The organism is Streptomyces sp. AC512_CC834 (assembly GCF_019049325.1).
Taxonomy (GTDB): Bacteria; Actinomycetota; Actinomycetes; order Streptomycetales; family Streptomycetaceae; genus Streptomyces.
The window spans coordinates 752,048-865,061 of sequence record NZ_JAGMUO010000097.1; the positions used below are offsets into that span (position 1 = coordinate 752,048).

Here is a 113,014-nt window from a genome sequence, read left to right on the forward strand (position 1 = left end):
TCATGCGGATCACCCACGGCCAGATCTTCCCGGCCATCGCCAAGATCCGCGCCAACACCAAGAACTCCCTGGTGCGGCAGCTCGCCGACCAGGCCAACGACACGGTGCTGGACCACATCACCGTGCTGGAGAAGACCGGGCTGGTCAACTTCGACCAGGTCAACTTCCAGCAGACCGCCCCGCCGAACCTGCCCAAGGTGCAGCTCACTCCGCCGGCTCCGCAGCCGGGCGAGCCGGTGGTCTCCCTCACGGCACCGCCGGGCCTCGACGTCAACACCTCGGCGCCGACACCGAGTCCGACGGTCCGCTGACGCGTCGGGCGTCGGGCGTCGGGTGGGTCAGCGGCCGCGGGGCTTGCCGCGTCCGCCGCCCCTGCCGCTTCCGCCCTTGCCGCTCCCGCTCTTGCGGTTGCCGCTCTTGCCGTTGCCGCTCCTGGGGTTGCCTCCGGCGCCGCGCCGGGCGGCGCCGCCTGCCTGCTTTCCCGTCGCCGGCTTGTGACGCGTGGGGGCTGCTGCCCCTTCGGCGCGCCCGCTCTTCGAGCGCGCCGGGTCGGGCTGCCGGCCCCGGGTGCTGTTGACGGTCCGGCCCCGGACGATGCCGATGAAGTCCTCGACGCGGTCCGTGTGCGCGTCCTCGGGCCAGGACAGCGCCACGCCCGACTCGGGGGCGTCCGTGACCGTCCGGTACGTGAGGTCCCTGCGGTGGTGCAGCCGGGCCAGCGACAGAGGCACGAGCAGCACGCCGATCCCGGCCGCCACCAGCTCGACGGCGTCCGCGGTGGTGGCCGGACGCTCGAGAGCGGGCCTGCCCGGCAACCCGTCCCAGTCGAGGACGTCGTCGAGGGGGTGCAGCACGATCTCGTCGGCGAGGTCCTCGACGCCCACCTCGTCGGCCGCCGTGACGAGGTGGTCCTTGGGGATCACCACGACCGTGGTCTCGGTGTAGAGGGGGATGGCGCTGAGTACGGTCCGGTCGACCGGCAGCCGCACCACTCCGGCGTCGGCGTCGCCCGCCAGCAGCACTCCGGCCGCCCCGGCGGCGGGAACCCGGGTCACGGAGAGGGGGACGTCCGGCAGCCGCTCGTTCCAGATGCGCACCCATTTGTCGGGCGTCACCCCCGGGACGTACGCGAGCCGGAACGAGGGGGGAGCTTCCGAGCCTGTCACGCGGCCAGGTTACCGGGCGTGGTCGGCGGCCGCTCACACGATCGATACCCTTGGCATCATGACGCCGCACCAGAACACCCAGTCCATGAAGCCCGCGACCGCGGCGAAGAAGCTGGGTGTGTACCTCGAGGCCACACCCGCCCAGTTCCGGGAGGGCGTCGTCACGCGCGCCGAGCTGAACGCGCTTCAGGCCGACCCGCCCGCGTGGCTGCGCGACCTGCGGCGCGACGGTCCGCACCCGCGCCCGGTGGTGGCGGCCAAGCTGGGCGTCTCCATCGCGGGTCTGCACCGGGGCGGGGTCGCGGAGCCGCTCACCACGGAGCAGATCGAGGCGCTGAAGCAGGAGCGCCCCGAGTGGCTGGAGCGGGAGCAGACCGTCCAGGCCGACGTGCGCAAGGAGGCGGTCCGCGTGAAGCAGCTACACGCCGAGCGCGCGGAGCGTGCGGAGCGCGACTGACCGACCCGGCCCGGCCCGACCTGGCCCAGCCCGGCCAGGCACGCCCACGCTCGCCGCTCTCTCGTCCCGCGGCAGCCAGTGCGACACCACGTAGTCGCGCTCAGGCCCGCGCACACCGGCCGAGCCGCCCTGGGTCGACGGCGCGGGTGCCGACCGCTCTCAGCGGGGCGCCGTACCGCCGAAGAGGTCGGCGCAGTCCGCGGGCAGCCGCGCCAGCAGACGGTCGACGCGATCGCGGGGCACCGCCTCGGTGAGGGTGGAGAGTACGGCGCCCGCGTCCCATTCGGCGGTGCGCGGCCGGGCGCCGGTCTGCTGGGCCACGCGGCGCAGGAACTCCTCGCGGCCGAAGGACTCGGGGCGCCCCCGTTCCAGGATCAGCGCGTCGTCGAAGGGCGCGGGCAGGTCCGAGGCCAGTCCTGCGGCCTCCTCCGCGGTGATGTGGGAAGCGATCACCCACAGGACGGCGGTGATGACCTGCTCGGCCTCGTCGTCGCTGTGGAACTCACCGCGGTCGCGGACCCGGGTCAGGAATGCGTCGCGCCGCATGGCGTCGTCTCCTTCCGCCGGTTCGCGCTCCGGGGCGGGTGCCCCCGGCCGGTGCGGGCGAAACGGGCGCGCTCTCACCGTCGTAAGCGGCTGACGTCGGCGAGTTCGGTCACCCGGGCCAGGGCGTCCCGCGTGAACAGGGCGCGTCCGGCGGCGATCCGCCGACGCCGGGCCGGGCCCGGGGCGGTGAGCCGTCGCAGCGCTCCGAGCAGCGCGGCCTCGTCCGCGGCGACCTCCGAGACACCCAGCGCGGCCATCCTCCGGACACCGTCGGCGCCGTGTCCGGGTATCGGGCGGTGGCCCACGACCGGCAGTCCGGCGGCGAGCGCCTGTACGGCGGTCTGGCCCGCGGCGTTGTCGATCAGGGCGCGGGCGGTGTGCAGCAGGCCGGGCATGTCCGTGACCCAGCCCAGGGCGACCACGCCCGGGATGCGGGACAGCGCGCGGCGCAGCCGCCGGTTGTCGCCGCACAGGACGACGGGCAGGAAACCGTGGTCCGCCAGCAGCCGGACGGTGGCGTCCAGGTGCGAGCCGACGCCCCAGGCACCGGCGGACAGCAGCACGGCGGGTCGCCCGGGGCCGAGCCGGTCGAACAGCTCCCGCCACTGGTCCGTCCCGGGCGTCCCTGGCGCCTCAGGGGTGTCGGGGGTGTCGGGGGTGTCGGCGAGGAACTCCGGGGCCACGACGGGGCCGCACGTGCCCGCCGGCATGCCGGTGCTCTCCCGCACCTCGCGCGCCGCGTCCTCGGTGAGACACAGGAGGTGATCGTTGCCGGGGTGCAGCCACTGCCGGTGGATCTCGAAGTCGATCACGAGGACGACGCTGGGCACGGGCAGCAGACCGCGGGCCCGGAGATGACCGGTCAGTTGCGCGCCCAGGTGGAAGACGGGAACGACCACGTCCGCCCCCGTGCGCTCGGCCAGCCCGCGCAGCCTGCCGCCGGCGAGCCTGGCCAGGGGCGTGCCGCTGGGGCGGCGTCCCGGGCCGGGGCGCAGGAAGAGGCGGTACAGGGCGGCGTAGGCCCAGGGGAAATGGCGTACCGACCCCCGGTAGAAGCACCTGAGCGCGCCGCCCAGGCCGTACGGCAGCAGGGCGAGGACGTCGACGACCTGGGCGTCGCCGCCGCGCTCCCGGGCCCGGCGGACCAGTTCGGCGGCGACCGTGTCGTGACCGGCGCCCATGCTCGCGCTGATCACCAGCAGACGTCTGCCGTTGCCGTTGCCGACACCGTCCCGTGGACCGCCCGGGACGGCGTGCCGGCGGGGCGTCGATGAGCTGCGAGGATGCACGGCGGACCAAGTTGCCCGCCCCACCGGTTCCAAACCATCACGCAAGCGGGCGTTTCGGGTGTGCCGCCAGGGATACTCCGTGACCGCCCGTCCGGCCGGACGCCGGAGCCCGACCGACCGGTCGGTCGCTCCCCGGTGCCCGCCCCGAGCCAAGGTGGTCCCCATGGTCCATGCGTTCTCCCGTCCACGGTCCGGCCCCGGACCGCAGGTCGTCGCACCCGACGCGGACCACGCGAGGCCCCGGCGGCAGCCCCTCGGCATCCGGGACACGCGGACCCGTACGGCGCTCGTGACGGGGGCGTCCTCCGGCATCGGCGCGGCCGTGGCCCGCCGTCTGGGTGACGAGGACGGCTGGCGACTGGTGCTCACCGGGCGTGACCCGGTGCGGCTGCGCAAGGTCGCCGACGCGACGTCGGCCACCGCGTTCGCCGCGGATCTCACCCTGCCAGGCGCCGACCGGCAGCTCACCGACTTCACGCTGGCCACGACGGGCCGGGTGGACCTGCTGGTGGCCGGGGCCGGGGTGGGCTGGGCCGGGGAGTTCCTGGACATGCCCCCGCACACCATCGACGAGGTGCTCGACATCAACGTGCTGGCCACGCTTCGGCTGGTGCGACTGCTGCTGCCGGGGATGGTGGCCGCGGGTTCGGGGCGGGTGGTGCTCATCGGGTCGCTGGCGGGCAGTGTGGCGGTGCGCGACGAGGCCGTGTACTCCGCCGCGAAGGCCGCGGTCGGCGCCTTCGCGGACGCCCTGCGCTACGAGTTGCGGGGCACCGGCGTGGGGGTCACGCATGTGGTGCCGGGCGTCGTCGACACACCGTTCTTCGAGCGGCGCGGCGCTCCCTACCAGCGGTCCAGGCCGCGTCCGGTTCCTCCCGAGCGCGTGGCCGACGCGGTGCGTACCGCGGTGCTGCGGGGCCGGGACGAGGTGTACGTGCCCTCCTGGCTGTGGCTGCCGTGCCGGGTACGGGGTGCGGCTCCTGGACTCTACCGGCGGCTGGCCGCGCGGTTCGGATGACCGGGAGCGCGCCGCGGTGAGTGCCCTCACCGTCGTCCTGGCCCTGTTCGCGGCACTGTCCAACGCGGCGGCGTCGGTACTTCAGCGCCGGGCCGCGGCGCAGGACGAGGTCCGGGCCGGGGCCAGGCACACCGTGGTGCGCTCACTGCTGCGGCTGGTGCGCGACCGGTACTGGGTCGCCGGGGCGGCGCTGCTCGCGCTGACGACGGTGTTGCAGGCGGCCGCGCTGGCGGTGGGCAGTCTGGCCGTGGTCCAGCCGCTGATGGCCAGCGAGCTGCTGTTCACCCTGGTGGTGGGCAGTGCGGTCTTCCACCGGCGTCCGGACTCGCGGACGTGGATGGCGTTCGCGGCCCTGGCGGTGGGGCTCGCGCTGTTCCTGGGCGCGGCCGCTCCGTCGGCGGGCCACGACACCGCCACCGCGGGCCGGTGGGGCTGGGCGGGGCTGGCGCTGTTCGTCCTGATGACGGTCCTCGCCTCGGCCGGCAGCCTGGTGCGGGGAGCGCCCCGTGCGGCGCTGTTCGGCTCGGCGTCCGCGGTGGGGTTCGGCGGTACGGCCGGGCTGCTGAAGGAAGTCACCGGACGGCTCCCCCAGGGGGTGGGCGAGGTGCTGACCCAGTGGCCGCCGTACGCCACGGCGGTGGTCGGCGTGGTCAGCTTCCTGCTGCTGCAGAGTGCGTTGCGGGCGGGGACCCTCGCGGCGTCGCAGCCGGCGCTGACCCTCGGCGACGCGCTGACCAGCGTCGCCCTGGGCTGGGGCCTGTTCGGCGAGGAGATCCTGCTCGGCGTGCGGGTGCTGCCCGAGCTGATCGGCGTGGCGCTGATCGGCCTCGGCAGCGTCGGACTGGCCCGGGCACCGTCGGTCCACGGCGCCTGGGACACGGCCCCGGCGGCACGGGACGGACCGACCCGGCTCAGGACCGAGAGAAGAAGAGACGAAGACACGGATACCGGAAGAGACAGACACAGAAGCAGACACAGAAGCAGAGACAGAAGCAGAGACAGAGACGGAAGAGACTGAACTGAACGGACCGGAGGCACCACGATGCGTCAGGGGATTCACGCCGGACGGGCGGTGTACGCCGTCGTACCGGTCGTCGCCGTCGCGCTGGCCCACATCGGTCCGGCCGCGACCTGGCTGCCGGGGCTGCGCCGGCGCCGGTTCCCGGGCCTGGCCGGGCAGGGCAGCCCCGGCCACGTCGCACTCACCTTCGACGACGGCCCCGATCCGGCGTCCACGCCGCACTTCCTCGACGTACTGGACGAGCTGGGGGTACGGGCGACGTTCTTCGTCCTGGGCGAGAACGCCGTACGACACCCCTCGGTGGCCCGTGAGCCGGCCCGGCGCGGGCACGAACTCGCCGTCCACGGCTGGGCCCACGACCGCCCCTGGTGGCCGTCGCCGGCGCGGGACGCGCGCGAGTTGCTGCGTGCGGTCGATGTGGTGGGCGACGCCGCCGGCCGGGTCCCGCGGTGGTACCGACCGCCCTACGGCATTCTCACCTCCGGACGCTGGGCCGCCGCTCACCGGGCCGGGCTGCGGCCGGTGCTGTGGACGGCGTGGGGCAAGGACTGGCGGCAGGACGCGACGCCCCGCTCGGTACGGGCGACCGTCGCGGCGGACCTGCGCGGTGGCGGCACGATCCTCCTCCACGACACCGACCACGCGTGCGCGCCGGAAAGCTGGCGGGCGACCCTCGGCGCCCTGCCGGACATCGTGCGCGACTGCCGGGAGGCGGGGCTGTCGGTGGGTCCGCTGGGCGAGCACGGGGTGGGCGGGGGCGTGGTGGCGGCAGGGACGGCGGCACCGTTTCGGTGACCGGCGCCGGGATATCCGTAGCGTCATGAACGACAGCAGCCACGATCGGCACGCCGCACCGGACCTGTCCTGCCCACCCTGGGCGTTGCGCGAGTACGCCGTACTCGCCGACGGTGAGCGGGGGGCGGTCCTGGACCCCCGGGGCCGGATCGTGTGGCTGTGCGCCCCGCGTTGGCACGACGACGCGGTGTTCTCCGCGCTGATCGGCGGAGCCGGGCACTTCACGGTGGAGCCGGCGGACCCCTGGCACGTGTGGGGCGGCTCCTACGAGGAGGGCACGCTGATCCGGACCAGCCGGTGGGTGAGTGCCGACTGCGTGATCGAGTGCCGCGAGGCCCTGGCCCTGCCGGCCCGTACGGACCGGCTCGTGCTGCTGCGCCGCATGCGGGTGGAACGCGGCGAGGCCCGGCTGAACCTGGACCTGGACCCGCGGCCGGGGTTCGGGGAGGTCCCGATGCTCGCTCCCCGGCGGGAGGGCGGGGTGTGGACGGCCGAGGCCGAGGGGCTGCGGATGCGGCTCGCCGGGGCCCCGGAGGCACTCTGGCGGGACGGTGCCGGGCTGCGCGGCGAGTTCCGGCTGCGCGAGGGCGAGACGCACGACCTGGTCCTGGAACTGTCCGAAGGACGGGAGACCGAACCGCTCGACGCCGACGCGTTGTGGCGGGCCACGGAACGGGAGTGGCGGCAGGCCGTGCCGGACTGCTCGCGGCTGGTCGCGCCCCGCGACGCCCGGCACGCGTACGCCGTACTGCGCGGGCTGACCAGCGTTTCCGGCGGCATGGTCGCCGCCGCCACGACGTCCCTGCCGGAGCGGGCCAACAGCGGGCGCAACTACGACTACCGTTTCGCGTGGCTGCGCGACCAGTGCTACGCCGGTCTCGCGGTCGCCGCGCACGGGCCCCATCCGCTGGTCGACGACGCCGTGCGCTTCGTCGCCGAGCGCATCCTCGCGGACGGTGACGGGGTGCGGCCCGCCTACACGGTCGACGGCCGTCCGGTCGGGGCGGAACGCTCCCTGCGGCTGCCCGGCTACCCCGGCGGCAGCGACCACGTCGGCAACGACGCGGGCGCGCAGTTCCAACTGGACACCTTCGGCGAGGCGCTGCAACTGTTCGCCGCGGCGGCCGCGCACGACCGGCTGACCGAGGAGGCGGAACGGGCCGCCGTCGTCGCCGTGGACGTCGTCGAGCGGCAGTGGCTGAAGCCGGAAGCCGGGCTGTGGGAGCTGGAGGACCGGTGGTGGACCCACTCGCGGCTCAGCGTGGTGTGCGGGCTGCGGCGGATGGCGGAGGTGCTGCCCGGGGCGACGGGGCGGCGTTGTGCCGAACTCGCCGAGACGGTGCTGCGGGAGACCCGGCGCCGCTGCCTGACCGCCGACGGCCGCTGGCGGCGGGCCGCCGACGACGACGGGCCCGAGGCGGCGCTGCTGGTGCCGATGGCCCGCGGCTGCACGTTCGGCGACGACGAGGGGGCCGCCACCCGCGCGTACGTCGAGTCCCGGCTGGCGCAGGACGGGTACCTGTACCGCTTCGAACACTCGGGGGCGCCGCTCGGTGAGGCGGAGGGAGCCTTCCTGCTCTGCGGCTTCACGATGGCGCTCACCACGCACCGGGTCGGCGACCGGCTCGGCGCGTTCCGCTGGTTCGAGCGCACCCGGGCAGCGTGCGGGCCGTCCGGGCTGTTCGCCGAGGAGTACGACGTGCGGCAGCGCCAGCTCCGAGGCAACCTCCCGCAGGCCTTCGTGCACGCCCTGATGCTGGAGTGCGCGGTCCGCCTGGCCGGCGAGTCGACGCTGCCCTGAGCCTTGCCGTCAGCATCTGCCCCACCACCGGCACGCGGCCGGACGGGCACGCGGCAGGCGGTCAGTCGCGTCCAGTACCGGTGACCGCCGGTGGCCATCAGATCGTGGCCTCCGGCGAACGAGCCCGAGCAGCACTCTGTCCGCCCGCACCACGTCCGCCGGGCGCGGCCAGGAACCCGCCCCGGGGCCCCGGCGGGGGACGTGCTGCTCACCGAGGCCCGCCTCGCGCTGGACGCCCTGAAGGCCGCCGCCGGGCGGCGGGCCAGGCGGGCGGCCCAGGGGCCGGACTCGGACGCGTACCGCGTCAGGATCGGTTCCAGCAGACCCGCGTCCCCGTCGGCCTTCACGGCCAGCACCAGCTTCGCCCCGGAGCCGCTGTCGCGGCCGCGGCCGTCGGGGCCGCCTCGTAAGGAGGGCCACCGGGACCGCCGAGAGCCGTCGTACGGGCCCCGGCGGGAGCCCGGCGGCCGGCTGGTTGTCCCGACCCACCGGGCGACCGCCGCCGGGCGACCGCCGTCGGCCCCGCTCTCGTCAGGCCGCCGCCCCCGTCAGGTCCCCGTGGATCGGGGCCGCTCCGCCAGTCAGGGGTGCGCCCGTTCCGCCGCGGCGGGCCGCGACGATCTCCGCCGCGATGGACAGCGCCGTCTCCTCGGGGGTGCGGGCGCCGAGGTCCAGGCCGATCGGTGAGTGGAGCCGGGAGAGCTCGTGCTCGTCCAGGCCGGCCTCGCGCAGCCGTCGGTTGCGGTCCTCGTGGGTGCGGCGCGAGCCCATCGCCCCCACGAACGCGACCGGCATCCGCAGCGCCTCGGTCAGCAGCGGTACGTCGAACTTGGCGTCGTGGGTGAGCACGCACAGCACCGTGCGCTCGTCGGTCGGGGTGCTCCGCAGGTAGCGGTGCGGCCAGTCGACCACCACCTCGTCGGCCTCCGGGAAGCGGGCCGGTGTGGCGAAGACGGGCCGGGCGTCGCACACGGTGACGTGATGGCCGAGGAACTTCCCGGTCCGCACCAGCGCCGCGGCGAAGTCGACCGCACCGAAGACGATCATGCGGGGCGGCGGGACACTGGACTCGACGAGCAGCGTGAGCCCGCCGGGGCAGTGCGAACCGTCCTCCGAGAGCCCGATCGTGCCGGTGCGGCCGGCGTCCAGCAGGGCTCCGGCCTCGGCGACCGCCGTGCGGTCCAGGTCCGGGTGGCCGCCGAGACCGCCCTCGTGCGAGCCGTCGGGCCGGACAAGCAGCGCCCGGCCCAGGAGCCCGGCGGGGCCCGCGACGACCCGGGCGAGGGCAGCGGTGCCGCCCCGGGCGGCGGTCGCCAGCGCCGCCCGGAACACCTCCCGTGCCGGCGCCTGCGCGCCGACCGGCGTGACCAGCACGTCGATGATCCCGCCGCAGGTCAGCCCGACGGCGAAGGCGTCCTCGTCGCTGTAGCCGAACCGCTCGCGCACGCTCTGGCCGCTGTGGAGGGCGTCGGAGCACAGGTCGTACACCGCGCCCTCCACACAGCCGCCGGAGACGGAGCCGATCACGGTGCCCTCGCTGTCGACGGCGAGGGCGGCGCCGGGACCGCGCGGCGCGCTGCCGCCGACGGAGACGACGGTGGCGACCGCGAACTCCCGGCCTTCCGCGAGCCAGCGGTGCAGCTCGTCGGCGATGTCAAGCATCCGTGCCGCCCCCGAGCGTGGGCACCCCCGCCGACAGCACGCGGTCGGGCCGGATCGGCAGGTTCCGGTGGCGGACGCCGGTCGCGTGCCGGACGGCGTTGGCGACGGCCGCCGCGGCGCCCACGATGCCGATCTCGCCGACGCCCTTGATGCCGACCGGGTCGTCCGGGTCGGGATCGTCCACCCAGTCCGCGTGGATGTCGCCCACGTCGGCGTTGGTGGCCACGTGGTAGCCGGCGAGGTCGGGGGCGTAGAGGCCGCCGCTCGTCCGGTCCCGGACCGCCTCCTCGTGCAGGGCCATGGAGATGCCCCAGACCATGCCGCCGACGAGCTGGTTGCGGGCGGTGAGCGGGTTGACGATGCGGCCCGCCGCGAAGATGCCGAGCATGCGGCGCACCCGTACCTCGCCGGTGGCGGTGTCCACGGCGACCTCGGCGAACTGCGCCCCGAAGGAGTGCCGTTCCTTCTGGGCGAGGGTGCCGAGGAGGGAGCTGGTGTCGGACCGTACGGTGATGCCCTCCGGCGGGATCGTCGTGCCCAGTGCCAGCCGCTCCCGCAGCTCGCGCGCCGCCTCCGTGATCGCCCAGGCCCAGGACCGGGTGCCCATCGAGCCGCCCGCGATCATGGCGGGACCGAAGTCGCTGTCCCCGATGCGCACGCCGACCCGGTCGGGCGTCACCTCCAGCGCGTCGGCGGCGATGAGGGTGAGCGCCGTACGGGCGCCGGTGCCGATGTCGGCGGCGGCGATCCGCACGGTGAAGCCGCCGTCGGCCTGGGCCGTCACGACGGCGGTGGAGGGACCGGCGCCCGAGTGGAAGGAGGCGGCGGCCGTGCCCGTGCCAAGGAGCCAGCGCCCCTCCCGGCGTCGCCCGGGGCGCGGGTCGCGCTCGGCCCAGCCGAACCGCCGGGCTCCCTCGCGGAAACAGGCGTCCAGGTTGCGGCTGCTGAACGGCAGACCGGAGACCGGGCCGACCTCGGGCTCGTTGCGCAGGCGCAGTTCGATGGGGTCGACGCCGCAGCGCTCGGCGAGTTCGTCGAGGGCCGACTCGACGGCGAAGGACCCCGGCGCCTCGCCCGGCGCGCGCATGAACGTCGGCGACGGCACGTCGAGCGGCGCGACCTCGTTGGCCGTGTGGTGGGCGTCGGCGTCGTACATCACCCGGGCCACACCCGCGCTGGGCTCGACGAACTCGTAGACGGTGGACGTCTGGTTCAGCGAGCGGTGCTCCAGCGCGCGCAGCCGGCCGTCCGCGTCGGCGCCGAGCCTGACCCGCTGCGTGGTGGGGCTGCGGTACCCGGCCAGCGAAAACATCTGACGCCTCGTCATGACGACGCGCACCGGCCGCTGCAGCTCGGTCGCGGCCATCACGGCAGCGACCTGGTGGGCGCGCAGGCCCTTGCTGCCGAAGCCGCCGCCGATGTGCTCGGAGCGCACCCGCACCGCGGACTCGTCGAGGGAGAACATCTTCGCCAGTTCGGTCTGGATCCAGGTCGTGCCCTGGTTGGAGTCGACGACCTCCAGCCGGCCGCCGTCCCACAGGGCGGTGGCGGCGTGCGGCTCCATCATGCTGTGGTGCTCTTCGGGAGTGGTGTACTCCTCGTCGACCACGACGGCGGAGGCGGCGAGGCCGGCCGCGAGGTCGCCCTTCCCGGTCTCGGCGGGCATGACCCCGCCGGCCGGGTGGGCGCCCGGGTGGTCGGCGGTGAGCGTGGTGTCGTGCGGCTCCTCGTCGTAGGCGACGACGAGGGCCTCGGCGGCCTCCCGGGCCTGCTCGGACGTCTCGGCGACGACGAGGGCGACCGGCCAGCCCACGTGGTGCACCCGGTCCTGCTGGAAGACGGCGCAGGTGGGGTCCGGCGGGATGCCCAGCAGGCCGATGTAGTCGGTGTCGACACGTGGCGCGTTGCCGTGGTGCAGGACGGCGAGTACGCCGGGCATGGCGAGGACGGGCTCCGTGTCGATCGCGCGGACGCGGCCGCGTGCGACGGTGGACAGCACCAGCCAGCCGTGCGCGAGGTCGGCGAAGGGGATCTCGCCGGCGTAGCGGGCCGCTCCGGTGACCTTGTCGCGGCCCTCGACGCGGGTGTGCGCGGTGCCGACGACGCCCCTGAGCGTCGTACGGCCGCTCGTGGCGGTGGTCATCGGGCCGCCTCCTCGGCGAGTTCGGTCAGGACGGCCACCACGAGGTTGCGCATGAGGGTCACCTTGTATCCGTTGTCGGGCAGCGGCCTGGCGGCCGCGAGTTCGGCGTCCGCGGCGGCGGCGAAGGTCTCGCCGTCGGCCGACGCCCCGGTCAGCACGGCCTCGGCCGCGCGGGCCCGCCAGGGCCGGGAGGCGACCGCGCCGAAGGCCAGCCGGGCCTCGCGTACGACGCCGTCCTCGACGTCGAGCGCGGCGGCGACCGAGCCGATCGCGAAGGCGTACGAGGCGCGCTCGCGCACCTTGCGGTAGCGGGAGCGGGCGGCGACCGCGGCGGGCGGCAGGGTGACGCCGGTGATCAGCGCGCCGGGCGGCAGGGCGGTCTCCCGGTGCGGGGTGTCCCCGACGGGGAGGTAGAAGTCGGCCAGCGGCAACTCGCCCGGCCCGTCGAGGGTTTCGTAGTCCACGACCGCGTCGAAGGCGGCGAGGGCCACGCCCATGTCCGAGGGGTGTACGGCCACGCAGTGGTCGGAGGCGCCCAGCACGGCGTGGTTGTGGTGCTCGCCCTTGATCGCGGAGCAACCGCTGCCCGGGGCGCGCTTGTTGCAGGGCTTGCTCAGGTCGGTGAAGTAGCCGCAGCGGGTGCGCTGGAGCAGGTTGCCGCCGACGGTGGCCATGTTGCGCAACTGCCCGGAGGCGCCGGCCAGGACCGCCTGGGTCAGTGCCGGGTAGCGGCGCCGCACTTCGGGGTGCGCGGCGAGGTCGCTGTTGGTGACGGTCGCGCCGATGCGCAGGCCGCCGTCCGAGGTCGGCTCGATGCCGTCCAGGGGCAGTTCACGGACGTCGACGAGCCGGCCGGGGCGTTCGACGCCGGTCTTCATCAGGTCGACGAGGTTGGTGCCGCCGCCCAGGAAGCGGGCGTCCGGGTCGGCGGCGAGCAGCGCCACGGCGCCGGAGACGTCGTCGGCGCGCTGGTATCCGAACTCCCTCATGCGGCCGTCTCCTTCGCGGTCTCGCCCTGACCGGCGTGGTCGATGTCGTGGGCCGTGGCCTCGTGGGCCTCGGCGGCGCGGGTGACGGCCTGGACGATGGAGACGTAGGCGCCGCAGCGGCACAGGTTGCCGCTCATCCGTTCGCGGATCTCGTCCGGTGTCAGGGCGGGCGGTCCGGCCTCGGGCCGTACGTCGTCGGTGGCGGCGCTGGGCCAGCCGGCCGCGTGCTCCTCGATGACGGCGATCGCCGAGCAGATCTGCCCGGGTGTGCAGTAGCCGCACTGGTAGCCGTCGAGGTCGAGAAAGGCCTGCTGCACCGGGTGCAGCCGGTCGCCGTCGGCCATGCCCTCGATGGTGGTGATCTCGCGTCCCTCCGCGGCGACGGCGAGGTTCAGACAGGACACGGCGCGGCGTCCGTCGACCAGGACGGTGCAGGCGCCGCACTGCCCCTGGTCGCAGCCCTTCTTGGTGCCGGTGAGATCGAGGCGCTCGCGCAGGGCGTCGAGCAGGGTGGTGCGGTGGTCGACGGTCAGTTGGTGCTTCTCGCCGTTGATGTTCAGGATGACGGCGCTGGACGTCGACGAGGGCGCTGGGGCCATGGTCAGCCTTCTTTGTTGTCCGGTGACAGGGAAAAACGGGCTGTGGGCAGCTACGGGCAGTGGGGCTGTGGGCAGTGGGGGTCGTGCGTGGCCGGATGGCCACCGGCCGGTTCCGCGGGCCGCGTCCGCCGCTAGAGTGGGGCGGGTAACCGGACAACTGTCCGCTCACTGAAAACGTAACGGACAGTTGTCCGGTTAGCAAGAACGGGATTCGGCCACGAACCCGGAAGGAGGACGAGTGCCGCCGCCGAAGAGGGACAAGCCGGACACGCCCCTGCGCTCGGACGCACAGCGCAACCGCGAACGCATCCTGCGCGTGGCCACCGAGGAACTGACGCGGTGCGCGAACGTCCCGTTGAGCGCCATCGCCAAGAAGGCGGGCGTCGGACAAGGCACCTTCTACCGCAACTTCCCGCACCGCGAGGCGCTCGTCCTGGAGGTGTACCGCTACGAGATGCGGCAGGTCGCCGATGCCGCGCCCGAGCTGCTGGCCACGCGGGAACCCGAGCGGGCCCTGCGCGAGTGGCTCGACCACCTCGCCCGGTTCGCCATGACCAAGGCCGGCCTGGCGGACGCGATCCGGCTGGTCACGAGCGCGCCCGGAGGGCCGGCGAAACCGGAACCCGCCCCGCTGACGGAGGCGGCCGATCTCCTGCTCCGGGCCAACGGGGAGGCCGGCACCATCCGCCCGGGAGTGTCCTCGGACGACTTCTTCCTCGTCATCGGCGGTCTCTGGCTGGTCGATCCCGGTGAGGACTGGCAGCCGCGGGTCACCCGGTTCCTGGACTTCGTCATGGACGGACTGCGGGCGGGAGCGCCGGGCCGGTGACCGCGCCCCGGTAGCGGTAGCGGCGTTCGGGCCGGCCGGCCACCCCGTAGCGCAGGGAGACGTCCGCGCCTCCGACGGTGTGGAAGTACTCCAGATACCGGCGGGCGCTGACCCGGGAGATGCCGGTCAGCGCCGCGCACTCGCTGGCGGACAGGGTGCCGTCGGCCTCCCGGAGGGTGCGTTCGACCAGCTCGGCGGTCTCCACGCTCATGCCCTTGGGCAGCGCGGGGACCGGGGCCGCCGCGCCCGCGGCTCCGGCCAGCACCCGGTCGATGTCGGCCTGGCTGCGCACGACCGTCCCCAGCAGCCGGCCCCGCTGGACGGCGTAGCGTTCGAGCTGGACCCGCAGGTCCTCGAACTCGAACGGCTTGAGCAGGTAGTCGACCACGCCGTGCCGCACGGCGCCGCGCACCGCGTCCGCCTCGCGGGCCGCGCTGATGACCATGACGTCGCAGTCGTGACCGGCGGCGCGCAGCCGGGGGATGACGTCGAGGCCGAAGACGTCCGGCAGGTACAGGTCGAGCAGGACGAGGTCGGGGCGCAGTTCCGCGACGGCACCGAGCGCCTGCTCCCCGGTGCCGGCGACCCCGACGACCTGGAAGGGCTCGACGCGTTCGACGAAGGCGCGGTGGACGCGGGCCACCATGAAGTCGTCGTCGACCACGAGCACGCCGATCGGACCGCCGGAACGGGGCGACGCTCCGGTGGCGGCGCTGGCGGTGGCGGTGGTGCCGGCGGTGGCGGTGGCGGTGGCGGTGGTGCCGGCGGTGGTGCCGGCGGTGGCGGTGGTGGCGGTCGGGGTGGCCGGGCGGACGCCGGACGGGTCGGCCGTACCGGTCGTGGCGGCCGTGGCGGTCCTACCGGCCATACCGGCCGTGGCGGTCGTACCGGCCGCATCGGACGTGGCGGTCGCGTCGGACGTGGCGGACGTGGCGGACGTGGCGGACGTGGCGGTCGTGGCGGTCGCGTCGGACGTGCCGCGCGTAGCCGTCATGGTGCTGCTCCTTCCGCCACCGCGTCGACGAGGTGGCTGACGGTCATGCGTGCGGTGAACACGGCCCCCTCGGGGGTGTTGGTCACCGAGATCTCACCGCCGTGACGTTCGCAGACCAGCCGGGTCAGCGCCAGGCCGATGCCGCGCTCGCCCTGCCGGGCGGCCTTGGTGGTGAAGCCGTGGGAGAAGACCTCGCGGGCCAGTTCGGGCGCCACGCCGGGTCCGGAGTCGCGCACCACGATCTCGACGCTGGAGGCGTCCTGCCTCAGCTCCACCTCGACCCACGCCTCGTGCTCGTCACCGGGCCCCGCGGCGGCGTCCACGGCGTTGTCGACGAGGTTGCCGAGCACGGTCGCCACGTCGGCGGCGTCCTCCGGCGCGAGCCGGTCCAGCGCCGTGCGGTCCGAGACGCGCAGCGCGACCCTGCGCTCGGCCGCGAGCGAGGACTTCGCGGTGATCAGCGCGGCGACGACGGTGTCACGGACCCGGCGGCTGAGGGTGACGTCCAGGGACTGCCGGCGTCGGCTGAGCCCGCGGACGTAGCGCACCACCTCGTCCTGCTCGCCGATCTGGATGAGCCCGGAGATGGTGTGCAACTGGTTGGCGAACTCGTGGGCCTGCGCGCGCAGCAGCTCGGAGGTGCTGCGGAAGGAGCCGATCTCCCGTTCCAGGCGGGCAAGTTCGGTGCGGTCGCGCAGGGTGGTGACCGAGCCGAGCGGGCGGCCGTCCTTGGTGACGGTCATCCGGTTCATGACCAGGACCCGCCCGTGACGGACGACGACCTCGTCGCGCGGCTCGGCCGCTTCGGGGGTGGCACCGGCCAGCACGTCGCGCAGCCGCCCGTCGATGCCGAGGCCGTCCAGGCTCTGGCCCACGCAGTCGGCGGGCAGGTCGAGCAGGCGCCTGCCCATCTCGTTGACGAGGGTGAGCCGGTGCTGCGGATCGAGGGCGACGACGCCCTCGGCGATGCCGTACAGCATGGCCTCCCGGTGCTCGGCGAGGCCGGCGATCTCACGCGGCTCCAGGCCGAGGGTCTGCCGTTTGACGCGCCGGGCCAGCAGCCAGGAGCCGGCCACGCCGAGGCCGCTGGCGATGCCGAGGTAGGCGAGGAGGTAGGAGGAGGCGCCGCTGAGGCGCTGCCACACGGTCGGGTCGGCCTCGCCGACCATCACCGTGCCGAGGTGCCGGCCGAGGGTCTGCCGGTTGGCGCCGAGCACCGGGACCTGGGCGACGAGTTCCCGGCTGCCCCGGAGGGTCAGGGGACCCGACCAGCCGCGTCCGGTACCGGCGCCGGCGCCCTCTCCGCGCGGCAGCCGGGTGCCGATCAGCGTGGGGTCGGTGGAGCTGACGACGCGGCCGTCGGCGTCGGCCACCGTGACCGAGGTGACCCCGGACTGGGTCTGCGTGGAGTTCACCAGCGGGGCGAGGGCCTCCTGCGGCACGGGGCGCAGCAACTGGCTGCGGACCAGCGGCGTGGCGGCCAGTTGTTCGGCCAGGGCGGTGACCCGGCGGCCCTCGACGCGGTTGAAGGTGGCCTTGGACTGGGCGAGCGAGACGGCGGCGACCGCGAGCAGGACGACCACGACGATGGCGAGCTGGAGGACCAGCATCTCGCCCGCGAGGGTCTGACGTCGGAAGGTGGGGGCCACGGCGGACTCGTTCTCGGCTGACGGAGGCAGTGGGGCGGTGGGGCTGTACAGGGGTGCAGGGGTGTGCCGGGTCGCCATCATGGCGCTCACCTGCGGCGAAGGAAAGGGATGTGCCGTCTTCGCAATGAAGCGGCGACCGCAATGAACACAACCTCCCTTGCTTCCGCAAGGAAGACACGCGGCCGGCTCGCGGGCACCATGTGGCCCACGTCACCCTCCCCCACAGGGCTCCCCCATGTCCCCCGTATCGATCCATCCAACCGACAGGTGGTGTCATTCGTGCGCCTGCGCACCCCCCTTGCCCTGCTCGGGGCCGCCGTGCTCGTGCTCGCGGGACCGCCGCTGTTCTCCTCGGGCAGCGACTCCGACTCCGGTACGCAGATCCCCGGCCTGCGCTTCATGGTTCCCAACACGCCCGGCGGCGGCTACGACATCACCGCCCGTACGGCCGCGAAGAACGCCGAGGACGCCGGGCTCACGCACAACATCGAGGTGTTCAACCTGCCCGGCGCGGGCGGCACCGTGGGGCTGAGCCGGCTGGTGAGCGAGCACGGCAACGGCAAGCTCGCCATGTCCATGGGTCTCGGCGTCGTGGGCGCCGTCCGCTCCAACGACGCCCCCAAGACCCTCGCCGACACCACGCCGATCGCGCGCCTCACCGAGGAGCAGGACGTCGTGGTGGTCGGCAAGGACTCGCCGTACAAGACGATCGACGAGCTGATCGCCGCCTGGAAGAAGGACCCGGGCAAGCTCCCCGTCGGCGGCGGCTCGTCGCCGGGCGGCCCCGACCATCTCGCGCCGATGCTGATGGCGCAGGCCGCCGGAATCCAGCCGAAGTCGGTCAACTACATCCCCTTCGACGGCGGCGGCGAGCTGCTCGCCTCGATCCTCGGCAACAAGGTCGGCTTCGGCGTCTCCGGCGTCGGCGAGTACCTGGACCAGATCAAGGCGGGCGAGCTGCGGGTGCTCGCGGTGACCGGCCCCGAGCGGGTGGACGACCTCAAGGACGCCCCCACGCTCAAGGAGTCCGGATACGACGTGGACTTCACCAACTGGCGCGGCCTCGTGGCCCCGCCCGGCCTGTCCGAGGCGCAGCGGAACAAGCTCACCCGCCTGGTCGAGGAGCTGCACGACTCGCCCGAGTGGCGGGAGTCGATGGACAAGAACGGCTGGGACGACGCGTTCCTGACCGGTGAGAAGTTCGGCGACTTCCTGGACGCCCAGGACAAGCGCGTGGTGTCGGTGCTGAAGGAGCTTGGACTGTGACGACGCGGACCGGCTCCGGCTCTGCCGCGAGCCCGAACCCGAACCCGGGCCCGGACCCCGCCCCCTCCCCCGGCCCGGTCCCCGCGCCCGGATGGCGCTCGTGGCTGCGCGAGCACTCCGAACTCGGCGTGTGCGTACTGCTGCTGGCGCTCGGCGCGCTCGTCCTGACCGACGCGCTCACCATGGACGTCGACATCACCCAGCGCGGGCCGGTCGGACCCAAGACCGTGCCCGTCGTGGTCGGCCTCGGCCTGCTGGTGATCGCCGCGCTGCTCGCCGTCGACGTCCTGCGCGGCGGCCGGGGCGAGGCCGAGGGCGGCGAGGACATCGACCTGTCCGAACCGGCCGACTGGCGCACGGTGCTGCTGCTGTCCGGGATCTTCCTCGGCGCCGCCGCGCTGATCGAACCGGCCGGCTTCCCCGTCGCCGGGGCGCTGCTCTTCTGGGGTGCCGCCTTCGCCCTCGGCAGCCGACGGGTGGACCGCGATCCGCTGATCGCCGCGGTGCTGTCGCTGATCACCTATGTCGTCTTCGACAAGCTGCTCGGAGTGCCGCTGCCCGGCGGTCCGCTGATGGGAGTGCTCTGACATGAACGCCCTCAACTCCCTCATGGACGGGTTCGGGACGGCCCTGACCCCGGTCAACCTGCTGTGGGCCGCCCTCGGTGTGCTGCTCGGCACGGCCATCGGCGTCCTGCCCGGCATCGGTCCGGCGATGGCGGTGGCGCTGCTGCTGCCGGTGACGTACGGGCTGGATCCGGTCGCGGCGTTCATCATGTTCGCGGGCATCTACTACGGCGCGATGTTCGGCGGTTCGACGACCTCCATCCTGCTCAACACCCCCGGCGAGAGTGCCGCCGTGGTCGCGGCCATGGAGGGCAACCCCATGGCCAAGGCGGGGCGCGGCGCACAGGCGCTGGCTGCCGCGGCCATCGGTCACTTCGCGGGCGGCATGATCGGCACGATCCTGCTGGTGGTGCTGGCGCCGACGGTCGCCGACCTGGCGGTGGACATCGGTGCGCCGGACTACTTCGCGATCATGGTGCTGGCGTTCATCGCCGTGACGTCGGTGCTGGGTTCGTCGCGGGTCAGAGGCCTGGCCTCGCTGCTGATCGGTCTGACGATCGGCCTGGTGGGCCTGGACCAGATGACGGGCCAGCAGCGGCTGACCTTCGGCTCGCTGCAGCTCGCCGACGGCGTCGACGTGGTGATCGTCGCGGTCGGTCTGTTCGCCATCGGCGAGGCGCTGTGGGTGGCGGCCCATCTGCGGCGCGGGGCGGCCGAGCCGATCCCGGTGGGCCGTCCCTGGCTCGGCCGCGGTGATGTGAAGCGGACCTGGAAGTCCTGGCTGCGCGGTCCGCTCATCGGCTTCCCGTTCGGCGCGATCCCCGCGGGCGGCGCGGAGATCCCCACCTTCCTGTCGTACGTGACGGAGAAGCGGCTGTCCAAGCACAAGGACGAGTGGGGCAAGGGTGCCATCGAGGGTGTGGCGGGACCGGAGTCGGCGGCGTCGGCGTCGGCCGCGGGCACGCTGGTGTCGATGCTGACCCTGGGCCTGCCGACGACGGCGGTCGCCGCGGTCATGCTGGCCGCGTTCCAGCAGTACGGCATCCAGCCGGGACCGCTGCTCTTCGAGCGCGAACCCGAGCTGGTGTGGGGTCTGATCGCCTCGCTCTTCGTGGGCATGGTGCTGCTGCTCGCCCTGAACCTGCCGCTGGCGCCGGTGTGGGCCAAGCTGCTGCGCATCCCCCGGCCGTACCTCTACGCGGGGATCATGTTCTTCGCGGCGGTCGGCGCGTACGCGGTCGGCGGTGAGGTGATCGACCTGGTGATCCTGCTGGTCATCGGTCTCATCGGCTTCGGCATGCGGCGCTACGGCCTGCCCATCCTGCCCGCCGTCATCGGTGTCATCCTCGGCCCGAACGCCGAGCAACAGCTTCGCCGGGCCCTGCAGATCAGCGACGGCAGCGTGTCGGGCCTGGTCAACACGCCGTTCTCGGTGACGGTGTACGCGGTGATCGTGCTGCTGCTGTCCTGGCCGCTGGTGAGGCGGCTGGTGGTCCGCAGGCGGAGGCACGCCGACGCCTGATCCCCGGCAGACGCCTGATCCCGGCCGGCACCTCGTCGGCCCGAGCCGTCCGACCCGGCTCGGGCCGTCGCCTTCGGTCCGTCCGGCGAAGGGCGCCGCGTGCCCAATCTCAGAGCCTTCTGATTTCGCGTCACTAGCATCCCGGCCCATGGTGCGCGACTACCTCATCCTCGGGGCCGGACCGGCCGGACTTCAACTTGCCTCTCTGCTGGAACGCGACGGGTGCGACTATGTCGTCCTGGAGCGCGGGAGCGGACCGGGAACGTTCTTCACCCGGTATCCCCGCCATCGGCAGATGATTTCGAACAACAAGGTGAACACGGGTTTCACCGACCCGGAACTCAACCTGCGCATGGACTGGAACTCGCTGCTCAGCGACGACCCGGAACTGCTCCTCACCCGGTACACCGAGCGCTACTTCCCGCACGCCGACGACTGGGTGCGCTATCTGACCGACTTCGCGGCCCGCACCGGCGTCCGCGTCGAGTACGGGACGGAGGCCGTACGGATATCCCGCGAGGACGGCGTCTTCAGCGTCCTCGACGGCGGTGGACGTACCTGGCGGGCCCGGCGGCTCGTCGTGGCGACCGGCATCTCCCGGCTCAACGAGCCACCCGTCCCGGGCGTCGAACTCGCCGAACGGTACGACACCTTCGACACCGATCCGGCATCCTTCACCAACCAGCGGGTGCTGATCATCGGCAAGGGGAACTCCGCGTTCGAAACCGCCGACTCCCTCATCGAGAAGGCCGCGGTGATCCACGTCGCGGGCCCGCACTCGGTCAAACTCGCCTGGAAGACCCACTACGTCGGGCATCTTCGCGCGGTGAACAACAACTTCCTGGACACCTACCAGCTCAAGTCCCAGAACGCGGTCCTGGACGGCACCGTCGAGAGCATCGAGAAGTCCGCGGACGGCGGCTTCCGCGTGCTGCTCCGCTACACCCGGACCACGGAGCCGCTGCGCGAACTGCGCTACGACCGGGTCATCGTGTGCACCGGCTTCCGCTTCGACGCGTCCGTCTTCGACGACACCTGCCGCCCCGCGCTCGTCATCGACGACCGGTTCCCCGAACAGACCTCCGCCTTCGAGTCGGTGAACGTACCGGACCTCTACTTCGCCGGGACCCTGACGCAGCAGCGGGACTTCAAGAAGTCCACCAACGGCTTCATCCACGGTTTCCGCTACTCGGCGCGCGCCCTGCACCGCGTCCTGGGCTCCCGCCACCTCGGCACACCGTGGCCGGCCCGGACACTCACCGCGACGCCGGAGGCGATCGCCGACGCCGTCATCGACCGCGTCAACCGCTCGTCGGGCCTGTGGCAGCAGTTCGCGTTCCTCGGCGACGTGGTCGGCGTGGACGGCGACCGGGTCCTGTACCAGGAGGAGGTGCCGCTCGACTACGTCACCGACGGCGGCCTCGGGCCCGCCCCGCACCGGTTCGTCGTCGACCTGGAGTACGGGCCGGAACACGACCGGATCGACCCGTTCGACGTCGACGTCCCGCGCGTCGTCGAGAACGACGTCGATCACGCCATGGACTCCACGTATCTCCATCCCGTCGTCCGCCACTACCGGGACGGCGTGCTCGCCGGGACCCATCACCTGGCGGAGAACCTGGAGAACGACTGGGACCTGCCGGCCGTCCACCGGCAGCCGCTCGCCGCGTTCGTGAAGGAGAGCCTTGCCTGAGGAGCAGTTCCCCGGCCCCGTACTCGACCTCCTCGACGCGGCGGGCGACCGCACGGTGTTCGAGCACGGGGGCCGGGAGGTCTCGGGAGCCCGGCTCCTGGGCATGGTGCGCCGCGCGGTGAACGGCCTGCGGCGCCACGGCGTCGGGCCCGGCGACGGCGTCGCCATGCTGCTGGGGGTCGGCCCCGGGGCGTTCGCCGCGATCGTCGCCGCGCACGTCGTCGGAGCCCGGGTCGTCGGTGTGCGTCCCGGGCTGACCGGGCGTCAGCGGGAGCACCTCCTGCGGGGCGTCGCGGTAAGGGTCACCGACCGGCCCGACGGCCCGGCAACCCGTGGGGCCGGGGTCGTCCTCGCGCTCGACGACCTGCTGTCGGCGCCGGACGACGGTGTCCGGCCGCGGGTCCTGGCGCGGCCCGGGGACGTCGCCCGGCTCCTGCACACCAGCGGCAGCACCGGCGTTCCCAAGGCGTGCGCCCAGACCTACGCGGCGATGACCGCGGGCTGGGCGCACCGGCCGGACGTCTGGCCGCCCGCGGTCCGCGAACTCGCCGGACGCCTGGACCGGTTCCTGGTGTTCGGCACCCTGGCCAGCCAGGTGATGATGGAGTACGGGCTGCTGGCACTCGCCGCCGGCGGCACCCTCGTCACCGCCGACCCGCCGGCCTTCCCCGATGCCCTGGTGCGCCACCGGGCGACCGCCAGCGTCATCACGGTGGCCCGGCTGACAAGACTCGTGGCGAGCCGGCGCGAGTCGCCCGTGGACCTCGGCGGGCTGCGCGCGCTGATGGTGTCCGGGTCGCCGCTGGAGCCGGGACGGCTGCGGGAGGCCGCCGAGGTCCTCGGCCCGGTCGTCTTCCACGGCTACGGACAGACCGAGACCGGCATGATCTCCATGGCCACTCCCCAGGATCCGCCCGGTTCCCTCGGCGTGCCGCCCGTCGAGCTGGAGGTCAGGGACGCCTCGGCCCGCGCGCTCCCGCCCGGTACCGACGGTGAACTCTTCGTCCGTACCCCGTCGCAGAGTTCCGGCTACTGGCAGGAACCCGCCCTCACCGCCGAAGTGTTCTCCGACGGATGGGTGCGCACCCGCGACCTCGGGCGGCTCGACGCCTCGGGCCGGCTGTGGCTCACGGGGCGGGTACGCGACGTGATCATCGTCAACGCCAACGTGTACTACGCCGGACCCGTCGAGCGGCTGCTCGCCGGCCACCCCGCGGTCGCCGAGGCGTACGTCGTCGCCGTGCCCGACGACAGCACGGGCGAGGCCGTCCACGCCTTCGTCGTGCCCGCCGCCGGACACACCCCCGGCCTCGGCGAACTGAGCGCGCTGGTGGCGGCGGACCTGGGCGAGGCCTGCGCCCCGACCCGCCTCACCCTCCTCGACGAGGTGCCGCTCACGGCCGCCGGGAAGCCCGACAAACGGCGCCTGGCGGCAGAGACTCAGCAGGGCGCGCCCTGATCGGACCGTGTCTGGGATGTCAGGGATACCAGAGATACCAGGGATGCCAGGGATGCCCTGGTGTCAGGGACTGCCGGCCGAGTCGAGTTCGGTGTTCAGTCGGGCAGCGCCTTCGGGATGCCGGTCGGCGGCGTCGGGGTTGCTTCCGCGGACGGCCACCGCGCCCCCCGCGACGGCCATGGGGATCGCGACGAACACCGCGGCGGTGCGCATGCCTCCCGGCGCGGACAGGACCAGCGCGATGAGCGGGGGCCCGAAGGCCCCGCCGGACTTGCCGGCGGCCGCGGCCCAGCCGCCGGCGGTCCCCCGGATGGCCGTGGGGTAGATCTCGGCCGTGTAGGGGCCGAGGAGCGCGATGACACCGGCGGTTCCGGCGAACAGCAGTATCACGGCGGTCAGGAGGACGGGCCGGCTGCCGTCCATCCCGATGACGGCCAGGGCGAGCAGGGCGGCGACGGTGACGCCCGCGTAGACGACCATGGTGCCCCTCGCCGACCAGCGCATGTAGAGCCAGGCGGCCACCACGCAGGTGGGGATGGCCAGCAGCGACGAGATGAACAGCAGCGTGGCGGCGGACATGTCGTGCCGGTCCGCCGCCTCCAGTTGGCTCGGCAGGAAGGTGATGAAGCCCCAGTAGACGAGGCCCCAGGCGAGTGCGTAGCCGCTGACGACCAGCGTCTTCACTGTCTGGGGGTGCTTGAACAGGGTGGAGGCGGGGACGCGCACGCGCTGTGCCTGCCGGACGGTGAAGGCGGCCGATTCCGGAATCCACCGGTTCAGCGCGAACAGGATCAGGATCAGCGGAAGCTGGGCGAACCACAGGATGCGCCACCCGGTCAGCGGGACGAGTACCGCGGCCAGTCCGGCGGACGCCATGTAGCCGCCGGTGGTGGTGAGCCCGGCCTGGAGCACCATGATGGCCGCCCGGCGGCCGGGTGGCAGGCTCTCGGTCATCAGGGCGTAGACGACGGGCAGCATGCCGCCGGCCGCCATGCCCATCAGGGCGCACATGACCAGGATGCCGTTGAACGTCGGCATGGCGCCGCACACCGTCGTACCGAGAAAGAGCAGGGAAGCGATGAGGATGACGGCCCTGCGCCCGACGCGGTCCGCGGCGCGGCCTCCCACGAGTGATCCCAGCACCATGCCGCTCAGCGCCACGGTGGGCAACCAGGAGACCTCGGCGGCGCTGAGGTGGAACTCGTCCCGCATGCCGGGCTGGATGAACGCAAGCGTGGCGGGTTTCATCTGGTCCACCATCAGCGCGAAACTCAGCACGGCGATGAGGCGGTGCCGGTCCGCCGGGGTCGTCCGGGCCGGAGCGGGGTTGGCCGCGGGACCCGCTCCAGGGGGCTGCACGACCGCGAACCCGGAGATCACCACGCCCACGACGATGGCGGCCATGGCGAGCCACATCACCCACGACGTTCCCATCATGGCCATGTGGAATCCCATGGAGGCGGAGTCGACGAACATCCACAGGTGCTGGGCGACACCGGCGCAGGTGAGCGCGACACCGGTCCAGAACACCAGGGGCCGGGGTATCAGCGGGGCCGGTTGCGGGGGCAGGGTCAATTTCCCGCCCCGTTCCCTCGCCCCGGGTGGGCGACCGGACAGTGCCCGGCCCGCCGCTCCCCGAAGTGGCGGGCCGCCGGACGCTGCCGGCGGGCGTGCAGCACCATGACCGTGCCGAGCACCAGTTGGCGTACGCCCCGGGTGACGTCCTCCACCCCGTCCCGCGCCCGTACGAAGCGGCGCAGCGCGCTCAGGCGGGGCGGCTCGGGAGGCAGGCCGCGCGGAATCAGCAGACAGGGCGCCCGGTGCGGAATGGAGCGGGTGTGCGACGCCGTCGAGTCCAGCCTGAACCGGCCGAGCACCTCGCGGACCGCGGCGCGCAGCACGAGCGGCGACAGCCGCCAGGCCGGGCAGGGGCGGTTCGCCGCCACGCCGTACGGGATGTGGTGGGCGTCCTTGGCGGCCAGCCGGGACCAGCGGTCCGGGTCGAACTCGTCGGGCTGTTCGTATCCGGTGGCGTGGTAGTCGGGGTAGCTGAAGCACACCACGGAGCCGGCCGGCAGCACGGTCGTGTCGCCGAGCGGGATCTCGCCGGTGGTGATGCGGTGGGCGATGCCGAACAGCGGGTACAGCCGCATCGTCTCGTCGAGCACCTGTGTGAGGTACCGGTCGTCCTCGGGGTCCGCCGCCAGGCGCTCCTGCACCCGCGGGTGGTGGGCGAGGGCGAGCAGGACGTGTGCGGTCGCCTCGGAAAGCTGAACGACCGCCGTGTTGAAGAAGGTCCCCTGGAGGTAGTGCACCTGTTCCGACGGCGACAGGGAGGCCGGCAGCCGGTGCGCCACGTCGCCGGCCGCGACCCGGTCACGCAGATACGCCGTCAGCGCGGCCCGGCGCCGCGGATGGCGCAGACCGGTGCACTTCAGGGCGGTGATCACGTCGTTGGCGTGCGCGGTGATCAGCTCCCGGGCGCGCGGCGGGCACGGTTCCCCGAAGACCAGCTCGTAGCAGAACGCGGCCCACGCGGGCATCACCAGGTCCCGCAGCCGTACGAGGCTGATCCGGTCGTCCGGCATCGCGTCCAGCACGTCGGCGACGGCGCGGCCGGCCGCCTCCGTGAGTCCGGCCGAGCCGCCGGCGACGATGCGCCGTGTCGTGGCGGCCACGTCCTCGTAGCGCTCGCCGGGCTCCAGGTGCTCCTGGTGCACCTCGGGACCCGGCGCCAGCCAGTACCAGAACAGGTCGGACAGGCCCGCCCCCTCGCTGCGCCCGTCCGCGGCCGGGTGGGCGTAGACCCGCTCGAACACGTCCGGTCCGTGGGTGGCGTTGGGCAGGGTCACCACCCGGTCGCCGTTGACCTTCTCGAAGATGCGCACGCGCAGCGCCACCACCCCGCGCGGCAGCCACCAGGTGTCCGTCGCCGCCCTGTTCCTCACCACGTCGCACCCTTCCGGACGACCATGTCGGCCGTCAGATCGGCGTTCCGGCACCCGCCGCAGAGGGCGAGCGTGTGGTCGTACTCGTCGCGCAGCGTCGCCAGGACGTGCCGTACGCCCGCCTCCCCCTCGGCGGCCAGACCCCACAGCACGGGGCGTCCCACGCCGACGGCCGCCGCGCCCAGCGCGAGCGCCACGGCGACGTCGCTGCCCCGGCGCACCCCGCCGTCGAGCAGGACCGGCACCCGGCCCGCGACCGCGTCGGCGATCGCGGGCAGGCAGTCCACGGCCGCCGGGACCGCGTCGCACTGGCGGCCCCCGTGGTTGGAGACGATCACCCCGGCCGCGCCGTGCTCGACGGCCAGCCGCGCGTCGTCCGGATGCAGAACTCCCTTGACCAGCACGGGAAGTGAGGTGCCGCGCAGGGCCTCGGCGAAGTCCGGCCAGCGGGCCGCCGGGGACATGGGGACGGCGGTGAGCGCGCCCGGCGCGGCACCGGGCAGGTCGCGCATGTTCTCCGCGGCGTAGCCGGGCGGCAGGTCGGTGAAGCCGTTGCGCAGGTCCCTGGTGTGCCGGCCGAACACCGGCGAGTCGACGGTGACCACCAGTGCCGTGCAGCCCGCCTCCTCGGCGCGCCGGACGAGCGCCGCGGTGACCTCCGGACGGGGGTGCAGGGAGAGCTGGAACCACACGGCCGGGTCCGGGGCCGCCTCGCGCGCCGCTGCGACGACGTCGAGGACCGCGGTGGTCGCGGCCGTCCCGGTCACCAGGACGGCGCCCTCGGCCGCGGCGGCACGGGCCGTGGCCCGCTCGCCGCCCCGGTGGAACAGCCGGTGGAAGGCGGTCGGCGCGACGATCACCGGTGCCGTTCGCCGGGCGCCCGGCAGATCGACGGCGGTGTCCCGCCCCTCGCCGCCGCGCAGCACCCTCGGCAGCAGCGCGTACCGGTCGAACGCCCGCTCGTTGCCGGCGAGGACGCGCTCCTCGCCCGCGCCGCCCGCCACGTAGTCGTAGTGAACCGGGTCCAGCACCTCGCGTGCCCTCTCGTGCAGTCGGCGGACCGTCACGGCGCCACCGGGGCGGCCGGGCTGCGGTGCGCGGCGAGGAAGGCCGCCAGCGGGGCGCGGTGGACCTCCTCGCTGTCCCACTCGTTCTCCAGGTTCTCCGTGATGTGGTGCTCGGCGACGAACGCGCCGTCCCGGTACCAGCGCACGACGGGATGCAGATAGCGGCCGTCCAGGCCGGTCACGTCCTGCTGGGACTTACGGCCCGCGGTGACGTCGAAGGGGTCGACCGAGTCGTGGTCCGCCCCGTACTCCAGGGTGATCACCGCGTACGCGTCGGCCTCGCCGAAGTCTCCGGCGCGCACCGCGCCCGGCACGTGGTCGACGGGCACCTCCTCGGCGTAGCGCAGCGTGCCGTCCGGGGCGAGCAGCAGCAGGTCACCGAGGACGGCGAACTGCTGCCACAGCGCGGAGGAGCGGTTGACGCGGGCGATCACCGTGTCGACGGCCCGCTCCGTGGCGTCCCCGAGTACCGTCACCGGCCAGGGCTCGCCGTGGTGGCGCTGCCGCAGTCCCCGGTGCAGGGCCCGCACCGTGTAGCGGAAGCCGTGGATGAAGCCGGTCGTCGACTTCCTGAAGTCGCGGCCCTGCATCAGCGTGCCCGCGAAGTACAGGCCGGGCACGTTGACCGACTCGCCCAGCGGCGTCAGTGCCGGGAAGCGGCCGTCGACGATCCGCTCCGGCGTGCAGGTGTCGTCGAAGACCGAGGCGTCGAACCGGAACCCGGTCGCGACGATCACCCGGTCGTAGCGGAGTTCCTTGACCACCTCGTCGGCCCGCTCGAAGGCGACCGGGACCCGGAAGCCGTCCGCGTCCCGGTGGACGGCGAGCACCCGGCCGTCGAGGAGGGCGTTCTGCGACTTCAACTGGTAGCTGTCCAGGAAGTTGTTGTAGACGGCGCGCAGGTGTCCCACATAGTGCGTCCGCCAGGCCAGGTTCAGCGAGCCCGAGCCGACGACGTGGATGACGGCGGCGGTCTCCATCAGGTTCTCGGCCGTCTCGAAGGCGGAGTTGCCCCGACCGATGATGAGCACCCGCTGATCGGTGTAGGACTGTGGATCGGTGTCGATCGTGTCGTAGCGTTCGGCCAGCTCGACGCCCGGGATCGCCGGCAGGTTCGGCAGCGGCATTCCGGTGGCCGCCACCAGCCGCCGGGCCCGCCACGTCTTTCCGGAGTCGTCGGTGACGGTGAAGCCCTCGGCGTCGTGGTCGCGGGAGACCTTCTGGACGGCGGTGTCGTACCGCACGCGCACCCCGGTCCGGGTGGCGAAGTCCGACAGGTAGCGCACCAGGTCGTCGGCCGGCGGGAAGTAGCGAGGACTGTACCGGGTGAACAGCAGCTCCGGGTCGTCGCTCAGCAGGGAGTTCCAGTCCATCCGCAGCCGCAGCTCCGGATCGTCGTACCCGGTGTGCACCTTGTTGTTCGAGATCAGATGGCGGTGCCGGGGAAACCGCGTGAAGAACGTGCCCGGACCACTGCCGCGCTCCAGAACGACGTAGTCCGCGCCGTCCCGCTCCAGGAAGGCGGCGAGTTGCAGTCCGGCGGGCCCCGCTCCGATGATCAGATAGTCATGGGTCATGGTCCGGAAGCTATCCACCGGATTTCAGAGCGCTCTGAGATTCCCCGCCTACGTTCTTGGACGTGCTCACCACCACGGACAGCGTCTCACTCACCGTCCCTCTGGACTCCGCCGCCCTGCTCCGCGCGGCGGCACCGCTCACCGTCAGCGTGGACGAGGCCGCCCGCTCGCGCCTGGACCGCGGCCGCCGCCACTTCCACGACCTGCGGCACGGCGACGGCGGCGAGGCCCCCGCGATCTACGGCGCCACCACCGGATTCGGCGCGCTCGTGGGATACGCGGGCCGCCCCGACGAGGCCGACCAGTGCGACAACACCCTGGCACACCTCGGCGCGGGCCAGGGGCCGGACCTGCCCCAGGAGATCTGCCGCGCCGCTCTCCTGCTGCGCACCTGGTCCCTCGCCCAGGGTTTCTCCGGGGTGTCCGCCGAGGTGGTCGACCGGCTCGCCGCGATGTTCGCCACGACCTTCGTGCCCGCCGTCCCCCGCTACGGCTCCGTCGGGGCGAGCGGAGACCTGATTCCGCTCGCCTACGCCACCCAGGCACTGCGCGGCCGGGGACACGCCTATGTGGACGGCCGCCGCATGCCGGCCGACGCGGCGCTGACCGCCGCCGGGCTGCGCCCGCTCGCCCTGGACGGCCGGGATGCCCTCGCCCTCGTCAACGGCACCTCCGTCACCACCGCGGCCACGGCGCTGGCCCACGACGCCGTCCGCGCGGCGCACCGCTCACTCATGGCCCTCACCTGTCTGCTGGCCGACCTCCTCGGCTGCGACCCCGGCTTCCTCGACGAGGACCTGCTGCGCGCCTACGGCCACACCGGCGCGATCGACGTCGGCGCGCACATGCGGCGGACCCTCACCGGAACCACTCCTTCCGGCACCCGGCCGCTGCAGGAGCCGTACAGCATTCGCTGCTCGCCGCAACTGCTCGGCGCGGCCGAGGACGCGCTGCGCTACGTCGAGGGCGTGGTCGCCGCGGATCTCACCGGCGTCAGCGACAACCCGCTGTTCTTTTACGACGACGCGGAGAACGGGACGGCGGAGAGCGGGACGGCGGAGAAGGGGATGTCGGGGAAAGGGACGGCAGGGAAAGGGACGTCGGGGAAGGGCAAGGTGGTGCACGGCGGGAACTTCTTCGGCCAGCCCGCCGCGTTCGCGGCCGACCTGCTCGCCTCCGTGACCGCCCAGTTGGGCAACCTCGCCGAACGCCAGCTCGACCTGCTGATGGACCCCGCACGCAACGGTGGCCTGCCGCCGATGCTCGCGACCGTGCCGGGCGCCCAGCACGGCCTGCAGGGTGTGCAGTTGGCCACCACCGCGTTCGTGGCGGAGATCCGCCGGGCCGCGACACCGGCCGGTATGCAGAGCCTGCCGACGAACCTGCACAACCAGGACGTCGTACCGTTCGGGACCCAGGCGGCCCTGCGCTCCTACGACATGGCGGAACTGCTCGGTCTGCTGTGCGGCTCGCTCGCACTCGGTCTGCGCCAGACCGTCCATGTCGGCGCCCGGCGTCCCACCGCTCCCGAGTGCGCCGAACTCCTCGACGCCCTCATCGACCTGATTCCGCCCGTTGATCCGGACCGTCCGCTGGACGCGGATGTACGCGCTGCGGCACGCCTGCTCGCCACCCGCGAGCTGCCCCGACAGGACCCGCCGGGCCAGGGCCGGGCCTCGGGCCGCACTCCGGAAAGGTGATGGTGAAGCGGGCGCCGCTCCCCGGTCGGCCCTCTGCGGCGACCGTGCCGCCGTGGTGCGTGACGACCTCCCTCAGCAGCGCGAGCCCCAGCCCGTACCGACCGCCGTCCCCGGCCCGGTGGAAGCGTTGGAACAGCCGTTCCGCCCCGGCGAGATCGAAGCCGGGCCCGGTGTCCGAGACGGACAGCCCGACCGAGCCGCCGGAGCGGGTCACGCTCACCTCGATCCGCCCGCCCGCGGGGGTGTGGGTGATCGCGTTGGACAGCAGTTCACCGACGGCGCGGCGCAGCGCGGACTCGACACCGTCGACGGACAGCGGAGGCGGCGGGCTCTCCACGACGACGGTGAGGCGTCCCTCCCGCGCCCGGTCGGACTCCTCGGCGACCACCGACCGGGCCAACTCCACGAGATCGACCGGCCGGTGCTCCGACCGCCGGGCCGGGCCCGTCGCGAGACTGGCCGACAGCAGCAGGTCGTCCAGCACGTCGCCGAGCCGCCCGACCGAACCGACCAGCCGGACCAGCCCTTCACGATGCGGGCCGGGCAGCTCTTCGGCGTCCGCCTGCCGCACCAACACCTGTGCCCGCGTGTACACCAGGGTGAGCGGGGTGCGCAGCTCGTGGCTGGCGTCGGTGACGAACCGCCGCTGCCGGGCGAGCGCCTCGGCCAGCGGCGCCACGGCCCGGCGCCCGAGGACCGCCCCGGTGACGGCCGCGGCGAGCAGCCCCACCAACTCGGCGACGCCCAGCGCGGTCCACAGGTGGTCCCGGTCGGCCAGTTGGAAGCGCATGTCGAACACCGCCTGCACAGGCTTCCCGCCCGCCCGGAGCTGCGTACGCACCAGATACTGCGTGTGGTTGCGCCGTACGGTGCGCTCCACGGGCTCGTGGGTCCGCAGCACCCGGTCCACGTCGGCCCGTACCGGGAACCCGGCGGGGGCGTTCGCCAGCGGAGTGGCGCCGGGCGCGTACAGCCAGGTGCACACGGGCGGGCTCGACAGATCGCCGTATGCCGCGCCGTAGCGCAGCTCCCGCCACACCTGGTCGTTCTGCGCTCCCACCATCACCGTGTGCGAGACACCACCGGCGACCGTGATCAGCAGCGTGATGATCACCCCGGTGATCACGGCGATCCGCAGCCGCGCCCTGCGCACCGCCGCCCACTCCGCGTCCGCCGACGACTTCACAACGCCCCCAGGCGGTAACCGACTCCGCGGACCGTGCGGACGATCTGCCGGCCCAGCTTGCGGCGCAGGTAGTAGACGTAGGTGTCGACGAGGGACGAGGCGGACGCCTCCTCGAACACCGTCCGGCGCAGTTGCTCTCGCGAGTGCACGGTCTCCGGGTGCGAGGCGAGCACCCACAGCAGCTCGAACTCGCGGGCCGCGAGGGTGATCCGCTCACCGTCTGCCAGCCCGACCTCCCGGTGACCGACGTACAGATGTCCCGAGCCGATCCTCAGCACGTCGGTGCCGTCGAGCGCCCGGCGGCACAACGCCCTTAATCGAGCGCTGAGTTCGTCCAGGGAGAACGGCTTCGCCAGGTAGTCGTCGGCGCCGGCGTCCAGCCCGTCGACCCGGTCGTGCACGGTGCCCATCGCGGTGAGCAGCAGCACAGGTGTGCGGACCGCGCCGGCCCGCAGCCGGCCCAGCAGGTCGATGCCGTCCAGCGCCGGCAGACGCCGGTCGAGGACGAGCACGTCGTACCGCCGGGTGAGGCCGAAATGCAGGCCCCGGTGACCGTCGGCCGCCACGTCGACCGCGTACCCCTCTTCCCGCAGCACTTCGGAGAGCATGCCGGCCAGTTCCCGGTCGTCCTCGACGAGCAACAGCCGCCACGGATCCCGCGTACGCCTCTGGTTCACCGTCTCAGTCTCCTCACCCCTCCCCGCAACACCAGTCAACGCCGTTGTACGCTACGGGGTTCCCGGTCGGGAGGGGCGCGTGAACTCTCGGCTACCCGAGGAACGACAACCGCACCTGGCGGTCGGGGTTGGAGATGTTCGTGTCCACCAGGCACACCGACTGCCAGGTTCCGAGTTCCAGCCGGCCGTCGATCACCGGCAGCGTCGCGTGCGGCGGTACGAACGCGGGCAGGACGTGGTCGCGGCCGTGCCCGGGGCTGCCGTGGCGGTGCTGCCAGCGGTCGTCGGACGGAAGCAGGGTGTGCAGGGCGGACAGCAGGTCGTCGTCGCTGCCGGCGCCGGTCTCGATGATCGCGATCCCGGCGGTGGCGTGCGGGACGAAGACGTTGAGGAGGCCGTCGCGGCCGGCCGCCGCCTCGCGCAGGAAGGCCTCGCAGTCGCCGGTGATGTCGGCGACCCGCTCCGCCGAGCCGGTGGCGAGGTCGAGGACTCGGGTGGTGAAGGCATCTGGCATGCCCCCCATCCTGGCACCGGGGGAAGATCGGGGCCTCCCGCGCCGTTGGTAGAAGCGTGAACAACACACGCGAGGTCGAGCACGAGGTCGAGCGCGAGGTCGAGGTCGTCGTCATCGGGGCCGGTCAGGCCGGGCTCGCCGCCGCCTACCACCTGCGGCGCACCGGGTTCGAGCCGGAGCGCGACTTCGTGGTGCTCGACCACTCCCCCGGGCCCGGCGGCGCCTGGCAGTTCCGCTGGCCGTCGCTGACGTACGGCAAGGTGCACGGGATGCACGCACTGCCGGGCATGGAGCTGACCGGCGCGGATCCGGCGCGGCCGTCCGCCGAGGTCGTGGGTGAGTACTTCGCGGCCTACGAGCGGACCTTCGACCTGCGGGTACGCCGGCCGGTCGACGTCCGCGCCGTACGGGAGGGGGCGGACGGGCGGCTGCTCGTCGAGACGTCGGCCGGGGCGTGGTCGACGCGTGCGCTGATCAACGCGACCGGCACCTGGGACCGGCCCTTCTGGCCGCGCTACGCGGGGCAGGAGACCTTCCGGGGGCGGCAGTTGCACACCGCGGGGTACGCGGGTCCCGAGGAGTTCGCCGGGCAGCGCGTGATCGTGGTGGGCGCAGGCGCCTCGGGGACGCAGCACCTGCTGGAGATCGCCCCGTACGCCGCGGCCACCACGTGGGTGACCAGGAGGCCTCCCGTCTTCCGCGAGGGTCCCTTCGACGAGGACGCGGGCCGGGCGGCGGTGGCGCTGGTGGAGGAACGGGTGCGGCAGGGGCTGCCGCCGAGGAGCGTCGTGTCGGTGACCGGGCTGCCGCTGAACGACGCGATCCGGGCCGGTCTGGATTCGGGTGTCCTGGACCGGCAGCCCATGTTCGACCGGATCACCCCCGAAGGGGTGGAGTGGAGCGACGGGCGGCGGGTGGCCGCCGACGTCATCCTGTGGGCGACCGGTTTCCGGGCGGCCATCGACCACCTGAGGCCGCTGCGGCTGCGGGAGGCGGGTGGCGGTATCCGCGTGGAGGGGACACGCGCGGTCGCCGACCCGCGGATCCACCTCGTCGGCTACGGGCCCTCGGCCAGCACCATCGGCGCCAACCGGGCGGGCCGCGCGGCCGTGCGGGACATCAGGCGGCTGCTGGCCGACGTGGAGCCGGTCGCCGCGTGACGCCCCGGCCGGTCACTTGGCGGCCTTCGCGTCGGCCTCCGGTTCCGCCTCCGACTCGGCCTTCTTCGAGGCGCTCTGCTGGAGGCGGTTGAACTCGGCCACGTTGCGCTGGTGTTCGGCGTAGTCGGCGGTGAAGCGGGTGTCGCCCGGCTTGACCGTGACGAAGTACAGCCAGTCACCCGGGGTCGGGTCGATCGCGGCGCCCATCGCCTCGTCGCCCGGGTTGGCGATGGGGGTGGGCGGCAGTCCCATGCGCTGGTACGAGTTGTACGGGCTGTCGATCTTCGTGTCCTTGGTGGTGGTCTTCAGGGTGGAACGGCCCAGGGCGTAGTTGATGGTGGAGTCCATCTGCAGCGGCATGCCGCGCTCCAGCCGGTTGAAGATCACCCGGGCCACCTTGCCCATGTCCTCCTTGGTGGCGGCCTCCGCCTGCACGATGCTGGCGATGGTGACCGCCTGGTAGACGTTCAGGGCGTTGCGCTGGGCGCCCGCGGCGACCGGCGCGCCGGTGAACTCCTTGTTCGCCTTGTCGACCATGGCGTTCAGCAGCTTCTCCGGGGTCGGGTGCTCACCGAGCGGATAGGTCGCCGGGTAGAGATAGCCCTCGGGGTTGCCCTCGGCGTCGTTGGGCAGTTTGAGGTTGGCCTTGGCCAGGGACTTCTTGGTGGTGCCCGCGGGCAGGGCGAGGACCTTGTCGACCGCCCCGTAGACCTGGGTCGCGCGCCAGCCCTCCGGGACGACCAGGGACGTGGGGCGGGACTCGCCCTCGTCGTCCGGCATCAGCAGCGGCACCGCCACGGCGGTACCGGCCACGACGGCGCCGGTCGCGATCAGGGCGATACGGCCCCGGCGCGTCAGTCGGATCGTTCTCCTGGGGCTCCTGGGGCCTCTGGCGCCCTTCGCGCTCCTGGCGCTCCTCGCGCTCCGTGGCGGAGTGTTCGTCTGCATGCGGGCACGGTAACCCCCATTTGCCGACAAACCCGGCATATCGTCATCTTGTCGGCTCCAGTCGGGCGTTCCGGCGGACCAGCGCGGCATACCTCCCGTCCTGCGCCAGCAGTGCCTCGTGCGTGCCCTGTTCGGCCAGGCGTCCGGAGTCGAGCACCACGATCCGGTCGGCGTCCTGGACGGTGGACAGGCGGTGGGCGATGGTGATCGTGGTGCGGTTGGCCGACAGGGCGTCGATGGCGTCCTGCACGGCGGCCTCGGTACGGGTGTCCAGGGCGCTGGTCGCCTCGTCGAGGACGAGGACGGGCGGGTCGCGCAGGATGGTGCGGGCGATGGCCAGGCGCTGCTTCTCGCCACCGGAGAAGCGGTGGCCGCGCTCGCCGACCACCGTGTCGTAGCCGTCGGGCAGGGCGGCGATGTGGTCGTGGATCTGGGCCGCTCCCGCCGCCGCCGCCAGTTCCGCGTCGGTGGCGTCCGGCTTGGCGAAGCGCAGGTTCTCGGCGACCGAGGCGTGGAAGAGGTACGTCTCCTGCGAGACGACGCCGACGGCGCGGGCGAGGGTGTCGAAGTCGAGGTCGCGCACGTCGACCCCGTCGAGGGTGACCCGGCCGCCCGTCACGTCGTACAGCCGCGGCACCAGGTGACCGAGGGTGGACTTGCCGGCGCCGGTGGGACCGACGACGGCGAGGCTGCTGCCGGCCGGGACGGTGATGTCGATGCCGTCGAGCACCAGGCCGCCCTTGCCGTCGTAGCCGAAGCCGACGTTCTCGAAGCGGACCTCGCCCTTGATGTGGTCGAGGTGGACGGGGTCCTCCCGCTCGGTGATGTCGATCGGCAGGTCGAGGTACTCGAAGATGCGCTGGAAGAGCGCGAGCGAGGTCTGGATCTGGACGCCGGTCGACAGCAGGCTCACGGCCGGGCGGAACAGCCCCTGCTGGAGCGAGACGAAGGCGACGATCGTGCCGAGGGAGACGTCGGGGCCGCCGACCTGCAGGGCGATGCCCGCGGTCCAGTAGATGACGGCCGGCATGGCGGCCATGACGATCGTGATGACGGCCATCCGCCAGCGGCCCGCCATGTTCGACCTCACTTCCAGGTCGACCAGGCCTTCGGACTCGTCCGCGAAGGCGCGGGTGAGCGAGTCGGACCGGCCCATGGTGCGGCCGAGCAGGATGCCGCTGACGGAGAGCGACTCGGTGACCGTCGCGGCCATCGCGGCCATCTGCTTCTGGCGCCGGGTGGTGATCTTCCTGCGTTCCCGGCCGACGCGCCGGCTGATCCACACGAACACCGGGAGCAGGAGCAGCGAGACGACGGTGAGCCGCCAGTCGAGGACGACCATGGCGACGATCGTGGCGATCACGCTGGTGAGGTTGGAGACCAGGGAGGTCGCCGTGGAGGTGACGGTGGCCTGCATGCCGCCGATGTCGTTGGCGATGCGGGACTGGACCTCGCCGGTACGGGTGCGGGTGAAGAAGGCGAGGGACATCTGCTGCAGCCGGCCGTAGACGGCGGTGCGCAGGTCGTGCATGACGCGCTGGCCGACGGTCGTGGAGATCAGCGTCTGCAGCACGCCGAAGACGCTGGTGAGGACCGCGCCGAAGATCATGCCGAGGGCCAGCAGGCTCAGCAGGCCCGTGCGCCCCTCGGGGATCGCGACGTCGAGGACCTCCCGCAGCAGGAAGGGCGTGGCGACCGACACCAGGGACGCGGCGCCGACCAGCAGGCCGACGACCGCGAGGCGGGCGCGGTAGGGACGGAACAGCTTCAGGATGCGGCGCACCTGCCGGGGCTGTTCCTTGGCGTCGGCGGGTGCGCTCCAGGCGGATTCGCGATCGGGGTGCATGGGCTCCTTCGGAGGGGGGCGAGGGGAGACCCACGAGAGCTGCGGAGGGCGGGCCTCGGGGAACCGCCGCAGGTTCTCGCGGACCTTACGGATCATAGGTCATTGTTACCTATACTCACAATGAACGTCATCCTGATATTGTTCCCGTATGACCGCCCCCGATCCCGACGGCCTGCTCGCCGAGCAGTTGCTGCGGCTCACCCGCCGCGTGCACCGCATCCAGAAGCGTCATCTCGAGCACCGCGACCTCGGCATCACACCGGCCCAGTCCCGGCTGCTGCGCACGCTGGCGCACTACGGCTCGCCCCCTCGTATGGCAGATCTGGCCGAGCGCCTGGAGGTCGTGCCCCGGGCGGTGACGACACTGGTCGACGGTCTTGAGGCGGCCGGGAAGGTGCGTCGCGCCCCGGATCCCGCCAACCGCCGGGTCATCCGGATCGAGCTGACCGACGACGGGCGCGCGGCCCTGCGGGAACTGCGCGGCGCGCGCCGGTCCGCCGCGGAGGAGATCCTGGCGCCGCTGACGGACGAGCAGCGCGGGGTGCTCGGCGGACTGCTGGACACGCTGATCGACGGGCCCGACGCCGGGCCGTGCCGTCGGAAGGCGTGATCCGAAGGGCCCGGGGTCAGGCCTTCAGGTCCGCTCTGTCACCCATCACCACCACGGGGTGCCGGTCCGGGTCGAGCGTGCGCAGCAGGTACTCCATCGCCGGCTTGGGCAGGCTGACGCAGGCCGACGTACCGCTGCCGTGGTCCATGTGCAGCCAGATCGAACCGCCCTTGGACGTGCCTTCGGGGCGGGTCGGGTCGTTCGGCGGGGTGCCCTTGACCCGGTTGTAGTCGATGGCGATGACGTAGTCGAAGTCGTGCCAGTACGACTTGGCCCACCACCGCGGTGCGGCGAAGGCCGCGGACCGGCTGTACGGCAGTCCGCTGCCGGGGGCCGGATCCGGGTCCGGGAGCACGCCGCCGGCGTCGCTGAGCGTGAACACGCCGACGGGGGTGCGCTTGTCGTTCTCGTGGTGGTCGGTCGTCCACCCCTTCGTGCCGTTGTGCGCCGCCCAACTGCGGGCGCGGTGCCAGGCGGAGCCCTGCTTCGTGTAGAGCACGACGGTGGAGTCGGCGGAATCCCTCCCGTCGCCGTACACCGCGACGACCTGCCGTGAGCCGGCGGGGATGCGCCCCTGGAGCCGGTCGCCGACACCGGGGATCCTTGTCGGGTCGGCGGTGGCACTGCTCCGGCCCGCCCCGCCGGGGGGTCCGCTCCCTCCGGAGTCCGTGCCGTGCCCCGACGGGCCGCCGCACGCGGACAGCGCCGTCACCGCCAGCAGGGATCCAAGGGCCGCCATCGCGACCGCCGTACGCCGTCCACCACCACTTCCCATCCGTCCATCGTCGCACCCGCCGCGGGACCGGATTCGTACCCCACCGCGGAAAACCGCTTGATTTTGGGCATGCGGCGACGCGAACCTTTCACGGTTTGCAGTCTCTTGATGCCGCATCGCGACGGCACCCCCTGACACGAGCCACTGGGACGTCATGCAGATCCAAGACCTTCCGTATCCCGACCCGGGCGTGCCGGACGCACGCTCGGGCCCCCGATTCCTGTGGTGGCTGTTCCGCAACCAACTGGGCGGACAACTCAAGTCGCTGGCCTGGGGCCTGCTGCACTTCGGCTCCGTCTCCGCCCTGCCGTTCTGCGTCGGGCTCGCCATCCAGGCCGTCGTCGACCGTTCCGGTACGCGGCTCGCCCTCGCGGGCGGCGTCATGGTGCTGTGCTGCGTCGGCAACGCGATCGGCGACACCTTCCTGCACCGCGCCGCCATCACCAACTGGATCACCGCCGCGGCCCGCGTCCAGCAACTCCTGGCCCGCAAGACCGCGCTGCTGGGCTCGGCGCTGACCCGTCGTGTCGCGGCCGGCGAGGTCGTGGCCGTGTCGACCGGCGACGTCGAGAAGATCGGCTGGTTCGTGGAGGCCGTCTCCCGCTTCACCGCGGCCGCGCTCACCATCGTTCTGGTCTGCGTGGCGCTGGTCGTCTACGAGCCGGCGCTCGGCGTCGTCGTGATCGTGGGCCTGCCGGTGCTGGCCCTCGCCGTACTGCCCCTGCTGCCCCGGGCCACCCGGCGGGCCGACGTCCAGCGCGACAAGGCCGGCCGCGCCACCGAACTCGCCTCGGACACCGTCGCCGGCCTGCGCGTGCTGCGCGGCATCGGCGGCGAGGAACTCTTCCTCGACCGCTACCGCGGCGCCTCCCAGGAGGTGCGCCACGCGGCCGTGCGCAGCGCCCGTATGTGGTCCCTGATCTCGGCGATCCAGGTGCTGCTGCCGGGGCTGCTGCTGATCGCGGTGGTCTGGCACGGAGTCCACCTGGCCCGCGAGGGCCGCATCGGCGTCGGCGAACTCGTCACCGTCTACAGCTCCGTCATGATCCTCACCTACCCGCTGCGGCACTTCGAGGAGATCGCCATGGCGTACTCCTTCTCCCGGCCCTCGGCCAAACGGGCCGCGCGGGTGCTGGCTCTGGAACGGGCGACGGACACCGCGGGCTCGCGCGGCGCCGAGGCCCCCGCCGGGGACCTGTACGACCCGGCCACCGGTCTCCTGGCGTCGGCGGGCCGGTTCACCGCCGTGGTGTGCGGTGACCCGGACGCGGCCGGGCGCCTGGCGGAGCGGCTGGGCGGGCACCCCTCTCAGAAGGGCACGTCGGCCCTGCTGGGCGGGGTGCCGCTGGACGAGCTGCCGCTGAAGTCCGCGCGCACCGCCGTCCTGGTGCAGGACAAGGACCCGGTGCTGCTCTCCGGCACGCTGCGCGAACTGCTGGACGTGCCGGCGTCCGGCGCCGTCCTCGCCGAGGACGCGCTGGCCGCCGCCCAGTGCGACGACGTACTGGCAGCCCTCGCGCAGGGCTCGCTGGGCGCCGAGGACCCGATGGAAGCCCGCATCACCGAGCGGGGCCGGTCGCTGTCCGGCGGCCAGCGCCAGCGGCTCGCACTGGCCCGGTCCCTGATCACCGATCCGGAGGCACTCGTCCTGGACGAACCGACCTCGGCCGTGGACTCCCACACCGAGGCGCGGATCGCGGAAGGTGTGCGGGCACTGCGCGCGGGGCGCACCACGGTGGTGTTCACCTCGTCGCCGCTGCTGCTGGACCGCGCGGACCGGATCGTGTTCCTGCACGACGGCGACGTCGCCGCGGTCGGCGCCCACCGGGAACTGCTGCACACCGAGCCCCGGTACCGGGCGGTGGTGACCCGCGAGACCGACGAGGAGACCGCGACCGCGGGGCGCCCCGAGCGCGTACCGGCCGGGAGCGAGGCGACGAAGTCCCTGACCGGCGACGGCCGCGACGACGACCGTGACGGCGCCCTGAGCGACGACGCCGTACTGCACCGACTGGAAGAGATCGAGGAGACGGCATGATCGGCGTCGCGCCCCCGTCCTACGACCCGGCGGCACCCACGACGGCGAGCACCCTGCCCGTCGGCGCCCACGCGACCGTACGCGCGTACGCGGGCGAGCTGCTGCGCCGGCACCGTCGGGCGTTCCTCTTCCTCGTCTCCGTCAACACCGTCGCCGTGATCGCCTCGATGGCGGGCCCCTACCTGCTGGGCGGGCTCGTGGAACGGGTCTCGGACGACGCGCGCGAACTGCACCTGGGCCCGACCGTCGCGTTCTTCGTGCTCGCCCTCGTCGTGCAGGCCGTGTTCGTACGCGAGGTACGACTGCGGGGGGCCATGCTCGGCGAGCGGATGCTGGCCGATCTGCGCGAGGACTTCCTCGTGCGGTCGGTCGGACTGCCGCCCGGCGTCCTCGAACGGGCCGGCACGGGTGACCTGCTCTCCCGGATCACCACGGACATCGACCGGCTCGCCAACGCCATGCGCGAGGCCGTGCCGCAGCTCGCGATCGGTGCCGTGTGGGTGGTGCTGCTGCTCGGCGGGCTGGTGGTGACGGCACCGCCGCTGGCGCCGGCGGTGCTGATCGCGGTGCCACTGCTGGTGATCGGCTGCCGCTGGTACTTCCGGCGGGCGCCCTCCGCCTACCGCTCGGAGGCCGCCGGGTACGCCGCGGTGGCCGCCGCGCTCGCCGAGACCGTGGACGCCGGGCGCACCGTCGAGTCCCACCGCCTCGACGCGCGTCGCATCGAACTGTCGGAGCGCCGGATCAGGGAGTGGACGGCCTGGGAGCGCTACACGCTCTGGCTGCGCTCCGTGCTCTTCCCGGTCATCAACGTCACCCATGTGACCGTGCTCGCCTCCGTCCTGCTCGTCGGTGGTGTGTTCGTCCTCCAGGGCTGGATCGGGGTCGGTCAGCTCACCACGGCCGCGCTGATCGCGCAGATGCTCGTCGACCCGGTCGGCATCATCCTGCGCTGGTACGACGAGCTGCAGGTGGCCCAGGTCTCCCTGGCCCGGCTGGTGGGCGTGCGGGACATCGAGCCGGACGCCGGTGACCCCGTGCTGGCCCCCGACGGACGGCACGTGCACGCCGACCGCGTGCACTTCGGCTACCTCGAGGGCGTGGACGTCCTGCGCAAGGTGTCGCTGGAGGTCGCCCCCGGCACCAGGCTCGCCCTGGTCGGCCCCTCGGGTGCGGGCAAGTCCACGCTGGGCAGGCTGCTGGCCGGCATCTACGGCCCCCGCGAGGGCCGGATCACCCTGGGCGGCGCGGAGCTGTCCCGGATGTCCGCCGAACGGGTCCGCTCGCACGTCGCCCTCGTCAACCAGGAACACCACGTCTTCGTGGGCTCCCTGCGCGACAACCTCCGCCTCGCCAGGACCGGCGCCACCGACGCCGAGCTGTGGGCGGCGCTGGGCGCGGTCGACGCGGACGACTGGTCCCGCGCTCTCGACGGGGGTCTGGACACCGAGGTCGGCTCGGGCGGCTTCGCGCTCACTCCGGCGCAGGCGCAGCAGATCGCACTGGCCCGTCTGGTGCTGGCCGACCCGCACACCCTGGTGCTGGACGAGGCGACGTCCCTGCTCGACCCGCGGGCCGCGCGCCACCTCGAACGGTCCCTGGCCCGGGTCCTGGACGGCCGGACGGTGATCGCGATCGCCCATCGCCTGCACACCGCCCACGACGCGGACGTCATCGCCGTGGTCGAGAACGGCCGGATCAGCGAGCTGGGCGGCCACGACGAGCTCGTCGCGGCGGACGGCGCCTACGCGGCGCTGTGGCGGTCCTGGCACGGGTGAGCAGGTGGCCCTCTTCGGCGGTGGGACACCGGGCCTAGAACCGGGCACATCCGGCCGCGTACAGGGGGTGGACGCGTCACCGGCGGCCGGCCGGTGGGCGAGGGACGGGGGAGCTGGTGAAGCGGGAGGGACAGGCGTGGCGGGGATCCCCACGGGCGTGGCGGGTACCCCGGCGGGGTCCGTGCCGTTGCGCGGTCCCGAACGGGAGTGGAAGGGTGGGAGGAGGCACCGGTTCGAGGTGGGCCCGGGAACCGCGCGGTTCCGCGACGGGTCAGGCCTGTGCCCCGTGCGGCGGCGGCCCGCCGCCGTGCACGGCGAGAAGGGGCCGGTCCCCACCCCCTGGAGGTACCCGTGAACAGCGCCGACGGATGGGGAGATGACGTCTACCAGCCCGACGGATCCGAGCAGCGGGAGGACACCGGGCTCCTCGACGGCGAGGACACCCTCGAGGAGGACGGTGTCGACGATCCCCTCGACCGGGGCTGGTCCCCGCCCGAGCGCCCCTGGGCGGTGGAGCACACCGGTGTGACGGCCGCCGAACGGCACCGGGGCGAAACGCTGGACCAGCGGCTCGCCGAGGAGCGGCCGGACCAGCTCGCGCCCGACGGCGACGGACTGGGCGACTCCGACGGCACCGACGGGGAACTGCTGGACAACGAGGTCGGCGCGGACCGTTCCGGCCGGCTCGTGGCGCCCGACGAAGGGGCACACGAGGACGAGGAGTCGGCGCTGGTCGCCATGGACGTGGGCATCGACGGCGCGGCCGCCTCCGCCGAGGAGGCCGCGATGCACGTCGTCGACGAGGACTCCCTGCCCGGCTGACGCCACCCGCGACGACAGGCCCGCGTCGTCGCTCCAATGATCCGTGCCGTACGAGGAGCAGCCATGCAGCAGGACAAGCACCCCGACTACCGGCCCGTCGTCTTCCGTGACCGCACTGCCGGGTACGCCTTCCTCACCCGGTCCACCGCGATCAGCGACCGGACGATCGCGTGGGACGACGGCGAGACCTACCCGGTGGTGGACGTGGAGATCTCCTCGGAGAGCCACCCCTTCTACACGGGCAAGGCGCGAACGGTGGACTCGGAGGGACGCGTCGCCCGCTTCGAGCGGCGTTACGGCGCGGGCGAAGGGCAGGACGCCGGGGAAGCCGGCTGAGCGGACGGGGTCCGCGTCCCTCAGATGACGTTGAGTGCCGCCGCGCAGCCCACTCCCCCGAGCAGCATGAACACCGGCATCAGCACCTTCAGCTCCACCCAGCTGCCCGCCCGGAACCGCATGACCTTCGGCGGGCCGATGGGGTACCACCGCTTGCGGCCCACCGGTATCGGCCAGAGTATGGGGCAGCCCGAGACGGTCAGCGCGTCCCCGATGTCGTGCACCAGCGCGCCGAGCACGATCGGCAGCCCCAGCCACAGGTACTCCTGGCCCGGCGCGGTGAACAGCCAGTCGGCGCCGCCGTCCGGCTTGTCCAGTATCCCGGCGAGGATCCACGCGCTGGTCCCCGCCAGCAGCCAGACCAGCACGTCGCTGCTGGAGCCGCGGGTGGCCCGCCAGAGCAGGCCCTCGATGGCGAGCACCATGTGTACGAAGAGGATCGCCAGGACCGCCCAGCGGCCGCCCGTGATGGCCAGCGCCGAGGTGCCTGCGCCGATCAGGACCGCCCACAGCCAGGTGTGCGTCAGTGTGCGGTGTCCGCCGGAGCGGCGCGGGTCGCCCCGCTTCCTCGTGCCCTTGTAGACGGCGGCGGACAGCTTGTCGACGATCTCGCACAGGCCCCGTGAGACCGGTCCGAAGGCCCGGGAGATGGTGGCCGCCTTGTGGTCGAGGTCCGGGGCGAGCGCCGCTCCGGCGCAGATCAGGGCTCCGGCGAGCAGCACCGGCCAGGGCATCGGGTGTCCCGCGGCGGCGGTCGCCGCTCCGACGCCGAGCCAGGCCGCGGCCCCCGAAAGTGAGTGTGCTGGTCCCATCATCGCCGCTGCCCGCCCCATTCCTCGTGTGCCGCTGTGCAGTTGTCCGTGTCCGCTGTTGCCTCGTCGACGACCCAGCGTAGCGTTCGTGATCTTCACGCGGACAGCCGATTCCCCCCTCGCGGCCCGGGGCAGGCAAGATGGGGGCGTGACCCTCATCGATCAGCTGCCGCGGACCGCCGACCCCGACGCCCTGTACGAAGCCTTCGAGGCGTGGGCCCAGGAACGCGGTCTCACGCTCTACTCCCATCAGGAGGAGGCGCTGATCGAGGTGGTCTCCGGCGCGAACGTGATCGTGTCGACGCCCACCGGGTCCGGCAAGAGCATGATCGCTGCGGGCGCCCACTTCGCCGCCCTGGCCCGGGACGAGGTCACTTTCTACACAGCTCCGATCAAGGCCCTGGTGTCGGAGAAGTTCTTCGAGCTGTGCAAGATGTTCGGCACGGAGAACGTCGGCATGCTGACCGGTGACGCCTCCGTGAACGCCGACGCCCCCGTCATCTGCTGCACCGCCGAGGTCCTGGCGTCGATCGCGCTGCGTGACGGCAAGCACGCGGACATCGGCCAGGTGGTCATGGACGAGTTCCACTTCTACGCGGAGCCGGACCGCGGCTGGGCCTGGCAGATCCCGCTGCTGGAACTGCCGCATGCCCAGTTCGTCCTGATGTCGGCGACGCTCGGTGACGTCTCGTTCTTCGAGAAGGACCTCGCGCGCCGCACCGGCCGTCCCACCGCGGTGGTCCGCTCGGCCACCCGTCCCGTGCCGCTCTCCTACGAGTACCGCTACACACCGCTGACCGAGACGCTCACCGATCTGCTGGCGGCCCGGCAGGCCCCCGTCTACATCGTGCACTTCACCCAGGCGCAGGCCGTGGAGCGGGCGCAGGCGCTGATGAGCATCAACATGTGCACGCGCGAGGAGAAGGAGCGGATCGCCGAGCTGATCGGCAACTTCCGCTTCACCACGAAGTTCGGCCGCAACCTGTCCCGCTACGTCCGGCACGGCATCGGGGTCCACCACGCCGGCATGCTGCCCAAGTACCGGCGACTGGTGGAGAAGCTCGCGCAGGCGGGTCTGCTGAAGGTGATCTGCGGGACGGACACGCTCGGCGTGGGCGTCAACGTGCCCATCCGGACCGTGCTGTTCACGGCTCTTTCCAAGTACGACGGCACCCGGGTCCGCACGCTGAGGGCCCGGGAGTTCCACCAGATCGCCGGCCGGGCCGGACGTGCCGGGTTCGACACCGAGGGCTTCGTCGTCGCCCAGGCGCCCGAGCACGTCGTCGAGAACGAGAAGGCGCTCGCGAAGGCCGGTGACGACCCGAAGAAGCGGCGGAAGGTCGTCCGCAAGAAGGCGCCCGAGGGCTTCGTGGCCTGGTCGGAGAGCACGTTCGAGAAGCTCATCGGTTCCGAGCCCGAGCCGCTGATGTCCCGCTTCCGGGTCACGCACACCATGCTCTTGTCGGTGATCGCCCGCCCCGGCAACGCCTTCGCCGCGATGCGGCACCTGCTGGAGGACAACCACGAGCCGCGCAAGCAGCAGCTCAGGCACATCCGGCGGGCGATCGCCATCTACCGCTCGCTGCTGGACGGCGGCATCGTGGAGAAGCTCGACCAGCCGGACGCCGAGGGGCGCATCGTGCGTCTCACGGTCGATCTCCAGCAGGACTTCGCGCTCAACCAGCCGCTGTCCACGTTCGCCCTGGCCGCCTTCGAGCTGCTGGACCCGGAGTCGCCGTCGTACGCGCTGGACATGGTGTCGGTCGTGGAGTCCACGCTGGACGACCCGCGGCAGATTCTCGCCGCCCAGCAGAACAAGGCGCGCGGTGAGGCCGTGGCCGCGATGAAGGCGGACGGTGTCGAGTACGAGGAGCGCATGGAGCGCCTCCAGGACATCACGTACCCGAGGCCCCTGGAGGAGCTGCTCTTCCACGCCTACGACACGTACCGCAGGAGCCACCCCTGGGTCGGTGACCATCCGCTGTCCCCCAAGTCGGTCATCCGTGACATGTACGAGCGGGCGCTGACCTTCACGGAGCTGGTCTCCCACTACGAACTGGCCCGCACCGAGGGCATCGTGCTGCGCTACCTGGCGAGCGCCTACAAGGCCCTCGACCACACCGTGCCGGACGACCTGAAGTCCGAGGACCTGCAGGATCTGATCGAGTGGCTCGGCGAGATGGTGCGGCAGGTCGACTCCAGCCTCCTCGACGAGTGGGAGCAGCTCGCCAACCCGGAGGAGATGACCGCCGAGGAGGCTCAGGAGAAGGCGGACCAGGTACGCCCGGTCACCGCCAACGCGCGCGCCTTCCGTGTGCTGGTCCGCAACGCCATGTTCCGCCGTGTCGAGCTCGCCGCCCTCGACCACGTCGGTGAGCTGGGCGAGATGGACTCCGACGCCGACTGGGACGCCGACGCGTGGGGCGAGGCCATGGACAAGTACTGGGACGAGTACGACGACCTCGGCACCGGCCCCGACGCCCGCGGTCCGAAGCTGCTGATCATCGAGGAGGAGCCGCAGGACGCGCTGTGGCGCGTGCGGCAGATCTTCGACGACCCGAACGACGACCACGACTGGGGCATCAGCGCGGAGGTCGACCTCACGGCCTCCGACGCGGAGGGCCGTGCGATCGTCCGCGTCACCGATGTCGGCCAGTTGTGAGCACAGGAGAACCCCAACGATGACGAATCCGGCCGAGAGCCTCGTCGCCCTGCTCGACCTGGAGCAGATCGAGGTCAACATCTTCCGTGGCCGCAGCCCCGAGGAGTCGCTGCAGCGGGTCTTCGGCGGCCAGGTGGCCGGCCAGGCACTGGTCGCCGCGGGCCGCACCACCGACGGAGACCGCCCCGTGCACTCGCTGCACGCGTACTTCCTGCGTCCCGGACGCCCCGGCGTGCCGATCGTGTACCAGGTCGAACGGGACCGGGACGGACGGTCGTTCACGACCCGCCGGGTCACCGCCGTGCAGCAGGGCCGCACGATCTTCACGCTCACCGCCTCCTTTCACAAGCCTGAGCAGGGGAGTTTCGAGCACCAGCTCCCGCCGGCCCGCAAGGTCCCGGATCCCGAATCCCTGCCGACGGTCAGCGACGAGGTGCGGGAGCACCTGGGCGCGCTGCCGGAGCAGTTGGAGCGGATGGCCCGTCGTCAGCCCTTCGACATCCGCTACGTCGACCGCCTGCGCTGGAGTGCCGAGGACGTCAAGGGCGCCGAACCCCGCAGCGCCGTGTGGATGCGCGCGGTCGGGCCGCTGGGCGACGACCCCCTCGTGCACACCTGCGCCCTGACCTACGCCAGCGACATGACGCTCCTGGACGCCGTGCGCATCCCGGTGGAGCCCCTTTGGGGTCCTCGGGGTTTCGACATGGCGTCGCTGGACCACGCCATGTGGTTCCACCGTCCGTTCCGGGCGGACGAGTGGTTCCTGTACGACCAGGAGTCGCCGATCGCGACCGGTGGGCGCGGTCTGGCCCGCGGGCGGATCTACGACACGGAAGGGCGCATGCTGGTCTCCGTCGTCCAGGAAGGGCTCTTCAGGGCCCTGTAGAGGACCCTGAAGGTCAGGAGTCTCCGCGCCACAGCCGGCCCAGCATGCCTCGGAACCCTCCGGGCTGCTCCGACGCCCGGTGGCCGGGTGCGTCCGGTGCCGCCGGTACCGGACGCCGCTCGTGGTCCCTCGGTGCGGGACGTGGCGCGGGACGGTGCCGGCGGGCGGTCTCCAGCGCCTCGGCCAGGTCCGTCCTGAGCCAGTCGACCTCGTCCGCGTCGGTCGCCGTCATGATCTCCTCGGCACGTTGAGAGGCCGGGGAGCCGGGTGCGGTGTGGGCCGGCCGCACCGGGCGGAACCGGTTCAGGCAGGACCGTTCGTAGGGGTCGACGACGATCTCCGAGACCTCGACCGGGTCGAGGAGTGATGCCACCGCGGCGGCCCGGGCCCACGGGTCGTCGGCCTTGCGGAGCAGGAACCCCAGATGCCGGCCACGCCAGTTGCGCGAGCGGAGGTCCAGGCCCTCCGTCAACTGGTCTCGCAGCCCTTCGGGCGTGCGGCCCCTCAGCAGCGCGGCGTTCTTCTCGTCGGCCGCGAACTGCCGTAGCTCTTCGGCCAGGTACAGCCAGACGACGGCTCGATAGCGGTTGAGGTAGAAGTGCACGGGCACCAGCAGTCCCAGCCGTGCCAGGCGGGTGAACCGGGCACCGCTCACTTCCATCAGGGCCGCGCCCGCTGTGGTGCCAACGGCCCTGACACTGTCCCGGAGTGCTTCGGGGAACCCCTCCCCCGCCCGGATCCGCTCGATCTCGTCCCGGGCGACGCGTCGGCCGCCTCCCCCTTCGTCGGGTACGGTGCGGACACGGCCGAGGTGTACGGCGAGGTCGAACTCACTGCGTTTGAGTCCGAGTTCCCGTGCCGCGCGGCTCGGGGCGAGCGAGGTGCCGCGGCCGGTGGCGCCGACGGCGCGTCGCTGCTCGGTGGTGGCGGTGATCTCGTGCGTGATGATGTCGCCGGACATGGTCGTCTCCCCCGTGGAGTGTGCGGCCGGCGCCGTCCGCGCCCGCCTGACACAAAAACCGTAGCGTCGATCGCGACATGCGTGGCAAGCCTGTGGAAAACTCCGCGGTCCGTCTCGTGGGAGCGATGAATGACCAGGTCAGGGCTCCTCTGTGGGTGATATCCGTCCCGGCTGCCGGGCATCGACGTCGAGGTGCTCACCCACTCGGTTCACGAGCAGCGTCATCTCGTACGCGATCTGTCCGATGTCGGTCTCCGCGCCGCTGAGCACGCACAGGCAACTGCCCGAGCCGGCGGCGGTGACGAACAGCACGGCGTCGTCGAACTCGACCATCGTCTGCCGTACCTGACCGGCGCCGAAGTGGCGGCCGGAGCCCTTGGCGAGGCTGTGCAGTCCGGACGAGACGGCGGCGAGGTGCTCGGCGTCCTCGCGTCGCAGACCCGTACTGGCTCCGGTCACCAGCCCGTCGTTGGACAGGACCAACGCATGCCGTACGTGTTCGACGCGCGCGGTCAGGTCGTCAAGCAGCCAGCCGAGTCCCTGGTTCTGCACCATGATCCGATCTCCCCGTGTCTCCCCGTACGTGTTGCCTCCCCCTGGCCGGGGGACCCGTCAGCCAGCCTTCACCACGCCCGTGCTCCGGGCAAGGAGGATGGGGGCATGGCACAGAAGATGACCGATGAGGAATGGCGGGCGTTCGTCTCGGGCGGCACCCGCACCGGCAAGCTCTCGACCGTTCGGGCGGACGGCAGCCCGCATGTGGCGCCGATCTGGTTCCTGCTGGACGGGGACGACGTGGTGTTCAACACCGGCAAGGACACCGTGAAGGGGCGCAATCTGGCCCGTGACGGCCGGATCGCGCTGTGTGTGGACGACGACCGGCCGCCCTTCGGCTTCGTCGTGTTGCAGGGGCGTGCGCGGATCTCGGAGGACCTCGCCGAACTCCGGCACTGGGCCGCCCGGCTCGGCGCCCGGTACATGGGTGAGGAACGCGCCGAGGAGTTCGGCGCGCGCAACGGCGTCCCGGGCGAACTCCTCGTCCGTGTCCCCGTGGACAAGGTCCTGGCCCTGAAGTCCGTGGCGGACTGAGACCGCCGGGCGGGCTCGCGGCGGTCCGGTCAGCGCACGGAGTCGAGCAGCCGGGCGGTGTGCACCCGCCCGGCGTACTCGACCAGCCGGATCAGCACCTCCTTCCCGGAGTCGCGGTCCCGGGCGTCGCACAGCACCACGGGCGTTCCGGGGTCGAGGTCGAGGGCACGCTGGACGTTCCGGGTGTCGTGGCGGCGTGCTCCCGTGAAGCAGTTCACGGCCACCACGAACGGGATGTGCCGGTGCTCGAAGTAGTCCACCGCCGGGAAGCAGTCCGCCAGGCGCCGGGTGTCCGCGAGGACGACGGCGCCGAGCGCGCCCTGGGCCAGTTCGTCCCAGAGGAACCAGAATCGGTCCTGCCCCGGTGTGCCGAAGAGGTAGAGGGAGAGGCCGGAGCGGATGGTGATGCGGCCGAAGTCCATGGCGACGGTCGTGGTGACCTTCCGGTCGTTGCCGTCGGTGTCGTCGACCAGCAGGCCGGCCTCGCTGAGCAGTTCCTCCGTGCGCAGCGGCCTGATCTCGCTGACCGCCCCGACCAGGGTGGTCTTGCCCACGCCGAAGCCTCCGGCGACCAGGATCTTCAACGCCAGCGCGGTCGAGTCGCCGTCCGTGGCGTCGGAGCGTTCGGACTCCATCGATCACTTCTCCCGGTCCGGGTGGTCGTGCACGTTCGTGCCGGTCATGGTCCTTCGGTTTTCTCTACAGTGCGCGCAGTCCGTCGATCACTTCGCGCAGGATCCGTTCGTCGGGCAACTGCGCCGGGGGCACGGGACGGCTGACGGTCACTGACCCCAGTTCCACCAGGTCGCCCAGGAGCACTCTGACGACACCCACGGGCAGATCGGCGTCCGCGGCGAGTTCGGCGACGGACTGGGTCTCCGTGCGGCACAGGCCGATCAGTGTCCGGTGTTCGGGTCCGAGCACGGTGTCGTCGACGTCCGGTGCGCCGGGGGCGCGCGTGACGAGGGCGATCAGATCGAACCGGACTCCTGTGGTGCCCGGCCGGGTGCGTCCGCCGGTCATCGCGTAGGGGCGGACGAGCGGCCCGGCCTCGTTGTCGTACCACTGGCTGCCGGGCCCTTCCCGGTCGCCGCCCGTGATGTCGTCGGTCATCGGTGAGGCCCTTCCGGGTCATCCGCCGACGGGCGGCCGGGCAGCGGCGCGCGGCGCGGTGTGGAGGTGCTCGCCGACGCGTCTCACCAGCCGTGCCATCTCGTAGGCCACGAGGCCGATGTCGGCGGTCACGGCGGTGAGGACGGCGAGGCACGAGCCCTCTCCCGCGGCCGCCACGAACAGGAACCCGTCGTCCATCTCGACCATGGTCTGGCGTACTCCCCCGGCTCCGAAGTGCCGGCCCGCCCCCTTGGCCAGACTGTGGAAGCCGGAGGCGACCGCCGCGAGGTGTTCGGCGTCCTCGCGGTCGAGTCCGTTCGACGCGCCCACGGGGAGTCCGTCGTTCGACAGCACCACGGCGTGCCGTACCTCGTGCACGCACCCGACGAGGTCGTCCAGGAGCCAGTCGAGTTCGCGGGTCCGCCGGACGGCCCCCGTGCCGGGATTCTGGATCATGCGGGGTCTCCTTCAGTGCTGTTGCCGGTCGGCGGATCCGGCGGTGTCGCGGGGCCGGGGCGCCGGCCACCGCCGCGCGACCAGCCCTCGCGGTAGGCCGCCATGCGGTCCCGTACGACTTCCGGTGTGCGCTCTTCGTCGCCGTGCGCCGCACCTGGTCGCGTCGGCTCCGCGGGGCGCCCGTCGCGCAGTTGGGGGGCGAGGCTGGCCTGCTTCACGCGCCGGGGAAGGTCGTCGGTTTCCCCTGCCGGCTGTGCGGGGTGAGGGCCGTCGCTCTTCACTTGGCCGTCAGAGGCGTCAGGGGCGTCGCGGGCGTCGGGGGACCGGTGCAGTCGCAGGGCGGGCACTCCCGGGGGCCGGCCCGATGCCGTGATCTGCGTCGCCGCCGGTGCGGCGGATGTCAGCGACGGCCGGTCGACCGGTGCCGGAACCGGCTCCTGATGTCCGGCGGCGCCGGACACGCGCGCGTACAGGTGCTCCTCGGGCCGCGGTGCCTCGTGCACCGCCCGGGGAGAACGTTCCGCCGTGGCGCTGTGCAGGAGCGCGGTGGGCAGCAGGACGACGGCGGTGGTCCCGCCATACGGGGATGTCTTGAGATGCACCTTGATGTCCTGCCGGGCGGCGAGCCTGCTGACGACGAACAGGCCGAGCCGGTCGCTGTCGAACAGGTCGAGGGTCTCGGACCGGGTGATGCGGCGGTTGGCCTCCGCGAGGGCGTCCCTGCCCATGCCGAGGCCGCGGTCCTCGACCTCGATCGCGTAGCCGTTGCCGACGGGTTCACCGGTGACCCGCACGCGTGTGTGGGGTGGTGAGAACTGGGCGGCGTTCTCGATGATCTCGGCCATGAGGTGGGTGACATCGGCGACGGCCGCGCCGTTGACGGAGGCCTCGGGTAGTTGTCGCACCTCCACGCGCGCGTAGTCCTCGACTTCGGAGACGGCGGCACGGACCACGTCGGTGAGGGAGACCGGCATGCGCCAGGCCCGTCCGGGTGCGGCGCCGGAGAGGATGATCAGGCTTTCGGCGTGGCGCCGCATGCGGGTGGTGAGGTGGTCGAGGCGAAAGAGGTCGCTGAGTTCGTTGGGGTCGTCGGAACGGCGTTCCATGCTGTCCAGGAGGCTCAGTTGGCGGTGGACGAGGACCTGGCTGCGGCGGGCGAGGTTGACGAAGACCCCGGCGATGCCGCCGGCGAGTTCGGCGCGTTCCACCGCGGCCCGCAGGGCGGCCCGGTGCACGGTGCTCAGAGCCTCGGCGACCTGCCCGGCCTCGTCCTCGGCGGGAGGCCGCGTCGGTGCCTCCGACCGGATGTCGATGTCGTCTCCCGCGCGCAGCCTGCGCATCGCCTCGGGGAGTTTGTGCCGGGCGATCTCCAGGGCGCTGTTGCGCAGGCTCACCAGCTCGACCACCAGGCCGCGGCCGATGCGGACGGAGATGACGAGCGACGCGGCGACGGCGAGCAGGCCGAACAGGACCGCGGCCCCGGCCGCAGTGAGCACGCCGCGGGTGAACGGGTCGGCCCGGTCGGCGACTCCGCGTCCGGCGTCCCGCTCGATCGCCCGCATACCGTCGCGCACGCGCGCGTGGGCCCCGTTCCAGGTGGACCGGGGTGCCGCCGCCTCGAGCGCCGGTGCCTGCGAACCGCGGGCGAGCAGCCTGTCCTCCGTCGCGCCCACGCTCTTGTAGGCGCCGCTGCCGGCCAGGTCCTGCCAGGCCGCGCGCTCGGAACCGCGCAGATCGGCGACGGAGGCCCCGGTGAGGGTCCGGCGCGTGTCGACGGCGCCGGTGAGCAGCCGCAGCCTCTCGCCGTTGAGGCCGTCGGCCAGGCGGGCACTGGCCAGCAGGACGTCCTCCTGGGCCAGCGCCTCGCCCGCGCGGGCGAATTCGACCAGTACACGTGCGTCGGATCCCAGATCGGCGTCCTGGATGCCGCTCAGCGCGCCACCCACTTGGAAGGCCGCCGAGATGGCCGTCGTGTACTGGCGGTAGGCCTGCTCCCAGCCCGCGCGGTGGTCGAGGACGGCCGTACGCAGCGCCCCCAGCCGTTCGGTGCCGGTGACGAACGCCTCGAGCCGCCTGGCCACTGCGGCGGGCAGTTCCTCACTGTCGGCGACGGTGTGGCGGTCTCCGAGCCGGAGCTTTCCGACCGCGCGGTCGGTGCGCGCGGACAGTTCTCGGTAGTCGGTGCCCGGCACCGCCGCCGGGTCGGTGGCGTGGCGTACGGCGGCGAGCCGCTCGGCCTGCAGGGCGGCGACGGCAGCGCTGACGGGGGCCCGGACGCCGGCGTCCACGCGCTGGACCTGCCGCAGCCGGGAGATGTCCTGGGCGGTGGTGACGGTGGCGTACGCCCACAGGGCGAGCAGAGAAACGACGGGCACCATCAGGAGGCAGACGATCCTGGCGCGCACGGTGCGGGGCCTTACGCGCCCGCGCCACGCGCGCGTGGCGGGCGGATCGGTCGCCTCGCCCATGGGCTCGTCCGGGCTCTCGTCGGCCGGTGGTCCGGCGTGTGCGCGACGGCCGCGCACGGTCGGGCCGGGCGGCCCGGGCGGCCTCTCGGCGCCTGCTGCGGTGGTGGTGGTACGGGGTGGACGCATGGCCTCCTCGTTCGGGACGGGGTGAGTGCGTTGTCGCCGGGTCCTGATGCCCGGATCCGCCGTTACGGGGCGGCGTTGCCGGCGGGTTGCCGGGCCGCGGCGGACGCTTCGCGCTCCCCAGCCGTCGGCGACAGCGCGACGAAGGCCGATGTCAGGAAGAGGTAGGACCCGAGGCCGACGGCGAGGGGGAAGATGAACTGCATCGCCGTGGCCCCGGGCAGCGCCTCGCCGGAGGGCGTGACCCGCACGCTCACCGCGAACATGCCGGTATAGTGCATGCTGCTCACCGCCGCGCCCATGATCAGCGAGGCGAGGGTGACCGCGAGGGGTGACTCGGTGTTGAGCGCCGCCCACAGGGCCGCGGTGGCCGCGGCGACGGCTATGAGCACGGACAGTCCCACGCGCACCGGGTCGTAGCTCACCTCGCCGTGCAGGCGCACGGCTGCCATGCCGAGATAGTGCATGCTCGCGACGCCGGTCCCCGTGGTGAGTCCCCCGAGCAGGAGTGCTCGCGCGCGGTTGCGGCCGTAGCCGACCGCGAAGACACCGGCGCAGACGACGAGCATGGCGACGAGCAGGCTCGCGAGGGTGAGTGGCACGTCGTAGCGGATGTCGGTGCCGCTGACCCGGAAGCCGAGCATGGCGACGAAGTGCATCGTCCAGATGCCCGTGCCGATCGCCGAGGCCGCGGTCAGGAGCCAGTTGCGGCGCGGGCGGCCGGTGGTGGCGAGCGCGCGCACGGTGCAGCGCAGCCCGAGGGCCGCGCCGGTACAGGCCATCGCGTACGACAGCGCCGGGGTCAGCCAGCCCAGGGCGGCGTGGTCCAGGTGTCCCATGGCCCCGGGACGCTAGTCCCGAACAGGGCGCACAACGGGGGCGCATTTCGAAAGGTGTTGCTATCTGACACAGAGAAGCGCTGGAACGATCGCGTCACGCTCGAACGTGTGCGCCGCGGCATCTTCTGTGCCGTTGGGGGATCATGCGAAGCATGAGTGACGACCACACGCACGTCCAGGAGTTCTTCGGCGCCCGCGCCGCCGACTGGGACCGCCGGTTCCCCGACGACGGCCCGGCCTACGCGGCCGCGGTCGGCGAGCTGGGGCTGCGCAAGGGTGATCGCGTGCTCGACGCGGGATGCGGCACCGGGCGCGCCCTGCCCCCGTTGCGTACGGCCGTGGGGCCGTCGGGGCTGGTGGTCGGGGCCGACCTGACGCCTGCCATGCTCCACTCCGCCGTACGGGCCGGGAGGGACCGTGACGGGCGCCTGCTGCTGACCGACGTCGCCGCGCTGCCGCTGCGGTCGCGCTCACTCGACGCCGTGTTCGCGGCGGGTCTCGTCGCGCACCTGCCCGATCCGGCCGGAAATCTGCGGGAGTTGGCGCGCGTAGTGCGGCCCGGCGGTGTGCTGGCGCTGTTCCACCCGATCGGCAGGGCGGCACTCGCGGCCCGGCAGGGGCGGCGGATCACGCCCGACGACCTGCGCGCCGAGCCCAATCTCCGCCCCCTGCTGGCCGGTTCCGGCTGGGACATGACGGCGTACGTCGACGAGGACGCCCGTTTCCTGGCCCTGGCGGTCCGCGAGGGCTGACCTCGGCCCGGCCCCGTGAGTGCCGCGCGCCCGCCCGCGGCCTCCAGGGCCTCCAGGCCCTCCGGTTCACCGCTGAGTTCGCCCTTGTGGGCTTGCGGGAACTCGCCGTCCTCGGACTCCTCCATGACGTCCCGCTGCACGGCTACGAGCTGTGCAAGCGCGTCACCGCGCTGACCGGGCGCGTGCGGCCGGTCAGCGCGGTGACGCTCACCGAGGGGGCGTCCTGGTCGTCGCGCGGGCGCGAGGGCGCCGCCTCCCGGGCCGAACTCGGCCGGCTGCGGGAGACGATCGCCTCACTCGGCGGCCGACGTGTCGATGTGGCGTACCGGACAGCCCCGGACGCCGGGCACCGGGCGGGTGCCGAGATCCGCCAGCCGGTACCCGTTCGGGTAGCCCTTGATCTCCCGGTTCTGCCGGGCATGGTGCGGGGCACGCCTCGGTGGCAGCAGGCGGACCGCGCGCCCGCGCAGCCTGACCGCGTGGCGAACGACCGCTCGGGTGGCGGAGCTCGGCGGGACGTATCCGAAGGCCCGCAGAAGGGGCTCGTCGAGCAGTGCGAGAGTCCCGGCGCGCAGGAGCGGTGCGAGGGGGCGCGGATACCAGGAGGCAATGAGGTCGAGTGTGGCGTCGGAGACGCGGCGCGCGGCCTCGTCCCAGGCGAAGTGGGCCTTCTCGTAGGCGTCGAGGCAGGCTTCGAACTCCTCGTAGGACCGGGGGATGTCCTTGATGCCCATGTGCCGTCCCAGCGTCCGGTAGTGGACGGCACAGGCCACGGTCTCGTGGCGCGACATCCTGCGCCATGCGTAGGTGTCGATCCAGCGTTTGGGGACCACGACGAACGTGCACAGGACGTACCGCATGTCGTCGTTGGTGATGTCGTAGCCGCTGTGCATCCGGTTGATGCGCCTCAGGGCCGTGCGACCCTGCTCGCTGGCGAAGCCGTGCTCCACGATGGCATCGAGAAGCAGTGCCGTGTCGTCGTACCGCGTCTGCGGCCGCTCGGTGAACTCCGCGGTCTCGGCGAGCAGCCGGCCGATGCTCGGCACGGCGTAGGTACGGTAGAGCGCCAGCTCCAGGGCGCGGGCGAAGTCCCAGGGGAACTCGTAGGCCGAGGACAGCCGGTAGATCTCCGACGCGTCCTCGTGGGGATCCATGCGCCGGATCTGTGCCAGCCGTTCGAAGCGTTGCACCGTGGCCGCCCCCTTCTGCCGTCGAACGTTCAACTCTACGTTGAGTAGCAGAGCATGCACGTTCGGCCAAGGCGATCGGCGGGTGGACGAGCCGGCGTGCCGGGCCCGTCATCGCGCTCGCGCGCTCCTGGGACTGCCCGCGGCTTGAGCGTCCCATCCCGGTTCCGAGTGGTCGATTCGCCCCCGTCCAGCCGGAAAGCTGCAGCTCGAGTGCGTCTGGGAGTCGTGACAAGGGCTTCCCGGGCGCACTAGGGTGCGCGCCATTGGACGAACCGATGGGGAGGCTGGGATGGCCGGGACGGATGAGGACGCCGTCGCCGCCGCGGACGATGCGCTCTATGTGCTCACGGCAGTGCTGCTGACGCCGGCGAAGTTTCCGAGTGTGCTGGGCGACGACTACCCGGAGGCGTGCGCCGCGCTCGGTCTCCCACCACTGGCCGACGGCTACGGCCTGGTGCTCGGCCAGGACGGAGACGGCGCCCGGTGGACCGTCGTCATCGACGACGTCTCGCTGGTCGCCGTCGCCGTGGCGTCCTGGGACTGCGGCATGGAGTACGACCTGTCGCCGGACGAGCGCATGGTCGTCGCCGCGCTGCCCGGCTGGCCCCTCGCGGTCGCCGTGGCGGCACCCGGTGTGCCGGTGCCGCACGATCCCGGGCCCGAGGTCGCCGACCAGCCCGCGCTGTGCCCGCCGGACACCACTGTCTGGGGGCCCGCGCAGCGCCGTCTGGGGGCCGACGAGATCGCCCTGCAGTGGGCGCAGTGGCGGGAGCAGATCGACGACGCGGAGTTCCCGGTGCCGGACGGCGGCGCCGGTGTGGTGGACGGCGTCCCCGGCGACGGCGGGGAGGGGGACGCGGACGCGGGCACGGGCGAGGACGCCCAGGCCTGCGCCACGGACGAGGCGGGTGCCGCCGACGACCGGACCGGCACGGGGACCTTCGGACACGGCGGTGTCCGGCGGGTACTCGCGGAGGCCCACGCCTACGTCGACACACCACCGCCGCTTGGCCGGGTCCGGTCGTCGTTCGCGCCGGGGGACGCCCGGACGCTGCGTGCCGACGGTCCCGGCTGGTCGCTCGTCGCCAGAACCGACGACATCGCTTTCATCCTGCTCGACGAGGAACCAGGTGAGGTTCTGCCGGTAGGGCGGGGGCCCTCGCTGCCCGGGCTCCTGGAGGCCCTCGACAAAATGGCCGTACGGCCGAGCTGACCACGACCCGGCCTGTGATGCGTCTGCCCCGTGGTGTCTGGTGTCCCGTTTCACGCCGCCGTTCCGACGGCGGTCGGACCGGGACGCCGTCAGGGCCTCATCGGCCAATCTCCTTGCGCGAGACACGGCGCAGCCTGCGCCGCTGGGAGGGATCCAGGGTGAGGTAAGCGGCGGCCGGGACTCCCAGAACTATCAGCAGGGCAGCCCACCAGGGCAGCCAGATCAGCAGGATGAGCCCGACCGCCACACCCCCTGCTGCGACCTTGGCGTTCTTCGACATGATGTCGCCTCCTTCGCGGCCACTGCCGCTCTCTGTCCTGAAAACGGGCCCGCGCTCCCGACGGTTCCGTACCGCGACCCTGAGACCTCCCTGAGCCCGACCCTTACACACCCCTGATAGCCCGCCTGAGAGCTCGTCGGCGACTGCATCCGGAGAGGCCCCGGGAGAGCACCTCTCCTCCTTGCATAGTGGCCCATGCCACAGCCCGACCACACCCCGCAGCCCAAGGAATCGTGTACAGTCGGCCGCCGCATCCCAGCTAGTCAAATTTGAGGAATACGCCATCGTTGCGCAGACCGCTCTCCCCGCACCCTCCGAAACCGCCGCGCTCGCCGGCTGCTGTGCTGTCTTCCTGCCCGGTGATCCCGGCCGCACCGGCACGGTCGCGTTCTGGCGGCCCGACGGCGACGCGCCCGGGACCGTCCCGTCGGGGACCGCGGAAAGCCTGACGGTGGTACTGCCCGATGGCCACGGCGACGGCGTGGAGCGGGTGAGCGTGCCCGCGGTGCTCCTGCCGGTGCGGGCGGCCCTGCCGGTTCTCACACGCGCGCGTGCCCGCGCGCAGGGCCACCGGGCGTCGGTGTTCTGGGGTGCGGTCGCCGTCGAGGCCCTGCATCTCGTGGCGCGCGGGCTGTTGCTGCCCGGACTGTCCGCGACCGACCACGATGCCTGGCGCGCGGGTCCGCTGGATGCGGAGGAGACGGAGCGGGTCCGCCATCTCGCCGCCGCCATGCCGCCCGAGGCGCACGCGATCCCGGTCGACGGCACGGAAACCCTGCTGCTGCCCGACCCGGAACGCCTGGTGCGTGCCTTCCTGGACGCCGTGGCCGACACGCTGCCCCGCTCCCCCGCCGCCGAACTCGTGACGGTGGGCCCCGCCTACGCCTCGCGGGAGCCGCAGCGGTCACCCGAGCTGCGTGAGTGGGCATCCGACGTCGCCGCGGGACACGACACGGGCGTACGGCTGTCACTGCGCGTCGAGGTTCGAGGGCTGCCGGCGGCGGCCTCCCCGGACGCCATGCCGGTGTTCCGGGCGGTGCCCCAGGTGCACAGCGTCAGCGATCCCGCGCTCGTCGCGGACACCGCGGAGGTGTGGGCCGGCGCCGTCGGCGACGCGTTCGGCACGCGCGCGCGGATGGACGCCCTGCTCGCCCTGCGCCGGGCGGCACGCGCCTGGCCCGCGCTGACGCCTCTGCTGTCGGCAGCCGTACCGGACGCCGTCGAACTCGCCGACGAAGAGATCGCCGAGCTTCTCGGAGCCGGCTCCCGGGCGCTCGCCGGCGCGGGAGTCGAGGTGCACTGGCCGAGAGAGCTGGCCCGGGACCTGACCGCCCGCGCGGAGGTCGGACCGCCCGACGACGACCCGGACCCCCGCGCGTCGTCGTCCGGGGTGGGCTCGTCGTTCCTGTCCGCCGACGCGCTGCTCGCCTTCAACTGGACGTTCGCCCTGGGCGGCAAGGGGCTCACGCGCGAGGAGCTGGACGTGCTCGCCGAGGCCAACCGCCCCGTCGTGCGCCTGCGTGACCAGTGGGTGCTCGTCGACCCCGAAGAGGCCCACCGCGCCCGCGCCCGGCAGGACCACAAGGTCACTCCGGTCGACGCGCTCGCCGCGGTCCTGACGGGTTCGACGGAGGTCGACGGGCGCCGCCTGGAGGTGCGCCCCACGGGATGGCTGGCGACCCTGCGGGAACGCCTCACCGACCCCGAGGCTCAGGACGCCGTCGCGCAGCCGGCCGCCCTCGAGGCCACGCTGCGCGACTACCAGCGCCGGGGCCTCAACTGGCTGGCCCGCATGACGTCCCTGGGCCTGGGCTGCTGCCTCGCCGACGACATGGGACTCGGGAAGACCATCACGCTGATCGCCCTGCATCTGCATCGGCAGACCGACGTGGACGCCGCCGGTCCCACCCTGGTGGTGTGTCCGACCTCCCTGATGGGCAACTGGCAGCGCGAGATCGAGCGGTTCGCGCCCGGCACGCCGGTGCGCCGCTTCCACGGCACCCGCCGCGACCTCGACGACCTCGCGGACGGCGAGTTCGTGCTGACCACGTACGGCACCATGCGTCTGGACACCGACCGGCTGTCCGAGGCGTCGTGGGGCATGGTCGTGGCGGACGAGGCCCAGCACGTGAAGAACCCGTACTCCGAGACCGCGCGGCAACTGCGCGCCATCGGCGCACGCGCGCGCGTGGCGCTCACCGGCACCCCTGTGGAGAACAACCTCTCGGAACTGTGGGCCATCCTCGACTGGGCCACCCCGGGGCTGCTGGGCCGGCTCGGCAGCTTTCGCCGGCACTACGCCCAGGCCGTCGAGGGCGGACAGGACCCGGCGGCGGCGGAGCGACTGGCCCGGCTCGTACGGCCCTTCCTGCTGCGACGCCGGAAATCGGACCCGGGAATCGCTCCCGAGCTGCCGCCGAAGACCGAGACGGACCATGCGGTGTCGCTGACCGCGGAGCAGACGGGCCTGTACGAGGCGGTGGTGCGCGAGGCACTCGCGGAGATCGCCGGGGCGGACAGCATGGCGCGGCGCGGCATGATCGTGAAGCTGCTGACGAGCCTCAAACAGGTCTGCAACCACCCGGCGCAGTTCCTCAAGGAGGACCGGCCGAGGATCACCGGCCGCTCGGGGAAGCTGGAGCTGCTCGACGAACTGCTGGACACGATCCTCGCCGAGGATGCGAGCGTGCTGGTCTTCACGCAGTACGTGCAGATGGCACGGCTCCTCGAACGGCACCTGGCCGCCCGCGGCGTGCCGTCGCTGTTCCTGCACGGCGGCACGTCCGTCACCGCGCGGGAGTCGATGGTGCGGCGGTTCCAGGACGGCGAGGCCCCGGTCTTCCTGCTGTCGTTGAAGGCGGCGGGCACCGGACTGAACCTCACGCGCGCGGAGCACGTCGTGCACTACGACCGCTGGTGGAACCCGGCCGTCGAGGCGCAGGCCACCGACCGTGCCTACCGCATCGGCCAGACCCGCCCCGTGCAGGTGCACCGGCTGATCGCCGAGGGAACCATCGAGGACCGCATCGCCGCCCTGCTGAACCGCAAGAGAAAGCTCGCCGACGCCGTTCTGGGCACGGGCGAGGCGGCATTCACGGAACTGACGGACGCGGAACTGGCCGACCTGGTCGAGCTGCGAGGGGGTACGCGATGACCCGGTACGACGACGACACGGAACGGACGTTCGCCGCGCTGCCGCCCGCGCAGGGACGGGGCTTCGCCCAGACCTGGTGGGGCCGGGCCTGGCTGCAGGCGCTGGAGGACGCGGCGCTGGACAACGCGCAGGTGAAGACGGGCCGTCGGCTCGCGCGCGCGGGAGCGGTCGGCGCGGTGTCGGTACGGCCGGGGCGCATCACCGCGGTCGTCCAGGACCGGGACCGTACGGCGCATCGGGCCGACGTCCTGCTGGAGCGGCTGTCCGACGCGCAGTGGGATCGTTTCGTCGACATGGCGATCGAACGGTCCGGGCATGTCGCGGCCCTGCTGGACCGCGACATGCCGCCGCATCTCGTGGAGGACGCCGCGAACGCGGGCATCGACCTGCTGCCGGGCATGGGCGACTTGGAACCGGAGTGCGACTGCGACGCCTGGGACCACTGCGGGCACACCGCGGCGCTCTGTTACCAGGTCGCCAGGTTGCTGGATCAGGATCCCTTCGTTCTGCTGCTGATGCGGGGACGCGCGGAGGGCGCCGTACTCGACGCCCTCCAGACGCACGGCTCCGCGCCCGCGGAGGAGGCCGCTTCCGCGCCCGAGGGTGTGGACGCCGCCGAGGCGTACGCGGCGGGACACGTGCTCCCGCCCTTGCCCGCACTGCCCGGCCTCGGGCAGGGCCCGGGTGTGCCGCCGTCCCTGGACACCGAGACGGCGCCCCCTCCCGGCGTCGACCCGTCCGCGCTGGCCCTTGTGGCCTCCCGGACGGCGACGGAGGCCCACCGCCTGCTCGCCGAGGCCCTGCGAAGCGGGCACGACCGGCAGGCCGCGGGCCCCGAACCGACCGTGGCGCAGGACGCGGTGCGCCTTGCGGCGGGGGATGCCGGACCGGACGTACTGGACCGCCTCGGCGAGGGGTCGGGGCGTACCCGGGAGACACTGGACGTCGCCGTACGCGCGTGGGGGCTCGGCGGCACGGCCGCTCTGTCCGTGCTCGAGGAGGAGTGGGCGGTGGAGGGCGACGCGCTCGCACGCGCGCGTGCGGCCCTGGAGTCGGCCTGGGAGGAGGACGAGCGGCCGTCGTTGCGGGCCCGGGCCAACCGGTGGAGCGTCGTCGGCGCACCGCACCAGCTCCGCCTGGACCGCGACGGGCGTTGGTGGCCGTACTGCAAGGAGCGCGGCCACTGGGTCCCCGTGGGCGGTGCGACCCAGGACCCCGCGACGGCCCTGGCCTCGGCGGCGCTCGCGACCGGGGACGAGCTCTGACTCCCGGCCCTGTCCGGCGTCGACGGTAGGGATGCGAGGACGGGGGCGGGGGCGAGTGTGCGCGGTGGGCGGAGTAGACCGCGCGCCGAGGCGGGACCGGGCTCCTGACCAGAGCTGACGTCGGGTCAGGCCCGCTTGGAACGACATCTGTGCCGGGGGGGGCAGGAGAGGGGCCGCAAACACCGGGGCGGGGAGCGCGCGCGACCCGTCCCCGCGTCCGTCCGGCGCGAACGGACTCGGAGCAGCTCAAGGCCCGGACGGGCTCCGGGCTCCGGCCCCGTCCGCGAAGGAGGGGGCCGGAGCGTTCACACAGGGGGACCGATCAGCGGGCGCCGACGAGGTGGTCCATGGCGAGCTGGTCGAGGTGCTCGAACGCCATGCCGCGGGCGGCGGCCGCGTCCACGTCGAAGGTGTCGTAGGCGGTCGCGTCGGCCAGCAGGGCCGCGAGCCCGTCCTCGGCGGTCGGGCGGGCCAGCTCGTCCAGCCGGGCCGCCGCCAGGGCTTCCTGCACCTGCGGGTCGGCCCGGAAGGCGGCCGCCCGGTCCTTGAGGATCAGGTAGTTGCGCATGCAGCCGGCCGCCGACGCCCACACGCCGTCGAGGTCCTCGGTCCGCGGCGGCTTGAAGTCGAAGTGCCGCGGACCCGCGTACCCGGCCCGCTCCAGCAGGTCGACGAGCCAGAACGCGGCCCGCAGGTCGCCCGCGCCGAACCGCAGGTCCTGGTCGTACTTGATGCCCGACTGACCGTTGAGGTCGATGTGGAAGAGCTTGCCGGCCCACAGCGCCTGCGCGATCCCGTGGGGGAAGTTCAGACCGGCCATCTGCTCGTGGCCGACCTCCGGGTTCACGCCGTACAGCTCCGGCCGCTCGAGGCGCTCGATGAACGCCAGCGCGTGTCCCACCGTCGGGAGCAGGATGTCGCCGCGCGGCTCGTTCGGCTTCGGCTCGATCGCGAACTTCAGGTCGTAGCCCTGCTCGGTGACGTACTCGCCCAGCAGGTCGAAGGCCTCCTTCATCCGGTCCAGAGCATCCCGCACGTCCTTGGCCGCGCCGGACTCCGCGCCCTCGCGGCCGCCCCAGGCCACGTAGACGCTCGCGCCCAGCTCGACCGCGAGATCGATGTTGCGGATCGTCTTGCGCAGCGCGTACCGGCGCACGTCCCGGTCGTTCGCCGTGAAGGCGCCGTCCTTGAACACCGGGTGCGTGAACAGGTTCGTCGTCGCCATCGGCACCTTCATGCCGGTCGCGTCCAACGCCTGCCTGAACCGCTTGACGTGCGCGTCGCGCTCCGTGTCGCTCGACCCGAACGGGATCAGGTCGTCGTCGTGGAACGTGACGCCGTGCGCGCCCAGCTCGGCCAGACGCCGCACCGACTCCGCCGGGTCCAGGGCCCGCCGGGTGGCATCACCGAACGGGTCACGGCCCTGCCAGCCGACCGTCCACAAACCGAACGTGAACCTGTCCTCGGGAGTGGGCTGGTAGTTCATTCCGCGGCTCCTCACTGCTGCCGATCAATCGCTGCCGACTATTTCGTCATGGCGCTTTACAAATTAGTATGCACACACGGTCCTGGGAAGAGACAAGGTGTCCCCCAAGGAGATGAGTCCGGGTCCCAGGACCCGCGGAAGAGGGAGAAGCCCGATGTCAGCAGCCGAAGGTCCGCTCGTCGTCGGCGTGGACACGTCCACCCAGTCCACCAAGGCACTGGTCGTCGACGCGGCCACGGGACAGGTCGTCGCGAGCGGCCAGGCCCCCCACACCGTCTCATCCGGGGCCGGCCGGGAGAGCGATCCGCGCCAGTGGTGGGACGCGCTGAGCGAGGCCCTGAGCCAGTGCGGCGAGGCCGCCCGTGAAGCCGCCGCGGTGTCCGTCGGCGGGCAGCAGCACGGCCTCGTCACGCTGGACGCGCACGGCGAGCCGGTGCGCCCCGCCCTGCTGTGGAACGACGTGCGCTCGGCGCCGCAGGCCCGGCGTCTGATCGACGAGCTGGGCGGAGCCAAGACCTGGGCGGAGCGCACGGGCAGCGTGCCCAGCGCCTCCTTCACGGTCACCAAGTGGGCGTGGCTGGCCGAGCACGAGCCGGACGCGGTCCGCGCGGCGAAGGCCGTACGCCTCCCCCACGACTACCTCACCGAGCGCCTCACCGGTGAGGGGACCACCGACCGCGGCGACGCCTCCGGCACCGGCTGGTGGGCGTCCGGCACGGAGGCGTACGACGAGGAGATCCTCGCGCGCGTGGGGCTCGATCCGGCGTTGCTGCCCCGGGTGGTCCGGCCCGGCGAGGTGGCCGGAACCGTGCGCGACGGCCACGGCCTGCCGTTCTCCAAAGGCACCCTGGTCGCCGCCGGCACCGGCGACAACGCGGCCGCCGCCCTGGGGCTCGGGCTGCACCCCGGTGTTCCGGTGATGAGCCTCGGCACGTCGGGCACGGTGTACGCCGTGTCGCGGCACCGGACCGCCGACCCGACCGGCACCGTGGCGGGGTTCGCCGACGCACGCGGCGACTGGCTGCCACTGGCCTGCACGCTGAACTGCACGCTCGCCGTGGACCGAGTAGCGGCCCTGCTGGGTCTGGACCGGGAAGCCGTCGAGCCCGGCACGCAGGCCACGCTCCTGCCCTTCCTGGACGGGGAGCGCACGCCGAACCTCCCGCACTCCTCCGGCCTCCTGTACGGGCTGCGCCACGACACGACCGCCGGCCAGCTCCTCCAGGCCGCCTACGACGGTGCGGTCCACTCGCTGCTGGGCGCGCTCGACCTGGTGCTCGACGCCGACGCCGACCCCGCCGCGCCGCTCCTGCTGATCGGCGGGGGCGCACGGGGGGCCTCCTGGCAGCAGACGGTACGGCGGCTGTCGGGACGTCCTGTCCAGATCCCCGAGGCAAGGGAGCTGGTCGCGCTCGGTGCCGCGGCGCAGGCGGCCGGCCTGCTGACCGGCGAGGACGCGGCCGCGGTCGCCCGGCGTTGGAACACGGCCGCCGGGCCGGTCCTCGACGCCGTGGAACGGGACGAGGCGACGCTGGACAGGATCACCGGGGTACTCTCCGACGCGGCGCCGCTGCTGGAGCGGAACGCGGACTCCCGCTGAGGACGCGCTCGCACGGGCGACGCCGACGGACACGACACAGGACCGTTTCCGCGGCATGCCGCGGACGGGGCGTGTCGGGCGCGCACCACGCCCGGCACGCCCCGCCGTCGGAGGGAACGCGCATGGACCGCGACCAGTGGTCGCCGACCGGGGACCCGTTCGCGGTCGACGGACCGGACCGACCGACGACAGAGCGACGACAGACCAAGGACTGACGGAGGCATGACCGCACCGCCGCACGAAGCCCACCCGGCCCGCCCCGGGCGCGCCCTGCCGGACACCCAGCAAGGCATGCGCCGCCGCAATCTCGCGCGGGTGATGCACACCGTCAGCGCCGAGGGTCCGCTGTCCCGGGCCGGCGTCGCCTCACGGATCGGGCTGACGCGGGCGGCGGTTTCGACCCTCGTGGACGAACTCATCCGCTCGGGCCTGCTGGACGAGCTGGGGCCCGAGCGTCCCGGCCGGGTGGGCCGGCCCGGCTCCGCGCTCGCCGTCAGCGCGCAGGGCCCGGCCGGCATCGGGGCGGAGGTCGGCGTCGACCATCTCGCGGTCTGTGCGGTCGACCTGCGCGGCGGCGTACGCGCGCGTGCCGTGCGGTACGGCAGCAATCGGGACCGTTCGCTGGAGCCGGTGCTCGAGCAGCTCACCGGCCTGGTGCGGGAGGTCGTCTCGGAGACGGAGGCCGAGGGGCTGTGGCCGGCCGGTCTCGCGGTGGCGGTGCCGGGTCTCGTGGCACGGGACGCCCGGACCGTCGTGCGCGCCCCGAACCTGGACTGGCACGACGCGGACCTCGGCGCGCTGCTGCCCGCGGATCTGCCACTGACCGTGGACAACGAGGCCAACTTCGGCGCGCTCGCCGAACTCTGGCTCGGTGACGGCACTCCCCGGGACTTCCTGCACGTCTCGGCCGAGATCGGTATCGGTGCGGCCGTGGTCGTCGACGGTCGGCTGCTGCGCGGTACCCGCGGGTTCGCCGGTGAGCTGGGCCATGTGCCGGTCCGTCCGGACGGGCCGGACTGTGCCTGCGGCGGGCAAGGGTGCCTGGAGCAGTACGCGGGTGAGAAGGCGGTGCTGCGCGCGGCGGGCGTGGAGCCCGGGGAAGATCGCGTCGGTCTGCTCGCCGGACGTGCCACCGCGGGCGACGAGGACGTACGGCGTGCCCTGCGCGAGGCGGGCACGGCGCTCGGCATCGCGCTGACCGGTGCGGTCAACCTGCTGGATCCCGAGAGCGTGGTGCTGGGCGGCGCGCTGGCCGGACTGGCACCCTGGCTGCTGCCGTCGCTGCGTGACGAACTGGCCCGGCGCACGGCCGGCCCGGCCTGCCCGGTCACCGTGTCGGAGCTGGGCCCGCAGGGACCGCTGCTCGGAGCCGCTCACTCCGTGGTGCGGGCCGTCCTGGACGACCCGGCGGTGGTGGCGGAACGGGCCTGACTCCCCGTCCGCCGACGGCCGCGGAGTGACGCACGGGCCCACCTCGCCGCATCCTGCGACGGCCACGGTCGCTGGGGCCTTTCACTCGTTCGAGTGAGCGCGGTGTCCACAAGGCGGTGGCTGTCCACGGAACGGCGCGGCGCTCTTCTGCGCAACCCCCGCTCCCCGTACGGTGATTCACGCGGACGCACCTCGCACACAGGGCGGGCAGACGTCCGCGTCGGCGTTCTCCGCCTCAGCCGTGTCGAACGGCTGAGCGCCCACCCCCCACCGGGCCCCGGATCCCGGGCCCCACCGACGAAAGGGCAATTCCCATGGAAAGGGAAAGGGAAAGGACAGCACCGGTTCCGACCAGGCGGCGGCTCCTGAAGGGCGCCGCGCTCGCCACCGTCCCGTACGCCCTGCTCTCCGGCACACGCGCCGCCGCACAGGCCCGCGCCGTCGACTACCCCTCCGCCGAGTGGCAACCCGCGAGCGCGTCCAACTACAGCCGGTCCAGCCGCCCCACGGCCTACCCCGTCGACTACGTGGTCGTCCACGTCACGCAGGAGACGTACGCCGACACCCTCTCCATCTTCCGCGATCCCGAACGACAGGTGTCGGCGCACTACGTCGTCCGGTCCACCGACGGGCACGTGGCGCAGTGTGTCCGTGAGGCGGACATCGCCTGGCACGCGGGCAACTGGGACTACAACACCCGCAGCATCGGCATCGAACACGAGGGGTGGGTGGACCAGCCCGCCTACTTCACGGACGCGATGTACGAGCAGTCGGCCCGGCTCACCGCGGCGATCTGCACCGGCTACGGCATCCCCAAGGACCGCACGCACATCATCGCCCACCACGAGGTACCGGGCAGCGACCACACGGATCCGGGACCCTTCTGGGACTGGACCCGCTACATCAGACTGGTCAACTTCGCCTGACCTCGTCGCCCGACCCGCCCGGAACGCCACGTTCGGGTGATCCGGCTGGTCGAAGTGGTTGTCCGCGCCCATCCGCGGAGTGACGATGTCCCACACCGCAACACCGTCCGGGGAGGCCGAGTTGACTGACGCATGGCTGGCTCTGGAACCGGGGGCCGACCCCGTCGAGCGCGCGCGGACGCTGCGTCGGGCGCACGAGACGTTCACCGAGGCGGGCACGGTGCCGCGGCCCGTGCGTGCCGTGGTGGCGGAGTCGTGGCGGCGCTCGGTCCGGGCGGGTGTCGGCCCGGACGGCACCGCGAGCGTCGAGCTGATGGACGCGGACCTCGGCGCCTACCGGGCCGAACACCCCCTGGCACGGGTGATGCCGCTGGTCCGGGAGCTGCTGGGCACGTTCGCCGCCGACGGCGAGCATCTGCTCGCGGTGTGCGACGCGCACGGCAGGCTGCTGTGGGTCGAGGGCCATCCCGCCACCCGGCGCCGGGCGGGACGGATGAACTTCGTGCCCGGGGCCCGGTGGGCGGAGTCGGCGGTCGGGACGAACGCGCCGGGCACCGCGGTGGCGGTCGGCCGTCCGGTGCAGGTCTTCGCGGCCGAGCACTTCACACGCCGAGTCCAGCCCTGGACGTGCGCGGCGGCTCCGGTGCACGATCCCCGCACGGGACGGGTGCTCGGCGCCGTGGACATCACCGGCGGGGACGGTCTGGCGCATCCGCACAGCCTGGGATTCGTACAGGCGGTGGCGCGTGCCGCGGAGTCGCAACTGGCGCTGCTCACTCCGGAGCGGCCCGGGGCCGGGGCGGCCGAGCTGACCACGCTGGGCCGTGACGAGGCCCTGCTGAGCATGGACGGTCGCGCGGTCCGGCTGAGCCGGCGGCACAGCGAGATCGTCGTGCTGCTGGCCCACCACCCGGAGGGCCTGACCGGCGACGAGCTGCTGTGCGCGCTGTACGAGGACGAGACGGTGCCGCCGGTGACACTGCGTGCGGAACTGGCCCGGCTGCGCGGCATCCTGGGACCCGGACGGCTGGCCTCCCGGCCCTACCGGCTCACGATGCCCGTCGAGTGCGACGCCGGCGTAGTCGAGCGTCGGCTGCGGGCCGGGGCGGTCATGGCGGCCGCGACGACGTACGGGGGTCCGCTGCTGCCCGGCTCCCAGGCGCCGGCGGTAGTGCGGCTCAGGCGCCGGCTCGCCGACGGTCTGCGTGCCGCGCTGATCGCCTGCGGCGATCCCGACCTGCTGGCCGACTGGGCACACGCACCATGGGGGGAGGACGATCTCGACATCTGGCGCGCACTGGCGGCGGCCCGGCCCACGGCGTCGACCAGCTCCCGGCTCGCGGCGCTGGAGTCCGAGCTGACGGCGCCGAACACATGGTGACCGCCAGCCGGTGAGCCGCCCTCCGGGGGACCGGGCAGCGCCCGCCGCGCACGCAACGTCTCCGCAACGTCTCTGCAACGTCCCGCTTCCTAGCCTCACGCGCAGAGCTGTCCAACGGCGGGCAGCGCTCGATGAGGGAGGCACACAGGATGACCCGTTACGCGGCGCCCGGCACCCAGGGCGCGATCGTCTCCTATCAGTCGCGCTACGACCACTTCATCGGCGGTGAGTACGTACCGCCGGCACGCGGGCAGTACTTCGAGAACCCGTCCCCGGTGAACGGGCAGCCCTTCACGGAGATCGCACGCGGCACGGCGGACGACGTGGAGCGGGCGCTCGACGCCGCGCACGAGGCCGCTCCGGGCTGGGGCCGTACGTCGGTGACCGAGCGTTCCGACATCCTGCTGAAGATCGCCGACCGCATGGAGGCGAACGTGGAACGCCTGGCGGTCGCCGAGAGCTGGGAGAACGGCAAACCGGTGCGCGAGACGCTGGCGGCCGACATCCCGCTCGCCATCGACCACTTCCGTTACTTCGCGGGTGCGCTCCGAGCCCAGGAGGGCTCACTCGGCGAGGTCGACGACGACACCGTCGCGTACCACTTCCACGAGCCGCTGGGTGTCGTCGCGCAGATCATCCCGTGGAACTTCCCGATCCTGATGGCGACCTGGAAGCTCGCCCCCGCCCTCGCCGCCGGAAACGCGGTGGTCCTCAAGCCCGCGGAGCAGACCCCGGCCTCGATCCACTACTGGCTGAGCCTGGTGGCCGACCTGCTGCCCCCCGGTGTCCTGAACGTCGTCAACGGCTTCGGCGTGGAGGCGGGCAAGCCGCTCGCGTCCAGCCCCCGGGTGGCGAAGGTGGCGTTCACCGGGGAGACCACCACCGGGCGGCTGATCATGCAGTACGCCTCCGAGAACATCAAACCGGTCACGCTGGAGCTGGGTGGCAAGTCGCCGAACATCTTCTTCGACGACGTCTGGGCGCAGGACGACGACTTCCGCGACAAGGCTCTCGAGGGCTTCGCGATGTTCGCGCTCAACCAGGGCGAGGTCTGCACCTGCCCGTCCCGGGCCCTCGTCCAGCGCGGCAGCTACGCCGAGTTCATGGAGGCCGCCGTCGCCCGCACCGAGCTGATCAAGCCGGGCCACCCCCTGGACACCGACACGATGATCGGCGCGCAGGCTTCCAACGACCAGTTGGAGAAGATCCTCTCCTACCTGGACATCGGCCGGCAGGAGGGCGCCAGGGTACTCACCGGTGGGGAACGGGTCGAGCACGACGGCGAGTTGAAGGGCGGGTACTACGTCCAGCCGACGATCTTCGAGGGGCACAACCGCATGCGGATCTTCCAGGAGGAGATCTTCGGCCCGGTGGTGTCGGTCACCCCCTTCGACGACTTCGACGACGCGATCAGGACCGCCAACGACACCCTGTACGGTCTCGGCGCCGGGGTGTGGACCCGCGACATGAACACCGCCTACCGCGCGGGCCGCGCGATCCAGGCGGGACGCGTGTGGACGAACTGCTACCACGCCTACCCGGCGCACGCCGCCTTCGGCGGCTACAAGCAGTCGGGCATCGGCCGGGAGAACCACAAGATGATGCTGGAGCACTACCAGCAGACGAAGAACCTCCTGGTCTCCTACTCGCCGAAGAAGCTGGGCTTCTTCTAGCCACGGAAGGAGGGTGCCGCACCAGGACGCACGCCCGGCCGGCGCCCTCCCTCCGGCAGGCGTGCGGCAGCCGGCGTCCGTCGTCCCGCTTGGTCATGACGTACGGCGGGCCGCAGGAACCGCGTGTGCACCGCTTGGGACTTCAGGGGTGAGGTGCCGGTGTCCACGGGTGAGGCATCGGCCTCGATGGGTGCGCCCTTTGAGTTCATGCGGGGCACCGTGGCGCCTCAAGTGCGCTTTACGTCAGGGACCGAGGGTCACGGCGCGGGCCGGACGGGCGGGGCGGCCGAGACGGACCGGGACGCCGGGTGAGTACAGGACGCTGACCGGGGCGTCCGTGGGGGCCGGTATCCCGGCCCCCACGACCAGGTCTTCGTCGCACGAGATGAGCCGGGCCCGGTGCAGGGGCCAGCGGGGATGGTGGTTGGGGAGGTACGCCGCCCCCGCCGCCCCGCCGAAGAACATGTTGTGCATGCCCCAGCGGGCGGTGAGGAAGTGTTCCAGAGCGGTGGGCTCGTGGATGGGTTCACCGGTCCGCAAGGTAATGCGGCTGTAGGCGCCGCGCGGTCCGGGCCAGCGACGGGAGCTGGTGTAGGTCACGGTGTCGCCGGCGGAGCGGACGGTCATGCGGGACCACAGGTAGGGCAGCCGGAAGCCGACACGCCCCATCACCACCGGTATCAGCCGCGAGGCGTCCATCGACCGGAAGACAACGCCGCGTCGCCCGTGCGCGTCCACGCTGTACAGGCGCACGTTGGTCTCCGGGAACGAGCCGAAGTACGGCATCCCGGGCAGCCGGAACCACCCCACCCGGTGCATCCGAAAGGCGACGAGCCCGACGTACGTGAGCCCGTCGTGCGTGTCGGGAACGGTGCCGCGCGGCATCAGTCCCGCGACGGCCGCGGGCTCGACGGCCCAGTGGATGAAGGCGAGGTCGAGCCACTCCTGGGTGAGAAGCGGCATCCGTATCTCCGCGGGGGCGTCCGGGGTGACGGCGCTGGGCTTGTGCACGGCGCAAGAATGGCAGACGGGAGCGGCCGGGGACGGGCGGGGTACGTCGATGCGAGATGGATCACGGCGGGCGACGCGACGGACGGGAACATGAGGTCCGGTCGAAGCCGTGATCCGTGATTGACCCTCGACCTGGTCGAGGGCCCAGAGTTCTGGACGTGGAGAGCGAGATGCACAGCATTGGGGAGACGGCCCGCGACAGCGGGCTGGGCGTGAGCGCCCTGCGGTTCTACGACCGTGCCGGTGTGCTGGTCCCCGCCCGGGTCGATCCGGTGAGCGGCTACCGCTGGTACGCCCCGGAGCAGGTCGCCGAGGCCAGGTTGCTGGCCCGGCTGCGGCGGGCGGGCATGCCTTTGGCGGACATCCGGCTGGTGCTGGCCGGCTGGTCCGGCGCGGACACGGACCTCGTGCGAGGGCTTCTCCAGGCGCACCTGCGCCGTCTCGAACTGGGGCTCGCCGAGGCCCGCAGCGAGGTCTCCGCACTCCGAGCGCTACTCGATCACAGGGAGAACCCCATGACCGCCTCGCCGCGTACCGGCACCGTCCGGCTGTCCCTCCACGCGCCCGAACTGGCGGCCGCGCTCGACGCGGTCCGCTTCGCCGCCGGTGACGACCCTGAGCTGCCGATGCTCGGCGGGGTCCTCTTCGACGTCGAGGGTGACGTGCTCCACGTCGTGGCCACCGACCGGTACCGGATGGCCACCGCGCGCATGGCCGCCGCCGGACACGGTGGACCGCGTGAACAGGTCGTCGTACCCACCCCGCTCGCCGACGCGATGCGCGCGCTGCTGAGTGACGACGGGCCCGCCCGCTTCGCCGTCGAGGACGACCGCGTGACGCTGGAGGCAGGGGAGCGCCAGGCGTCCGGGCAACGCCTGGCATACGACTTCCCCGACTACCGCCGTCTCGTCCAGCTTCCGTCCGGGCGGCGGGTCGTCGTCGATGTGCCCGCCTTCCGGAAGGAGTTGGAGACCGGCCCCGTCCGCGCGGGTGAGGCGGGCCGGCAGGACGGGACCGCACAGGACGTCAGTGTGCTCCGGGTGGCCGACGACGGCACGGTGACCGTCTGCGGGGACGGCGAGGACGACGCCGGCAGCGTCGGCGTCGGCGTCGACCGCGGCTTCTTGCTGGACGCGCTCGCCGCCGCGGACCGGGACCGGCTGGTCCTGGAGTTCGGCGCCCCCACGGCACCGCTCGCGATCCGCCGGACGGACGACGAGGGGACGTTCTCGCTGCTCATGCCGGTCCGCCTGGACGACTGACGGCGAGCCGCCCGCCCTCCCCCGCGGCCCCGTCCCTCGTGCGCACGGCGTTGTCAGTGGGGTCTCGACCGGCTCCGCCGCGCGGATCTGCCCGGGGCGCCGACGTCCGGGACCGCACAGAACACTCGCACCGCACCGGCCGTTCAGCCGGCGCCCGCCCTCGACGAGGCTCCCGGCCGACACCGGGCGCTTCGCCCACGTATGGCTCGGGGCGGCCGTGTACACGGAGGAACTCGACCGCGCCCTGTGCGCCGCCGCGTGGGGCGTGGGTCCCCGTCCGGCGAGGCCAAGGAACAAGCCGGTCGGCCGACGTCCCCCTCACGATCACCCTGCTGAGCGGGGCGGGCCGCCGTAGTATCGGATGATCTCGTGGGGGAAGGCGGGCGGACATGGGCAGGCAGCGTCCTGGTACGCCGACGCTGGAGGAGGTGGCCGCCCTCGCCGGTGTGGGGCGGGGAACCGTCTCGAGAGTCATCAACAACGCGTCCGGCGTGCGGGATTCGACGCGTCGCGCCGTGCAGCAAGCCATCGCCGAACTGGGGTACGTCCCGAATCTGGCGGCCCGTTCCCTGGCGGGGCACCGTGCCGACGCGGTCGCGCTGGTGATGACGGAGCCGGACTGGCGGCTGTTCGGGGAGCCGTTCTTCACGGAGGTCGTCCACGCGGTCGGCGACGCACTCACCGACACCCCGGTGCAGTTGTTGCTCACGCTCGTCCGTACCGACACCGAGCGACGGCGCTTCGTCGAGTACGCGCGCGGCGGTCGGGTCGACGGCGTCCTGCTGATGTCCGTGCACGCCGAGGATCCGCTGCCGGACATGCTCGCCAAGGCGGGACTGCCGACCGTCATGCTGGGGCGGCGTTCCGGCGACGAGACCGTCACCTACGTCGACGCCGACAACGCGGGCGGTGCGCGCGGCGCGGTCACGTATCTGCTGAAGCGTGGCCGGACCACGATCGGGGCCATCAGCGGACCGCTCGACATGTATGTCGCCCAGTGCCGGCTGCGCGGGTACCGGGAGGCACTGGAACTGGCGGGCGTGGCGGACAGGTCGTCGCTGGTCGTCGAGGGAGGCGACTTCACGGAGGAGAGCGGCCGCCGGGCGATGACCGGCCTGATCGGCCGTCACCCGGAACTCGACGCCGTCTTCGCCGCCTCGGACACGCTGGCCGCCGGGGCGCTCAACGCGCTGCGCGCCGCGGGCCGGCGGGTGCCGCAGGACGTCGCGGTGATCGGCTTCGACGACTTCCAGCCGGCCCGGCCCACGGATCCGCCGCTGACGACGGTCCGGCAGCCGCTGGAGGAGATCGGGCGCACGATGGTGCGGCTGCTGCAGGAGGAGTTGGAGAACTCTCCCGCCGTCGCCTGGCGGCACGTCATCCTCCGCACGGAACTGGTGATTCGGGACTCCGCCTGAACGCCTGAACGCCTGAGCGCACGAGCACCTGAGCACCTGAGCGCCTGACCGACGGGGCGACGGGCCTCCGGGCCGACGGCCTCCGGGAGCGCTCCCGGCGACGCGTCGCTCACCTGGGGCTTCGAGATTCCTTCGACAACTATGGCGCGCACAGTCTTGTCAGGAACATGAACCGCTCCTACAGTCCCCAATCAACCGGTTAGTGGGAGCGCTCCCATCAGTGGGGAGTTGGGAGCGCTCCCGCACCGGCCCCTCCTTCCCCCCGCACCCACCCGGAGAGGCCCCCATGCGAACGTTTCGGTCCCAAGTCCGCACCCGGCACGGCCTTTGGGGTGCCCTGATGGCGACCTTCGCGGTCTTCGCCGTCATCGCGTCGCTCGTGACCGCGGCGGCGCCTGCCCGGGCGGACACCACGATCTGCGAACCCTTCGGGACGACGACGATCCAGGGACAGTACATCGTCCAGAACAACCGCTGGGGCTCCAGCGCCACCCAGTGCGTCACCGCCACCGACACCGGCTTCCGGGTCGCCCGGGCCGACGGCTCGGCGCCGACCAACGGGGCGCCGAAGTCGTACCCGTCGGTCTTCAACGGCTGTCACTACACGATCTGTTCGCCGGGGACCGACCTCCCCGCCCGGCTCGACACCGTCTCCGGGGTGCCGTCGAGCATCTCGTACGGCTTCGTCGACAACGCGGTCTACAATGCCTCGTACGACATCTGGCTGGACCCTGCTCCGCGGACCGACGGGGTCAACCAGACCGAGATCATGATCTGGTTCAACCGGGTGGGCCCGATCCAGCCCATCGGCTCACCGGTGGGCACGGCCACCGTGGGCGGACGGACCTGGGAGGTGTGGAGCGGCGGCAACGGCTCCAACGACGTGCTGTCGTTCGTGGCCCCGTCGGCGATCACCGGCTGGACCTTCGACGTCATGGACTTCGTCAGGGCGACGGTCTCGCGCGGACTCGCCGAGGACGACTGGTACCTGACGAGCGTTCAGGCGGGCTTCGAACCCTGGCAGAACGGCGCCGGGCTGGCCGTGAACTCGTTCTCCTCCACCGTCGAGACCGGCGGCATCCCGGGCAACCCGGACCCCGGCACCGGCGACCCCGGCAACCCCGGCGACCCGGGTGATGCGGCGGCCTGCGAGGTGTCGTACGGCACGAACGTCTGGCAGGACGGCTTCACCGCGGACGTCACCGTCACCAACACCGGCACGGCTCCCGTCGACGACTGGCAGCTCGCCTACACCCTGCCGGCGGGCCAGCGGATCACCAACGCCTGGAACGCGTCCGTCACGCCCTCCACGGGCAGCGTCACGGCGACCGGCGTGGGGCACAACGCCCGGATCGCCTCCGGCGGCAGCCTGTCGTTCGGCTTCCAGGGCTCCTACAGCGGCACGTTCACCGAGCCGGCCGGCTTCCGCCTGAACGACGCCGTCTGCACCACGGCGTAACCGCCCAGCCCGCCCCCGACTCCTCGCCCGTCCGGTCGAAGCGCCCGCCCCGGACGGGCGAGGGTTCCATCGCGGGCCCGACACCCCCCACCCACCCACCTCGCAGACAGGAGACCCCTATGGCTCGACGCAGCAGATTCCTCACTTTGGCGGCGGTACTGGCCACCCTGCTCGGCGCGCTCGGCGTGACCTTCCTGCTCGGGCAGGGACGGGCCGAGGCGCACGGCGTGGCGATGATGCCCGGCTCCCGCACCTACCTGTGCCAACTGGACGCCAAGACCGGCACGGGCGCCCTCGACCCGACGAACCCGGCCTGTCAGGCCGCCCTCGACGAGAGTGGCGCGACGGCGCTGTACAACTGGTTCGCCGTACTCGACTCCAACGCCGGTGGCCGCGGCGCCGGTTACGTGCCGGACGGCACCCTGTGCAGCGCCGGCGACCGTTCCCCGTACGACTTCTCCGCCTACAACGCCGCCCGTGCGGACTGGCCTCGGACGCATCTGACGTCCGGGGCGACGATACCGGTGCAGTACAGCAACTGGGCGGCTCACCCGGGTGACTTCCGGGTCTATCTGACCAAGCCCGGCTGGTCGCCCACCTCCGAGCTGGGCTGGGACGACCTGGATCTGATCCAGACGGTGACCGACCCGCCGCAGCAGGGCTCGCCCGGCACCGACGGCGGCCACTACTACTGGGATCTCGCGCTGCCCTCGGGCCGCTCGGGCAACGCGCTGATCTTCATGCAGTGGGTGCGTTCGGACAGCCAGGAGAACTTCTTCTCCTGCTCGGACGTCGTCTTCGACGGTGGCAACGGTGAGGTCACCGGCATCCGCGGTTCGGGCAGCACCCCGGACCCGACGCCGACCCCGACGGACCCGACGACTCCGCCGCCCACCCACTCCGGTTCCTGCATGGCCGTGTACTCCGTGGAGAACTCCTGGAGCGGTGGTTTCCAGGGTTCCGTCGAGGTGATGAACCACGGCACGGAGCCGCTGAACGGCTGGGCCGTGCAGTGGCAGCCGGGCAGCGGGACCACGCTCGGCGGGGTGTGGAACGGCTCGCTGTCCGGCGGCACCGACGGCACGGTCACGGTCCGCAACGTGGACCACAACCGCGTCGTACCACCGGACGGCAGCGTGACCTTCGGCTTCACCGCCACTTCCACGGGCAACGACTTCCCCGTGGGAACGATCGGCTGCGTGACACCCTGATGTGCAGGGGTCAGCCCGGTACACCGGGGTGAGCCCTGACCCTGACGCATCGGAAGAGGTCGGTGGGGCCTTGTGAGGGGCGCCACCGACCTCACGTGCCGGTTACAAATCGCTCAACCCCTGGTTGCGACGCGGTGATCGGGCGACCATGGGTCCATGACTCTGGCCCAGCGCGCCTTCGAGCGGCTGCAAGCCTGGCCCGACCTCTCCGTGGGTCCGGCCAGTTGCGGAACCGGACGGGCGCTGTGCTCCGCCCGTGTCGAGATCGTCCACTTCCACTCGGGCCGGGACGTGGATCTCCACCTCACCCTGCGGGCCATCCAGCGTTTCCAGTACGACCTCGGCGGCTCCAGCGCCATCCGGCTGGTCCCCGGCTCCCGTTGGGTGACCGTGCACCTGGACTGCGACACGGACGTCGACCTGCTGCTGAGCCTGGTGAGCATCGCGCTCAAGGCCCATCAGAGCCGGCCCCCCACCGACCTGCCCTCGGGGTGCAACTTCCACCGCGTCACGGTGCTTCCGCGCTCCGGGGCCGGGGAGGCCTGAGACCGACCGCGGCGAGGACCGCGCCGAGCACGCAGAGAACTCCGGTGACGATCACGGCCACGTGGACACCGTTCATGAACGCCTGTCCGCTGCCCTCCACCACGGCGGCCCGCAGCCCGGCAGGCATGTCGCCGGAGACGGGCGCCACGCCCATCGCGACGGCGTCCTCGGCCTCCCTCAGACCGTGGGCCACGGCCGGGGGCACGCCCGCGCCGGTCAGCTCGCCGGTGAGGGTGGCGCCGGCCTTCCCGCTGATCAGGGAGACCAGCACGGAGGTGCCGAGCGCGCCGCCGATCTGCAGCGTGGTCGCCTGGAGACCGCCGGCCACACCGCCGTCCCGGACGGGGGCGTTGCCCACGATGGCGTCGGAGGAGGCGGACATCACCATGCCGACGCCGAGGCCGAGCGCGACGAACGGCGGCCACATCGTGGCGTAGGAGGAGTCGGTCTGCCAGGTGAGCATGCCGAAGCAGGAGACCGCCTGGAGCAGCGTGCCCAGCGGCATGGTCAGCCGGGGTCCGAAGCGCTGGGTCAGCGCCGCTCCCAGGGGGGACGCGACCAGCGAGGCGAGGCTGAGCGGAAGCGTCCGCACGCCCGCCTCGACCGGCGTGAGGCCGCGCACGTTCTGCAGGTACAGCATGACGAAGAAGATCACGCCGAGCATGACGAAGAAATTCAGCGCGGTGATGACCGCGCCGATCGTCAGCGCACGGCTGCGGAACAGGCGCATCGGCAGCAGCGGGTGCTCGACGCGGGTCTCGTACCGGCCGAAGACGAGCAGGAGCACGAGGCCGGCGGCGACGGCGCCCAGGGTGCCGGCGGAGGTCCAGCCCCAGGTCTCGCCCTTGACGACGCCGAAGACCACGGCCAGCAGGCCGAGGGCGAGCAGGACCAGACCGGGTATGTCGAAGCGTTCCCGGCCGGCGGCGTTGCGGCTCTGCGGAAGGACGAGGGCACCGAAGACGATGGCGAGGACCCCGATGGGGGCGTTGATGTAGAAGACCGACTCCCAGTCGACGTGCTCCACCAGGAGGCCGCCGACGATGGGCCCGAGGGCCGTCGCGACGGCGGAGACCATGGCCCAGATGCCCACGGCCATACCGAACTTCTTCGGCGGGAACACGGAACGGAGCAGTCCGAGGGTGTTGGGCATCAGCAGTCCGCCGAAGGCGCCCTGGAGCGCGCGGAAGGCGACGACGCCCTCGATCGAGCCGGACAGCCCGATGGCGACGGAGGCGAGGGTGAAGCCGGCGACGCCGACCAGGTAGTAGGTGCGCCGGCCGAATCGGTCTCCGAGCTTGCCGCCCAGGATGAGGGTGGCGGCGAGGGCGAGCAGGTAGGCGTTGGTCACCCACTGGAGTTGGGCGGTCGACGCGTGCAGGTCGCTGCCGATCCGGGGGTTGGCGATGGCTACGACGGAGCCGTCGAGCTGGACCATGAACAGTCCGAAGGCGACGGCGAGCAGGGTCAGCCACGGGTTGGACCGCAGACGGCCGGCCGCCGGCGGAGCGGTCTCGGCCGCGGGCGTGGTGGGGTGGTCCACGGACGTGGAGGGCATGGGTGAGCCTTCTCTTCCGGATTCAGTCGGATGTGCAGGGGTGGTGCGGGGAGAGAGGCGGAGCGGAGCGCGGGAGTACCGCGGATCGGCCGTCAGTACACGGCTATGCACGCGGCCGTCCGGCGACGGGCCGGGCGATGGGCCGACGGCCGGCGGCGACGCCTGGGCCCTGCCCGGCCCTGCTCTGCCCTGCTCTGCCCGGTCAGCGGGCGGCGGGGTGGAGGTGCCGCGTCAGCGCCTCGAGGGCGTCAAGGGCGGAGCCGAGCGCGCCCTGCTGGCCCTCGGTGAGCGAGGTCAGGGCGTGGCGGATGAACGCGGTCTCCAGTTCCCGCACCTCGGACAGCCGCTCGCGGGCCGTGGCCGTCAGGTGGAGGTGGGCGACCCGCTTGTCGGCGCTGTCCCGCCTGCGTTCCAGATCCCCCTGCTCGGTGAGCTGGGAGACCAGGGCGCTGACGTTGTTCGGCTTCATCAGCAGGGCCTCGGCGGCCTCGCGCACCGTGGCGCCCTCGTGCTGCGCGACGAACCGCAGCAGGGCGAGTTGGCCCTCAGGGGGCTTGGGGTGCGGATACCGGGCGGCGACCTGTCGGTCCAGCGCCCGGTGCAGCGCGGGAAGGCACGCCGCGAGCCCGGAGGCCACGCGGTCGATGTCCCGGCGGGAGGCGCTGGATTCGGTCACCCGTGGATAGTAGATATGATCAGATAGGTATGTCAAAGGAGGTAATACTGAAGGAGGTCATACGCACCCGTCACCACCACCACCGCCGCCACCACCACCGGCACCGGAGGCGCACCGGAGCCGCGCAACGCACTCGCAACCTTCCCCGTGCTGACATGCGCGGTATGGAGGACACATACGAGGAGACCCCGCGCGTCGAGCTGACCCCGGAGGCCTCCGTACTGCTGCGGCGGCTGCGCGAGGCGCACGGCCCGCTGATGTTCCACCAGTCCGGCGGCTGCTGCGACGGCAGCGCCCCCATGTGCTACCCGGCCGGCGAGTTCCGCACCGGCGCCGCGGACATCCTGCTCGGCGAGCTGGCCGTCGACGGCGTAGCGGAGCCGGTCGAGTTCTGGATGTCGCGCAGTCAGTACGAGGTGTGGCGCCACACCCGGCTGATCGTGGACGTCGTCGCGGGCCGGGGCAGCGGCTTCTCGCTCGAAGCACCCGAGGGGGTGCGCTTCCTGATCCGCTCTCGCGTGATCGATGCCTAGATGCAGCGAGCCGGCTCTTTGCTCGATCTCTCTCCCCCCAGCGGGTCAGGGGCGGCGGGCGATCGAGGCAGTGCGGGTGGTGCGGCCCTGTCTGGGCCTTGGGGCTACGGTCTGAGGCTGCTCACGATGTCCGCCGTGGCGGTCAGGCCGCTGCTGATGGTCGGGGCGATGCTCGTGCTCGCCAGATAGAAGCCGAGCAGCAGGCACACCAGCGCGTGCGAGATCTTCAGCCCGCCGTTGCGCAGGAAGATCACCGCCAGGACGGACAGCAACAGCACCACAGAGATGGAAACGGCCATCGTCAACCTCCTCCGCCACGTCCACTTCGCGGCGTTCGGCCGTAAGTGTGGCGTAGCGGAGGGTTCGTCCGGGCGGCTGACCTGTCCTCCGAACGAGTGGTGTTCCGGCGCGGTGCCCTACGCGTCCCGGTGGGCGTCGAGGAACGCCTCGAGACCCGCGAGGTCGTCGGTGTTGAGATGGTCGACACCGGCGGCGAGCAGTTCGGCCCACACGGCGTCCCGCGCGGGGCCCGCCACGTCGGGCGTGGCCCAGAAGCGCACCCGCTGCCCTCGGGCGTGTGCCGCGCCCACGATGTCCCGCAGCCTGCGCCGCTCGGCGGCCGGGAAGGCGCCCACGCCCTGCCAGGTGAAGTTGAGCGTCCAGTTGTCGCTGATCAGCGGGACGAAGGAGGCCGGTGCGGCGGTGCCGAGGTCGGTGAGGCGGCCGTCGTAGAAGGCCCGGCGGGTGCGCTGGGCCTCCATGGGGGCGCGGGCGGCGCGGTCACCGGAGATCACGGCGGTGACCGCGCCGGGGAACACGCGTCCGTGGGCGTAGGAGGTGAAAAGGTGCCGGTGGCGGCGCAGCCGGCGGTCGAGTTCGAGGTACGTCGACTCGCCCTCGGTCTTGATGTCGATCAGGAGTTGCAGCGAGCCGCGGTCCCGCCGGTACACCCGGCCGTGCCCCGCGCGGACGCGGGCGGCGAGGGGATCGAGGTAGAGCGACTCCAGGGTGCGGGACGGGTCCAGGTCCTCGGGGTCGTGGGCGACGAGGAGTTGGCCGTCGACCAGGTAGATGTCGGCCTCGACGCTGCCGAAGCGGTGGTCGAGGGCGTCCAGGAGCGGACGGGGGTGTTCGTAGTCGTTGTGGGCGTGCGCGCGCCACAACGGACGCGGCCCGTGCCTGCCTTCGTTCGCCAGCGCGGTACCGGCGGGCAGGGCGACCGCGCCCGCGAGGGCGGCGCCGAGGGTGGTGAGGGCTCTGCGTCGGGTGGTGAGGGCCATGCTCTGCCTCCCTGGAAGTGCCGTACGGGACGCCTGTGAGTATGGGGTCCCGGTGGCCTCGGGGAGCAGAGCCGTGCGGGGAGTTGGCCGGACCGCCGCCGGTCGTTCACTTCGCCGGCGCGCGGGTCGCACGGAAATGCCCGCCCCCCGGGGGACGGGCGTTTCCCGGTCGGGGCGGACGGGCCGTCAGGGGGAGGGGGCTCGCAGGTCGGCCAGTTCGGCCAGCGCCGCACGGTGGGTGCCCGCCGACCCGTAGGCGATCGAGTCGGCCTTGGCCCGCTTGAGGTGGAGGTGGACCGGGTGTTCCCACGTCATGCCGATGCCGCCGTGCAGTTGCAGGGCCTCCTCGGCGGCGTGGACGGCGACCTGACCCGCGTACGCCTGGGCCACTGCCACGGCCACGTCGGTGTCCGTGCCGGTCGCGAGGGCGTCGGCCGCGCCCCGGGCGGCGGCGCGCAGGCCCGCCACCTCCAGCCACAGCCGGGCGAGCCGGTGCTTGAGCGCCTGGAAGCCGCCGACCTGGCGGTTGAACTGCTTGCGCTCCTTGAGGTAGCGGACTGTCTCCGTCAGCAGCCAGTCGGCGAGGCCCAGTTGCTCGGAGGCGAGCAGTCCGGCACCGGCCCGCAGGGCGCGGCGCACCGCGGGTCCGGCGTCGCCGAGCCGGCGCCCGGCCACGCCGTCGAGGGTCACCCGCGCCACCGGCCGGGTGAGGTCGAGCGACACCTGCGGGACGACGGTCACGTCGGCCGAACGGACCGCGTAGAGACCCCCGTCGTCCGCGGGCACGAGCAGCACGTCGGCGAAGGACGCGTCGGCGATGCCCGTCAACTCGCCGTGCAGCCCGCCCGCTTCGACTCGCGCGCAAGGAGCGGCGCCGCCCGGCGAGACACCCGGCGCGACGCCCGGCCCGGCGCCCGACGCGACGTGCGGCCCGAGGTGCAGCCCGACGGCCAGCGCGGCGACGGTCGTGGCGGACGCCAGCTCGGTGAGCAGGTCGTCGGCGCCGCAGGCCAGCAGCGCCTCGGTGGCGACGACGGCGCTCGTCAGATACGGCACCGGCGCGACGGCGCGCCCCAGCTCCTCCAGGACCACGGCCGCTTCCCGGTGAGTGGCGCCCTGACCGCCCAGTTCCTCGGGGATCAGCAGGCCCGCGAGTCCCATCGAGTCCGAGAGGGCCTTCCACAGCGACGCGTCGTGCGCGGCGGCCGACTCGGTGCGGGCGATGACGCCCGCCGGGTCGCAGTGGTCGGTGAGCAGGCCCCGGACGGCGGCGCGCAGCGCCTCTTCCTCCTCCGAGTAGAGCAGAGCGGGTTCCGGCTGTGCGCTCATCGGGCGAGGTCCTTCCATGCGACGTCCTTGTCGGTGCGCGGTTCGGCGGGCAGGCCCAGGACACGCTCGGCGACGATGTTCAGCAGGACCTCGCTGGTCCCGCCCTCGATGCTGTTGCCCTTGGAACGCAGGTAGCGGTACCCGGCGTCGCGGCCGGTGAAGTCCACCAGCTCGGGGCGGCGCATGGTCCAGTCGTCGTAGAGCAGGCCCTCCTCGCCGAGGAGTTCCACCTCCAGGCCGCTGATCTCCTGGTTGAGGCGGGCGAAGTTCAGCTTCATGCCGGCGCCCTCGGGGCCCGGCTGGCCGGCCGCCAACTGCTGGCGCAGGCGTACGCCGGTGAGCCGGGCGACCTCGGCCTCGACCCACAGGCCGAGCAGCCGCTGGTGCAGGTCGTGGGTGCGCAGGTCGGGGCGCTCGCGCCAGGTCTCGGCGATCTTGCCGATCATGCCGCCCTCGCGGGGGATCGGGGTACCGCCGATGGCGACGCGTTCGTTGTTGAGCGTGGTCTGCGCGACCCGCCAGCCGTCGCCGATCGCGCCGAGGCGACGGGAGTCGGGGATGCGGACGTCGGTGAGGAAGACCTCGTTGAACTCGGCTTCGCCGGTGATCTGGCGCAGCGGCCGGACCTCGACGCCTGGGTCGGTCATGTCGCACACGAAGTACGTGATGCCTCGGTGTTTGGGCAGGTCCGGGTCGGTGCGGGCGATGAGGATGGCCCAGCGGGCGAGGTGCGCGCTGGACGTCCACACCTTCTGCCCGTTGACCACCCAGTCCTCGCCCTCCCGGACGGCACGGGTGCCGAGTGCGGCGAGGTCGGACCCGGCACCCGGCTCGCTGAAGAGCTGGCACCAGACCTCCTCGCCGGTCCACAGCGGGCGCAGCAGCCAGCGCTTCTGCTCGTCCGTGCCGTACTGGAGGATGGTCGGGGCGGCCATGCCGAGGCCGATGCCGATGCGCCGGGGGTCGTTGTCGGGCGCGCCCTCGGCCGCCAACTCGGCGTCCACGACGGCCTGGAGGGAGCGGGGGGCGCCGAGCCCGCCGAGCCCCTCCGGGTAGTGCACCCAGGCGAGTCCGGCGTCGAAGCGGGCCCGCAGGAAGTCCAGGCGGTCCGTGCCGACCGGCGGGTGTGCGGCCAGCAACTCCTTGGTGCGGGCGCGCAGTTCCGCTGCGTCGGTCATGCGTCGGCTCCCTTCTCCTGCTGCTCCGGCTTCTCCTGCTGCTCCGGCTTCTCCTGCTGCTGCTCCGGTACGACGGCCACCCGGCCGGTCGTCCTGCCGTCGGCGACGCGCTGCACGGCGACCGCCGCCCCGGCGAGCGGCACCCGTTGGCTCACCAGCGGCTTGACGGCGCCCCGCGCGGCCAGGTCGGTGAGCTGCTCGTGGCAGTGCCGGACCAGCTTCGGGTTCTTGGTGTTGTACAGGCCCCAGTGCAGGCCGAGGATCGCGTAGTTCTTCACCAGGGCGTGGTTCAGCGCGGCGCTGGGGATCGTGCCGCTCGCGAAGCCGACGACGACGATCCGGCCCTCGAAGGCGACGACCTTGGTGGACTGGGCGTACGCCTCGCCGCCCACCGGGTCGTAGATCACGTCGGCGCCCCGGCCACCGGTGGCCTCCTTCACGGACGCGACGACGTCCTCGCCGTGCCGGTCGACGACCACGTCGCAGCCCAGTTCGCGGGCGACGGCCGCCTTCTCCGGGCCGCCGACCACGCCGATGACGGTGGCGCCGGCCGCCTTGCCGAGCTGCACGGCGGCGCTCCCGACGCCTCCCGCGGCGGCGTGGACGAGCAGGGTCTCGCCGGCCTCCAGCCGGGCCCGGCGGTGCAGGCCGAACCAGCCGGTCTGGTAGCCGATGTGCAGGGCGGCGGCCTCGGCGTCGTCCAGGGCGTCCGGGGCGGGCAGCAGGGCGCGGGCGTCCGCGAGGGCGTACTCGGCGAAGCCGCCGTGGGGCAGTACCGGGTTGGCGAGGACGCGGCGGCCGTCCTCGGTCTCGCCGCAGATCTCCACGCCAGGCGTGAACGGCAGCGGCGGCCTGACCTGGTACTGGCCCCGGCACATCAGGGCGTCCGGGAAGTTGATGTTCGCGGCGCGGACCCTCAGCAGGACCTGGCCCTCGCCCGGCGTCGGCGGCGCCACGTCCGCGAGGCGCATCACCTCGCCCGGCTCGCCGTTCTCGTGCACCTGCCATGCCTGCATGCGGGGCCTCCACCGACTGCGTCGTCCGACCGGGTCACTCGCATACTAAGCGGTCGCTTGCCGATCGGGGAACAGGTCGCGGACAGTCGTCCCGTCAGGACCGTGCCTCCCGCGACGGCCGCGCGGCGGGCCGTGCCCGTACGTGCATCCGCTCCCCCTGCGGCCCGAAGAGGCTGAGGACCTCGACCGGCCCCTCCCCCGTCGACCCGAACCAGTGCGGCACCCGGGTGTCGAACTCGACGGCCTCCCCCGCCGACAGCACCACGTCGTGCTCGCCGAGCACGAGCCGCAGGCGGCCGGAGAGGACGTAGAACCACTCGTACCCCTCGTGGCTGCGCGGGTCCGGTTCCTCCTTGCGTCTGGGCACCAGCACCTTGAACGCCTGGAGCCCGCCCGCCTGACGGGTGAGCGGCCAGTGGGTGCGGCCGTGGCGCACGATCGGCTCGGACCGCACCCGGGGGTCGCCGACCGGCGGGGCGCCAACCAGTTCGTCCAGCGGCACCTGGTGGGCCTGGGCGATCGGCAGCAGCAGTTCGAGGCTCGGTTTGCGCAGTCCGGACTCCAGCCGCGACAGGGTGCTCACCGAGATGCCGGTCGTCTCGGACAGGGCCGCCAGGGTCACCTCCCGCTCCTTGCGGACCTGGCGGAGCCTCGGTCCGACACCGGCGAGAACGTCGTCTGCAGTCGTCATGTGTTTATTGCAGAACCGGCAAATGTGTTTGTCAATACCGAGGTGTCGAGCGACCTTCTACGTGGAGGTGGTCACCATGACCCAGAACAAGGAACCGCAGGACCTGTCCGGGAAGTACGACGTGGTCGTCGTCGGCGGCGGTGCGGCCGGGCTCTCCGCCGCGCTCGTCCTGGGCCGCTCGCGGCTGCGCACCCTGGTCGTCGACGCCGGTGAGCCGCGCAACGCGCCCTCGGAGCACATGCAGGGCTACCTGACCAGGGACGGCATGTCCCCGGCCGAGTTCCTGGCGCTCGGCCGCGAGGAGATCGCACGCTACGGGGTGGAACTGGTTCGCGACCGTGCGGTGGACGTGTCCCGGGTCGAGTCCCGGGGCGAGGACTTCGCAGTGGAGCTGGCCGGCGGGCGCACCGTCCACGCCCGCCGGCTGATCGTTACCACCGGGCTCGAGGACGAGTTGCCGACGGTGCCCGGGGTCGCGGAGCGGTTCGGGCGTGACGTGCTGCACTGCCCGTTCTGCCACGGCTGGGAGGTGCGCGACGAGCGTTTCGGCGTCCTCGCCACCACCCCGCTCAGCGTGCACCAGGCGCTGATGGTGTCCGGCTGGTCGGACGACGTGACCCTCTTCCTGCACACGGTCGCCGAAGACGAACTGTCCGACGACGACCTGCGCCGGCTAGCCGCGGCCGGCGTGAAGGTGGTGCCCGGCGAGGTCGCGGGCCTGCGGGTCGAGGAGGACCGGCTCACCGGGGTCCGGCTGGCGGACGGCACGGTGCACGACCGCTCGGTGGTGTTCGTCGCCCCGAAGGCCGTGCCGCGGACCGGACTGATGGAGCGGCTGGGCGCGGAGCTCCAGGAGACCCCGTTCGGCGCCTACCCGGTGGTGGACCCGACGGGCCGGACCACCGTTCCCGGTGTGTGGACCGCGGGCAACGCGATGGGCTTCGCCGAACAGGTCGTCCACGCGGCGAGCGGCGGCTACCGGGCGGCGGCCGCGATCGTCGGCGACCTGATCATGTCGGACCTGGACGCGGCCGTCGCGGGGTGAGGACCACCGGTCGGCGGAGCCCACGGGGTGAGGACGCCGGTTCGGGGGCCCTCGGGGTGAGGACCGCGCCGGTTCACAGGCCCTCGGCGTCAGGACCGCGCCGGTTCACGCGCCCACGGCATCAGCAGCGCCAGCCCACGAGCCCGTGGGGTGTGCCCGGGCCCTCTTCGGTGCACCATGGCGGCATGCTGCTTGCCCGGTTGGCCCAGGTGTCCCGGGAGGTCGCCGCCACGTCGGCGCGGTCCCGGAAGACCGTCCTGCTCGCGGAGCTGTTCCGCGAGGCGGAGGCGGAGGACGTGCCGGTCGTCATCCCGTACCTGGCGGGGCGGCTCCCCCAGGGCCGCATCGGCGTCGGTTGGAAGGTGCTGAGCCGCCGGGTCGCGCCGGCCGGCGGACCGACCCTGACCGTGCGCGACGTGGACGCCCGGTTCACCCGGCTCGGCGCGGTGTCCGGCGCCGGTTCGCAGGCCGAGCGGGCCCGGCTGGTCGGCGAGCTGATGGGCGCGGCCACCGAGGACGAGCAGCGCTTCCTGATCGGACTTCTCACGGGGGAGGTCCGGCAGGGCGCCCTGGACGCGGCCGCCGTCGAGGGCCTGGCCGCGGCGACGGACGCTCCCCCGGCGGACGTACGACGGGCGGTGATGCTCGCCGGCTCTCTGCAGACGGTGGCCGAGGCGCTGCTCGCCGAGGGGCCCGGCGCGCTGGAGCGGTTCCGGCTCACCGTGGGCCGCCCGGTCCTGCCGATGCTGGCGCACAGCGCCTCCTCGGTCGCCGAGGCGGTCGGCAAGCTGGGTACCGCGGCGGTGGAGGAGAAGCTGGACGGCATCCGTGTCCAGGTGCACCGGGACGGCGACACCGTACGGCTCTACACGCGCACTCTGGACGACATCACCGGCCGGCTCCCCGAGGTCACCGCGGCGGCTCTCGCGCTGCCCGGCGAGCGGTTCATTCTGGACGGGGAGGCGATCTCCCTCGACGAGAGCGGACGCCCCCGCTCATTCCAGGAGACCGCCGGACGGGTGGGCTCCCGTACGGACGTGGCGACGGCCGCGCGATCGGTCCCCGTCTCCGTGGTGTTCTTCGACGCGCTGTCCGTCGACGGCCACGACCTGCTCGACCTGCCGCTGACCGAGCGGCACGCGGAGCTGGCCCGGCTGGTCCCCGAGCTCCTGCGGGTGCGGCGCACGCTGGTGCACGGGCCGGAGGACACCGGGGCAGCCGAGGAGTTCCTCGCCGAGACGCTGGAGCGCGGTCACGAGGGCGTCGTCGTCAAGGGCCTGGACGCCGCCTACAGCGCGGGCCGGCGCGGCGCGTCCTGGCTGAAGGTCAAGCCCGTCCACACCCTCGACCTGGTCGTGCTGGCCGCCGAGTGGGGCCACGGCCGCCGCACCGGCAAGCTCTCCAACCTGCACCTGGGCGCCCGCACCGCCGACGGCGCCTTCGCCATGCTCGGCAAGACGTTCAAGGGCATGACCGACGCGCTGCTGACCTGGCAGACCGGGCGCCTGCGGCAATTGGCGGTCGAGGAACATCCCTGGGGCGTGACCGTACGCCCCGAACTCGTCGTCGAGATCGCCTACGACGGCCTCCAGCGCTCCACCCGCTACCCGGCCGGCGTCACGCTGCGCTTCGCCCGCGTGGTCCGCTACCGCGAGGACAAGCGCCCCGCGGACGCGGACACCGTGGACACCCTGCTCGCCGCGCACCCCGGGGTCGCCCCGTGAGGCGCAGCGCGGGCCTGCTGCTGCACCGGCGCGGCCCCGGCGGGGAACTTCAGGTGCTCCTCGGTCACATGGGCGGCCCGTTCTACACCCGTCGGGACGCCGGCGCGTGGACGGTCCCCAAGGGCGAGTACGACCCGGAGGAACCGGCCTGGGAGGCGGCCCGGCGCGAGTTCGAGGAGGAGCTGGGGCTGCCGCCGCCCGACGGCCAGGCCGTCCCGCTCGGCGAGGTGCGGCAGGCGGGCGGGAAGGTCGTCACGGTCTGGGCCGTGGCGGCCGACCTCGATCCCGCGACGGTCGTGCCGGGGACCTTCCGCATGGAGTGGCCGCCGAAGTCCGGCCGGATCGAGGAGTTCCCCGAGCTGGACCGGGTGGCGTGGTTCGCGGTCGCCCGGGCGCGCGAGGTGATCGTGAAGGCGCAGGCCGCGTTTCTCGACCGGCTGGCTGAGCACTCGCACTGACGACGACGTACGACAGACAACGGACAACGCACGACGGAAGGCGCACGACGGAAGGCGACGCGCTCCGACGACGGCTGCCGCGTTGCGACGCCGCACGCCGCGCGCCAAGGTCGTAGCACGAGTCTGCACCCAGGGAGGTCGGCCATGCCCATCGCGACGGTGAACCCCGCGAACGGCGAGACGCTCAGGACGTACGAGGCCATGGGCGAGGAGGAGATCGAGCGCCGGCTCGAGTTCGCGGAGGCCACCTTCCGCACGTACCGGACCACGGGGTTCTACGAGCGGGCCGGACTCATGCGCCGGGCAGCCGATCTCCTGGAGGCGGACCGGAAGGAGATCGGGAAGGTCATCACCACGGAGATGGGCAAGCCGGTCAAGCAGGCCCGCGCGGAGGCCGCCAAGTGCGCCAGGGCGATGCGCTGGTACGCCGACCACGCGGCGGAGCTGCTGGCCGACGAGGAGCCCGCGGAGTCCGACGTGAAGGACTCCGGCGCCTCCAGGGCCCTGGTCCGCTACCGGCCGCTGGGCCCGGTGCTCGCGGTGATGCCGTGGAACTTCCCGCTCTGGCAGGTGATCCGGTTCGCGGCGCCCGCGCTGATGGCGGGCAACGTCGGGCTGCTCAAGCACGCCTCGAACGTGCCGCAGACCGCCCTGTACCTGGAGGACCTGTTCCACCGGGCGGGGTTCCCCGAGGGCTGTTTCCAGACCCTCCTCGTCGGCTCCGCCGCGGTCGACGACATCCTGCGCGACGAGCGGGTGCGGGCCGCCACCCTCACCGGCAGCGAGCCCGCCGGCCGCGCGGTGGCCTCGACGGCCGGGGAGATGGTCAAGAAGACGGTACTGGAGCTGGGCGGCAGCGACCCGTTCGTCGTCATGCCGTCCGCCGACGTCGACCGGGCCGCCGAGGTGGCGGTGACCGCGCGCACGCAGAACGCCGGGCAGTCGTGCATCGCCGCCAAGCGGTTCATCGTCCACACGGACGTGTACGACGCCTTCGTCGAACGCTTCGCCGAGGGCATGCGGGCCCTGAAGGTCGGCGACCCGATGGACGAGGACACCGAGGTCGGACCGCTCTCCAGCGAGCAGGGCGTGAACGACCTGGTGGACCTGGTCGACGACGCGGTGCGCGGCGGCGCGACGGTGCTGTGCGGCGGCGAACGTCCGGACGGGCCCGGCTGGTACTACCCGCCGACCGTGCTGGCCGACGTCACCCGCGAGATGAGCATCCATCGCGAGGAGGCCTTCGGCCCGGTCGCCACGCTGTACCGGGTGGCCGACCTCGACGAGGCCGTACTGATCGCCAACGACACCGACTTCGGGCTCAGTTCCAACGTGTGGACGCGCGACGACGCCGACGTGGACCGCTTCGTACGGGATCTGGAGGCGGGCGGCGTGTACGTCAACGGGATGACGGCCTCCCATCCGGCGTTTCCGTTCGGCGGGGTCAAGCGGTCGGGCTACGGGCGTGAGCTGTCCGGGCACGGAATCCGCGAGTTCTGCAACATCACCACCGTATGGCACGGAGCGTGAGCCTTCCGCGACTACGATCCCCTTTGTGAACCGCGAAGTGACCCTGCCTCTGATCGTCGACGACCGCGGCACGCTCCAGGTCGCCGCGTCCGACGTGAGCAAGCTGCTGCGCACGGTCGGCGGACGGTGGCTGCGGCTGGTGGAGACCGGCGAGGAGAGCCTCGACGAGGACACGGTCGCGGCCCTCACCATCGAGCTGGCCAAGCTGGCCGACCGGATCGACGTGGCGTGCATCGCCCACAGCAGCGGCCCCTCCTCCTGACGCCTTCCCCGAGACGGAGTAACCCGGCGAGAGATCGCCGCGCCGATGGGTGATCGTGGATGGGCACCCCTGAAAAGGTGCGGCACTTTCCGGCCGGGGGGCGAGAGCCCTCCGCGAGGAGAAAGCAGGCACGGTTCATGGCGACTTTGTGCAGACCCTCGGTGTCCGTCCCGGAGCACGTGATCACGATGGAGGAGACGCTGGAGCTGGCGCGCGAGCGCCACACCGACCATCCCCAACTGCCGCTGGCCCTCCGGCTGATAGAGAACACCGGGGTCCGCACCCGGCACATCGTGCAGCCCATCGAGGAGACCCTGAAGCACCCCGGCTTCGAGGACCGCAACCGGATCTACGAGCGGGAGGCGAAGGCCCGCGTCCCGGCCGTGGTCCAGCGGGCCCTCGACGACGCGGAACTGCTCACCACCGACATCGACGTGATCATCTACGTCTCGTGCACGGGCTTCATGATGCCCTCGCTCACGGCGTGGCTGATCAACGAGATGGGCTTCGACAGCACCACGCGGCAGATACCCATCGCTCAGCTCGGCTGCGCCGCCGGCGGTGCGGCGATCAACCGGGCCCACGACTTCTGCACGGCCTATCCCGAGGCCAACGCGCTCATCGTGGCCTGCGAGTTCTGCTCGCTGTGCTACCAGCCCACCGACATCGGCGTGGGCTCCCTGCTCTGCAACGGCCTGTTCGGCGACGGCATCGCCGCCGCGGTGGTCCGCGGACAGGGCGGCACCGGCGTACGCCTGGAGCGCAACGGCTCGTACCTGATCCCCAAGACCGAGGAATGGATCATGTACGACGTGAAGGCGACCGGTTTCCACTTCCTGCTGGACAAGCGGGTGCCGGCCACCATGGAGCCGCTCGCACCGGCGCTCAAGCAGTTGGCGGGCGAGCACGGGTGGGACGCCTCCGACCTGGACTTCTACATCGTGCACGCGGGCGGTCCCCGGATCCTCGACGACCTCAGCAAGTTCCTCCAGGTCGACCCGCACGCGTTCCGGTTCAGCCGGGCCACGCTCACCGAGTACGGCAACATCGCCAGCGCCGTCGTCCTGGACGCGCTGCGCAGGCTCTTCGACGCCGGCGGTGCCGAGGACCGGGCACGCGGACTGCTGGCCGGTTTCGGTCCCGGCATCACCGCGGAGATGTCCCTGGGCTGCTGGCAGACCGCGGACGTGCGGCGGAGCGTGCGGCAGGACGTGACCCGGGGCGTGCCGCGGAGTGTGAGGCAGCCATGAGCGAAGAGACGATTCCTCAGACCGTGCCGCCGGTCCGGGACTGGCCCGCCGTCGACCTGCCCGGCACCGACTTCGACCCGGTGCTCACCGAGTTGATGCGGGAGGGCCCCGTCACCCGCGTCTCGCTGCCCAACGGCGAGGGGTGGGCCTGGCTGGTGACCCGGCACGACGACGTCCGCCTGGTCACCAACGACCCGCGGTTCGGCCGCGAGGCGGTCATGGACCGACAGGTCACCCGGCTGGCGCCGCACTTCATCCCGGCGCGCGGCGCGGTCGGCTTCCTGGACCCGCCCGACCACACCCGGCTGCGCCGCTCGGTGGCCGCGGCCTTCACGGCCCGGGGCGTCGAACGCGTACGCGAGAGGTCCCGAGGCATGCTCGACGAACTGGTCGACGCGATGCTGAGGGCCGGACCGCCAGCCGATCTCACCGAGGCGGTGCTGAGCCCCTTCCCCATCGCGGTGATCTGCGAGCTGATGGGCGTCCCGGCCACCGACCGGCACTCCATGCACACCTGGACCCAGCTCATCCTGTCCTCCTCGCACGGCGCCGAGGTCAGCGAGCGGGCCAAGAACGAGATGAACGCCTACTTCGCCGATCTCGTCGGGCTCCGTTCGGACAGCACCGGCGAGGACGTCACCTCGCTGCTGGGTGCCGCCGTGGGCCGGGACGAGATCACCCTGGAGGAGGCGGTGGGGCTCGCGGTCCTGCTCCAGATCGGCGGCGAGGCGGTCACCAACAACAGCGGGCAGATGTTCCACCTGCTGCTGACCCGCCCGGAACTCGCCGAGCGCCTGCGCTCCGAACCGGGGATCCGACCCCGGGCCATCGACGAACTGCTGCGCTGGATTCCCCACCGCAACGCCGTCGGGCTGTCCCGGATCGCCCTCGAGGACGTGGAGATCAAGGGTGTGCGGATCCGCGCGGGCGACGCGGTCTACGTGTCGTACCTGGCCGCCAACCGCGACCCCGAGGTCTTTCCCGACCCGGACACGATCGACTTCGACCGCGGCCCCAACCCGCACGTCTCCTTCGGCTTCGGCCCGCACTACTGCCCCGGCGGCATGCTGGCCCGGCTGGAGTCGGAGCTGCTCGTCGACGCGGTCCTGGACCGGGTGCCGGGCCTGAAGCTCGCGGCGGAGCCCGAGGACGTGCCCTTCAAGAAGGGTGCGCTGATCCGCGGGCCCGAGGCACTGCCGGTGACCTGGTGAGCGGCCTCGTGGCGGCGGCGGAGGGCCTGCTGGTGCCGCCGGGTCACGGCCGGGTGGTGCAGGCGCCGGCCCAGCACGTGACCTTCAAGGTGACCGGTTCGCACTCGCGCATGGCCTCCACCTTCGAGGTGATCGTGCCACCGGGCTTCGACGTCGGCGCCCATGTGCACACCCGCAGCGAGGAACTGTTCTACGTGCTCGAGGGCGAGCTGGACGTGCTCGCCTTCGAACCGCGGATCCGCACGCCCGACAACTGGCGGACGTGGGAGTCGACCTCGGGCAACCGGGTGGTACGCGCCACCCCGGGCACGGTCATCGTCGTACCCCCCGGCTGCCCCCACGCCTTCGCGAACCCGACGGGCGAGCCGGCCAAGATGTTCTTCCAGGCCAGCCCGCCCCCGGACCACGAGCGCTACTTCGAGGAACTGCTGGAGATCCTGGGCGACGGGGGCCCACCGGACCACGAGGCCATCGAGGCGCTCAGGGCCAAGTACGACATCGAGCAGCTCACACCTTTGAAGCACCGGTGAGCACACCAACCTCAGGGGCGCGGGGCTGTGTCCCTCAGGGGCGCGGGACTGTGTCGATTTGCGCGGCTCCGCCGCGTGGGCGCGACCAGCCACAACGGCCCCGCACCCGGCGTCGCACAGAACCCGAAACGGCGCTCAACGAATCGGCATCCCGGCGAGCGTCCGCGCGATCACCAGCCGCTGGATCTCACTCGTGCCCTCGAAGATCGTGTAGATCGCGGAGTCGCGGTGCATCCGCTCCACCGGGTACTCCCGCGTGTAGCCGTTGCCGCCCAGGATCTGGATCGCCTGGCCGGTCACCTTCTTCGCCGTCTCGCTCGCGAAGAGCTTGGACATCGATCCCTCGGCCGCCGTGAACGGCTTGCCGTTGATCGCCATCCACGAGGCCCGCCACACCAGCAGCCGCGCCGCGTCGATGGACGTGCGCATGTCCGCGAGCTGGAAGGCGACGCCCTGGTTGTCGATGATCGGGCGTCCGAACTGCTCCCGGGTCTGCGCGTACTCCAGCGCCACCTCGTACGCGGCACGCGCGGTGCCCACCGCCATCGCGCCGACCGCGGGGCGGGACGCCTCGAAGGTGGCCATCGCGGCGTTCTTCACGCGCTCGCCGCCCTTCTTGGCCTTCTCCCGGGCGCGGGCGAGGCGGGTGTCCAGCTTCTCCTTGCCGCCCAGCAGGCAGGACCCGGGGACGCGCACGTTGTCCAGGACGACCTCGGCGGTGTGCGAGGCGCGGATGCCGTGCTTCTTGAACTTCTGGCCCTGGGACAGCCCCGGGGTGGCCGGCGGGACGATGAAGGAGGCGTGGCCCTTGGAGCCCAGCTCCGCGTCGACGACGGCGACGACGACGTGGACGTTCGCGATGCCGCCGTTGGTCGCCCAGGTCTTGGTGCCGTTGAGGACCCACTCGTCCTTGGCCTCGTCGTACACGGCACGCGTGCGCAGGGAGGCCACGTCGGAGCCCGCGTCCGGCTCGGAGGAGCAGAAGGCGGCGACCTTCACGTCGTTCGCGTCGCCGTACATCTGGGGGATCCAGGTGCCGATCTGCTCCTCGGTGCCGTTGGCGAGGACGCCGACGGCGGCGAGGCCGGTGCCGACGATCGACAGGGCGATGCCCGCGTCGCCCCAGAACAGCTCCTCCATCGCCATGGGGATGCCGAGGCCGGTGGAGTCGAAGTACTGCTGGGCGTAGAAGTCGAGGGAGTAGATACCGACCTTGGCGGCCTCCTGGATGACCGGCCAGGGAGTCTCCTCACGCTCGTCCCATTCGGCGGCCGCGGGGCGGATGACGTCGGCCGCGAAGCCGTGCAGCCAGTCCCGGACCTCCTTCTGTTCGTCGCTCAGCTCCATGGTGAACTCGGCCATGTCCCCTCCAGTGACGCACGTGCATGTTACTTGCGGTAACCCCGAGTCTGTTACCGGCGGGTAGGAAAAGTCAACTCCCGGGACCCCCTCGCCCTCCCGTTCGATGTCACGTGCCCTGTGAGTGTTAGTTTGCGCAGGCGTCACCGAAACAGCACGGGTGGGGAGAGCACATGAACACCACACAGCGGACCGATCAGCAGACGTCCGCCGACCGCAGACGGCGCGAGCTGCTCGAGGCCGCCGACCGGGTGGTGCTGCGCGACGGTCCGCACGCCTCGATGAACGCCATCGCCGCCGAGGCCGGCATCACCAAGCCGATCCTCTACCGCCACTTCGGCGACAAGGGCGGACTTTACGCCGCCCTCGCCGTCCGGCACACCGACGCCCTCCTCGCCTCGCTGCGGGCCGCCCTGGACGCGCCGGCGGAGCGGCGACAGCGCGTCGAGGCCACCCTGGACACCTATCTGGCGGCCATCGAGGCACGCCCGCAGGTGTACCGCTTCCTGATGCATCCGGCGGAGGGCGTCCCGACGCCCACCGACCAGGCCGACCAGGGGTTCGACGTCGGCAAGCACTCGGCGCCGCTGCTGCGCCGCATGGGCGAGGAGCTGGCCCAGGTCATCGAGGAGCGCCTCGACGTCGGACCGGGCACCCAGCAGCTCGCCCGGGTCTGGGGGCACGGGATCGTCGGCATGATGCACGCCGCCGGGGACTGGTGGCTGGGCGAACGCCCCTGCCCCCGGGAGGAATTGGTCCGCAGCCTGGCGGACCTGCTGTGGGGCCGCCTCGCCGACGCCGGCGACAAGGCGGGCGGCCCGGGCTTCTGACGGTCGCGGGCCGAACAGCCGCCGCCGTGCCGGCCGGGCAACCGGCCGGGGTTCGCCGCTCAGCGGTGGCCCCGCTCGGACGGTCCCGTCCAGCAGTGGCCCCGCCCAGGTGGCCCCGCTCAGCGGTGACCCTGCTCGGGTGGTCCCGTCCAGCAGTGGCCCCGCTCAGGTGCTCCCGTCCAGCGGTGATCCCGCTCAGGTGGCCCCGTCCAGCAGTGGCCCCGCCCAGATGCTCCCGTCCAGCGGTGATCCCGCTCAGGTGGCCCCGTCCAGCAGTGGCCCCGCCCAGATGCTCCCGCTCAGCAGTGACCCCGCCCAGGTGCTCCCGCTCGGATGGTCCCGTCCAGCGGTCGCCCCCGCTCTGATGGTCCCGCTCAGGTGATCCCGCTCAGCGGTGCCAGGACGACCGTGTCACCTGCCGCATCAGCTTCCGGTGGCGTCGGCCGGTCAGGCGATCGGCGTAGACCCGTCCCTCCAGGTGGTCGCACTCGTGCTGGAGGCACCGGGCGAAGAAGCCCGTCCCTCGTACGGTGACCGGCTCACCGGTCCGCGTGAAGCCCGTCACGACCGCCTCGTCGTGACGCTCGGTACCGGCTTCGAGGCCCGGCAGGGACAGACAGCCCTCCGGCCCGCGCACCACCACCCCGCCGGTCTCGACGAGCCGTGGGTTCACCATGTGTCCGACGTGCCGCTCGTCCTCGTCGTCCGGGCAGTCGTAGACGAAGACCCGCGCCGCCCGGCCGATCTGGTTCGCGGCCAGACCCACGCCGTGGGCGGCGTACATGGTCGCGAACAAGTCCTCCACGAGCGCCGCGAGTTCCGGCCCGAAGTCGGTCACCTCGTCGCAGGGCGCGTGCAGGACGGGGTCGCCGAGGAGGCCGAGGGAGCGGACGCGCCCGTGGGCGCCCGGGATGGAGCCGTGTCGCATGACGGCCAGAGTAAGGTCCGTGTGTCCGTCGGCGGCTCGCTCCCACCGCCAAAACCCCGTGGCCGGTGCCGCGATTCGGGAGTGCGAACGGATCTCGATAGGCTGAGGTCCACACCACGTGGCCGTCAGGCTTCAGGCGCGGCGCGTACGCAAGGAGGATCGAGAACTGATGGCAGGCAACTCGGACCCGCTCTCGCCCCGGGCCAAGATCGCCGTGACCGCGGGCAAGGCGGTCGCGGCGGCTTCGCGCGCCGCGGGGCGCGGCAGCGGTTCGGTGATCGGCGGCAAGGTCGCGCTGAGACTCGATCCCGACCTCCTCGCCCGGCTCGCCCAGCACCTGGACGTGACCCTGGTCTCGGCGACCAACGGCAAGACCACCACCACCCGGCTCATCGCGGAGGCGCTCAAGGCGGCCGGTCCGGTCGTCTCCAACGCGCTCGGCGCCAACATGCCCGCCGGTATCACCTCGGCCCTCGCGAGCGGTGCGGAGTCCCGCTACGGGGTCATCGAGGTCGACGAGAAGTACCTCGTCGGCGTCGCCCAGGCCACCGACCCGAAGTGCATCGCCCTGCTCAACCTCTCCCGCGACCAGCTCGACCGCGCCGCCGAGACCCGCATGCTCGCCGAGAACTGGCGCGAGGGCCTGGCCGGTTCGAAGTCGGTGATCGTCGCCAACGCCGACGACCCGCTCGTGGTGTGGGCCGCGTCCTCCTCCCCCAACGTGATCTGGGTCGCCGCCGGGCAGATGTGGAAGGACGACGCCTGGTCCTGCCCGTCCTGCGGCGGCGTGATGCAGCGTCCCGGCGACGACTGGTTCTGCGGCGAGTGCGGCTTCCGGCGCCCGACGCCGAGCTGGGCGCTCTCCGGCGACCACGTCCTCGACCCGCACGGCTCCGCCTGGCCGATCCACCTCCAGTTGCCGGGCCGCGCCAACAAGGCCAACGCCGCCTCCTCGGCCGCCGTCGCCGCCGTCTTCGGGGTGCCCCCGCAGGTCGCGCTTGAGCGCATGTACCAGGTGCAGGCGGTCGCCGGACGCTACGACGTCGTGCAGTTCCAGGGCCGCGACCTGCGGCTGCTGCTCGCCAAGAACCCGGCGGGCTGGCTGGAGACCTTCTCCCTGATCGACCCGCCGCCGACCCCGGTAATCCTCTCGGTGAACGCGCGCGGCGCCGACGGCACCGACACGTCCTGGCTGTGGGACGTGGACTACACCCGGCTGTCCGGACACCCGATCTGTGTGATCGGCGACCGCAAGCTGGACCTCGCGGTGCGCCTGGAGGTCGCGAACCAGCAGTTCCAGGTGTGCGAGGACCTCGACCAGGCGGTGCAGCTCTGCCCGCCGGGACGCATCGAGGTCATCGCGAACTACACCGCCTTCCAGGACCTGCGCCGCCGCGTCGGCAACTGACCGCGAGACTTCAGGGGACTTTCGTGAGCGACAACCAACTCCGGATCGTCTGGATCTACCCGGACCTCCTCAGCACCTACGGCGACCAGGGCAACGCCCTGGTCGTGGAGCGCCGGGCCCGCCAGCGCGGCCTCGACGTGGCCCGGCTCGACGTACGCAGCGACCAGCCGATCCCGACCTCCGGCGACATCTACCTCATCGGCGGCGGCGAGGACCGGCCGCAGCGGCTCGCGGCCGAGCGGCTGCGCCGCGACGGCGGCCTGCAGCGGGCGGTGGAGAACGGCGCGATCGTCTTCTCCGTCTGCGCCGGCTACCAGATCCTGGGCCACGAGTTCATCAACGACCTGGGCCAGCGCGAGCCGGGCCTCGGTCTGCTCGACGTGGTCTCGACCCGCGGCGAGGGCGACCGGTGCGTCGGCGACGTCCTCGGCGACATCGACGCGCGTCTCGGCCTGCCCCCGCTGACCGGCTTCGAGAACCACCAGGGCGTCACCCACCTCGGCCCCGGGGCCCGGCCGCTCGCCCAGGTCCACTTCGGCAACGGCAACGGAACGGGCGACGGCACGGAGGGCGCGTACAACGACACGGTCTTCGGTACGTACATGCACGGCCCCGTGCTGGCGCGCAACCCGCTGATCGCGGACCTGCTGCTCAAGCTGGCCCTCGACGTGAACGCGCTGCCGCCGACCGACGACCGCTGGTACGAGGCGCTCCGCAACGAGCGCATCGCGGCTGCGCAGCAGCCTGCGTAGAAGCAGTTGCGCAGCAGCCTGCGTAGACACCGTTGCGCGGCAGCCTGCCTGAGCTTGCCGGCAGCGGCCCGTCTGATGCCTCGTCCGCACAGGTGAGCGGGCTCGTCCAGTAGGCGGACGCGCGGTTCGGTCCCGCCCCCCGATGCCGCTAGGGTGGCGGGAATCGAGCCGGACAGCGCGGTCCGGACCCGTGCCACTTGAGAAGGTATTTCGGGCTATGCGCATTGGTGTCCTCACGTCCGGCGGCGACTGCCCCGGCCTGAACGCCGTCATCCGGTCCGTCGTGCACCGTGCCGTCGTCGACCACGGCGACGAGGTCATCGGCTTCCGGGACGGCTGGAAGGGCCTCCTGGAGTGCGACTACCTCAAGCTCGACCTCGACGCGGTAGGCGGCATCCTGGCCCGCGGCGGCACCATCCTCGGCTCCTCCCGGGTCCGTCCCGAGCATCTGCGGGACGGCGTCGAGCGGGCCCGGGGGCACGTCGAGGAACTCGGCCTCGACGCGATCATCCCGATCGGCGGCGAGGGCACCCTGAAGGCGGCCCGGCTGCTGTCCGACAGCGGCCTGCCGATCGTGGGCGTACCGAAGACCATCGACAACGACATAGCGGTCACCGACGTCACCTTCGGCTTCGACACGGCCGTGACCGTCGCCACCGAGGCCCTGGACCGGCTGAAGACCACCGCCGAGTCGCACCAGCGGGTGCTGATCGTCGAGGTCATGGGCCGTCACACCGGCTGGATCGCGTTGCACTCGGGCATGGCGGCCGGCGCGCACGCCGTCGTCGTTCCGGAGCGGCCCTTCGACATCGACGAGTTGACCGCGAAGGTCGGCGAGCGTTTCTCGGCGGGCAAGCGGTTCGCGATCGTGGTGGCCGCGGAGGGTGCCAAGCCGAAGGCCGGGTCCATGGACTTCGACGAGGGCGGCAAGGACGTCTACGGTCACGAGCGCTTCGCCGGGATCGCCCGCCAGCTCTCGATCGAGCTGGAGGAGCGCCTCGGCAAGGAGGCCCGGCCGGTGATCCTCGGACATGTCCAGCGCGGCGGGACGCCCACGGCGTACGACCGGGTGCTGGCGACGCGGTTCGGGTGGCACGCGGTGGAGGCGGTGCACCGTGGGGAGTTCGGGAAGATGACGGCCCTGCGTGGGACGGACATAGAGATGGTGTCGCTCGGCGACGCGGTGGAGTCGTTGAAGACGGTGCCGGACGCGCGGTACGCGGAGGCGGAGTGCGTGCTGTGAATCGGCGGGGCCGCACAGAGCTCGGGTCCACTGGTTAGTCGCGGACCGCGGGTTCGCCGTGTTGGGGCGTGTTCGCCGCCCCCGGTCGCAAGCGCGGCCGGGGGCGGTTCTACGCTTGCTTCGGACAAGCGGCGTTGAACCGCGCTCAACCCCCACGAAACAGGAGCCGGCGGATGGATCACAGCGGGCACGGCATGACGATGGATCTGCCGCCGTTCACGCTGGGGCGAGGTCTTGCCTGGTCGACGGATCCCTTCTTCCTGATCGCCTGCCTCCTGGGACTGGCGCTCTACGGCTGGGGCGTCGTCCGGCTGACCCGGCGCGGTGACAAGTGGCCGATCGGCCGGAGCGTGTCCTTCGTGGCCGGTGTGCTGAGCATCGCCCTCATGATGTGCACGAAGCTCAATGACTACGGCATGGTCATGTTCAGTGTGCACATGGTCCAGCACATGGTGATCAGCATGGTGTCGCCGATCCTGCTGCTGCTGGGCGCCCCGATCACGCTGGCCCTGCGTGCGCTGCCCCCGGCGGGCCGCGGCCGCAAGGGTCCCCGCGAGGTGCTGCTGATGCTGCTGCACAGCCGCTACCTGCGGATCATCACCCATCCCGCGTTCACCATCCCGCTGTTCATCGCGAGCCTGTACGGGCTGTACTTCACGCCCCTCTTCGACGCCCTGATGGGCTCCCGGGCGGGGCACATCGGGATGATGGTGCACTTCCTCGCCGTGGGTGTGGTGTTCTTCTGGCCGATCATGGGCGTGGACCCGGGCCCGCACCGGCCGGGTTACCTGATGCGGATGCTGGAGCTCTTCGCGGGCATGCCGTTCCACGCGTTCTTCGGCATCGCGCTGATGATGGCGTCCTCCCCGATGGTCGAGACGTTCAAGAACCCGCCCGCCTCGCTCGGCATCGACGCGCTCTCGGACCAGAACGCGGCCGGTGGCATCGCCTGGGCCTTCAGCGAGGTCCCGTCCGTGCTGGTGCTGCTCGCGCTGCTGTTCCAGTGGTACGCCTCGGATCAGCGGCAGGCCCGGCGCAGCGACCGGGCGGCCGACCGCGACGGCGACAAGGAACTCGCGGCGTACAACGCCTATCTGACCTCGCTCAACACACGCGGCGGCTGACGGGCGGCACCCCCGACGCGCAGGTGCTCGGCTTCACCCGGTTGGCCGCAGACTCCGCATGATTCGACCCCTCCCCGTACGAGGCCGGGTCCGCCACGGCCGCCGGGCCCCGGAAATCGGCCTCACATCTCGCCGTCCGCACCGCGAAACGGCGCAACGGGGGCACCATGGAGGGCAACGGACCATGAGGAGGGTGTTGCGATGCCCGGTTCCACGGACAGTTCGACGAAGACGATGGGGGCGCTCACCATCGGCGGCCTGGTCGCGGTGACGGCCTACACGGTGGCGCTCGGGAGCAACGGCTGGCTGTGGTTCGGCTGGGTCGTGCTGGGTCTGATCACCCTGGGGCTGGTGGCCACGCGCAGCGCCTGAGCCCCACGCGGGGCGCTCCAGGAATCACTCGCCGGGCGGCTCACTCGCGTCCGAGCCGGCCCGCCGAGTGCACGCCCGGCTGGTATTTCGGCAGCCGGGCGGTGATCTTCATGCCCGCGCCGACGGCCGTCTCGATGACGAGGCCGTGGTCGTCTCCGTAGACCTGACGGAGGCGGTCGTCGACGTTGGACAGCCCGATGCCGCCCGACGGGCTGACCTCGCGCGCCAGGATGCGGCGCAGCAGGCCGGGGTCCATGCCCGCGCCGTCGTCCTCGATGACGACCAGGGCCTCGGCGCCCGCGTCCTGCGCGGTGATCTGGATGCGGCACCGGTCGGCCTTGCCCTCCAGACCGTGCTTGACGGCGTTCTCGACGAGTGGCTGCAGGCAGAGGAAGGGCAGCGCGACCGGCAGCACCTCGGGGGCGACCTGGAGGGTGACGGCGAGGCGGTCGCCGAAGCGGGCCCGCACCAGCGCCAGGTAGTGGTCGATGGCGTGCAGCTCGTCGGCGAGGGTGGTGAAGTCGCCGTGCCGGCGAAACGAGTACCGGGTGAAGTCGGCGAACTCCAGCAGCAGCTCGCGGGCGCGCTCGGGGTCGGTGCGCACGAAGGACGCGATCACCGCGAGCGAGTTGAAGATGAAGTGCGGGGAGATCTGGGCCCGCAGCGCCTTGATCTCGGCCTCGATGAGCCGGGTGCGGGACTGGTCGAGGTCGGCCAGCTCGAGCTGGACGGATACCCAGCGGGCCACCTCGCCGGCCGCCCGGACCAGGACGGCGGACTCGCGGGGCGCGCAGGCGACGAGGGCGCCGTGCACCCGGTCGTCGACGGTGAGCGGGGCGACGACGGCCCAGCGGACGGTGCAGTCGGGGGTGTCGCAGGTGAGGCGGAAGGCCTCGCCCCGGCCGCTCTCCAGCGGTCCGGCGAGGCGCTCCATGATCTCGGTGCGGTGGTGGGCGCCGAGGCCGTCCCAGACGAGGACCTCCTTGAGGTCGGTCAGGCACAGCGCGTCCGTGCCCAGCAGGGAGCGCAGCTTGCGGGCCGATTTGCCGGCGGTCTCCTCGGTCAGGCCGGCCCGCAGCGGGGGCGTGGCCAGCGAGGCGGTGTGCAGGGCCTGGAAGGTGGCGTGCTCGACCGGGGTGCCCAGGCCGCCGAGGTTCTGCGGGTGGGCCGTGCGCCGCCCCAGCCAGAAGCCGGCGGCCAGCAGGGGGAGCACGGCGACGACCAGGCCCGCCAGGAAACCGCTCACCGAGCCGCTCACGGGGCCGCCTCCTGGCGCGGATCCCCCGCCCGCGGACCGCCCGCCCCCGGACGGCCGCCCCGCAGGCCCCCCGGCTTCAGACCCTCCGCGCGCATGTCGTCTGCGCGCATGTCCTCCGCGCGCACGTCGTCCGCGCGCAGCTCCTCCGTTCCCAGCTCCTCCGGCAGGTGGAAGCGGGCCAGGATCGCCGCCGTCCCGGCTGGTACCCGGCCCGGGGTGGCCAGGGAGACCAGCACCATGGTGAGGAAGCCCAGCGGCACCGACCACAGCGCGGGCCAGGCCAGCAGCGCGTGCAGGGCCCCGGCGCCGCCCGGGAAGTCTCCCATGGTGGCGGCGACGGCGAGCAGGGCGGAGCCGCCGCCCACCAGCATCCCGGCCGCCGCGCCGGGCGGGGTCAGCCGCCGCCACCAGATGCCGAGCACGAGCAGCGGGCAGAAGGACGAGGCGGACACGGCGAAGGCGAGGCCGACGGCGTCGGCGACCGGCAGCCCGCCGACCAGCGCGCTCGCCACCAGCGGCACCGCCATGGCGAGGAGGGTGCCGAGCCGGAAGTGCGGCACGGCACGGGACGGCAGCACGTCCTGGGTGAGCACGCCCGCGACGGCCATGGTCAGCCCCGACGCGGTGGACAGGAACGCGGCGAAGGCGCCACCGGCGACCAGCGCGCCGAGCAGGTCGCCGCCCACTCCCCCGATCACCCGGTCGGGCAGCAGCAGGACGGCGGCGTCGGCGTCGCCGGTGAGGGTCAGTTCGGGGGCGTAGAGGCGGCCGAGGGCACCGTAGAGGGGTGGCAGCAGGTAGAAGGCGCCGATCAGGCCGAGAACGGCGACGGTGGTGCGGCGGGCGGCCACGCCGGTCGGACTGGTGTAGAAGCGCACCACGACGTGCGGCAGACCCATGGTGCCCAGGAAGGTCGCGAGGATCAGGCCGTACGTGGCGTACAGCGGGCGTTCCGTGCGGCTCTCGGCCCGCGAGGGCGACAGGGCGTCGTCGGCGCCGCGTCCGGCGGCCGGGACGGGGGCGTCCTTGGCGAAGGTGAGGCGGGTGCCGGCCTCGATGTGATGGGAGCCGGCGGGCAGGTCGAGCCGGGTGCCTTCGTGGGCGCGGCCGTCCACGGTGCCGTCGACGGTGACCGTCAAGGGCCCCTCGAGCTTGAGGGTGAGGCTGTCGTCGACCCGGACGGAGCGCTGCTCGCGGAAGGTGGCCGGTTCCTCGAAGGGCCGGCCGGGGGCGCCGTCGCCCTGCCAGGCCAGCACCAGGAAGAGGGCGGGGACGAGCAGGGCGGTGAGCTTCAGCCAGTACTGGAAGGCCTGGACGAAGGTGATGCTGCGCATGCCTCCGGCGGCGACGATGGCGGTGACGACTACGGCGACGATCACCCCGCCGAGCCAGTCGGGCGCCCCGCTGAGCACGGTCAGGGTCAGTCCGGCGCCCTGGAGCTGGGGCAGCAGGTACAGCCAGCCGACACCGACGACGAAGGCCCCCGCGAGCCGCCGTACCCCCTGGGAGGCGAGTCGGGCCTCGGCGAAGTCGGGCAGCGTGTAGGCGCCCGAGCGGCGTAGCGGGGCGGCGACGAAGAGCAGCAGGACCAGGTAGCCGGCGGTGTAGCCGACCGGGTACCAGAGCATGTCGGGGCCCTGGACGAGGACCAGTCCCGCGATGCCGAGGAAGGACGCGGCGGAGAGGTACTCACCGCTGATGGCGGCGGCGTTGAGGCGGGGGCCGACGGCGCGGGAGGCGACGTAGAAGTCGGAGGTGGTGCGGGAGATGCGCAGGCCGAAGGCGCCGACGAGGACGGTGGCCACGACGACGAGGGCGACGGCGGATATGGCGTAGCTGGAGTTCATCGGTCCTCGACGAGGCGCACGAAGTCGCGTTCGTTGCGCTCGGCGCGGCGCACGTACCAGCGGGCGAGGAGGACCAGCGGGGCGTACAGGCCGAAGCCGAGGACGGCCCACTCCAGGCGGCGGGCACCCGGCATCGCGGCGAACAGCAGGGGCAGCGGCGCCACGAGGAGCCCGAGGACCGCGAAGACGGCGAGGCCGGCGCGTAGCTGGCTGCGCATCAGGGAGCGGACGTAGGTGTGGCCGAGGGTGGTCTGCTCGTCGATCTCGGTGCGCGGGCGGTAGTAGCCGGACGCCCGCCGGGTGCGCCTGGGCGGGCCGGTGACGGTGACGCGGCGTTCCGTGGGGTCCTGGGGCACGACTCACGGCCTCCGCATGAGCAGGTCCCGCAGTTCGCGGGCGTGGCGCCTGCTGACCTGGAGTTCCTCGGTGCCGACCCGGACGCTGACGGTGCCCGCGTCGAGCCGCAGTTCGCCGATGTGCCGCAGGGCGACGAGGTGGCGGCGGTGGATGCGGACGAAGCCGCGGGCGCGCCAGCGCTCCTCCAGGGTGGACAGGGGGATGCGGACGAGGTGGCTGCCCCGGTCGGTGTGCAGCCGGGCGTAGTCGCCCTGGGCCTCGACGTGGGTGATGTCGTCGACGGGGACGAAGCGGGTGACGCCGCCGAGTTCCACGGTGATGTGGTCGGAGTCGGGTTCGTGCACCACGGGTATGCGCGGGGCGGAGGCAGAGGCGGCGGAGGCGGAAGCGGCGTTGGCAGAAGCAGCGGTGGAGGCGGCGGAAGTCGCGGTGGAGGCGGCGCTCGCGGTCGTGGTGCCGCGCCGTTCCGCGGCGCGGCGGACGGCCTCCGCGAGCCGTTCCCTGCGGACGGGTTTGAGCACGTAGTCGACGGCCTTGAGGTCGAATGCCTGGACGGCGAAGTCCTCGTGCGCGGTGACGAACACGACCAGCGGCGGCCGGGCGAACCCGGTCAGCAGCCGGGCGAGGTCCAGCCCGTCGAGGCCGGGCATCTGGATGTCGAGGAAGACGACGTCGATGGCGTCCGGTCCGTCGGGGCCCGACTCCAGGGCCCGGTTGATGCGGCGCAGCGCCTCGGTCGCGTCGCTCGCCCCCTCCGCCGTGCCGACGCGGGGGTCGGCGTTCAGCAGGTACACGAGTTCCTCGAGCGTGGGGCGTTCGTCGTCGACAGCAAGGGCGCGCAGCATGAACGTGGAGTGTAGGAGTAATCCGTGCGCCTGCACACGCCTGCGACGTGGACCTGTCCGCTGGATACAGTGCCCGCATGAACAGCAGGCCCGCTTCGTTCGACGAACTCGACCGGAAGATCGTCACCGCGCTGATGGAGAACGCCAGGACGTCCTTCGCCGAGATCGGGACGGAGGTCGGACTGTCCTCGACGGCGGTCAAGCGCCGGGTGGACCGGCTGCGCGAGACCGACGTGATCACCGGGTTCACGGCGACGGTCCGGCCCTCGTCGCTGGGGTGGCGCACGGAGGCCTACGTGGAGGTGTACTGCGAGGGGGCGGCGCCGCCGAGACGGCTCGCCGAAGTCGTGCGCGGCTATCCGGAGATCACGGCGGCGATGACGGTGACGGGCGGCGCCGACGCGCTGCTGCATGTGCGGGCGCGGGACGTGGAGCACTTCGAGGAGGTGCTGGAACGGATCCGTGCGGAACCGTTCATCCGGAAGACGATCAGTGTGATGGTGCTGTCCCACCTGCTCCCGGACAGTCCGGAGGCAGGAGGAGCCGCCCTGCTCACTCCGGAAGGCGCAGCAGACGTGCGCTGACCAGGTGAAGAACGCAGTGATCCTGCGGGAACACGCAGGCTTTGTCGCTTGTCGGGCTCGGGCGTCACTTCTTACCGTGGTGTCAACAGACAGTCACACACCGTGAAAAGCGGAGGTACCCCTCTGTGCCCGAGTCCCGTGTGCCGCGCCGGCGGCGATTCGTGGTCTGCGAACCCAGACACTTCGCCGTGCAGTACGCGATCAATCCGTGGATGAGCACCGACCGACCCGTCGACGTCGTCCGCGCGCTCGACCAGTGGCAGGCACTGGTCGACACCTACCGGGCCCACGGCCACACCGTGGACCCCGTCGGGCCCCTCCCCGGGCTGCCCGACATGGTCTTCGCCGCGAACTGCGCGGTCGTGGTCGAAGGCCGCGTCTTCGGCTCGCTCTTCCACGCACCCGAGCGACGTCCCGAGTCCGTGCCCTTCGAGGCGTGGTTCAAGACCCGCGGCTTCGAGGTCCACCATCCCGAGTCGGTCTGCGAGGGCGAGGGGGACCTGGTCCCGGCCGGGCGCTGGATCCTGGCCGGCACGGGGTTTCGTACCACCCGTGAGGCGCACCGCGAGGTGCAGGAGTTCTTCGGCGTGCCGGTGATCTCGCTGACCCTCGTGGACCCGTACTTCTACCACCTGGACACGGCGCTGTTCGTGCTCGACGACGGAGGCGACGGGGACGCCGGGGACGCCGGGGCCGCCGGGAACATCGCCTACTACCCCGGGGCCTTCTCCCCCGGCAGCCGTGAGGTGCTCGAGCGGCTCTACCCGGACGCGGTGATCGCCACCCGGGAGGACGCCATGGCGTTCGGGCTCAACTCCGTGTCCGACGGACGGCACGTGTTCATCGCCCCCGGGGCCCGGGCGCTGGCCGGCCGGCTCGCCGGACTCGGCTACGTGCCCGTGCCCGTCGACCTGTCCGAGTTCCACAAGGCCGGTGGCGGCATCAAGTGCTGCACCCAGGAGATCCGGGAGACCCGCTCATGACCGCACCCGCCCGCACCACCCGCACCACCCGCGGCTCCGAGGAACTGATCCGCGCGGAGGAGCCCGTCCTCGCGCACAACTACCATCCGCTGCCCGTCGTGGTGGCCCGTGCGGAGGGCGCCTGGGTCGAGGACGTGGAGGGCCGCCGCTATCTGGACATGCTGGCGGGCTACTCGGCGCTCAACTTCGGCCACCGCCACCCGGCGCTGGTCGAGGCGGCCCACCAGCAGCTCGACCGGCTCACGCTCACCTCGCGCGCCTTCCACAACGACCGGCTCGCGGGCTTCGCGGAGCGGCTGGCGGCGCTGACCGGCACGGACATGGTGCTCCCGATGAACACCGGCGCCGAGGCGGTGGAGAGCGGCATCAAGGTGGCCCGCAAGTGGGCCTACGACGTGAAGGGCGTCCCGGCCGACCGGGCGACGATCGTGGTCGCCGCGGACAACTTCCACGGCCGTACGACGACGATCGTTAGCTTCTCCACCGACGAGACGGCCCGCTCCGGCTTCGGGCCCTTCACGCCCGGCTTCCGGATCGTCCCGTACAACGACCTGGCGGCGATGGAGGCGGCGGTCGACGAGACGACGGCGGCCGTGCTGATCGAGCCGATCCAGGGCGAGGCGGGCGTGCTGATCCCCGACGACGGCTATCTGGCCGGCGTGCGGGAGCTGACCCGCCGTGCGGGCTGTCTGTTCGTCGCGGACGAGATCCAGTCGGGTCTCGGCCGCACGGGGCACACCCTGGCCGTCGAGCACGAGTCGGTCGTGCCCGACGTGGTGCTGCTCGGCAAGGCGCTGGGCGGCGGCATCGTCCCGGTGTCGGCGGTGGTCGGCCGGCGTGAGGTGCTGGGCGTACTGCACCCGGGCGAGCACGGTTCGACGTTCGGCGGCAATCCGCTGGCCGCGGCGGTCGGCACGGCGGTGGTGGAGCTGCTGGAGACGGGCGCGTTCCAGCGCCGGGCGGCCGAGCTGGGCGCGGTGCTGCGCGAGGGCCTGGCCGCCCTGGTCGGCAAGGGCGTCGTCGGCTTCCGGGCGCGGGGGCTGTGGGCGGGCGTCGACGTGGACCCGGCGCTGGGTACCGGGCGTGAGATCAGTGAGCGGCTGATGCGCGAGGGCATCCTGGTCAAGGACACCCACGGCTCCACGATCCGCCTGGCCCCGCCGCTGACCGTCACGGGTGACGAGCTGACGGCCGCCCTCGGGACGCTGGAGAAGGTCCTGACCGACTAGCGTGCCCCGGCCGCGGCCCTCACGGAGCGGTTCGGCCCCGGTCGAGCCGCTCCAACTGCGTCACGTTGTCCAGGTCCTCGGCGTCGGTGCTCGGCGCGCCCGCGAACCAGGCGTCGAGGATCTCCCGCAGCAGCGGCGCGGACGTCAGCCGCAGGCTCAGCGCGAGCACGTTGGCGTCGTTCCAGCGGCGGGCCCCGTCCGCCGTGTAGGCGTCGGCGCACAGGGCGGCGCGTACGCCCGGCACCTTGTTCGCGGCGATCGACGCGCCCGTGCCGGTCCAGCAGCACACCACGGCCTGGTCGGCCCGGCCGTCGGCGACCTCGCGGGCGGCCCGCTGCGAGCACACGGCCCACCGGGTGTCGGCGCCCGGGCTCAGGGCGCCGTGCGTCCGCACCTCGTGGCCGCGGCCGCGCAGCTCCTCGACGAGGAGGCGGGCCACGGGTTCGTCCATGTCGGCGGATACGGAGATACGCATGTGCGGAAGCGTACTCACCCCTCCGCGCCCCTGCCGCGCCTCCTCCGCGCCCCTGCGCTCACCTCATCGGCTCAACCACATGACTGAAGTCACGACCATACCCAGCATGATCGGGGGAACGGGTACGACCTGACAGACCTGACAGACGTACGACCGAGCAGTGCTCCGCCCGGAGTGTCTGCGCGTGGAAAGGGAGGCCGCCACGTCCCCCACCGAGAACGGCCATGAAACCGACGCCGCGGCGGTCCGCCGCCACCCCGCCCTGTTCCGGGCGATCAAGCGTCGGCAGAACCCCCGACTGCGCCGGTCGGACATCACCATCACGGACGAGGCCGCGGTCAAGCGCGCCGTGAAGGCGGCCTCCCTCGGCAATGCCATGGAGTGGTTCGACTTCGGCATCTACGCCTATCTGGCGGGCACCATCGGCCGCGTGTTCTTCCCGTCCGGGAGCGACACCGCGCAGTTGCTCTCGTCGTTCGCCACGTTCGCCGTGGCGTTCCTGGTGCGCCCGATCGGCGGGATGGTCTTCGGGCCGATGGGTGACAAGATCGGCCGCAAGAAGGTCCTCGCGCTGACGATGATCCTCATGGCGATCGGCACCTCTGCCATCGGGCTCATCCCCAGCTACGACTCGATCGGCTTCTGGTCCCCGCTGCTGCTGATCCTGTTCCGTCTGCTCCAGGGCTTCTCCACCGGCGGCGAGTACGGCGGCGCCTCCACGTTCATCGCCGAGTACGCGCCCGACAAGCGGCGCGGCTTCTTCGGCAGCTTCCTGGAACTGGGAACGCTCGCCGGGTACACCGCCGCCGCCAGTCTCGTCACCGGCCTGACCGCCCTGCTGGGCAGTGACGGCATGGACTCCTGGGGCTGGCGCGTCCCGTTCCTCGCCGCGGCTCCGCTCGGCATGATCGGTATCTATCTGCGGTTGCGGCTCGACGACACGCCCGCGTACCTGAAGCTGGAGGAATCCAACGTCCACATCTCGGAGGCCGCGACGGCGGTGGAGACCACCGCACGGGGCGACCTCGCCAAGATCTTCCGCACGCACTGGCGCTCGCTGGTGCTGTGCATCGCGCTGGTCGGCGCGTACAACGTCACCGACTACATGCTGCTGTCGTACATGCCGACCTATCTGTCGGACGAGCTGCACTACAGCGAGAGCCACGGACTGATGATCCTGGTGGCGACCATGGTGCTGCTGATGCTGATCATCAACCAGGTCGGCCGGCTGTCCGACCACTTCGGCCGCAAGCCCGTCCTGATGACCGGCATGATCGGGTTCTTCGTCCTCTCCGCCCCGGCCTTCGTGCTGGTGCAGGAGGGCAGCCTGCTCGCCGTCTCGGCCGGCATGCTGATGCTCGGCCTGTCGCTGGTCTGCCTGCTCGGCACGATGTCGGCGGCGCTCCCGGCGATGTTCCCCACCAACGTCAGGTACGGGTCCCTGTCGGTCGGCTACAACCTGTCGGCCTCCCTGTTCGGCGGTACCACCCCGCTGGTGATCACCGCGCTGATCAGCGTGACCGACTCCGACATGATGCCCGCCTACTACGCGATGGCGGCCGCCCTGGTCGGTGTCGTGGCCGTGGCCTGCATGAAGGAGACGGCCCAGCAGCCGCTCGCGGGCTCCCCGCCTTCGGTGCAGACCGAGGAGGAGGCGGCGGAGATGGTCGAGGCGCAGGCCCCGACGCCGAAGTTCTGAGCACGTGACCGCCGTACGTGGGGCGGGGCGGTGGGGTACGTGTCGCGTACCCCACCGCCCCGCCCCGTTTCGCTCCGTCAGCCTGTCAGTGGTGTGTCAGACGCGCCCCCACAGGGCGGGCACGTTCGGCGGCTCCCAGCCGGGGTAGGCCGTGTGGCCCTGGATGCACCGGTAGCTGACGCCGTTGTAGGTCACCACGTCACCGGCCGCGTAGGTGGCTCCCAGTTGCCAGGTGGTCTCGCCGCCGCCGTCGCCGGACACGGTGAGGGTGTACGTGGTGGTGTGGGTGACCGTGCCGGTGCCCGTGAGGGTCAGGGTGTAGGTACCCCCGACCGTTCCGGCCGCGACCGCGACGGTGGCGGTCGAGGACTGCCCCGAGGTGACCGAGTCCGGAGTGAAGGTGACGCTCACGCCGGCGGGCGCGCCGGACGCGGACAGCCGCACGTTCTGTGCGTCACCGCTGGTGGTGGCCGTGTTCACGGTGACCGTCGCCGAGGTGCCGGGGTCGACCGTGCCCGCGGAGGGGTTGGCGGAGATCGAGAAGTCGTCGCTCGGGCTGGGCTCGTCGCCCACGGCGGTCTTCCAGATCGTGTAGGCGACGCCGTCGGCGCTGCGGTTGAGCGCGGTGGCGTTGATGTTGGCGGTGGTGTCGCAGGCGGAGTGGTAGCACGGGTCGTAGGAGCGGCCCGCGGTGCCGCCCCACTTGGCGGCCTCCGAGGACGACTTGATGGCGGAGGCACCGGTGGCGTAGCCCGAGGTGGGGATGCCGACCCGCTGGAAGGAGTAGTCGTCGGAGCGGCCCTGGCCCTCGACGTTCTCCTGCGGGGCGAGGCCGAGGGAGGTCCAGTACTCCCGCATCGGGGCGGAGGCCGAGGAGTTCAGGTTGTTGATGAAGTAGCCGCCGTTGACGGAGGCGACCATGTCGAAGTTGTAGTACGCCTTGATCCTGGAGCGCTCGGTCGTGGAGAGGTTCCGGGCGTAGAAGTCCGAGCCGTTGAGGCCCTGCTCCTCGTCGGTCCACCAGGCGAAGCGGACGCGGTTGTCCATGGTCGGGTTCTGCTCGGCCAGGGTGAGCGCCGTCTCCAGGAGCGCGGCGGAACCGGAACCGTTGTCGTTGATGCCGGGTCCTGCCGAGACGCCGTCGAGGTGGGCGCCGAACATGTAGACGCTGTTCGCGTCGCCCTTCGGCCACTCGGCGATCAGGTTGTTGCCCGCGCCGGCGGAGCAGCCGGAGGTGCAGGTCTGCTCGGTGACGGTGTAGCCGGCCGCCTGCAGCTTGCCCTTCACGTACGCGAGTGAGGCGTCGTACCCGGAGCCGGTGGACCGGCGGTTGCCGC

At 72.5% G+C, this 113,014-nt stretch carries 101 protein-coding genes and 2 pseudogenes (2 of these 103 cut by a window edge); 55 read left to right on the plus strand and 48 right to left on the minus strand.

Annotated elements, in window-relative coordinates; translation table 11 throughout:
* On the plus strand, positions 1–311 hold the 3' end of the coding sequence (locus tag KUM40_RS30970) for a DUF4142 domain-containing protein (RefSeq protein ID WP_217169508.1). The gene continues 430 nt to the left of window position 1, outside the view; 311 of the gene's 741 nt are visible here — the last part of the coding sequence; its start codon lies off the left edge, out of view; its stop codon occupies positions 309–311.
* Between the two features lie 27 nt (positions 312–338).
* On the opposite strand, the gene KUM40_RS30975 is transcribed toward KUM40_RS30970, so the two are convergent.
* Entirely contained in the window at positions 339–1,166 is an 828-nt protein-coding gene (locus KUM40_RS30975) for a LysR substrate-binding domain-containing protein (RefSeq protein WP_217169509.1), read from the minus strand.
* A gap of 58 nt (positions 1,167–1,224) precedes the next feature.
* Here KUM40_RS30975 and KUM40_RS30980 point away from each other — a divergent pair, with 58 nt between their 5' ends.
* Entirely contained in the window at positions 1,225–1,623 is a 399-nt protein-coding gene (locus tag KUM40_RS30980) for a DUF5997 family protein (protein WP_217169510.1), read from the plus strand.
* Positions 1,624–1,782: 159 nt separating this feature from the next.
* Here the strand turns inward: KUM40_RS30980 and KUM40_RS30985 are convergent, their stop codons facing one another.
* Positions 1,783–2,169 (minus strand): DUF2267 domain-containing protein, encoded by a 387-nt coding sequence (locus tag KUM40_RS30985; protein ID WP_217169511.1) that lies wholly within the window; start codon positions 2,167–2,169, stop codon positions 1,783–1,785.
* A 74-nt stretch (positions 2,170–2,243) separates the two neighbouring features.
* A complete protein-coding gene (locus tag KUM40_RS30990) occupies positions 2,244–3,350 on the minus strand; it encodes a galactosyldiacylglycerol synthase (RefSeq protein ID WP_217169831.1) in 1,107 nt (368 codons plus the stop codon).
* A 271-nt stretch (positions 3,351–3,621) separates the two neighbouring features.
* On the opposite strand from KUM40_RS30990, the gene KUM40_RS30995 reads away from it, so the two are divergent.
* The 4 genes from KUM40_RS30995 to KUM40_RS31010 are packed head-to-tail and all read left to right on the plus strand — an operon-like array spanning position 3,622 to position 8,093.
* A complete protein-coding gene (locus tag KUM40_RS30995; RefSeq protein ID WP_217169512.1) occupies positions 3,622–4,476 on the plus strand; it encodes an SDR family oxidoreductase in 855 nt (284 codons plus the stop codon).
* Between the two features lie 16 nt (positions 4,477–4,492).
* Positions 4,493–5,494: a DMT family transporter gene (locus KUM40_RS31000; protein ID WP_308401273.1), complete on the plus strand. Its 1,002-nt coding sequence runs from the start codon at positions 4,493–4,495 to the stop codon at positions 5,492–5,494.
* A 24-nt stretch (positions 5,495–5,518) separates the two neighbouring features.
* The gene (locus KUM40_RS31005) at positions 5,519–6,292 is read left to right on the plus strand and encodes a polysaccharide deacetylase family protein (protein WP_217169513.1); all 774 of its coding nucleotides are present in this window, start codon (positions 5,519–5,521) and stop codon (positions 6,290–6,292) included.
* 25 nt (positions 6,293–6,317) lie between these two features.
* Complete coding sequence (locus KUM40_RS31010; RefSeq protein WP_217169514.1) at positions 6,318–8,093, plus strand: glycoside hydrolase family 15 protein; 1,776 nt, start codon at positions 6,318–6,320, stop codon at positions 8,091–8,093.
* Between the two features lie 263 nt (positions 8,094–8,356).
* On the opposite strand, the pseudogene KUM40_RS42735 reads toward KUM40_RS31010, so the two are convergent.
* The 5 genes and pseudogenes from KUM40_RS42735 to KUM40_RS31030 form a co-directional block, all read right to left on the minus strand.
* Positions 8,357–8,458, minus strand: a pseudogene (locus KUM40_RS42735) (LysR family transcriptional regulator); the annotation flags it as partial.
* 166 nt (positions 8,459–8,624) lie between these two features.
* Positions 8,625–9,755 (minus strand): XdhC family protein, encoded by a 1,131-nt coding sequence (locus tag KUM40_RS31015; protein WP_217169515.1) that lies wholly within the window; start codon positions 9,753–9,755, stop codon positions 8,625–8,627.
* A complete protein-coding gene (locus tag KUM40_RS31020) occupies positions 9,748–11,898 on the minus strand; it encodes a xanthine dehydrogenase family protein molybdopterin-binding subunit (RefSeq protein WP_217169516.1) in 2,151 nt (716 codons plus the stop codon). The genes KUM40_RS31015 and KUM40_RS31020 overlap by 8 nt, the downstream gene beginning before the upstream one ends.
* On the minus strand, positions 11,895–12,887 hold the full coding sequence (locus KUM40_RS31025) for a xanthine dehydrogenase family protein subunit M (protein ID WP_217169517.1): 993 nt from the start codon (positions 12,885–12,887) through the stop codon (positions 11,895–11,897). The genes KUM40_RS31020 and KUM40_RS31025 overlap by 4 nt, the downstream gene beginning before the upstream one ends.
* Complete coding sequence (locus KUM40_RS31030; protein WP_217169518.1) at positions 12,884–13,486, minus strand: 2Fe-2S iron-sulfur cluster-binding protein; 603 nt, start codon at positions 13,484–13,486, stop codon at positions 12,884–12,886. The genes KUM40_RS31025 and KUM40_RS31030 overlap by 4 nt, the downstream gene beginning before the upstream one ends.
* 238 nt (positions 13,487–13,724) lie before the next feature.
* Between KUM40_RS31030 and KUM40_RS31035 the strand changes: the two genes are divergently transcribed.
* Positions 13,725–14,315 carry a TetR/AcrR family transcriptional regulator gene (locus KUM40_RS31035; protein WP_217169519.1) on the plus strand — a complete coding sequence of 197 codons (591 nt, stop codon included), beginning with the start codon at positions 13,725–13,727 and terminating at the stop codon, positions 14,313–14,315.
* On the opposite strand, the gene KUM40_RS31040 is transcribed toward KUM40_RS31035, so the two are convergent.
* Both KUM40_RS31040 and KUM40_RS31045 read right to left on the minus strand, forming a co-directional pair.
* Positions 14,278–14,991, minus strand: coding sequence for a response regulator (locus KUM40_RS31040; protein ID WP_308401280.1), 714 nt, complete (start codon positions 14,989–14,991; stop codon positions 14,278–14,280). The two genes, KUM40_RS31035 and KUM40_RS31040, sit on opposite strands and share 38 nt — an antisense overlap.
* 314 nt (positions 14,992–15,305) lie before the next feature.
* Positions 15,306–16,958: an ATP-binding protein gene (locus KUM40_RS31045; RefSeq protein ID WP_217169520.1), complete on the minus strand. Its 1,653-nt coding sequence runs from the start codon at positions 16,956–16,958 to the stop codon at positions 15,306–15,308.
* A gap of 279 nt (positions 16,959–17,237) precedes the next feature.
* On the opposite strand from KUM40_RS31045, the gene KUM40_RS31050 reads away from it, so the two are divergent.
* The 5 genes from KUM40_RS31050 to KUM40_RS31070 all read left to right on the plus strand — a co-directional run bounded on the left by KUM40_RS31050 (position 17,238) and on the right by KUM40_RS31070 (position 23,464).
* On the plus strand, positions 17,238–18,224 hold the full coding sequence (locus tag KUM40_RS31050) for a tripartite tricarboxylate transporter substrate binding protein (RefSeq protein ID WP_217169521.1): 987 nt from the start codon (positions 17,238–17,240) through the stop codon (positions 18,222–18,224).
* Positions 18,225–18,328: 104 nt separating this feature from the next.
* Positions 18,329–18,811, plus strand: a complete 483-nt coding sequence (locus KUM40_RS31055; RefSeq protein ID WP_217169833.1) for a tripartite tricarboxylate transporter TctB family protein — start codon at positions 18,329–18,331, stop codon at positions 18,809–18,811.
* Between the two features lies 1 nt (position 18,812).
* The gene (locus KUM40_RS31060) at positions 18,813–20,312 is read left to right on the plus strand and encodes a tripartite tricarboxylate transporter permease (protein WP_217169522.1); all 1,500 of its coding nucleotides are present in this window, start codon (positions 18,813–18,815) and stop codon (positions 20,310–20,312) included.
* 148 nt (positions 20,313–20,460) lie between these two features.
* Complete coding sequence (locus KUM40_RS31065; RefSeq protein WP_217169523.1) at positions 20,461–22,005, plus strand: NAD(P)-binding domain-containing protein; 1,545 nt, start codon at positions 20,461–20,463, stop codon at positions 22,003–22,005.
* Entirely contained in the window at positions 21,998–23,464 is a 1,467-nt protein-coding gene (locus KUM40_RS31070) for a class I adenylate-forming enzyme family protein (protein ID WP_217169524.1), read from the plus strand. The genes KUM40_RS31065 and KUM40_RS31070 overlap by 8 nt, the downstream gene beginning before the upstream one ends.
* A gap of 63 nt (positions 23,465–23,527) precedes the next feature.
* On the opposite strand, the gene KUM40_RS31075 is transcribed toward KUM40_RS31070, so the two are convergent.
* Genes KUM40_RS31075 through KUM40_RS31090 form a run of 4 tightly spaced genes read right to left on the minus strand, consistent with a single transcriptional unit; the run spans position 23,528 to position 29,056 of the window.
* Positions 23,528–25,039 (minus strand): MFS transporter, encoded by a 1,512-nt coding sequence (locus KUM40_RS31075; RefSeq protein WP_217169525.1) that lies wholly within the window; start codon positions 25,037–25,039, stop codon positions 23,528–23,530.
* Positions 25,036–26,415, minus strand: coding sequence for a cytochrome P450 (locus KUM40_RS31080; RefSeq protein ID WP_217169526.1), 1,380 nt, complete (start codon positions 26,413–26,415; stop codon positions 25,036–25,038). Before KUM40_RS31080 ends, KUM40_RS31075 begins: the two co-directional genes overlap by 4 nt.
* Positions 26,409–27,479 carry an alpha-hydroxy acid oxidase gene (locus tag KUM40_RS31085; RefSeq protein ID WP_217169527.1) on the minus strand — a complete coding sequence of 357 codons (1,071 nt, stop codon included), beginning with the start codon at positions 27,477–27,479 and terminating at the stop codon, positions 26,409–26,411. The genes KUM40_RS31080 and KUM40_RS31085 overlap by 7 nt, the downstream gene beginning before the upstream one ends.
* Positions 27,476–29,056 (minus strand): NAD(P)-binding domain-containing protein, encoded by a 1,581-nt coding sequence (locus KUM40_RS31090; protein WP_217169528.1) that lies wholly within the window; start codon positions 29,054–29,056, stop codon positions 27,476–27,478. The genes KUM40_RS31085 and KUM40_RS31090 overlap by 4 nt, the downstream gene beginning before the upstream one ends.
* Positions 29,057–29,118: 62 nt before the next feature.
* Here KUM40_RS31090 and KUM40_RS31095 point away from each other — a divergent pair, with 62 nt between their 5' ends.
* On the plus strand, positions 29,119–30,756 hold the full coding sequence (locus KUM40_RS31095) for an aromatic amino acid ammonia-lyase (protein ID WP_308401274.1): 1,638 nt from the start codon (positions 29,119–29,121) through the stop codon (positions 30,754–30,756).
* Between the two features lie 46 nt (positions 30,757–30,802).
* Here KUM40_RS31095 and KUM40_RS41755 read toward each other — a convergent pair.
* From KUM40_RS41755 to KUM40_RS31110, 3 genes and pseudogenes are all read right to left on the minus strand, one after another.
* A pseudogene (locus tag KUM40_RS41755) lies at positions 30,803–31,819 on the minus strand (sensor histidine kinase); the annotation flags it as partial.
* Positions 31,820–31,938: 119 nt separating this feature from the next.
* On the minus strand, positions 31,939–32,619 hold the full coding sequence (locus tag KUM40_RS31105; protein WP_217169529.1) for a response regulator transcription factor: 681 nt from the start codon (positions 32,617–32,619) through the stop codon (positions 31,939–31,941).
* Positions 32,620–32,710: 91 nt separating this feature from the next.
* On the minus strand, positions 32,711–33,133 hold the full coding sequence (locus KUM40_RS31110; RefSeq protein ID WP_217169530.1) for a secondary thiamine-phosphate synthase enzyme YjbQ: 423 nt from the start codon (positions 33,131–33,133) through the stop codon (positions 32,711–32,713).
* Between the two features lie 56 nt (positions 33,134–33,189).
* Between KUM40_RS31110 and KUM40_RS31115 the strand changes: the two genes are divergently transcribed.
* Complete coding sequence (locus KUM40_RS31115) at positions 33,190–34,293, plus strand: NAD(P)-binding domain-containing protein (RefSeq protein ID WP_217169531.1); 1,104 nt, start codon at positions 33,190–33,192, stop codon at positions 34,291–34,293.
* A gap of 12 nt (positions 34,294–34,305) precedes the next feature.
* Here KUM40_RS31115 and mltG read toward each other — a convergent pair whose 3' ends face one another.
* Together mltG and KUM40_RS31125 are read right to left on the minus strand one after the other, a co-directional pair.
* The gene (gene mltG, locus KUM40_RS31120; protein WP_374227440.1) at positions 34,306–35,241 is read right to left on the minus strand and encodes an endolytic transglycosylase MltG; all 936 of its coding nucleotides are present in this window, start codon (positions 35,239–35,241) and stop codon (positions 34,306–34,308) included.
* Between the two features lie 43 nt (positions 35,242–35,284).
* On the minus strand, positions 35,285–37,087 hold the full coding sequence (locus tag KUM40_RS31125) for an ABC transporter ATP-binding protein (RefSeq protein WP_217169532.1): 1,803 nt from the start codon (positions 37,085–37,087) through the stop codon (positions 35,285–35,287).
* Between the two features lie 148 nt (positions 37,088–37,235).
* Between KUM40_RS31125 and KUM40_RS31130 the strand changes: the two genes are divergently transcribed.
* On the plus strand, positions 37,236–37,697 hold the full coding sequence (locus KUM40_RS31130) for a MarR family winged helix-turn-helix transcriptional regulator (RefSeq protein ID WP_217169533.1): 462 nt from the start codon (positions 37,236–37,238) through the stop codon (positions 37,695–37,697).
* Between the two features lie 16 nt (positions 37,698–37,713).
* Here KUM40_RS31130 and KUM40_RS31135 read toward each other — a convergent pair whose 3' ends face one another.
* On the minus strand, positions 37,714–38,472 hold the full coding sequence (locus KUM40_RS31135) for a L,D-transpeptidase family protein (RefSeq protein WP_217169534.1): 759 nt from the start codon (positions 38,470–38,472) through the stop codon (positions 37,714–37,716).
* Positions 38,473–38,626: 154 nt separating this feature from the next.
* Between KUM40_RS31135 and KUM40_RS31140 the strand changes: the two genes are divergently transcribed.
* The 4 genes from KUM40_RS31140 to KUM40_RS31155 all read left to right on the plus strand — a co-directional run bounded on the left by KUM40_RS31140 (position 38,627) and on the right by KUM40_RS31155 (position 43,446).
* The gene (locus KUM40_RS31140) at positions 38,627–40,510 is read left to right on the plus strand and encodes an ABC transporter ATP-binding protein (protein ID WP_217169535.1); all 1,884 of its coding nucleotides are present in this window, start codon (positions 38,627–38,629) and stop codon (positions 40,508–40,510) included.
* The gene (locus KUM40_RS31145) at positions 40,507–42,288 is read left to right on the plus strand and encodes an ABC transporter ATP-binding protein (protein WP_217169536.1); all 1,782 of its coding nucleotides are present in this window, start codon (positions 40,507–40,509) and stop codon (positions 42,286–42,288) included. Before KUM40_RS31140 ends, KUM40_RS31145 begins: the two co-directional genes overlap by 4 nt.
* A 351-nt stretch (positions 42,289–42,639) precedes the next feature.
* A complete protein-coding gene (locus tag KUM40_RS31150) occupies positions 42,640–43,110 on the plus strand; it encodes a DUF5709 domain-containing protein (RefSeq protein WP_217169537.1) in 471 nt (156 codons plus the stop codon).
* A 63-nt stretch (positions 43,111–43,173) separates the two neighbouring features.
* Positions 43,174–43,446: a type B 50S ribosomal protein L31 gene (locus tag KUM40_RS31155; RefSeq protein ID WP_217169538.1), complete on the plus strand. Its 273-nt coding sequence runs from the start codon at positions 43,174–43,176 to the stop codon at positions 43,444–43,446.
* 20 nt (positions 43,447–43,466) lie between these two features.
* On the opposite strand, the gene KUM40_RS31160 is transcribed toward KUM40_RS31155, so the two are convergent.
* Positions 43,467–44,261, minus strand: a complete 795-nt coding sequence (locus tag KUM40_RS31160; RefSeq protein WP_217169539.1) for a metal-dependent hydrolase — start codon at positions 44,259–44,261, stop codon at positions 43,467–43,469.
* 145 nt (positions 44,262–44,406) lie between these two features.
* On the opposite strand from KUM40_RS31160, the gene KUM40_RS31165 reads away from it, so the two are divergent.
* Both KUM40_RS31165 and KUM40_RS31170 read left to right on the plus strand, forming a co-directional pair.
* Positions 44,407–46,920, plus strand: coding sequence for an RNA helicase (locus KUM40_RS31165; RefSeq protein WP_217169540.1), 2,514 nt, complete (start codon positions 44,407–44,409; stop codon positions 46,918–46,920).
* 19 nt (positions 46,921–46,939) lie between these two features.
* Positions 46,940–47,806: an acyl-CoA thioesterase II gene (locus KUM40_RS31170; protein WP_217169541.1), complete on the plus strand. Its 867-nt coding sequence runs from the start codon at positions 46,940–46,942 to the stop codon at positions 47,804–47,806.
* A 13-nt stretch (positions 47,807–47,819) separates the two neighbouring features.
* On the opposite strand, the gene KUM40_RS31175 is transcribed toward KUM40_RS31170, so the two are convergent.
* The gene (locus tag KUM40_RS31175; protein WP_217169542.1) at positions 47,820–48,767 is read right to left on the minus strand and encodes a DUF6397 family protein; all 948 of its coding nucleotides are present in this window, start codon (positions 48,765–48,767) and stop codon (positions 47,820–47,822) included.
* 138 nt (positions 48,768–48,905) lie between these two features.
* Complete coding sequence (locus tag KUM40_RS31180) at positions 48,906–49,322, minus strand: roadblock/LC7 domain-containing protein (protein WP_217169543.1); 417 nt, start codon at positions 49,320–49,322, stop codon at positions 48,906–48,908.
* 105 nt (positions 49,323–49,427) lie between these two features.
* Between KUM40_RS31180 and KUM40_RS31185 the strand changes: the two genes are divergently transcribed.
* Positions 49,428–49,856, plus strand: a complete 429-nt coding sequence (locus KUM40_RS31185) for a PPOX class F420-dependent oxidoreductase (RefSeq protein WP_217169544.1) — start codon at positions 49,428–49,430, stop codon at positions 49,854–49,856.
* 29 nt (positions 49,857–49,885) lie between these two features.
* Here the strand turns inward: KUM40_RS31185 and KUM40_RS31190 are convergent, their stop codons facing one another.
* The 5 genes from KUM40_RS31190 to KUM40_RS31210 all read right to left on the minus strand — a co-directional run bounded on the left by KUM40_RS31190 (position 49,886) and on the right by KUM40_RS31210 (position 54,855).
* Positions 49,886–50,491: an ATP/GTP-binding protein gene (locus KUM40_RS31190; RefSeq protein ID WP_217169545.1), complete on the minus strand. Its 606-nt coding sequence runs from the start codon at positions 50,489–50,491 to the stop codon at positions 49,886–49,888.
* A gap of 64 nt (positions 50,492–50,555) precedes the next feature.
* Entirely contained in the window at positions 50,556–50,969 is a 414-nt protein-coding gene (locus KUM40_RS31195) for a DUF742 domain-containing protein (protein ID WP_217169546.1), read from the minus strand.
* Positions 50,970–50,987: 18 nt separating this feature from the next.
* Positions 50,988–51,425, minus strand: a complete 438-nt coding sequence (locus tag KUM40_RS31200) for a roadblock/LC7 domain-containing protein (RefSeq protein WP_217169547.1) — start codon at positions 51,423–51,425, stop codon at positions 50,988–50,990.
* The gene (locus KUM40_RS31205; RefSeq protein ID WP_217169548.1) at positions 51,422–54,019 is read right to left on the minus strand and encodes a nitrate- and nitrite sensing domain-containing protein; all 2,598 of its coding nucleotides are present in this window, start codon (positions 54,017–54,019) and stop codon (positions 51,422–51,424) included. Before KUM40_RS31205 ends, KUM40_RS31200 begins: the two co-directional genes overlap by 4 nt.
* 62 nt (positions 54,020–54,081) lie before the next feature.
* Entirely contained in the window at positions 54,082–54,855 is a 774-nt protein-coding gene (locus tag KUM40_RS31210) for an MHYT domain-containing protein (protein ID WP_217169549.1), read from the minus strand.
* A 152-nt stretch (positions 54,856–55,007) separates the two neighbouring features.
* Between KUM40_RS31210 and KUM40_RS31215 the strand changes: the two genes are divergently transcribed.
* Positions 55,008–55,607, plus strand: a complete 600-nt coding sequence (locus tag KUM40_RS31215; protein WP_217169550.1) for a class I SAM-dependent methyltransferase — start codon at positions 55,008–55,010, stop codon at positions 55,605–55,607.
* A 293-nt stretch (positions 55,608–55,900) separates the two neighbouring features.
* Here the strand turns inward: KUM40_RS31215 and KUM40_RS31220 are convergent, their stop codons facing one another.
* Positions 55,901–56,797, minus strand: coding sequence for an oxygenase MpaB family protein (locus tag KUM40_RS31220; RefSeq protein WP_217169551.1), 897 nt, complete (start codon positions 56,795–56,797; stop codon positions 55,901–55,903).
* 289 nt (positions 56,798–57,086) lie between these two features.
* On the opposite strand from KUM40_RS31220, the gene KUM40_RS31225 reads away from it, so the two are divergent.
* On the plus strand, positions 57,087–58,010 hold the full coding sequence (locus KUM40_RS31225; RefSeq protein ID WP_217169552.1) for a hypothetical protein: 924 nt from the start codon (positions 57,087–57,089) through the stop codon (positions 58,008–58,010).
* A gap of 97 nt (positions 58,011–58,107) precedes the next feature.
* Here KUM40_RS31225 and KUM40_RS31230 read toward each other — a convergent pair whose 3' ends face one another.
* On the minus strand, positions 58,108–58,290 hold the full coding sequence (locus KUM40_RS31230) for a hypothetical protein (protein ID WP_059297537.1): 183 nt from the start codon (positions 58,288–58,290) through the stop codon (positions 58,108–58,110).
* A 283-nt stretch (positions 58,291–58,573) separates the two neighbouring features.
* Between KUM40_RS31230 and KUM40_RS31235 the strand changes: the two genes are divergently transcribed.
* Positions 58,574–61,444, plus strand: a complete 2,871-nt coding sequence (locus KUM40_RS31235) for a DEAD/DEAH box helicase (protein ID WP_217169836.1) — start codon at positions 58,574–58,576, stop codon at positions 61,442–61,444.
* Entirely contained in the window at positions 61,441–62,709 is a 1,269-nt protein-coding gene (locus KUM40_RS31240; protein ID WP_217169553.1) for an SWF or SNF family helicase, read from the plus strand. The genes KUM40_RS31235 and KUM40_RS31240 overlap by 4 nt, the downstream gene beginning before the upstream one ends.
* Positions 62,710–63,031: 322 nt before the next feature.
* On the opposite strand, the gene xylA is transcribed toward KUM40_RS31240, so the two are convergent.
* Entirely contained in the window at positions 63,032–64,195 is a 1,164-nt protein-coding gene (gene xylA / locus KUM40_RS31245) for a xylose isomerase (protein WP_217169554.1), read from the minus strand.
* Positions 64,196–64,349: 154 nt separating this feature from the next.
* Between xylA and xylB the strand changes: the two genes are divergently transcribed.
* From xylB to KUM40_RS31270, 5 genes are all read left to right on the plus strand, one after another.
* Positions 64,350–65,795 carry a xylulokinase gene (gene xylB, locus KUM40_RS31250; protein ID WP_217169555.1) on the plus strand — a complete coding sequence of 482 codons (1,446 nt, stop codon included), beginning with the start codon at positions 64,350–64,352 and terminating at the stop codon, positions 65,793–65,795.
* A 222-nt stretch (positions 65,796–66,017) separates the two neighbouring features.
* Positions 66,018–67,226, plus strand: coding sequence for an ROK family transcriptional regulator (locus KUM40_RS31255; protein ID WP_217169556.1), 1,209 nt, complete (start codon positions 66,018–66,020; stop codon positions 67,224–67,226).
* Between the two features lie 314 nt (positions 67,227–67,540).
* On the plus strand, positions 67,541–68,152 hold the full coding sequence (locus tag KUM40_RS31260; RefSeq protein WP_217169557.1) for an N-acetylmuramoyl-L-alanine amidase: 612 nt from the start codon (positions 67,541–67,543) through the stop codon (positions 68,150–68,152).
* Positions 68,153–68,237: 85 nt separating this feature from the next.
* A complete protein-coding gene (locus KUM40_RS31265; protein ID WP_254395793.1) occupies positions 68,238–69,533 on the plus strand; it encodes a GAF domain-containing protein in 1,296 nt (431 codons plus the stop codon).
* Between the two features lie 149 nt (positions 69,534–69,682).
* The gene (locus tag KUM40_RS31270; protein WP_217169558.1) at positions 69,683–71,206 is read left to right on the plus strand and encodes an aldehyde dehydrogenase family protein; all 1,524 of its coding nucleotides are present in this window, start codon (positions 69,683–69,685) and stop codon (positions 71,204–71,206) included.
* Between the two features lie 243 nt (positions 71,207–71,449).
* On the opposite strand, the gene KUM40_RS31275 is transcribed toward KUM40_RS31270, so the two are convergent.
* Positions 71,450–72,217 (minus strand): YqjF family protein, encoded by a 768-nt coding sequence (locus tag KUM40_RS31275; protein ID WP_217169559.1) that lies wholly within the window; start codon positions 72,215–72,217, stop codon positions 71,450–71,452.
* A 170-nt stretch (positions 72,218–72,387) separates the two neighbouring features.
* Between KUM40_RS31275 and KUM40_RS31280 the strand changes: the two genes are divergently transcribed.
* From KUM40_RS31280 to KUM40_RS31300, 5 genes are all read left to right on the plus strand, one after another.
* Positions 72,388–73,479, plus strand: a complete 1,092-nt coding sequence (locus KUM40_RS31280; RefSeq protein ID WP_217169560.1) for a MerR family transcriptional regulator — start codon at positions 72,388–72,390, stop codon at positions 73,477–73,479.
* A gap of 389 nt (positions 73,480–73,868) precedes the next feature.
* Positions 73,869–74,897, plus strand: coding sequence for a LacI family DNA-binding transcriptional regulator (locus KUM40_RS31285; protein ID WP_217169561.1), 1,029 nt, complete (start codon positions 73,869–73,871; stop codon positions 74,895–74,897).
* A 286-nt stretch (positions 74,898–75,183) separates the two neighbouring features.
* Complete coding sequence (locus KUM40_RS31290) at positions 75,184–76,356, plus strand: cellulose binding domain-containing protein (protein WP_217169562.1); 1,173 nt, start codon at positions 75,184–75,186, stop codon at positions 76,354–76,356.
* Between the two features lie 119 nt (positions 76,357–76,475).
* A complete protein-coding gene (locus tag KUM40_RS31295; RefSeq protein WP_217169563.1) occupies positions 76,476–77,567 on the plus strand; it encodes a lytic polysaccharide monooxygenase in 1,092 nt (363 codons plus the stop codon).
* A 156-nt stretch (positions 77,568–77,723) separates the two neighbouring features.
* Positions 77,724–78,113, plus strand: a complete 390-nt coding sequence (locus KUM40_RS31300) for a luciferase family protein (RefSeq protein WP_217169564.1) — start codon at positions 77,724–77,726, stop codon at positions 78,111–78,113.
* Here KUM40_RS31300 and KUM40_RS31305 read toward each other — a convergent pair.
* Positions 78,076–79,671 carry an MFS transporter gene (locus KUM40_RS31305; RefSeq protein WP_217169565.1) on the minus strand — a complete coding sequence of 532 codons (1,596 nt, stop codon included), beginning with the start codon at positions 79,669–79,671 and terminating at the stop codon, positions 78,076–78,078. The two genes, KUM40_RS31300 and KUM40_RS31305, sit on opposite strands and share 38 nt — an antisense overlap.
* Positions 79,672–79,873: 202 nt before the next feature.
* Positions 79,874–80,347 (minus strand): MarR family winged helix-turn-helix transcriptional regulator, encoded by a 474-nt coding sequence (locus tag KUM40_RS31310; protein ID WP_217169566.1) that lies wholly within the window; start codon positions 80,345–80,347, stop codon positions 79,874–79,876.
* A gap of 164 nt (positions 80,348–80,511) precedes the next feature.
* On the opposite strand from KUM40_RS31310, the gene KUM40_RS31315 reads away from it, so the two are divergent.
* Complete coding sequence (locus KUM40_RS31315) at positions 80,512–80,880, plus strand: DUF779 domain-containing protein (RefSeq protein WP_217169567.1); 369 nt, start codon at positions 80,512–80,514, stop codon at positions 80,878–80,880.
* Positions 80,881–80,984: 104 nt separating this feature from the next.
* On the opposite strand, the gene KUM40_RS31320 is transcribed toward KUM40_RS31315, so the two are convergent.
* From KUM40_RS31320 to KUM40_RS31345, 6 genes are all read right to left on the minus strand, one after another.
* Positions 80,985–81,179, minus strand: a complete 195-nt coding sequence (locus tag KUM40_RS31320; RefSeq protein ID WP_217169568.1) for a hypothetical protein — start codon at positions 81,177–81,179, stop codon at positions 80,985–80,987.
* Between the two features lie 117 nt (positions 81,180–81,296).
* The gene (locus KUM40_RS31325) at positions 81,297–82,160 is read right to left on the minus strand and encodes a phosphatidylinositol-specific phospholipase C/glycerophosphodiester phosphodiesterase family protein (protein WP_217169569.1); all 864 of its coding nucleotides are present in this window, start codon (positions 82,158–82,160) and stop codon (positions 81,297–81,299) included.
* Between the two features lie 186 nt (positions 82,161–82,346).
* Entirely contained in the window at positions 82,347–83,489 is a 1,143-nt protein-coding gene (locus KUM40_RS31330) for an acyl-CoA dehydrogenase family protein (RefSeq protein WP_217169570.1), read from the minus strand.
* Positions 83,486–84,667, minus strand: a complete 1,182-nt coding sequence (locus KUM40_RS31335; protein WP_217169571.1) for an acyl-CoA dehydrogenase family protein — start codon at positions 84,665–84,667, stop codon at positions 83,486–83,488. Before KUM40_RS31335 ends, KUM40_RS31330 begins: the two co-directional genes overlap by 4 nt.
* Positions 84,664–85,683: an NADPH:quinone oxidoreductase family protein gene (locus KUM40_RS31340; protein WP_254395796.1), complete on the minus strand. Its 1,020-nt coding sequence runs from the start codon at positions 85,681–85,683 to the stop codon at positions 84,664–84,666. The genes KUM40_RS31335 and KUM40_RS31340 overlap by 4 nt, the downstream gene beginning before the upstream one ends.
* A gap of 94 nt (positions 85,684–85,777) precedes the next feature.
* Positions 85,778–86,374, minus strand: a complete 597-nt coding sequence (locus tag KUM40_RS31345; RefSeq protein WP_217169572.1) for a helix-turn-helix domain-containing protein — start codon at positions 86,372–86,374, stop codon at positions 85,778–85,780.
* Between the two features lie 76 nt (positions 86,375–86,450).
* Here KUM40_RS31345 and KUM40_RS31350 point away from each other — a divergent pair, with 76 nt between their 5' ends.
* The 8 genes from KUM40_RS31350 (at position 86,451) to KUM40_RS31385 (ending at position 94,384) form a co-directional block, all read left to right on the plus strand.
* Positions 86,451–87,419 (plus strand): NAD(P)/FAD-dependent oxidoreductase, encoded by a 969-nt coding sequence (locus KUM40_RS31350; RefSeq protein ID WP_217169573.1) that lies wholly within the window; start codon positions 86,451–86,453, stop codon positions 87,417–87,419.
* Between the two features lie 185 nt (positions 87,420–87,604).
* Complete coding sequence (locus tag KUM40_RS31355) at positions 87,605–89,143, plus strand: ATP-dependent DNA ligase (RefSeq protein ID WP_217169574.1); 1,539 nt, start codon at positions 87,605–87,607, stop codon at positions 89,141–89,143.
* Positions 89,140–89,601, plus strand: coding sequence for an NUDIX domain-containing protein (locus KUM40_RS31360; protein WP_217169575.1), 462 nt, complete (start codon positions 89,140–89,142; stop codon positions 89,599–89,601). Before KUM40_RS31355 ends, KUM40_RS31360 begins: the two co-directional genes overlap by 4 nt.
* Positions 89,602–89,745: 144 nt before the next feature.
* Complete coding sequence (locus tag KUM40_RS31365) at positions 89,746–91,131, plus strand: NADP-dependent succinic semialdehyde dehydrogenase (RefSeq protein ID WP_217169576.1); 1,386 nt, start codon at positions 89,746–89,748, stop codon at positions 91,129–91,131.
* Positions 91,132–91,156: 25 nt separating this feature from the next.
* On the plus strand, positions 91,157–91,393 hold the full coding sequence (locus KUM40_RS31370) for a DUF6213 family protein (protein WP_003977626.1): 237 nt from the start codon (positions 91,157–91,159) through the stop codon (positions 91,391–91,393).
* A gap of 59 nt (positions 91,394–91,452) precedes the next feature.
* On the plus strand, positions 91,453–92,643 hold the full coding sequence (locus KUM40_RS31375) for a type III polyketide synthase (protein ID WP_302180912.1): 1,191 nt from the start codon (positions 91,453–91,455) through the stop codon (positions 92,641–92,643).
* Positions 92,640–93,854, plus strand: coding sequence for a cytochrome P450 (locus KUM40_RS31380; RefSeq protein WP_217169578.1), 1,215 nt, complete (start codon positions 92,640–92,642; stop codon positions 93,852–93,854). Before KUM40_RS31375 ends, KUM40_RS31380 begins: the two co-directional genes overlap by 4 nt.
* Positions 93,851–94,384 carry a cupin domain-containing protein gene (locus tag KUM40_RS31385; RefSeq protein WP_308401275.1) on the plus strand — a complete coding sequence of 178 codons (534 nt, stop codon included), beginning with the start codon at positions 93,851–93,853 and terminating at the stop codon, positions 94,382–94,384. The genes KUM40_RS31380 and KUM40_RS31385 overlap by 4 nt, the downstream gene beginning before the upstream one ends.
* A gap of 135 nt (positions 94,385–94,519) precedes the next feature.
* Here KUM40_RS31385 and KUM40_RS31390 read toward each other — a convergent pair whose 3' ends face one another.
* Positions 94,520–95,746, minus strand: coding sequence for an acyl-CoA dehydrogenase family protein (locus tag KUM40_RS31390; RefSeq protein ID WP_217169579.1), 1,227 nt, complete (start codon positions 95,744–95,746; stop codon positions 94,520–94,522).
* A gap of 170 nt (positions 95,747–95,916) precedes the next feature.
* Here KUM40_RS31390 and KUM40_RS31395 point away from each other — a divergent pair, with 170 nt between their 5' ends.
* Positions 95,917–96,573, plus strand: a complete 657-nt coding sequence (locus tag KUM40_RS31395; protein ID WP_217169580.1) for a TetR family transcriptional regulator — start codon at positions 95,917–95,919, stop codon at positions 96,571–96,573.
* Positions 96,574–96,961: 388 nt separating this feature from the next.
* Here the strand turns inward: KUM40_RS31395 and def are convergent, their stop codons facing one another.
* Positions 96,962–97,501, minus strand: a complete 540-nt coding sequence (gene def, locus KUM40_RS31400; RefSeq protein WP_217169581.1) for a peptide deformylase — start codon at positions 97,499–97,501, stop codon at positions 96,962–96,964.
* 169 nt (positions 97,502–97,670) lie between these two features.
* Here def and KUM40_RS31405 point away from each other — a divergent pair, with 169 nt between their 5' ends.
* The 5 genes from KUM40_RS31405 to KUM40_RS31425 all read left to right on the plus strand — a co-directional run bounded on the left by KUM40_RS31405 (position 97,671) and on the right by KUM40_RS31425 (position 102,400).
* Complete coding sequence (locus KUM40_RS31405) at positions 97,671–98,909, plus strand: MurT ligase domain-containing protein (protein WP_217169582.1); 1,239 nt, start codon at positions 97,671–97,673, stop codon at positions 98,907–98,909.
* 23 nt (positions 98,910–98,932) lie between these two features.
* Entirely contained in the window at positions 98,933–99,661 is a 729-nt protein-coding gene (locus KUM40_RS31410; protein WP_217169583.1) for a type 1 glutamine amidotransferase, read from the plus strand.
* Positions 99,662–99,878: 217 nt separating this feature from the next.
* Entirely contained in the window at positions 99,879–100,904 is a 1,026-nt protein-coding gene (locus tag KUM40_RS31415; protein WP_217169584.1) for a 6-phosphofructokinase, read from the plus strand.
* A 173-nt stretch (positions 100,905–101,077) separates the two neighbouring features.
* A complete protein-coding gene (locus tag KUM40_RS31420) occupies positions 101,078–102,028 on the plus strand; it encodes a cytochrome c oxidase assembly protein (RefSeq protein ID WP_217169585.1) in 951 nt (316 codons plus the stop codon).
* 201 nt (positions 102,029–102,229) lie between these two features.
* Complete coding sequence (locus KUM40_RS31425; RefSeq protein WP_016325678.1) at positions 102,230–102,400, plus strand: hypothetical protein; 171 nt, start codon at positions 102,230–102,232, stop codon at positions 102,398–102,400.
* 40 nt (positions 102,401–102,440) lie between these two features.
* On the opposite strand, the gene KUM40_RS31430 is transcribed toward KUM40_RS31425, so the two are convergent.
* The 4 genes from KUM40_RS31430 to KUM40_RS31445 are packed head-to-tail and all read right to left on the minus strand — an operon-like array spanning position 102,441 to position 106,707.
* On the minus strand, positions 102,441–103,646 hold the full coding sequence (locus tag KUM40_RS31430) for a sensor histidine kinase (RefSeq protein ID WP_217169839.1): 1,206 nt from the start codon (positions 103,644–103,646) through the stop codon (positions 102,441–102,443).
* 8 nt (positions 103,647–103,654) lie between these two features.
* Complete coding sequence (locus KUM40_RS31435; RefSeq protein ID WP_254395797.1) at positions 103,655–105,505, minus strand: cation acetate symporter; 1,851 nt, start codon at positions 105,503–105,505, stop codon at positions 103,655–103,657.
* Complete coding sequence (locus KUM40_RS31440; protein ID WP_217169586.1) at positions 105,502–105,861, minus strand: hypothetical protein; 360 nt, start codon at positions 105,859–105,861, stop codon at positions 105,502–105,504. Before KUM40_RS31440 ends, KUM40_RS31435 begins: the two co-directional genes overlap by 4 nt.
* Before the next feature lie 3 nt (positions 105,862–105,864).
* Positions 105,865–106,707: a LytTR family DNA-binding domain-containing protein gene (locus KUM40_RS31445; protein ID WP_217169587.1), complete on the minus strand. Its 843-nt coding sequence runs from the start codon at positions 106,705–106,707 to the stop codon at positions 105,865–105,867.
* Between the two features lie 77 nt (positions 106,708–106,784).
* On the opposite strand from KUM40_RS31445, the gene KUM40_RS31450 reads away from it, so the two are divergent.
* From KUM40_RS31450 to rocD, 3 genes are all read left to right on the plus strand, one after another.
* Entirely contained in the window at positions 106,785–107,291 is a 507-nt protein-coding gene (locus KUM40_RS31450) for an Lrp/AsnC family transcriptional regulator (RefSeq protein ID WP_217169588.1), read from the plus strand.
* A 125-nt stretch (positions 107,292–107,416) separates the two neighbouring features.
* Positions 107,417–108,274 (plus strand): dimethylargininase, encoded by an 858-nt coding sequence (gene ddaH, locus KUM40_RS31455; protein ID WP_217169589.1) that lies wholly within the window; start codon positions 107,417–107,419, stop codon positions 108,272–108,274.
* Positions 108,271–109,503 carry an ornithine--oxo-acid transaminase gene (gene rocD, locus KUM40_RS31460; protein WP_217169590.1) on the plus strand — a complete coding sequence of 411 codons (1,233 nt, stop codon included), beginning with the start codon at positions 108,271–108,273 and terminating at the stop codon, positions 109,501–109,503. Before ddaH ends, rocD begins: the two co-directional genes overlap by 4 nt.
* Before the next feature lie 19 nt (positions 109,504–109,522).
* On the opposite strand, the gene KUM40_RS31465 is transcribed toward rocD, so the two are convergent.
* Positions 109,523–109,978, minus strand: a complete 456-nt coding sequence (locus KUM40_RS31465; protein WP_217169591.1) for an RpiB/LacA/LacB family sugar-phosphate isomerase — start codon at positions 109,976–109,978, stop codon at positions 109,523–109,525.
* 184 nt (positions 109,979–110,162) lie between these two features.
* On the opposite strand from KUM40_RS31465, the gene proP reads away from it, so the two are divergent.
* A complete protein-coding gene (gene proP / locus KUM40_RS31470; RefSeq protein WP_217169592.1) occupies positions 110,163–111,677 on the plus strand; it encodes a glycine betaine/L-proline transporter ProP in 1,515 nt (504 codons plus the stop codon).
* Between the two features lie 96 nt (positions 111,678–111,773).
* On the opposite strand, the gene KUM40_RS31475 is transcribed toward proP, so the two are convergent.
* A protein-coding gene (locus tag KUM40_RS31475) for a M28 family peptidase (protein WP_217169593.1) crosses the window boundary here: on the minus strand, positions 111,774–113,014 show its end. Its footprint extends 1,960 nt past the window's final position; only the last 1,241 of its 3,201 coding nucleotides appear in the window; its start codon lies off the right edge, out of view; the stop codon is at positions 111,774–111,776.

What these genes read in the sequence shown, in the direction of transcription:
- KUM40_RS30980 (WP_217169510.1), top strand. Translation starts at nt 1,225, where the DNA reads ATGACGCCGCACCAGAACACCCAGTCCATGAAGCCCGCGACCGCGGCG.
- KUM40_RS30985 (WP_217169511.1), bottom strand. Translation starts at nt 2,169, where the DNA reads ATGCGGCGCGACGCATTCCTGACCCGGGTCCGCGACCGCGGTGAGTTC.
- KUM40_RS30990 (WP_217169831.1), bottom strand. Translation starts at nt 3,350, where the DNA reads ATGGGCGCCGGTCACGACACGGTCGCCGCCGAACTGGTCCGCCGGGCC.
- KUM40_RS30995 (WP_217169512.1), top strand. Translation starts at nt 3,622, where the DNA reads ATGGTCCATGCGTTCTCCCGTCCACGGTCCGGCCCCGGACCGCAGGTC.
- KUM40_RS31005 (WP_217169513.1), top strand. Translation starts at nt 5,519, where the DNA reads ATGCGTCAGGGGATTCACGCCGGACGGGCGGTGTACGCCGTCGTACCG.
- KUM40_RS31010 (WP_217169514.1), top strand. Translation starts at nt 6,318, where the DNA reads ATGAACGACAGCAGCCACGATCGGCACGCCGCACCGGACCTGTCCTGC.
- KUM40_RS31015 (WP_217169515.1), bottom strand. Translation starts at nt 9,755, where the DNA reads ATGCTTGACATCGCCGACGAGCTGCACCGCTGGCTCGCGGAAGGCCGG.
- KUM40_RS31020 (WP_217169516.1), bottom strand. Translation starts at nt 11,898, where the DNA reads ATGACCACCGCCACGAGCGGCCGTACGACGCTCAGGGGCGTCGTCGGC.
- KUM40_RS31025 (WP_217169517.1), bottom strand. Translation starts at nt 12,887, where the DNA reads ATGAGGGAGTTCGGATACCAGCGCGCCGACGACGTCTCCGGCGCCGTG.
- KUM40_RS31030 (WP_217169518.1), bottom strand. Translation starts at nt 13,486, where the DNA reads ATGGCCCCAGCGCCCTCGTCGACGTCCAGCGCCGTCATCCTGAACATC.
- KUM40_RS31060 (WP_217169522.1), top strand. Translation starts at nt 18,813, where the DNA reads ATGAACGCCCTCAACTCCCTCATGGACGGGTTCGGGACGGCCCTGACC.
- KUM40_RS31065 (WP_217169523.1), top strand. Translation starts at nt 20,461, where the DNA reads ATGGTGCGCGACTACCTCATCCTCGGGGCCGGACCGGCCGGACTTCAA.
- KUM40_RS31090 (WP_217169528.1), bottom strand. Translation starts at nt 29,056, where the DNA reads ATGACCCATGACTATCTGATCATCGGAGCGGGGCCCGCCGGACTGCAA.
- KUM40_RS31110 (WP_217169530.1), bottom strand. Translation starts at nt 33,133, where the DNA reads ATGCCAGATGCCTTCACCACCCGAGTCCTCGACCTCGCCACCGGCTCG.
- mltG (WP_374227440.1), bottom strand. Translation starts at nt 35,241, where the DNA reads ATGCAGACGAACACTCCGCCACGGAGCGCGAGGAGCGCCAGGAGCGCG.
- KUM40_RS31125 (WP_217169532.1), bottom strand. Translation starts at nt 37,087, where the DNA reads ATGCACCCCGATCGCGAATCCGCCTGGAGCGCACCCGCCGACGCCAAG.
- KUM40_RS31130 (WP_217169533.1), top strand. Translation starts at nt 37,236, where the DNA reads ATGACCGCCCCCGATCCCGACGGCCTGCTCGCCGAGCAGTTGCTGCGG.
- KUM40_RS31135 (WP_217169534.1), bottom strand. Translation starts at nt 38,472, where the DNA reads ATGGGAAGTGGTGGTGGACGGCGTACGGCGGTCGCGATGGCGGCCCTT.
- KUM40_RS31140 (WP_217169535.1), top strand. Translation starts at nt 38,627, where the DNA reads ATGCAGATCCAAGACCTTCCGTATCCCGACCCGGGCGTGCCGGACGCA.
- KUM40_RS31145 (WP_217169536.1), top strand. Translation starts at nt 40,507, where the DNA reads ATGATCGGCGTCGCGCCCCCGTCCTACGACCCGGCGGCACCCACGACG.
- KUM40_RS31155 (WP_217169538.1), top strand. Translation starts at nt 43,174, where the DNA reads ATGCAGCAGGACAAGCACCCCGACTACCGGCCCGTCGTCTTCCGTGAC.
- KUM40_RS31160 (WP_217169539.1), bottom strand. Translation starts at nt 44,261, where the DNA reads ATGATGGGACCAGCACACTCACTTTCGGGGGCCGCGGCCTGGCTCGGC.
- KUM40_RS31170 (WP_217169541.1), top strand. Translation starts at nt 46,940, where the DNA reads ATGACGAATCCGGCCGAGAGCCTCGTCGCCCTGCTCGACCTGGAGCAG.
- KUM40_RS31175 (WP_217169542.1), bottom strand. Translation starts at nt 48,767, where the DNA reads ATGTCCGGCGACATCATCACGCACGAGATCACCGCCACCACCGAGCAG.
- KUM40_RS31180 (WP_217169543.1), bottom strand. Translation starts at nt 49,322, where the DNA reads ATGGTGCAGAACCAGGGACTCGGCTGGCTGCTTGACGACCTGACCGCG.
- KUM40_RS31185 (WP_217169544.1), top strand. Translation starts at nt 49,428, where the DNA reads ATGGCACAGAAGATGACCGATGAGGAATGGCGGGCGTTCGTCTCGGGC.
- KUM40_RS31190 (WP_217169545.1), bottom strand. Translation starts at nt 50,491, where the DNA reads ATGGAGTCCGAACGCTCCGACGCCACGGACGGCGACTCGACCGCGCTG.
- KUM40_RS31195 (WP_217169546.1), bottom strand. Translation starts at nt 50,969, where the DNA reads ATGACCGACGACATCACGGGCGGCGACCGGGAAGGGCCCGGCAGCCAG.
- KUM40_RS31200 (WP_217169547.1), bottom strand. Translation starts at nt 51,425, where the DNA reads ATGATCCAGAATCCCGGCACGGGGGCCGTCCGGCGGACCCGCGAACTC.
- KUM40_RS31205 (WP_217169548.1), bottom strand. Translation starts at nt 54,019, where the DNA reads ATGCGTCCACCCCGTACCACCACCACCGCAGCAGGCGCCGAGAGGCCG.
- KUM40_RS31210 (WP_217169549.1), bottom strand. Translation starts at nt 54,855, where the DNA reads ATGGGACACCTGGACCACGCCGCCCTGGGCTGGCTGACCCCGGCGCTG.
- KUM40_RS31215 (WP_217169550.1), top strand. Translation starts at nt 55,008, where the DNA reads ATGAGTGACGACCACACGCACGTCCAGGAGTTCTTCGGCGCCCGCGCC.
- KUM40_RS31225 (WP_217169552.1), top strand. Translation starts at nt 57,087, where the DNA reads ATGGCCGGGACGGATGAGGACGCCGTCGCCGCCGCGGACGATGCGCTC.
- KUM40_RS31230 (WP_059297537.1), bottom strand. Translation starts at nt 58,290, where the DNA reads ATGTCGAAGAACGCCAAGGTCGCAGCAGGGGGTGTGGCGGTCGGGCTC.
- KUM40_RS31240 (WP_217169553.1), top strand. Translation starts at nt 61,441, where the DNA reads ATGACCCGGTACGACGACGACACGGAACGGACGTTCGCCGCGCTGCCG.
- xylA (WP_217169554.1), bottom strand. Translation starts at nt 64,195, where the DNA reads ATGAACTACCAGCCCACTCCCGAGGACAGGTTCACGTTCGGTTTGTGG.
- xylB (WP_217169555.1), top strand. Translation starts at nt 64,350, where the DNA reads ATGTCAGCAGCCGAAGGTCCGCTCGTCGTCGGCGTGGACACGTCCACC.
- KUM40_RS31255 (WP_217169556.1), top strand. Translation starts at nt 66,018, where the DNA reads ATGACCGCACCGCCGCACGAAGCCCACCCGGCCCGCCCCGGGCGCGCC.
- KUM40_RS31260 (WP_217169557.1), top strand. Translation starts at nt 67,541, where the DNA reads ATGGAAAGGGAAAGGGAAAGGACAGCACCGGTTCCGACCAGGCGGCGG.
- KUM40_RS31265 (WP_254395793.1), top strand. Translation starts at nt 68,238, where the DNA reads ATGTCCCACACCGCAACACCGTCCGGGGAGGCCGAGTTGACTGACGCA.
- KUM40_RS31270 (WP_217169558.1), top strand. Translation starts at nt 69,683, where the DNA reads ATGACCCGTTACGCGGCGCCCGGCACCCAGGGCGCGATCGTCTCCTAT.
- KUM40_RS31280 (WP_217169560.1), top strand. Translation starts at nt 72,388, where the DNA reads ATGCACAGCATTGGGGAGACGGCCCGCGACAGCGGGCTGGGCGTGAGC.
- KUM40_RS31285 (WP_217169561.1), top strand. Translation starts at nt 73,869, where the DNA reads ATGGGCAGGCAGCGTCCTGGTACGCCGACGCTGGAGGAGGTGGCCGCC.
- KUM40_RS31290 (WP_217169562.1), top strand. Translation starts at nt 75,184, where the DNA reads ATGCGAACGTTTCGGTCCCAAGTCCGCACCCGGCACGGCCTTTGGGGT.
- KUM40_RS31295 (WP_217169563.1), top strand. Translation starts at nt 76,476, where the DNA reads ATGGCTCGACGCAGCAGATTCCTCACTTTGGCGGCGGTACTGGCCACC.
- KUM40_RS31300 (WP_217169564.1), top strand. Translation starts at nt 77,724, where the DNA reads ATGACTCTGGCCCAGCGCGCCTTCGAGCGGCTGCAAGCCTGGCCCGAC.
- KUM40_RS31305 (WP_217169565.1), bottom strand. Translation starts at nt 79,671, where the DNA reads ATGCCCTCCACGTCCGTGGACCACCCCACCACGCCCGCGGCCGAGACC.
- KUM40_RS31315 (WP_217169567.1), top strand. Translation starts at nt 80,512, where the DNA reads ATGGAGGACACATACGAGGAGACCCCGCGCGTCGAGCTGACCCCGGAG.
- KUM40_RS31320 (WP_217169568.1), bottom strand. Translation starts at nt 81,179, where the DNA reads ATGGCCGTTTCCATCTCTGTGGTGCTGTTGCTGTCCGTCCTGGCGGTG.
- KUM40_RS31325 (WP_217169569.1), bottom strand. Translation starts at nt 82,160, where the DNA reads ATGGCCCTCACCACCCGACGCAGAGCCCTCACCACCCTCGGCGCCGCC.
- KUM40_RS31330 (WP_217169570.1), bottom strand. Translation starts at nt 83,489, where the DNA reads ATGAGCGCACAGCCGGAACCCGCTCTGCTCTACTCGGAGGAGGAAGAG.
- KUM40_RS31335 (WP_217169571.1), bottom strand. Translation starts at nt 84,667, where the DNA reads ATGACCGACGCAGCGGAACTGCGCGCCCGCACCAAGGAGTTGCTGGCC.
- KUM40_RS31340 (WP_254395796.1), bottom strand. Translation starts at nt 85,683, where the DNA reads ATGCAGGCATGGCAGGTGCACGAGAACGGCGAGCCGGGCGAGGTGATG.
- KUM40_RS31345 (WP_217169572.1), bottom strand. Translation starts at nt 86,374, where the DNA reads ATGACGACTGCAGACGACGTTCTCGCCGGTGTCGGACCGAGGCTCCGC.
- KUM40_RS31350 (WP_217169573.1), top strand. Translation starts at nt 86,451, where the DNA reads ATGACCCAGAACAAGGAACCGCAGGACCTGTCCGGGAAGTACGACGTG.
- KUM40_RS31355 (WP_217169574.1), top strand. Translation starts at nt 87,605, where the DNA reads ATGCTGCTTGCCCGGTTGGCCCAGGTGTCCCGGGAGGTCGCCGCCACG.
- KUM40_RS31365 (WP_217169576.1), top strand. Translation starts at nt 89,746, where the DNA reads ATGCCCATCGCGACGGTGAACCCCGCGAACGGCGAGACGCTCAGGACG.
- KUM40_RS31375 (WP_302180912.1), top strand. Translation starts at nt 91,453, where the DNA reads ATGGGCACCCCTGAAAAGGTGCGGCACTTTCCGGCCGGGGGGCGAGAG.
- KUM40_RS31380 (WP_217169578.1), top strand. Translation starts at nt 92,640, where the DNA reads ATGAGCGAAGAGACGATTCCTCAGACCGTGCCGCCGGTCCGGGACTGG.
- KUM40_RS31390 (WP_217169579.1), bottom strand. Translation starts at nt 95,746, where the DNA reads ATGGCCGAGTTCACCATGGAGCTGAGCGACGAACAGAAGGAGGTCCGG.
- KUM40_RS31395 (WP_217169580.1), top strand. Translation starts at nt 95,917, where the DNA reads ATGAACACCACACAGCGGACCGATCAGCAGACGTCCGCCGACCGCAGA.
- def (WP_217169581.1), bottom strand. Translation starts at nt 97,501, where the DNA reads ATGCGACACGGCTCCATCCCGGGCGCCCACGGGCGCGTCCGCTCCCTC.
- KUM40_RS31405 (WP_217169582.1), top strand. Translation starts at nt 97,671, where the DNA reads ATGGCAGGCAACTCGGACCCGCTCTCGCCCCGGGCCAAGATCGCCGTG.
- KUM40_RS31415 (WP_217169584.1), top strand. Translation starts at nt 99,879, where the DNA reads ATGCGCATTGGTGTCCTCACGTCCGGCGGCGACTGCCCCGGCCTGAAC.
- KUM40_RS31420 (WP_217169585.1), top strand. Translation starts at nt 101,078, where the DNA reads ATGGATCACAGCGGGCACGGCATGACGATGGATCTGCCGCCGTTCACG.
- KUM40_RS31425 (WP_016325678.1), top strand. Translation starts at nt 102,230, where the DNA reads ATGCCCGGTTCCACGGACAGTTCGACGAAGACGATGGGGGCGCTCACC.
- KUM40_RS31435 (WP_254395797.1), bottom strand. Translation starts at nt 105,505, where the DNA reads ATGAACTCCAGCTACGCCATATCCGCCGTCGCCCTCGTCGTCGTGGCC.
- KUM40_RS31445 (WP_217169587.1), bottom strand. Translation starts at nt 106,707, where the DNA reads ATGCTGCGCGCCCTTGCTGTCGACGACGAACGCCCCACGCTCGAGGAA.
- KUM40_RS31450 (WP_217169588.1), top strand. Translation starts at nt 106,785, where the DNA reads ATGAACAGCAGGCCCGCTTCGTTCGACGAACTCGACCGGAAGATCGTC.
- rocD (WP_217169590.1), top strand. Translation starts at nt 108,271, where the DNA reads ATGACCGCACCCGCCCGCACCACCCGCACCACCCGCGGCTCCGAGGAA.
- KUM40_RS31465 (WP_217169591.1), bottom strand. Translation starts at nt 109,978, where the DNA reads ATGCGTATCTCCGTATCCGCCGACATGGACGAACCCGTGGCCCGCCTC.